General features: G+C 73.2%; 106 protein-coding genes, 1 tRNA gene and 2 pseudogenes (2 of these 109 only partly in view). 56 read left to right on the top strand and 53 right to left on the bottom strand.

The features are described from left to right. Both ACIRG6_RS17930 and ACIRG6_RS17925 read left to right on the top strand, forming a co-directional pair. A protein-coding gene (locus ACIRG6_RS17930) for an HTTM domain-containing protein (RefSeq protein ID WP_364675463.1) crosses the window boundary here: on the top strand, positions 1-218 show its 3' portion. Its footprint begins 1000 nt before the window's first position; 218 of the gene's 1218 nt are visible here — the last part of the coding sequence; its start codon lies beyond the left edge, outside the window; it ends in the stop codon at positions 216-218. After that, a complete protein-coding gene (locus ACIRG6_RS17925; RefSeq protein ID WP_364675466.1) occupies positions 215-997 on the top strand; it encodes a TrmH family RNA methyltransferase in 783 nt (260 codons plus the stop codon). Before ACIRG6_RS17930 ends, ACIRG6_RS17925 begins: the two co-directional genes overlap by 4 nt. 1 nt (position 998) lies before the next feature. Here ACIRG6_RS17925 and paaN read toward each other — a convergent pair whose 3' ends face one another. Continuing rightward, entirely contained in the window at positions 999-2690 is a 1692-nt protein-coding gene (gene paaN, locus ACIRG6_RS17920) for a phenylacetic acid degradation protein PaaN (RefSeq protein WP_364675469.1), read from the bottom strand. Positions 2691-2849: 159 nt separating this feature from the next. Here paaN and ACIRG6_RS17915 point away from each other — a divergent pair, with 159 nt between their 5' ends. Together ACIRG6_RS17915 and ACIRG6_RS17910 are read left to right on the top strand one after the other, a co-directional pair. Next, positions 2850-4367, top strand: coding sequence for a 3-hydroxyacyl-CoA dehydrogenase (locus tag ACIRG6_RS17915; protein ID WP_403323474.1), 1518 nt, complete (start codon positions 2850-2852; stop codon positions 4365-4367). After that, positions 4364-4966, top strand: a complete 603-nt coding sequence (locus ACIRG6_RS17910) for a TetR/AcrR family transcriptional regulator (protein WP_318213603.1) — start codon at positions 4364-4366, stop codon at positions 4964-4966. The genes ACIRG6_RS17915 and ACIRG6_RS17910 overlap by 4 nt, the downstream gene beginning before the upstream one ends. A 24-nt stretch (positions 4967-4990) precedes the next feature. On the opposite strand, the gene ACIRG6_RS17905 is transcribed toward ACIRG6_RS17910, so the two are convergent. Next, on the bottom strand, positions 4991-5494 hold the full coding sequence (locus tag ACIRG6_RS17905; protein ID WP_318216300.1) for an Lrp/AsnC family transcriptional regulator: 504 nt from the start codon (positions 5492-5494) through the stop codon (positions 4991-4993). A gap of 189 nt (positions 5495-5683) precedes the next feature. Between ACIRG6_RS17905 and pdhA (ACIRG6_RS17900) the strand changes: the two genes are divergently transcribed. The 6 genes from pdhA (ACIRG6_RS17900) (at position 5684) to ACIRG6_RS17875 (ending at position 12896) form a co-directional block, all read left to right on the top strand. Then, positions 5684-6838, top strand: a complete 1155-nt coding sequence (pdhA, locus tag ACIRG6_RS17900; RefSeq protein ID WP_364675475.1) for a pyruvate dehydrogenase (acetyl-transferring) E1 component subunit alpha — start codon at positions 5684-5686, stop codon at positions 6836-6838. Further along, entirely contained in the window at positions 6835-7839 is a 1005-nt protein-coding gene (locus ACIRG6_RS17895) for an alpha-ketoacid dehydrogenase subunit beta (RefSeq protein ID WP_318213605.1), read from the top strand. Before pdhA (ACIRG6_RS17900) ends, ACIRG6_RS17895 begins: the two co-directional genes overlap by 4 nt. Next, the gene (locus ACIRG6_RS17890; protein ID WP_403323472.1) at positions 7839-9248 is read left to right on the top strand and encodes a dihydrolipoamide acetyltransferase family protein; all 1410 of its coding nucleotides are present in this window, start codon (positions 7839-7841) and stop codon (positions 9246-9248) included. Before ACIRG6_RS17895 ends, ACIRG6_RS17890 begins: the two co-directional genes overlap by 1 nt. An 80-nt stretch (positions 9249-9328) precedes the next feature. After that, on the top strand, positions 9329-10297 hold the full coding sequence (locus ACIRG6_RS17885) for an NTP transferase domain-containing protein (protein ID WP_365020333.1): 969 nt from the start codon (positions 9329-9331) through the stop codon (positions 10295-10297). Then, positions 10297-11802 (top strand): molybdopterin molybdotransferase MoeA, encoded by a 1506-nt coding sequence (locus tag ACIRG6_RS17880; protein WP_364675483.1) that lies wholly within the window; start codon positions 10297-10299, stop codon positions 11800-11802. The genes ACIRG6_RS17885 and ACIRG6_RS17880 overlap by 1 nt, the downstream gene beginning before the upstream one ends. Then, entirely contained in the window at positions 11799-12896 is a 1098-nt protein-coding gene (locus ACIRG6_RS17875; protein WP_350717140.1) for a potassium channel family protein, read from the top strand. Before ACIRG6_RS17880 ends, ACIRG6_RS17875 begins: the two co-directional genes overlap by 4 nt. A gap of 60 nt (positions 12897-12956) precedes the next feature. Here ACIRG6_RS17875 and ACIRG6_RS17870 read toward each other — a convergent pair whose 3' ends face one another. Together ACIRG6_RS17870 and ACIRG6_RS17865 are read right to left on the bottom strand one after the other, a co-directional pair. Next, positions 12957-13805: an ABC transporter permease gene (locus ACIRG6_RS17870; RefSeq protein WP_365020328.1), complete on the bottom strand. Its 849-nt coding sequence runs from the start codon at positions 13803-13805 to the stop codon at positions 12957-12959. After that, positions 13802-14824 (bottom strand): ATP-binding cassette domain-containing protein, encoded by a 1023-nt coding sequence (locus ACIRG6_RS17865; RefSeq protein ID WP_403323468.1) that lies wholly within the window; start codon positions 14822-14824, stop codon positions 13802-13804. Before ACIRG6_RS17865 ends, ACIRG6_RS17870 begins: the two co-directional genes overlap by 4 nt. A 174-nt stretch (positions 14825-14998) precedes the next feature. On the opposite strand from ACIRG6_RS17865, the gene ACIRG6_RS17860 reads away from it, so the two are divergent. Next, positions 14999-15982, top strand: a complete 984-nt coding sequence (locus tag ACIRG6_RS17860; RefSeq protein WP_364675492.1) for an NAD(P)H-quinone oxidoreductase — start codon at positions 14999-15001, stop codon at positions 15980-15982. A gap of 69 nt (positions 15983-16051) precedes the next feature. Here the strand turns inward: ACIRG6_RS17860 and ACIRG6_RS17855 are convergent, their stop codons facing one another. Further along, positions 16052-16924, bottom strand: coding sequence for a hypothetical protein (locus ACIRG6_RS17855; protein WP_403323466.1), 873 nt, complete (start codon positions 16922-16924; stop codon positions 16052-16054). Between the two features lie 218 nt (positions 16925-17142). On the opposite strand from ACIRG6_RS17855, the gene ACIRG6_RS17850 reads away from it, so the two are divergent. Further along, positions 17143-17679 carry a bacterial proteasome activator family protein gene (locus tag ACIRG6_RS17850; protein WP_403323465.1) on the top strand — a complete coding sequence of 179 codons (537 nt, stop codon included), beginning with the start codon at positions 17143-17145 and terminating at the stop codon, positions 17677-17679. 73 nt (positions 17680-17752) lie between these two features. Here the strand turns inward: ACIRG6_RS17850 and ACIRG6_RS17845 are convergent, their stop codons facing one another. Continuing rightward, positions 17753-19429: a protein kinase domain-containing protein gene (locus ACIRG6_RS17845; protein ID WP_403323463.1), complete on the bottom strand. Its 1677-nt coding sequence runs from the start codon at positions 19427-19429 to the stop codon at positions 17753-17755. A 340-nt stretch (positions 19430-19769) separates the two neighbouring features. Between ACIRG6_RS17845 and ACIRG6_RS17840 the strand changes: the two genes are divergently transcribed. Then, positions 19770-21383, top strand: a complete 1614-nt coding sequence (locus ACIRG6_RS17840; protein ID WP_318213615.1) for a protein kinase domain-containing protein — start codon at positions 19770-19772, stop codon at positions 21381-21383. A 95-nt stretch (positions 21384-21478) separates the two neighbouring features. Here ACIRG6_RS17840 and ACIRG6_RS17835 read toward each other — a convergent pair whose 3' ends face one another. After that, complete coding sequence (locus tag ACIRG6_RS17835) at positions 21479-21877, bottom strand: pyridoxamine 5'-phosphate oxidase family protein (RefSeq protein ID WP_403323462.1); 399 nt, start codon at positions 21875-21877, stop codon at positions 21479-21481. An 84-nt stretch (positions 21878-21961) separates the two neighbouring features. Further along, positions 21962-22618 (bottom strand): response regulator, encoded by a 657-nt coding sequence (locus tag ACIRG6_RS17830; protein ID WP_403323460.1) that lies wholly within the window; start codon positions 22616-22618, stop codon positions 21962-21964. A 323-nt stretch (positions 22619-22941) separates the two neighbouring features. Between ACIRG6_RS17830 and pdhA (ACIRG6_RS17825) the strand changes: the two genes are divergently transcribed. The 3 genes from pdhA (ACIRG6_RS17825) to ACIRG6_RS17815 are packed head-to-tail and all read left to right on the top strand — an operon-like array spanning position 22942 to position 26579. After that, positions 22942-24171 carry a pyruvate dehydrogenase (acetyl-transferring) E1 component subunit alpha gene (pdhA, locus tag ACIRG6_RS17825; RefSeq protein WP_403323458.1) on the top strand — a complete coding sequence of 410 codons (1230 nt, stop codon included), beginning with the start codon at positions 22942-22944 and terminating at the stop codon, positions 24169-24171. Positions 24172-24187: 16 nt separating this feature from the next. After that, positions 24188-25153 (top strand): alpha-ketoacid dehydrogenase subunit beta, encoded by a 966-nt coding sequence (locus ACIRG6_RS17820; RefSeq protein WP_364819698.1) that lies wholly within the window; start codon positions 24188-24190, stop codon positions 25151-25153. Between the two features lie 19 nt (positions 25154-25172). Next, positions 25173-26579: a dihydrolipoamide acetyltransferase family protein gene (locus tag ACIRG6_RS17815; RefSeq protein ID WP_364675663.1), complete on the top strand. Its 1407-nt coding sequence runs from the start codon at positions 25173-25175 to the stop codon at positions 26577-26579. A gap of 83 nt (positions 26580-26662) precedes the next feature. Here ACIRG6_RS17815 and ACIRG6_RS17810 read toward each other — a convergent pair whose 3' ends face one another. The 3 genes from ACIRG6_RS17810 to ACIRG6_RS17800 all read right to left on the bottom strand — a co-directional run bounded on the left by ACIRG6_RS17810 (position 26663) and on the right by ACIRG6_RS17800 (position 29028). Next, positions 26663-27649, bottom strand: coding sequence for a DUF1648 domain-containing protein (locus ACIRG6_RS17810; RefSeq protein ID WP_365020322.1), 987 nt, complete (start codon positions 27647-27649; stop codon positions 26663-26665). Further along, positions 27646-27993, bottom strand: a complete 348-nt coding sequence (locus ACIRG6_RS17805; protein ID WP_239765044.1) for a GntR family transcriptional regulator — start codon at positions 27991-27993, stop codon at positions 27646-27648. The genes ACIRG6_RS17810 and ACIRG6_RS17805 overlap by 4 nt, the downstream gene beginning before the upstream one ends. A gap of 99 nt (positions 27994-28092) precedes the next feature. Further along, positions 28093-29028, bottom strand: coding sequence for a D-alanyl-D-alanine carboxypeptidase family protein (locus ACIRG6_RS17800; protein ID WP_364675512.1), 936 nt, complete (start codon positions 29026-29028; stop codon positions 28093-28095). Positions 29029-29226: 198 nt separating this feature from the next. Here ACIRG6_RS17800 and ACIRG6_RS17795 point away from each other — a divergent pair, with 198 nt between their 5' ends. Both ACIRG6_RS17795 and ACIRG6_RS17790 read left to right on the top strand, forming a co-directional pair. Beyond that, entirely contained in the window at positions 29227-29877 is a 651-nt protein-coding gene (locus ACIRG6_RS17795) for a GntR family transcriptional regulator (RefSeq protein ID WP_318213623.1), read from the top strand. Next, a complete protein-coding gene (locus ACIRG6_RS17790; RefSeq protein ID WP_364675516.1) occupies positions 29874-31184 on the top strand; it encodes an MFS transporter in 1311 nt (436 codons plus the stop codon). The genes ACIRG6_RS17795 and ACIRG6_RS17790 overlap by 4 nt, the downstream gene beginning before the upstream one ends. A gap of 103 nt (positions 31185-31287) precedes the next feature. Here ACIRG6_RS17790 and ACIRG6_RS17785 read toward each other — a convergent pair whose 3' ends face one another. Continuing rightward, on the bottom strand, positions 31288-32112 hold the full coding sequence (locus ACIRG6_RS17785) for a maleylpyruvate isomerase family mycothiol-dependent enzyme (protein WP_364675518.1): 825 nt from the start codon (positions 32110-32112) through the stop codon (positions 31288-31290). 216 nt (positions 32113-32328) lie between these two features. Here ACIRG6_RS17785 and ACIRG6_RS17780 point away from each other — a divergent pair, with 216 nt between their 5' ends. Further along, positions 32329-33123 (top strand): carbon-nitrogen family hydrolase, encoded by a 795-nt coding sequence (locus tag ACIRG6_RS17780; protein ID WP_364675520.1) that lies wholly within the window; start codon positions 32329-32331, stop codon positions 33121-33123. A 16-nt stretch (positions 33124-33139) separates the two neighbouring features. On the opposite strand, the gene ACIRG6_RS17775 is transcribed toward ACIRG6_RS17780, so the two are convergent. From ACIRG6_RS17775 to ACIRG6_RS17760, 4 genes are all read right to left on the bottom strand, one after another. Then, positions 33140-33646: an LURP-one-related/scramblase family protein gene (locus tag ACIRG6_RS17775; protein ID WP_239765050.1), complete on the bottom strand. Its 507-nt coding sequence runs from the start codon at positions 33644-33646 to the stop codon at positions 33140-33142. A gap of 80 nt (positions 33647-33726) precedes the next feature. After that, the gene (locus tag ACIRG6_RS17770; RefSeq protein WP_189230114.1) at positions 33727-33978 is read right to left on the bottom strand and encodes a DUF6458 family protein; all 252 of its coding nucleotides are present in this window, start codon (positions 33976-33978) and stop codon (positions 33727-33729) included. A 124-nt stretch (positions 33979-34102) separates the two neighbouring features. Beyond that, on the bottom strand, positions 34103-35401 hold the full coding sequence (locus ACIRG6_RS17765) for a M18 family aminopeptidase (protein ID WP_364675523.1): 1299 nt from the start codon (positions 35399-35401) through the stop codon (positions 34103-34105). 131 nt (positions 35402-35532) lie between these two features. Beyond that, positions 35533-37359: an acyl-CoA dehydrogenase gene (locus ACIRG6_RS17760; protein WP_189230112.1), complete on the bottom strand. Its 1827-nt coding sequence runs from the start codon at positions 37357-37359 to the stop codon at positions 35533-35535. 151 nt (positions 37360-37510) lie between these two features. Here ACIRG6_RS17760 and ACIRG6_RS17755 point away from each other — a divergent pair, with 151 nt between their 5' ends. The 4 genes from ACIRG6_RS17755 to ACIRG6_RS17740 all read left to right on the top strand — a co-directional run bounded on the left by ACIRG6_RS17755 (position 37511) and on the right by ACIRG6_RS17740 (position 40903). Beyond that, entirely contained in the window at positions 37511-37978 is a 468-nt protein-coding gene (locus ACIRG6_RS17755; RefSeq protein WP_189230111.1) for an SseB family protein, read from the top strand. A 73-nt stretch (positions 37979-38051) separates the two neighbouring features. After that, entirely contained in the window at positions 38052-38615 is a 564-nt protein-coding gene (locus tag ACIRG6_RS17750) for a hypothetical protein (protein ID WP_403323452.1), read from the top strand. 121 nt (positions 38616-38736) lie between these two features. Beyond that, complete coding sequence (locus tag ACIRG6_RS17745; protein ID WP_225638328.1) at positions 38737-39714, top strand: pirin family protein; 978 nt, start codon at positions 38737-38739, stop codon at positions 39712-39714. Between the two features lie 79 nt (positions 39715-39793). Then, entirely contained in the window at positions 39794-40903 is a 1110-nt protein-coding gene (locus tag ACIRG6_RS17740; protein ID WP_364675530.1) for an AI-2E family transporter, read from the top strand. Here ACIRG6_RS17740 and ACIRG6_RS17735 read toward each other — a convergent pair. Further along, positions 40810-42999, bottom strand: coding sequence for a SpoIIE family protein phosphatase (locus ACIRG6_RS17735; protein ID WP_364675532.1), 2190 nt, complete (start codon positions 42997-42999; stop codon positions 40810-40812). The two genes, ACIRG6_RS17740 and ACIRG6_RS17735, sit on opposite strands and share 94 nt — an antisense overlap. A gap of 192 nt (positions 43000-43191) precedes the next feature. On the opposite strand from ACIRG6_RS17735, the gene aspS reads away from it, so the two are divergent. Beyond that, complete coding sequence (gene aspS / locus ACIRG6_RS17730; protein ID WP_364675535.1) at positions 43192-44955, top strand: aspartate--tRNA ligase; 1764 nt, start codon at positions 43192-43194, stop codon at positions 44953-44955. A 57-nt stretch (positions 44956-45012) separates the two neighbouring features. Here the strand turns inward: aspS and ACIRG6_RS17725 are convergent, their stop codons facing one another. Continuing rightward, the gene (locus ACIRG6_RS17725; protein WP_364819544.1) at positions 45013-45900 is read right to left on the bottom strand and encodes a helix-turn-helix domain-containing protein; all 888 of its coding nucleotides are present in this window, start codon (positions 45898-45900) and stop codon (positions 45013-45015) included. Positions 45901-46354: 454 nt separating this feature from the next. Between ACIRG6_RS17725 and ACIRG6_RS17720 the strand changes: the two genes are divergently transcribed. Next, positions 46355-47230: a helix-turn-helix domain-containing protein gene (locus ACIRG6_RS17720; RefSeq protein WP_364819543.1), complete on the top strand. Its 876-nt coding sequence runs from the start codon at positions 46355-46357 to the stop codon at positions 47228-47230. Further along, positions 47227-47439 carry a DUF397 domain-containing protein gene (locus ACIRG6_RS17715; protein ID WP_364675543.1) on the top strand — a complete coding sequence of 71 codons (213 nt, stop codon included), beginning with the start codon at positions 47227-47229 and terminating at the stop codon, positions 47437-47439. The genes ACIRG6_RS17720 and ACIRG6_RS17715 overlap by 4 nt, the downstream gene beginning before the upstream one ends. Before the next feature lie 58 nt (positions 47440-47497). Here the strand turns inward: ACIRG6_RS17715 and ACIRG6_RS17710 are convergent, their stop codons facing one another. From ACIRG6_RS17710 to ACIRG6_RS17700, 3 genes are all read right to left on the bottom strand, one after another. Beyond that, positions 47498-47863 (bottom strand): PH domain-containing protein, encoded by a 366-nt coding sequence (locus tag ACIRG6_RS17710; RefSeq protein WP_403323447.1) that lies wholly within the window; start codon positions 47861-47863, stop codon positions 47498-47500. A 119-nt stretch (positions 47864-47982) separates the two neighbouring features. Further along, complete coding sequence (metG, locus tag ACIRG6_RS17705; protein ID WP_350717200.1) at positions 47983-49599, bottom strand: methionine--tRNA ligase; 1617 nt, start codon at positions 49597-49599, stop codon at positions 47983-47985. A 111-nt stretch (positions 49600-49710) separates the two neighbouring features. Next, a complete protein-coding gene (locus tag ACIRG6_RS17700; protein WP_403323445.1) occupies positions 49711-51225 on the bottom strand; it encodes a VWA domain-containing protein in 1515 nt (504 codons plus the stop codon). A 265-nt stretch (positions 51226-51490) separates the two neighbouring features. Between ACIRG6_RS17700 and ACIRG6_RS17695 the strand changes: the two genes are divergently transcribed. After that, positions 51491-53581 (top strand): PhoX family protein, encoded by a 2091-nt coding sequence (locus ACIRG6_RS17695; protein WP_364675549.1) that lies wholly within the window; start codon positions 51491-51493, stop codon positions 53579-53581. 28 nt (positions 53582-53609) lie between these two features. Here ACIRG6_RS17695 and ACIRG6_RS17690 read toward each other — a convergent pair whose 3' ends face one another. The 4 genes from ACIRG6_RS17690 to ACIRG6_RS17675 all read right to left on the bottom strand — a co-directional run bounded on the left by ACIRG6_RS17690 (position 53610) and on the right by ACIRG6_RS17675 (position 56762). Next, positions 53610-54617, bottom strand: coding sequence for an endonuclease/exonuclease/phosphatase family protein (locus ACIRG6_RS17690; protein ID WP_364819540.1), 1008 nt, complete (start codon positions 54615-54617; stop codon positions 53610-53612). 80 nt (positions 54618-54697) lie between these two features. Further along, positions 54698-55072 carry an ADP-ribosylation/crystallin J1 gene (locus ACIRG6_RS17685; protein WP_364675554.1) on the bottom strand — a complete coding sequence of 125 codons (375 nt, stop codon included), beginning with the start codon at positions 55070-55072 and terminating at the stop codon, positions 54698-54700. Positions 55073-55132: 60 nt separating this feature from the next. Beyond that, positions 55133-56047, bottom strand: a complete 915-nt coding sequence (locus ACIRG6_RS17680) for a hypothetical protein (RefSeq protein ID WP_364675557.1) — start codon at positions 56045-56047, stop codon at positions 55133-55135. A gap of 265 nt (positions 56048-56312) precedes the next feature. Continuing rightward, positions 56313-56762 carry a hypothetical protein gene (locus tag ACIRG6_RS17675; RefSeq protein ID WP_364675559.1) on the bottom strand — a complete coding sequence of 150 codons (450 nt, stop codon included), beginning with the start codon at positions 56760-56762 and terminating at the stop codon, positions 56313-56315. Between the two features lie 68 nt (positions 56763-56830). On the opposite strand from ACIRG6_RS17675, the gene ACIRG6_RS17670 reads away from it, so the two are divergent. The 5 genes from ACIRG6_RS17670 to ACIRG6_RS17650 all read left to right on the top strand — a co-directional run bounded on the left by ACIRG6_RS17670 (position 56831) and on the right by ACIRG6_RS17650 (position 64523). Further along, positions 56831-58069 carry a PP2C family protein-serine/threonine phosphatase gene (locus ACIRG6_RS17670; RefSeq protein WP_403323441.1) on the top strand — a complete coding sequence of 413 codons (1239 nt, stop codon included), beginning with the start codon at positions 56831-56833 and terminating at the stop codon, positions 58067-58069. A gap of 63 nt (positions 58070-58132) precedes the next feature. After that, positions 58133-59200, top strand: coding sequence for a serine/threonine-protein kinase (locus ACIRG6_RS17665; RefSeq protein WP_403323440.1), 1068 nt, complete (start codon positions 58133-58135; stop codon positions 59198-59200). Positions 59201-59306: 106 nt separating this feature from the next. Beyond that, the gene (locus ACIRG6_RS17660; protein WP_318213645.1) at positions 59307-59669 is read left to right on the top strand and encodes a hypothetical protein; all 363 of its coding nucleotides are present in this window, start codon (positions 59307-59309) and stop codon (positions 59667-59669) included. Positions 59670-59676: 7 nt separating this feature from the next. Beyond that, positions 59677-63117: a substrate-binding domain-containing protein gene (locus ACIRG6_RS17655; RefSeq protein WP_403323438.1), complete on the top strand. Its 3441-nt coding sequence runs from the start codon at positions 59677-59679 to the stop codon at positions 63115-63117. Then, entirely contained in the window at positions 63117-64523 is a 1407-nt protein-coding gene (locus ACIRG6_RS17650; RefSeq protein WP_364675569.1) for an extracellular solute-binding protein, read from the top strand. The genes ACIRG6_RS17655 and ACIRG6_RS17650 overlap by 1 nt, the downstream gene beginning before the upstream one ends. Positions 64524-64573: 50 nt before the next feature. On the opposite strand, the gene ACIRG6_RS17645 is transcribed toward ACIRG6_RS17650, so the two are convergent. Next, on the bottom strand, positions 64574-64732 hold the full coding sequence (locus ACIRG6_RS17645) for a hypothetical protein (protein WP_364675669.1): 159 nt from the start codon (positions 64730-64732) through the stop codon (positions 64574-64576). Positions 64733-64957: 225 nt separating this feature from the next. Between ACIRG6_RS17645 and ACIRG6_RS17640 the strand changes: the two genes are divergently transcribed. Further along, on the top strand, positions 64958-66307 hold the full coding sequence (locus ACIRG6_RS17640) for a helix-turn-helix domain-containing protein (protein WP_403323663.1): 1350 nt from the start codon (positions 64958-64960) through the stop codon (positions 66305-66307). Positions 66308-66381: 74 nt separating this feature from the next. Beyond that, positions 66382-67122, top strand: a complete 741-nt coding sequence (locus ACIRG6_RS17635) for a GAF and ANTAR domain-containing protein (RefSeq protein ID WP_364675572.1) — start codon at positions 66382-66384, stop codon at positions 67120-67122. Positions 67123-67140: 18 nt separating this feature from the next. On the opposite strand, the gene ACIRG6_RS17630 is transcribed toward ACIRG6_RS17635, so the two are convergent. Then, the gene (locus tag ACIRG6_RS17630; protein WP_364819531.1) at positions 67141-67956 is read right to left on the bottom strand and encodes a hypothetical protein; all 816 of its coding nucleotides are present in this window, start codon (positions 67954-67956) and stop codon (positions 67141-67143) included. A gap of 137 nt (positions 67957-68093) precedes the next feature. Between ACIRG6_RS17630 and ACIRG6_RS17625 the strand changes: the two are divergent. Both ACIRG6_RS17625 and ACIRG6_RS17620 read left to right on the top strand, forming a co-directional pair. Beyond that, positions 68094-68609: pseudogene (locus ACIRG6_RS17625) on the top strand (nucleoside hydrolase); the annotation flags it as partial. 115 nt (positions 68610-68724) lie between these two features. Further along, a complete protein-coding gene (locus ACIRG6_RS17620; RefSeq protein WP_365020295.1) occupies positions 68725-70395 on the top strand; it encodes a glycoside hydrolase family 13 protein in 1671 nt (556 codons plus the stop codon). Positions 70396-70710: 315 nt separating this feature from the next. Here ACIRG6_RS17620 and ACIRG6_RS17615 read toward each other — a convergent pair whose 3' ends face one another. Next, positions 70711-71079 carry a DUF6479 family protein gene (locus ACIRG6_RS17615; RefSeq protein ID WP_318213653.1) on the bottom strand — a complete coding sequence of 123 codons (369 nt, stop codon included), beginning with the start codon at positions 71077-71079 and terminating at the stop codon, positions 70711-70713. 150 nt (positions 71080-71229) lie between these two features. On the opposite strand from ACIRG6_RS17615, the gene ACIRG6_RS17610 reads away from it, so the two are divergent. Further along, positions 71230-72855, top strand: coding sequence for a right-handed parallel beta-helix repeat-containing protein (locus tag ACIRG6_RS17610; RefSeq protein ID WP_403323433.1), 1626 nt, complete (start codon positions 71230-71232; stop codon positions 72853-72855). Positions 72856-72885: 30 nt separating this feature from the next. On the opposite strand, the gene ACIRG6_RS17605 is transcribed toward ACIRG6_RS17610, so the two are convergent. Further along, positions 72886-73761 carry a serine hydrolase gene (locus ACIRG6_RS17605; protein WP_364675581.1) on the bottom strand — a complete coding sequence of 292 codons (876 nt, stop codon included), beginning with the start codon at positions 73759-73761 and terminating at the stop codon, positions 72886-72888. Between the two features lie 334 nt (positions 73762-74095). After that, positions 74096-75037 (bottom strand): LysR family transcriptional regulator, encoded by a 942-nt coding sequence (locus ACIRG6_RS17600; RefSeq protein WP_364675583.1) that lies wholly within the window; start codon positions 75035-75037, stop codon positions 74096-74098. A gap of 115 nt (positions 75038-75152) precedes the next feature. Between ACIRG6_RS17600 and ACIRG6_RS17595 the strand changes: the two genes are divergently transcribed. Further along, a complete protein-coding gene (locus ACIRG6_RS17595) occupies positions 75153-76139 on the top strand; it encodes an alpha/beta hydrolase family esterase (RefSeq protein WP_403323430.1) in 987 nt (328 codons plus the stop codon). A gap of 38 nt (positions 76140-76177) precedes the next feature. Beyond that, positions 76178-77812 carry a penicillin-binding transpeptidase domain-containing protein gene (locus ACIRG6_RS17590; RefSeq protein WP_403323428.1) on the top strand — a complete coding sequence of 545 codons (1635 nt, stop codon included), beginning with the start codon at positions 76178-76180 and terminating at the stop codon, positions 77810-77812. A gap of 18 nt (positions 77813-77830) precedes the next feature. Here ACIRG6_RS17590 and ACIRG6_RS17585 read toward each other — a convergent pair whose 3' ends face one another. Together ACIRG6_RS17585 and ACIRG6_RS17580 are read right to left on the bottom strand one after the other, a co-directional pair. Continuing rightward, complete coding sequence (locus tag ACIRG6_RS17585; RefSeq protein ID WP_239765078.1) at positions 77831-78043, bottom strand: twin-arginine translocase TatA/TatE family subunit; 213 nt, start codon at positions 78041-78043, stop codon at positions 77831-77833. Positions 78044-78163: 120 nt separating this feature from the next. Then, positions 78164-79159 (bottom strand): sporulation protein, encoded by a 996-nt coding sequence (locus ACIRG6_RS17580; protein ID WP_403323427.1) that lies wholly within the window; start codon positions 79157-79159, stop codon positions 78164-78166. Positions 79160-79454: 295 nt separating this feature from the next. Between ACIRG6_RS17580 and ACIRG6_RS17575 the strand changes: the two genes are divergently transcribed. The 4 genes from ACIRG6_RS17575 (at position 79455) to ACIRG6_RS17560 (ending at position 83136) form a co-directional block, all read left to right on the top strand. Beyond that, positions 79455-80843, top strand: a complete 1389-nt coding sequence (locus ACIRG6_RS17575) for a hemolysin family protein (protein WP_403323425.1) — start codon at positions 79455-79457, stop codon at positions 80841-80843. Beyond that, positions 80840-81862 (top strand): hemolysin family protein, encoded by a 1023-nt coding sequence (locus ACIRG6_RS17570; RefSeq protein WP_239765081.1) that lies wholly within the window; start codon positions 80840-80842, stop codon positions 81860-81862. The genes ACIRG6_RS17575 and ACIRG6_RS17570 overlap by 4 nt, the downstream gene beginning before the upstream one ends. Positions 81863-82318: 456 nt before the next feature. Continuing rightward, complete coding sequence (locus ACIRG6_RS17565; RefSeq protein ID WP_225638826.1) at positions 82319-82690, top strand: MerR family transcriptional regulator; 372 nt, start codon at positions 82319-82321, stop codon at positions 82688-82690. 242 nt (positions 82691-82932) lie between these two features. Beyond that, entirely contained in the window at positions 82933-83136 is a 204-nt protein-coding gene (locus ACIRG6_RS17560) for a cold-shock protein (RefSeq protein WP_003975194.1), read from the top strand. 105 nt (positions 83137-83241) lie between these two features. Here ACIRG6_RS17560 and ACIRG6_RS17555 read toward each other — a convergent pair whose 3' ends face one another. Further along, positions 83242-84588 (bottom strand): hypothetical protein, encoded by a 1347-nt coding sequence (locus ACIRG6_RS17555; protein WP_403323421.1) that lies wholly within the window; start codon positions 84586-84588, stop codon positions 83242-83244. A gap of 113 nt (positions 84589-84701) precedes the next feature. Between ACIRG6_RS17555 and ACIRG6_RS17550 the strand changes: the two genes are divergently transcribed. After that, the gene (locus tag ACIRG6_RS17550) at positions 84702-85943 is read left to right on the top strand and encodes a molybdopterin-dependent oxidoreductase (RefSeq protein ID WP_365020282.1); all 1242 of its coding nucleotides are present in this window, start codon (positions 84702-84704) and stop codon (positions 85941-85943) included. A gap of 346 nt (positions 85944-86289) precedes the next feature. On the opposite strand, the gene ACIRG6_RS17545 is transcribed toward ACIRG6_RS17550, so the two are convergent. The 3 genes from ACIRG6_RS17545 to ACIRG6_RS17535 are packed head-to-tail and all read right to left on the bottom strand — an operon-like array spanning position 86290 to position 88453. Continuing rightward, positions 86290-87093, bottom strand: coding sequence for a class I SAM-dependent methyltransferase (locus tag ACIRG6_RS17545; protein ID WP_365020280.1), 804 nt, complete (start codon positions 87091-87093; stop codon positions 86290-86292). After that, entirely contained in the window at positions 87090-87722 is a 633-nt protein-coding gene (locus ACIRG6_RS17540; protein ID WP_364819524.1) for a TIGR04282 family arsenosugar biosynthesis glycosyltransferase, read from the bottom strand. Before ACIRG6_RS17540 ends, ACIRG6_RS17545 begins: the two co-directional genes overlap by 4 nt. Before the next feature lie 2 nt (positions 87723-87724). After that, entirely contained in the window at positions 87725-88453 is a 729-nt protein-coding gene (locus ACIRG6_RS17535; RefSeq protein ID WP_364675612.1) for a glycosyltransferase family 2 protein, read from the bottom strand. A 115-nt stretch (positions 88454-88568) separates the two neighbouring features. Between ACIRG6_RS17535 and ACIRG6_RS17530 the strand changes: the two genes are divergently transcribed. Beyond that, positions 88569-89351 carry a response regulator transcription factor gene (locus ACIRG6_RS17530; RefSeq protein WP_364675615.1) on the top strand — a complete coding sequence of 261 codons (783 nt, stop codon included), beginning with the start codon at positions 88569-88571 and terminating at the stop codon, positions 89349-89351. Positions 89352-89353: 2 nt separating this feature from the next. Continuing rightward, entirely contained in the window at positions 89354-90466 is a 1113-nt protein-coding gene (locus tag ACIRG6_RS17525) for a sensor histidine kinase (RefSeq protein ID WP_318213669.1), read from the top strand. A 19-nt stretch (positions 90467-90485) separates the two neighbouring features. Here the strand turns inward: ACIRG6_RS17525 and ACIRG6_RS17520 are convergent, their stop codons facing one another. Then, complete coding sequence (locus ACIRG6_RS17520) at positions 90486-91487, bottom strand: NAD-dependent epimerase/dehydratase family protein (RefSeq protein WP_364675618.1); 1002 nt, start codon at positions 91485-91487, stop codon at positions 90486-90488. Between the two features lie 225 nt (positions 91488-91712). Here ACIRG6_RS17520 and ACIRG6_RS17515 point away from each other — a divergent pair, with 225 nt between their 5' ends. From ACIRG6_RS17515 to ACIRG6_RS17495, 5 genes are all read left to right on the top strand, one after another. Then, positions 91713-92093 (top strand): RodZ family helix-turn-helix domain-containing protein, encoded by a 381-nt coding sequence (locus tag ACIRG6_RS17515; RefSeq protein WP_364675621.1) that lies wholly within the window; start codon positions 91713-91715, stop codon positions 92091-92093. Continuing rightward, a complete protein-coding gene (locus ACIRG6_RS17510; RefSeq protein WP_350717264.1) occupies positions 92090-92740 on the top strand; it encodes a class F sortase in 651 nt (216 codons plus the stop codon). Before ACIRG6_RS17515 ends, ACIRG6_RS17510 begins: the two co-directional genes overlap by 4 nt. Before the next feature lie 64 nt (positions 92741-92804). Next, positions 92805-93296 (top strand): RNA polymerase sigma factor, encoded by a 492-nt coding sequence (locus ACIRG6_RS17505; RefSeq protein WP_189230070.1) that lies wholly within the window; start codon positions 92805-92807, stop codon positions 93294-93296. Next, on the top strand, positions 93280-93798 hold the full coding sequence (locus ACIRG6_RS17500; RefSeq protein WP_403323416.1) for a hypothetical protein: 519 nt from the start codon (positions 93280-93282) through the stop codon (positions 93796-93798). The genes ACIRG6_RS17505 and ACIRG6_RS17500 overlap by 17 nt, the downstream gene beginning before the upstream one ends. Before the next feature lie 33 nt (positions 93799-93831). Further along, the gene (locus tag ACIRG6_RS17495; protein ID WP_364675629.1) at positions 93832-94194 is read left to right on the top strand and encodes a DUF952 domain-containing protein; all 363 of its coding nucleotides are present in this window, start codon (positions 93832-93834) and stop codon (positions 94192-94194) included. Between the two features lie 38 nt (positions 94195-94232). Here the strand turns inward: ACIRG6_RS17495 and ACIRG6_RS17490 are convergent, their stop codons facing one another. The 5 genes from ACIRG6_RS17490 to ACIRG6_RS17470 form a co-directional block, all read right to left on the bottom strand. After that, the gene (locus tag ACIRG6_RS17490; protein WP_239765097.1) at positions 94233-94553 is read right to left on the bottom strand and encodes an SCO5918 family protein; all 321 of its coding nucleotides are present in this window, start codon (positions 94551-94553) and stop codon (positions 94233-94235) included. 135 nt (positions 94554-94688) lie between these two features. Beyond that, positions 94689-96308, bottom strand: coding sequence for a DEAD/DEAH box helicase (locus ACIRG6_RS17485; protein ID WP_350726825.1), 1620 nt, complete (start codon positions 96306-96308; stop codon positions 94689-94691). 277 nt (positions 96309-96585) lie between these two features. Next, the gene (locus tag ACIRG6_RS17480; RefSeq protein WP_189230065.1) at positions 96586-96789 is read right to left on the bottom strand and encodes a cold-shock protein; all 204 of its coding nucleotides are present in this window, start codon (positions 96787-96789) and stop codon (positions 96586-96588) included. 400 nt (positions 96790-97189) lie between these two features. Continuing rightward, a complete protein-coding gene (locus tag ACIRG6_RS17475; RefSeq protein WP_364675633.1) occupies positions 97190-97453 on the bottom strand; it encodes a GlsB/YeaQ/YmgE family stress response membrane protein in 264 nt (87 codons plus the stop codon). A gap of 83 nt (positions 97454-97536) precedes the next feature. After that, positions 97537-98112, bottom strand: coding sequence for a TerD family protein (locus ACIRG6_RS17470; protein WP_318213677.1), 576 nt, complete (start codon positions 98110-98112; stop codon positions 97537-97539). A 174-nt stretch (positions 98113-98286) separates the two neighbouring features. Here ACIRG6_RS17470 and ACIRG6_RS17465 point away from each other — a divergent pair, with 174 nt between their 5' ends. Beyond that, positions 98287-98673: a BlaI/MecI/CopY family transcriptional regulator gene (locus tag ACIRG6_RS17465; protein WP_365023307.1), complete on the top strand. Its 387-nt coding sequence runs from the start codon at positions 98287-98289 to the stop codon at positions 98671-98673. A gap of 156 nt (positions 98674-98829) precedes the next feature. Here ACIRG6_RS17465 and ACIRG6_RS17460 read toward each other — a convergent pair whose 3' ends face one another. From ACIRG6_RS17460 to ACIRG6_RS17435, 6 genes and pseudogenes are all read right to left on the bottom strand, one after another. Then, a complete protein-coding gene (locus ACIRG6_RS17460) occupies positions 98830-99414 on the bottom strand; it encodes a TerD family protein (protein WP_239765102.1) in 585 nt (194 codons plus the stop codon). Between the two features lie 170 nt (positions 99415-99584). Continuing rightward, positions 99585-100361, bottom strand: coding sequence for a polysaccharide deacetylase family protein (locus ACIRG6_RS17455; protein ID WP_364683329.1), 777 nt, complete (start codon positions 100359-100361; stop codon positions 99585-99587). A 133-nt stretch (positions 100362-100494) separates the two neighbouring features. Then, positions 100495-101385, bottom strand: a complete 891-nt coding sequence (locus ACIRG6_RS17450) for a GNAT family N-acetyltransferase (protein WP_403323408.1) — start codon at positions 101383-101385, stop codon at positions 100495-100497. Positions 101386-101574: 189 nt separating this feature from the next. Beyond that, a complete protein-coding gene (locus ACIRG6_RS17445) occupies positions 101575-103530 on the bottom strand; it encodes an APC family permease (protein WP_364683325.1) in 1956 nt (651 codons plus the stop codon). A gap of 417 nt (positions 103531-103947) precedes the next feature. Beyond that, positions 103948-104613 (bottom strand): annotated as a pseudogene (locus ACIRG6_RS17440) (MarR family transcriptional regulator). A gap of 119 nt (positions 104614-104732) precedes the next feature. Continuing rightward, a complete protein-coding gene (locus tag ACIRG6_RS17435; RefSeq protein ID WP_403323405.1) occupies positions 104733-104870 on the bottom strand; it encodes a hypothetical protein in 138 nt (45 codons plus the stop codon). 68 nt (positions 104871-104938) lie between these two features. Between ACIRG6_RS17435 and ACIRG6_RS17430 the strand changes: the two genes are divergently transcribed. Then, a complete protein-coding gene (locus tag ACIRG6_RS17430; RefSeq protein ID WP_403323402.1) occupies positions 104939-105160 on the top strand; it encodes a hypothetical protein in 222 nt (73 codons plus the stop codon). 136 nt (positions 105161-105296) lie between these two features. Here ACIRG6_RS17430 and ACIRG6_RS17425 read toward each other — a convergent pair whose 3' ends face one another. Together ACIRG6_RS17425 and ACIRG6_RS17420 are read right to left on the bottom strand one after the other, a co-directional pair. Next, complete coding sequence (locus tag ACIRG6_RS17425; protein WP_364683323.1) at positions 105297-106094, bottom strand: maleylpyruvate isomerase family mycothiol-dependent enzyme; 798 nt, start codon at positions 106092-106094, stop codon at positions 105297-105299. A gap of 365 nt (positions 106095-106459) precedes the next feature. Continuing rightward, complete coding sequence (locus ACIRG6_RS17420) at positions 106460-107026, bottom strand: Uma2 family endonuclease (protein ID WP_364683321.1); 567 nt, start codon at positions 107024-107026, stop codon at positions 106460-106462. A gap of 373 nt (positions 107027-107399) precedes the next feature. On the opposite strand from ACIRG6_RS17420, the gene ACIRG6_RS17415 reads away from it, so the two are divergent. Then, positions 107400-107723, top strand: a complete 324-nt coding sequence (locus ACIRG6_RS17415) for a hypothetical protein (RefSeq protein ID WP_403323397.1) — start codon at positions 107400-107402, stop codon at positions 107721-107723. A 66-nt stretch (positions 107724-107789) separates the two neighbouring features. Here ACIRG6_RS17415 and ACIRG6_RS17410 read toward each other — a convergent pair. Beyond that, a tRNA-Gly gene (locus ACIRG6_RS17410) sits at positions 107790-107863 on the bottom strand. A 518-nt stretch (positions 107864-108381) separates the two neighbouring features. Here ACIRG6_RS17410 and dcd point away from each other — a divergent pair. Together dcd and ACIRG6_RS17400 are read left to right on the top strand one after the other, a co-directional pair. After that, the gene (gene dcd, locus ACIRG6_RS17405; RefSeq protein ID WP_239765110.1) at positions 108382-108957 is read left to right on the top strand and encodes a dCTP deaminase; all 576 of its coding nucleotides are present in this window, start codon (positions 108382-108384) and stop codon (positions 108955-108957) included. Positions 108958-108970: 13 nt separating this feature from the next. Beyond that, positions 108971-109468 carry a phosphoribosyltransferase gene (locus ACIRG6_RS17400; protein ID WP_189230044.1) on the top strand — a complete coding sequence of 166 codons (498 nt, stop codon included), beginning with the start codon at positions 108971-108973 and terminating at the stop codon, positions 109466-109468. A gap of 75 nt (positions 109469-109543) precedes the next feature. Here the strand turns inward: ACIRG6_RS17400 and ACIRG6_RS17395 are convergent, their stop codons facing one another. Together ACIRG6_RS17395 and ACIRG6_RS17390 are read right to left on the bottom strand one after the other, a co-directional pair. Next, positions 109544-110539: a Yip1 family protein gene (locus tag ACIRG6_RS17395; protein WP_381692834.1), complete on the bottom strand. Its 996-nt coding sequence runs from the start codon at positions 110537-110539 to the stop codon at positions 109544-109546. A 71-nt stretch (positions 110540-110610) separates the two neighbouring features. Then, positions 110611-111037, bottom strand: the 3' end of a protein-coding gene (locus ACIRG6_RS17390; protein ID WP_403323393.1) for an FG-GAP repeat domain-containing protein. Its footprint extends 893 nt past the window's final position; only the last 427 of its 1320 coding nucleotides appear in the window; its start codon lies off the right edge, out of view; its stop codon occupies positions 110611-110613.

The following is a 111037-nucleotide window of genomic DNA, read 5'->3' as shown; positions in this document are numbered from 1 at the left end:
CGGTGATCGCCGTGGTGCTCGGGCTGCCGTTCTTCTCGCTGGCGATGATCGCCGCCGACGCGGTCTTCCTGCCGACCTCGTTCCTGCGCCGCCTGGGCGGGCGGGCGGCACGTGCGCGGGACCGTTTGGTACGGCGCGGGGGCGGCCGGGGGAAGGTGCCGGCGCCCCGTGCCGCCCAGGAGGACGCCGGGCAGGCGCACGTAGGCTTCACGGCATGACCGACCCCGCCCCCGGGCCCCGCCCCGACGCCCTTTCCGTCTGGCGCGGGCACGCCGACGCGTGTGTGCTGCTCGACGGCTTCCACGCCCTCAAGCACGCGCTGCGTTTCGGCGCCGGTGTCCCGGTGGCCGTCACCAGTGACCGCGCGGCCGTCCTCGCCCTCGCCGACGAGCTGGCACCGGACGTCCGGGAGGCGCTGGACGGTCTGCTGACCGAGGTGCCGCACGCGGCGTACACCTCCCTCGTCCCGCGCCCGCACCCCACCGCGGTGGCCGCCCTGGCCGTACGCCCCTCGCGCGAGGCCGCGCTGCGGACGCTGGCGCACACGCCCCGCACCAGCCCCGTCGTGGTCCTCGACCAGCCGCGCAACCTCGGCAACGCGGGGGCGGTGATCCGGCTGGCCGCCGGTTTCGGCGCGACCGGCGTGGTCACCACGGGGCCGCTCGACCCGTGGCATCCCACGGTGGTGCGCGGCGGGGCGGGCCTGCACTTCGCGACCGCCGTGGAGCGGCTGGACGTGGCGCAGCTCCCGCCCGGACCGGTGTTCGCGCTGGACCCGGAGGGCGAGGACATCCGCGGACTGAAGCTGCCCGACGACGCGCTGCTCGCGTTCGGCTCCGAGCGCAGCGGGCTGTCGGGCGAGCTGCGCGCGCGGGCCGACCACCTGGTGGCGCTGCCGATGCGCCCCCAGGTCTCCAGCTACAACCTCGCGACCAGCGTGGCCATGACGCTGTACCACTGGAGCGCCACCGGGGGCGCGTCGCCCACGTCCCGCTAGGTCAGGCCTGGCGCCGGACCTCCACCACCCGGAAGCGGTTCGCGACGAACGCGCCGTCGCACAGGGCCGCGTTGGCCGCCGGGTTGCCGCCCGAGCCGTGGAAGTCGGAGAAGGCGGCCGTCTGGTTGACGTACACCCCGCCGGTGAGGTTGAGGGAGAGCTGGGCCGCCTCCTCCAGGCAGACCTCCTGCACGGCCTGCTCGACCTCCGGGTCGGTCGTGTAGGCGCCGACGGTCATCGCGCCCTTCTCCCGGATGCTGTGACGCAGCAGGTCCGTGGCGTGCGCGGCGGAGTCGACGGCGACGGCGAAGGAGACGGGGCCGAAGCACTCGCTGGTGTAGGCGGCCTCGTCGTCGGGCTTGGCGCCGTCCAGCTTGACGATCACCGGGGTGCGCACGACCGCGTCCGGGAAGTCCGGGTTGGTCACCTCGCGGGAGGCGAGGGCGACCTCGCCGAGACCGGCGGCGGCCTCCAGGCGGGCCTTGACGTCCGGGTTGACGATCGCGCCGAGCAGGGCGTTCGCGCGGGCGTCGTCGCCGAGGAGGCCGTCGACGGCGCGGGCCAGGTCGGCGGTCACCTCGTCGTAGGACTTGTCGCCCTGGTCGGTGCGGATGCCGTCGCGGGGGATCAGCAGGTTCTGCGGGGTGGTGCACATCTGGCCGCTGTAGAGGGACAGCGAGAACGCCAGGTTGGCCAGCATGCCCCGGTAGTCGTCGGTCGACTCGATGATCACCGTGTTGACGCCGGCCTTCTCGGTGAAGACCTGGGCCTGTCGGGCGTTGGCCTCCAGCCAGTCGCCGAAGGAGGTCGAGCCGGTGTAGTCGATGATCCGGATCTCGGGGCGGGTCGCCAGGGTCTTGGCGATGCCCTCGCCGGGGCGCTCGGCGGCCAGCGCGACCAGGTTCGGGTCGAAGCCGGCCTCGGCGAGGACGTCGCGGGCGACCTGGACCGTGAGGGCGAGCGGCAGCACCGCGCGCGGGTGGGGCTTGACCAGGACCGCGTTGCCGGTGGCGAGGGAGGCGAACAGGCCCGGGTAGCCGTTCCACGTCGGGAAGGTGTTGCAGCCGATGACCAGGCCGATGCCGCGCGGGACCGGCGTGAACTGCTTGGTCAGCGCCAGCGGGTCGCGCTTGCCCTGCGGCTTGGTCCACTCCGCCGTGCCGGGGGTGCGGACCTGCTCCGCGTACGCGTAGGCCACCGCCTCCAGGCCGCGGTCCTGCGCGTGCGGGCCGCCCGCCTGGAAGGCCATCATGAAGGCCTGTCCGGAGGTGTGCATGACCGCCTGCGCGAACTCCATCGTCCGGTCGGCGATCCGCTTCAGGATCTCCAGGCATACCGTCGCGCGCAGCTCCGCGCCCGCGTCCCGCCACGCCTTCTGGCCGGCCTTCATGGCGGGCAGCAGCACGTCGAGGTCCGCGTGCGGGTACTCCACGCCCAGCTCGATGCCGTACGGGGAGACCTCGCCGCCGGTCCAGCCGTCGGTGCCGGGCTGGCCGAGGTCGAGGCGGGTGCCGAGCAGCGCGTCGAAGGCGGCCTTGCCCGCCGCCATGTCCAGGCTGCCGTTCTCCCCGTAGGCCTTGGGGTGCTCGGGGTGCGGGGACCAGTACGCGCGCGTACGGATCGTCTCCAGCGCCTGGTCCAGTGTCGGCCGGTGCCGGTCGATCAGCTGGTGCGCGGTGAGTTCGGCGGCCATGCGGGACCAACTCCTCGTCTCACGAGCTCTCCGTCGAGTCGTGACCTCGGGGGAAACCTGGGCAGAAACAGGCGGACACGGCTAGAGTAACCGAACGATCGGTCGGGACAAGGGGGACCGCCGTATCTGTGGAAAACGCCGTGCGGGAGGATCGCGCACATGACAGCACTCGACCTCAGCAGCCCCGTGGCCGTCGTCGGCACCGGCACCATGGGCCAGGGCATAGCCCAGGTGGCGCTGGTCGCGGGCCACCCCGTACGGCTGTACGACGCCGCCCCCGGGCGCGCCCGTGACGCGGCCGACGCGATCGGCGCCCGGCTCGACCGGCTCGTCGAGAAGGAACGCCTGGGCGCCGCCGACCGCGACGCGGCCCGCGCCCGGCTGCGGCCCGCCGAGACCCTCGCCGAGCTGGCCGACTGCGCACTGGTCGCCGAGGCGGTCGTGGAGCGGCTGGACGTCAAGCAGGAGCTGTTCCGCGCGCTGGAGGACGTCGTCGCCGACGACTGCCTGCTCGCCACCAACACCTCCTCCCTGTCCGTCACCGCCATCGGCGGCGCGCTGCGCGTCCCCGGCCGCTTCGTCGGACTGCACTTCTTCAACCCGGCCCCGCTGCTGCCGCTGGTGGAGGTCGTCTCCGGCTTCGCCACCGACGCCGCGTCGGCCACCCGCGCGTACGAGACGGCCCGCGCCTGGGGCAAGACCCCGGTCGCCTGCGCGGACACCCCCGGTTTCCTCGTCAACCGCATCGCCCGGCCCTTCTACGCCGAGGCCTTCGCGGTCCACGAGGACCAGGGCGCGGACCCGGCCACCATCGACGCCGTGCTGCGCGAGTCGGGCGGTTTCCGGATGGGCGCCTTCGAGCTGACCGACCTCATCGGGCAGGACGTCAACGAGTCCGTCACGCACTCCGTGTGGCAGGCGTTCTTCCAGGACGTGCGCTTCACCCCGTCGCTCGCCCAGCGCCGTCTGGTCGAGTCCGGCCGCCTCGGCCGCAAGAGCGGACAGGGCTGGTACGACTACCGCGAGGGCGCCGAGCGGCCCGAGCCGCACACCGCCGAGCCGGCCGACCCGCCCGCGTACGTCGTGGTCGAGGGCGATCTGGCGCCGGCCGCCGAGCTGGTCGCGATGATCCGCGAGGCGGGCATCGAGGTCCGCCAGGAGGACGAGGACAACGGCACGCGCCTCGTCCTGCCCGGCGGCGGCCGGCTCGTGCTCGCCGACGGCCGGACAGCGGGGGCCTACCGGGACGTCGTCCACTTCGACCTCGCACTGGACTACCGCAGGGCCTCCCGCATCGCCCTGTCCGCCGCGCCGTCCACCTCCCCGCGCACCCTCGCCCAGGCCACCGGGCTGTTCCAGGCGCTCGGCAAGAAGGTCAGCGTCATCGGCGACGTTCCCGGCATGATCGTCGCCCGGACGGTGGCGCGGATCATCGACCTGGCGGTCGAGGCGGTCGCCAAGGGCGTGGCCACCGCCGAGGACATCGACACCGCGATGCGGCTGGGCGTCAACTACCCGCTGGGCCCGCTGGAGTGGAGCCGCCGCCTCGGCGGCGACTGGGCCTGCGAGGTCCTCGACAACCTGCACGAGTGCGCGCCCACGGGCCGGTACGCGCCCTCCCTGGCGCTCTACCGCCACGCGTGCGCCTCCGCCAAGCAGGAGGGCAGTTCCTCATGACCACCGCCAAGCGCGACACGTACACGCCCGAGACGCTGCTGTCCGTCGCCGTGCAGGTCTTCATCGAGCGCGGCTACGACGGCACCTCCATGGAGCACCTCTCCAAGGCGGCCGGCATCTCCAAGTCCTCGATCTACCACCACGTCACGGGCAAGGAGGAACTGCTGCGCCGGGCCGTGAGCCGGGCCCTGGACGAGCTGTTCGGCATCCTCGACGAGGAGCACGCCCGCGTGGGGCCGGCCGCCGGCCGGCTGGAGTACGTCGTGCGGCGCATGGTCGAGGTGCTCATGGCCGAACTGCCGTACGTGACGCTGCTGCTGCGGGTGCGCGGCAACACCGGCACCGAGCGCTGGGCGCTGGAGCGGCGGCGCGAGTTCGACCACCGGGTCGCCGAACTGCTCAGGGCGGCGGCGGCCGAGGGCGACGTGCGCGCGGACGTGGAGGTGCGCCTCGCGACGCGGCTGGTCTTCGGCATGATCAACTCGATCGTCGAGTGGTACCGCCCCGAAGGCCCCGACGGCCGGAGCGGCGCGGGCGAGCGCGAAGTGGTCGACGCGGTGGCGCGGTTGGTGTTCGCGGGGCTGCGCGGGACCTCCTGAACCGGCCGGGGCGCGCCCCCGCGCTCAGCCCTGCGGCTCCAGGTCCTCCGTCTCGAACACCAGCAGCGTGCGCGTGCTGAGCACCTCCGGGATGGCCTGGAGGCGGGTGAGGACCAGCTCCCGCAGGGCCCGGTTGTCGGGCGTGTGCACCAGGAGCAGCACGTCGAAGTCGCCGCCCAGCAGGGCGATGTGGGAGGCGCCGGGGAGCTGCCTGAGCTGCGCGCGGACCGTGCGCCAGGAGTTCTGGACGATCTTCAGCGTGATGTACGCCGAGGTGCCGTGCCCCGCGCGTTCGTGGTCGACGCGGGCGCCGAAGCCGCGTATGACGCCGTCCTCGACGAGCCGGTTGATACGCGCGTAGGCGTTCGCCCGCGAGACGTGCACCCGCTCGGCGACCGACCGTATCGAGGCGCGCCCGTCCGTCTGGAGCATGCGCAGGATGTCCTGATCGATCGCGTCCAGCGGGCGCGGGGGCGGCGGGGTGCCGGCGTCGTCCGGGCCGCCGGCCTCTCCCGGGCGTTCGGCCATTTGTTCAGATGCCATGTGCCCCCGCCTTCCTACCATGGACGTACTGCGTCCATCTCAGGTTGTGGAGAACCGTTTGTCCACAGCCTGGGGGTGCCTGTAGCCAAAATGTGCCGACGACCGAACAATCGGTAGGTGAGGCCCGTCACACCCGTGCCGGGCCCGAAGCCGCTCCCACGAGGAGGTGCCGTCATGACGGTCATGGAGCAGCGGGGCGCGTACCGGCCCACACCGCCGCCCGCCTGGCAGCCCCGTACCGACCCCGCGCCGCTGCTGCCGGACGCGGAGCCGTACCGCGTCCTCGGCACGAAGGCCGCCGAGGGGACGGACCCCGAGCTGCTGCGCACGCTGTACGCCCGGCTGGTGAGCGGCCGGCGCTACAACGCGCAGGCCACCGCCCTGACCAAGCAGGGCAGGCTCGCGGTCTACCCGTCCAGCACCGGCCAGGAGGCATGCGAGGTCGCCGCCGCGCTGGCGCTGGAGGAGCGCGACTGGCTCTTCCCCAGCTACCGCGACACGCTCGCCGTCGTCGCCCGCGGAGTCGACCCCGTCGAGGCCCTCACCCTGCTGCGCGGTGACTGGCACACCGGCTACGACCCCTACGAGCACCGGGTCGCGCCCCTGTCCACCCCGCTCGCCACCCAGCTGCCGCACGCCGTGGGCCTCGCGCACGCCGCCCGCCTCAAGGGCGACGACGTGGTCGCGCTGGCCATGGTCGGCGACGGCGGCACCAGCGAGGGCGACTTCCACGAGGCGCTGAACTTCGCCGCCGTCTGGCAGGCCCCGGTCGTCTTCCTCGTGCAGAACAACGGCTTCGCGATCTCCGTGCCGCTCGCCAAGCAGACCGCCGCCCCGTCGCTGGCCCACAAGGCCGTCGGCTACGGGATGCCCGGCCGCCTGGTCGACGGCAACGACGCCGCCGCCGTCCACGAGGTCCTCACCGACGCCGTGCGCCGTGCGCGCGGGGGCGGCGGACCCACGCTGGTGGAGGCGGTGACGTACCGCGTCGACGCGCACACCAACGCCGACGACGCCACGCGCTACCGGGGCGACGCCGAGGTCGAGACGTGGCGCCGGCACGACCCCCTCGATCTGCTGGAGCGGGAGCTGACCGAGCGCGGCCTGCTCGACGAGCAAGGCATCTCGGCCGCCCGCGAGGACGCCGAGACGATGGCCGCCGACCTGCGGGCCCGCATGAACCAGGACGCGGAGCTCGACCCGATGGACCTCTTCGCGCACGTGTACGCCGAACCCACCCCCCAGCTGCGCGAGCAGCGGGACCTGCTGCGCGCGGAGCTGGCGGCGGAGGCCGAGGCCGGTTCCGGGCCGGAAGGGACCCACCGATGACCACCGTCGCCGTCAAGCCGGCCACCATGGCGCAGGCCCTCACACGGGCGCTGCGCGACGCGATGGCCGCCGACCCGGCCGTGCACGTCATGGGCGAGGACGTGGGCACCCTCGGCGGTGTCTTCAGGGTCACCGACGGGCTCGCCGAGGAGTTCGGCGAGGACCGCTGCACGGACACCCCGCTCGCCGAGGCCGGCATCCTCGGCACCGCGGTCGGCATGGCGATGTACGGGCTGCGCCCGGTCGTGGAGATGCAGTTCGACGCCTTCGCCTACCCGGCGTTCGAGCAGGTCGTCAGCCATGTCGCCAAGATGCGCAACCGCACCCGCGGCCGGATGCCCCTGCCGCTGACCATCCGGGTCCCCTACGGCGGCGGCATCGGCGGTGTCGAGCACCACAGCGACTCGTCCGAGGCGTACTACATGGCGACTCCGGGGCTCCATGTCGTCACGCCCGCGACCGTCGCCGACGCCTACGGACTGCTGCGCGAGGCCATCGCCTCCGACGACCCGGTGGTCTTCCTGGAGCCCAAGCGGCTGTACTGGTCGAAGGACTCCTGGAACCCGGAGGAGCCGGCGCCCGTTGAGCCCATAGGCCGCGCGGTGGTGCGGCGCTCGGGCCGGAGCGCCACGCTCATCACGTACGGGCCGTCGGTGGTCGTCTGCATGGAGGCCGCCGAGGCGGCCCGGGCCGAGGGCTGGGACCTCGAGGTCGTCGATCTGCGCTCCCTGGTGCCGTTCGACGACGAGACGGTGTGCGCCTCGGTGCGGCGGACGGGACGCGCGGTCGTCGTCCACGAGTCGGGCTCCTTCGGGGGCCCGGGCGGGGAGATCGCGGCCCGGGTCACGGAGCGCTGCTTCCACCATCTGGAGGCGCCGGTGCTGCGTGTGGCCGGGTTCGACATCCCGTATCCGCCGCCGATGCTGGAGCGTCACCACCTGCCCGGTGTGGACCGGATCCTGGACGCCGTGGGGCGCCTGCAGTGGGAGGCCGAAAGCTGATGGCACAGGTGCTGGAGTTCAAGCTCCCCGACCTCGGTGAGGGGCTCACCGAGGCGGAGATCGTGCGCTGGATGGTCGAGGTCGGTGACGTGGTCGCCGTCGACCAGCCGGTCGTCGAGGTCGAGACGGCCAAGGCGATGGTCGAGGTGCCCTGCCCGTACGGCGGGGTGGTCACCGCCCGCTTCGGCGAGGAGGGGGCGGAGCTGCCCGTCGGGGCGCCGCTGCTGACGGTGGCGGTGGGCGAGGAGGCCTCCGGCGGGGGCGGGCGGGACTCGGGCACCCGGGGCGAGAGTGCCGGGGAGCCGTCGGGCCGGCAGCCCGGGGACGATCGCGCCGAGGGGTCGGGCAACGTCCTGGTCGGGTACGGCACCTCCGAGGCGCCCGCGCGGCGCCGCCGGGTCCGGGCGGACGGACGGGCGGTCACGGCGTCCCCCGCGTCCGGAGGGGCGAACGGCCGGGTCCGTGCCGCCGAGCCGGTGGACGGGCCGGTCCCCGTGATCTCCCCCCTCGTGCGCAGGCTGGCCCGGCAGAACGACCTGGACCTGCGCGAGCTGACCGGCTCCGGCCCCGACGGGCTGATCCTGCGCGCGGACGTGGAGTACGCGCTGCGTGCCGCCGCGGTGCGGGGCGGCCGTCCGGCGGCCCCGGAGACCGACACCGCCCCGCACCCGGCCGGGCGGCCCCAGGCAGCGGCACCCGCCCTCCTGGGAGGGGCGCCGGCCGAGGTCCGCACCCCGCTCAAGGGCGTCCGGGGCGCCGTCGCCGACAAGCTCTCCCGCAGCCGGCGCGAGATACCGGACGCGACCTGCTGGGTGGACGCGGACGCGACGGAGCTGATGCGGGCCCGCGCCGCCCTGAACGGGGCAGGCGGTCCGAAGATCTCTCTCGTCGCCCTGCTGGCCCGGATCTGCACCGCCGCGCTCGCCCGCTTCCCGGAGCTGAACGCCACCGTCGACACGGAGGCCCGGGAGATCGTCCGGTTCGGCCACGTCCACCTCGGCTTCGCCGCCCAGACGGACCGGGGCCTGGTCGTGCCGGTCGTCCGGGACGCGCACGCGCGCAACGCCGAGGGCCTCACGGCCGAGTTCGCCCGGCTGACCGAGGCGGCCCGGGCCGGCCGGCTGACCCCCGGCGAGCTGACCGGCGGCACCTTCACGCTGAACAACTACGGCGTGTTCGGCGTCGACGGCTCCACGCCGATCATCAACCACCCCGAGGCGGCCATGCTCGGCGTCGGCCGCATCGTCCCCAAGCCCTGGGTCCACCAGGGCGAACTGGCGGTCCGTCAGGTGGTCCAGCTGTCGCTCACCTTCGACCACCGGGTGTGCGACGGCGGCACGGCGGGCGGTTTCCTGCGGTACGTGGCGGACTGCGTCGAACAGCCGGCGGTGCTGCTGCGCACCCTGTGACGGGAGTGCCCGCGCGCACACTCCGAAAGCGCGGGCTCCCCCGCGTTCCCTGTGATCGCGCGGGCCCGCATACTCGGGGGGTGACCGCGTACGAACCCCCGGGTGAGCCCGGCGCAGGCACCGACCCCGCGCCGGGGACGGCCCCCGCCGTGTACGACGCCGTCGTGCTCGCCGGCGGGGCCGCCCGCAGGCTCGGCGGCGCGGACAAGCCCGGCCTGCGCGTGGGCGGACGTGCCCTGCTCGACCGGGTGCTCGCCGCCTGCGCCGGGGCCCGCACCACCGTCGTCGTCGCCGACCCCCGGCCCACCGCGCGGCCGGTGACCTGGGCCCGCGAGGAACCGCCCGGCGGAGGACCCCTCGCCGCGCTCGCCGCCGGGTTGCGGCACACCACGGCGGAGCACGTCGTGGTGGTCTCGGCCGACCTGCCGTTCCTCGCCGCACCGACCGTCGGGAGACTGACGGGGGCCCTCGCCGCGAGCGATGCCGACGGCGTGCTCCTCACCGACGCCGATGGCCGCGACCAGCCCCTCGTCGCCGCCTACCGCGCGTCGGCGCTGCGCCGTGGACTCACCGCGATCGCCGGCGGCCGGGCGGATCTCACCGGGCTGCCGCTGCGCCGGCTGACCGACGGTCTGCGTCTCACCCGCGTCCCCGACGCCGTCGCCTCGTTCGACTGCGACACCTGGGACGACATCGCCACCGCCAGGGCACGCATCAGGGAGCATGGGCACGTGTTGGATGAATGGATTTCCGCAGCCAAGGACGAGCTGGGCATCGACCTGGACGTCGACACCCGCGTCCTGCTCGACCTCGCCCGGGACGCCGCCCACGGGGTGGCCCGGCCCGCGGCTCCGCTGACCACCTTCCTCGTCGGCTACGCCGCCGCGCGGACCGGGGGAGGCCCCGAGGCCGTCGCCGAGGCCGCCCGCAAGGCCGCCGCCCTCGCCCAGCGCTGGGCGGAGGAGGCCGCCGGCTCCGGGGCAGCCCCCGCGGCGGGCAAGCCGGACGTGGCCCCCGACGCCACCCCCGACACCCGCCCGGACGCCTGATGACCTCCCCCGGCACACGGGCCGGCGAGGAGGCGGAAGACCTCCACGTCGAGGAGGCGCTCGCCCTCGTACGCGAGAACCCCGGCCCGCCGCCCGGCGACCGGGCCCCCGCCCGCGGCACCCAGCCCGGACCCGCTGCTCGCCCCGGTCACGGCGCGCACCACGGTGATGACGAGCTCCCCGGTGACGGTGCGCACCCCGGCCACGACCCCCACCAAGGGCACGAAGCGCGCCCCGGTGGCGACACGCGCCCCGGTCACCGCGCCGCCTCGCACCGGCCGGCGCAGTCCCGGCACCGTGCGACCCCCTGGGCCGAGGCCCGGTCGGTCGCCGAGCGGGCCGGCCGGGCCGGTGCCCGCGCGGGCCGCCGCGCCCCGGCCTCCGTGCCGCTCGACGCCGCGCTCGGGCTCACGCTGGCCGCGCCCCTCACCGCCCTCACCGACCTGCCCTCCTTCGACACCTCCGCGATGGACGGCTGGGCGGTCGCCGGCCCGGGCCCCTGGACCGTGCGCGACGAGGGCGCCCTGGCCGGGCACGCCGAGCCCGCGCCGCTCACCGACGGCGAGGCCGTCCGCATCGCCACCGGCGCCCGCGTCCCCCTGGACACCACCGCGGTCCTGCGCACCGAGCACGGCCGCACCGACGAACGGGACCGCCTGCACCCCACCCGCGAGGTCGTGCACGGCCAGGACATCCGGCCGCGCGGCCAGGAGTGCCGCAGCGGCGACCAGTTGCTGGCCGTCGGGACCCTCGTGACCCCGGCCGTCCTGGGTCTCGCGGCGGCCGCCGGATACGACACGCTGACCACCGTTCCCCGCCCCCGCGTCGACGTCCTGGTGCTCGGCGACGAACTGCTCACCGCGGGCCTGCCGCACGACGGCCTCATCCGGGACGCGCTCGGCCCCATGCTGCCGCCCTGGCTGCGTGCCCTGGGCGCCGAGGTCTCCACCGTCCGGCGGATCGGCGACGACGCCGACGCCCTGCACCGGGCCGTCACGACGTCCGAGGCCGACCTGATCGTGACGACCGGCGGCACCGCTGCCGGCCCCGTCGACCACGTCCACCCGATCCTGCACCGCGTCGGCGCCGACCTCCTCGTGGACGGCGTGAAGGTGCGCCCCGGCCACCCCATGCTGCTGGCCCGGATCGCGGAGGGACGGCACCTCGTCGGCCTGCCCGGCAATCCCCTCGCCGCCGTCTCCGGGCTGCTCACGCTCGCCGAGCCGCTGCTGCGCACCCTCGCGGCCCGCCCGGCGCCGGAGCCGTACACGCTGCCGCTGCGGGACGCGGTGCACGGGCACCCGTACGACACCCGGCTGGTCCCCGTCGTCCTGCGCGGCGAGGGCGCGGTGCCGCTGCACTACAACGGTCCGGCGATGCTGCGCGGCATCGCGGCGGCCGACGCCCTGGCCGTCGTGCCCCCCGGCGGTGTGCGGCCGCAAGAGGAGACCGAGTTGCTCGACCTGCCCTGGGCAACCGGCGGAATCGGAGTGTGTTTCACGTGAAACTTCCGGGCCAGGACGCGATCGCCCGCCAGGCGGACGAGCACCTCGTGACCCATCGGGTGAAGCTCCCGAAGAAGCTGGTGGAACACCCGATCCGGCAGGTCGGCAAGCGGCTGTCCCTGGCCCTGGTGGTCCTCCTGGCGACCGCGCTGATCGTCTATGCCGATCACGACGGTTACAACGACAACTCGGACGGTTCCGTCGATCTCCTCGACGCCTTCTACTACGCCACCGTCACCCTCTCCACCACCGGGTACGGCGACATCACCCCGGTCAGCGACGCCGCCCGGCTGACCAACATCTTCGTCATCACGCCCCTGCGCGTGCTGTTCCTGATCATCCTGGTCGGCACCACGCTGGAAGCCCTCACCGAGCGCACTCGGGAGGAGTGGCGCCTGAACCGCTGGAGGTCCACCTTGCGCGATCACACCGTCGTCGTCGGCTTCGGCACGAAGGGGCGGTCGGCGATCCAGACCGTGTGTGCGACGGGCCTGCGCAAGGAGCAGGTCGTCGTGGTCGACCCCAGCGGGAAGGCGATCGACGCCGCGACGGCCCACGGGTTCGCGGGAGTGGTCGGCGACGCGACGCGCAGCGACGTGCTGAACCGGGCCGAGGTCTACCGGGCGAAGCAGATCATCATCGCCACCCAGCGCGACGACACGGCGGTCCTGGTGACGCTGACGGCCCGCCAGCTCAATCGCTCCGCGAAGATCGTGGTCGCGGTGCGGGAGGAGGAGAACGCCCCGCTGCTCAAGCAGTCCGGTGCGGACGCCGTGATCACCAGTGCCAGCGCCGCGGGCCGTCTGCTCGGGCTCTCCGTGCTCAGCCCCGCCGCCGGCATGGTGATGGAGGACCTGATCAGCCAGGGCAGCGGGCTCGACCTCGTCGAACGCCCCGTCATAAAGGCGGAGGTGGGCAAGAGCCCGCGCGAGACGGACGACCTGGTGGTGAGTGTCCTGCGCGGGCACCGGGTGCTCGGGTACGACGACCCGGCCGTGGGCGGCCTGGAGCTGACGGACCGGCTGATCACCATCATCCGTGCGACGCCGGGCTCCCAGGTGGCCCCGGACACCCGTCCGCTGCCGCGCGACTGACGACGGCCACGGGCCGGCCGACGGGACCACCGCGTACGTCGTGCCGGCCCGTGGGGCCGCCTACTTGCGGTTGTACAGCCGCATGGTGACCGGCCCGAAGACGAGCAGGAACAGGGCCGTCCAGCCCAGCGTCCAGCCGATCTCCCCGCCGGGCCACTCACCCGCCATCAGCTCTCGCACCGCGGAGGCGAGATGGGTGATGGGGCTGTTGTTGACGAACGCCTGGAGCCAGCCGGGCATGGTCCTCGGGTCGACGAAGACGTTGGACAGGAAGGTGAGCGGGAAGATCACCATCATGCTGACGCTCATCACCGACTTCTCGGTCCGCAGCATCAGCCCGAACATCGTCCAGATCCACGAGAAGGCGAACGAGAACACCAGCAGCAGCGCGACCCCGGCGACCACGCCGACGAAGCCGCCGTCCGGCCGGTAGCCGAGGAGCAGGCCCACGGCGAGCATGACGACCGACGCGATCGTGTAGCGCAGCGCGTCGCCGAGGAGATAGCCGACCATCGCCGACGGCCGCCAGATCGGCAGCGAGCGGAAGCGGTCGAAGACGCCCTTCTCGATGTCGATGTTCACCGAGACCCCGGTGTACATCGTGATCATCACGACCGACATCACCAGGATGCCCGGCAGAACGAACTGGATGTAGTCACTCGGCGAACCCGCCAGCGCGCCGCCGAAGAGGTACGTGAACATCAACAGGTTCATGATCGGGAAGGCCGTGACGTCGAAGAGCTGCTCCGGCACGTGCTTGATCTTGAGGATCGCGCGCCAGCCGAAGGTCAGGGACGTCGACAGGGAGCTGGGCCGCGGCGGGCGCTCCCCGGTGACCAGCAGGGTCGCCAGCGACTCGGTGCTGACCGGGGCGAGGTCCGTGCTCTGGGTGCTCGTGGCCGTGCTCATGCCGCCACCTCGTCCTTCGTGCCGTCGCCGTCGCGGGCATCGTCGTCGTGGCCGGTGCCGTGGCCGGTCAGGGCCAGGAAGACCTCGTCGAGGCTGGGCTGCCCCAGGGAGAAGGTGTCCACCGTGATGCCGCCCCGGGCCAGCTCGCCCAGCGCCTTCGCGGCCTGGTCGGCCGCCGTGTCGCCGCTCGCCGCGCCGAGGCGGGCGGTCAGTGCCACCGGGTCGGGTTCCAGCTGCACCTCGGCGGACAGCAGCTCCCGCAGCACCCGCTCGGCCTCGGGCCGCCGGTCCGCGTCCCGCAGCCGCACGTGGACGGACCCGGCGCCGACGGACGCCTTGAGTTCGCCCTTGGTGCCCTCGGCGATCACCCGCCCCTTGTCGATGACGGCGATCCGCGACGCCAGCTGGTCGGCCTCGTCCAGGTACTGCGTGGTCAGCAGCACGGTGGTGCCCTGCGCGACGACCGCGCGGACGATGTCCCACACCTGATTGCGGCTGCGCGGGTCGAGCCCGGTCGTCGGCTCGTCGAGGAAGAGCAGGTCGGGAGTGTTGAGGATGGACGCGGCGATGTCGATCCGGCGCCGCATGCCGCCGGAGTAGTGCTTGACCTGCCTCGCGGCGGCGTCCGTCAGCCCGAAGGCCTCCAGCAGCCGGTCGCCCCGCTCGCGGGCGGCCTTCTTGCCGTGCCCGAGGAGGCGGCCCAGCAGGATCAGGTTCTCGGTGCCGGTGAGGTCCTCGTCGACGGACGCGTACTGGCCGGTGAGGCTCACCCGGCCGCGTACCTCGTCGGCCTCGCGCACCACGTCGTGACCGAAGACGTGGGCCTGGCCGCCGTCGGGCCGCAGCAGGGTGGCGAGCATCTTCACCGTGGTGGTCTTGCCGGCGCCGTTGGGCCCGAGGACGCCGTACACCGTGCCGGCGGGCACCGCGAGGTCCACCCCGTCCACGGCCCGGGTCTCGCCGAACGTCTTCACCAGACCGGCGGTCTCGATCGCCAGGCCCGACGTGTGCGTGTTCATACGTGGTGGTCCTTCCGCGCTCTTGGGCTACGCATGGGAAGACCTTTACCGTCGCGCAAACTCATCGGTCCCGCACGGGCTTTTTGGGCGGCAGGGCCCAAAGGCGGACACGGGGTCCGACCGCGGACGCGGGCAGAGGGGCCCGGGCGGGGACCGAGGAGTAGCGTCGCCCCCATGCATGCGATCACGATTTCCGAACCCGGAGGCCCCGAGGCGCTGGTCTGGACCGAGGTCCCGGACCCGGTGCCCGGCGAGGGCGAGGTCCTGGTCGAGGTGACGGCCGGCGCCGTCAACCGGGCCGACATCATGCAGCGCCAGGGCTTCTACGACCCGCCGCCCGGCGCTTCCCCCTACCCCGGCCTGGAGTGCTCCGGGCGCATCGCCGCGATCGGGTCGGGGGTGTCGGGCTGGTCCGTCGGCGACGAGGTGTGCGCGCTGCTCGCCGGCGGCGGCTACGCCGAGAAGGTCGTCGTCCCGGCCGGTCAGCTGCTGCCGGTCCCCGAGGGCATCGACCTCAAGCAGGCCGCGGCCCTGCCCGAGGTGGTCTGCACGGTCTGGTCGAACGTCTTCATGGTCGCCCACCTCCGCCCCGGCGAGACGCTGCTCGTGCACGGCGGCTCCAGCGGCATCGGCACCATGGCGATCCAGCTCGGCAAGGCCGTCGGTGCGAAGGTCGCCGTGACGGCGGGTACCAAGGAGAAGCTGGAGCGCTGCGCCGAGCTGGGCGCCGACATCCTGATCAACTACCGGGAGCAGGACTTCGTCGCCGAGGTGAAGGAGGCCACCGGCGGGGCGGGCGCCGACGTCATCCTGGACAACATGGGCGCCAAGTACCTGGACCGCAACGTCCAGGCGCTGGCCGTCAACGGGCGGCTCGCGATCATCGGCATGCAGGGCGGCCGGAAGGGCGAGCTGAACATCGGCATGCTCCTCGCCAAGCGCGCCGCCGTCAGCGCGACCTCGCTGCGGGCCCGCCCGCCGGCGGAGAAGGCGGCCATCGTGGCGGCCGTGCGCGAACACGTCTGGCCGCTGCTCGCCGGGGGGCACATCCGCCCGATCATCGACCGTGAACTCCCGATGAGTGACGCGTCCGCCGCGCACCGGGTCGTGGAGGAGAGCGGTCACGTCGGCAAGGTGCTGCTGGTCGCGGCGCCGTAGCAGTACGCCGTACGCCCCAGGTCCGCTCCCCTCCGCCCGCCCGTGGCGGGAGGGACCGTGCGGACCGGCTCAGGCCCCGTCCCGGCGCAGGCGGAGGCCGACGAAGGCCAGGGCCAGGCCGAGACCGACGAGGACCAGCCCGCTGCCCAGGGGCAGGACCTTCAGGACGGGGCCGGTGGCCCCCTCGGTCCGGGCGGCGGACGTCGGCTCGGACCGAGGCGTGGCCGCCGTGGTCGTCGGGGCGGTCGCCCCGGGCGGGACGGCGACGGCCGGACTGTCGGGGCGGTCGGGGCGGTCGGGGCGGTCGGGAAGGTCCCTGCCGCCGACACCCTCGTGGTCGGCGTGGCCCTTCGTACCGTTCTCCTCCGCCTTCTCCGCGTCCGGCCGCCCCGGCCGCTGCCGGCCCTCGCCCGCCCTGCTGCCCGCCCGGGAGGGCTCGCCGTCCGGCGCGGAGGCGGACGGGGCCGGTTTCGAGGGAGCGGGAGAGGGCGTCGCGGACCGGTGGCCGGCGCCGGACGCGGGACGGGAGGGCGGACGGCCCTCCTCGGGGCGGGGCGCGTGGGCGGTCGCGGAGGGAGCGGACGAGGGACGCTTGCCGGGGCCGTCCGGATGGCGCGGGCCGTCGGAGCGGCCGGGCCCGGCCGGGCGCTCCAGGTGCTCGGCGAGACCGGGGCGGTCGGGGTCACCGGGGCCGCCCGGGCCGGACCCCGCCGCCCGGCCGGCAGCGGGCACCGGCACCGAGGCGGACGGGGACACCAAGGCCCTGGACGCAGAGGGCCCCGACTTCGCGGCCCCTGCCGTCCCGGCCCCCGGCACCACGCTCTCCGACGCCGTGAACCCGGCGCCCTGCGCCACCCCCGCCGCGCCGGGCGACATCAGCGCGCCCACCCCCAGAACCCCCGCCAGCCCCGTCGCGCGCACGGTCCGCAGCCATGGAGTCACGTCGTGACCCCCTCCCGGTGAGCAGTCGACAAAAAACCAACGGTTGCCGACATCGACGCGCCGACCTCGGGCTGCCGAGACCGACGGGTCGAAAATCGACGGAACAAGCCTCACACCTACCCGCTTTCCCGGCATTCCGGACTCCGCCGTACGTGGTGGATCACGTTTCCCCGGGGGCACCACACGGATGCGGCACAGCGGTGCGAGAGAATGGCGGTATGGAGATGCCGAGGAACGACAGGTCGCCGGAGAATCCCCAGATCCTGGTCGTCGGCCAGGACGGAATGGCACTGAGCGGGGGCGGTGACGGGGAGCCCCGTGAGATCCCGGTGACGGAGCAGGTGGAGCAGCCTGCGAAGGTCATGAGGATCGGCAGCATGATCAAGCAGCTGCTGGAGGAGGTGCGCGTCGCTCCCCTGGACGAGGCGAGCCGGGCCCGGCTCAAGGAGATCCACGCCAGTTCGGTGAAGGAGCTCGAGGACGGCCTCGCCCCGGAGCTGGTCGAGGAGCTGGAGCGCCTCTCCCTGCCCTTCACGGACGACGTGACACCCACCGACGCGGAACTGCGCATCGCCCAGGCCCAGCTGGTCGGCTGGCTGGAGGGCCTGTTCCACGGGATCCAGACCACGCTGTTCGCCCAGCAGATGGCCGCGCGGGCGCAGCTGGAGCAGATGCGCCGCGCTCTCCCGCCGGGCGCGGGCCACGACGGCGACGAGCCGCACCCGGGCCCCCGCTCGGGCGGCCCCTACCTGTAAGACCGTCCAGGACACCGAGTCGGCGAAGGGCCCGGCAGCATCGGCTGCCGGGCCCTTCGCCGTACGCGCGGGGTCAGGACGTCGGGGGATTGCCCGTCGACACCTTGAGCTGGATCTCCGGCATGTTGTTCTCGTCGACGTCAGTGCCGGCCTCGGGGAACTGGTCCCTGATCGAGCCCTCGCCGTACGTGTTCTCGTCGACCTGCACGATCTTCATCGTCCAGCCGGCGGCCTGGAAGCACTCCTTGACCGAGCCGATGTACTTGAAGGTGAAGTCGGGCACCCGGATCTTGTCGGGGTCGTTGTACGACTCCTCGGGCTCCGTGCACTCGTCCTTCTCGATCGTCTTCGTCGTGTCCGGCCCGCGGTAGCCCTCGGCCTTGGCGTTCGACGCGGAGGCGCTGGCACTGCTCCCGCCGCCGGCCTCGGGATCGTCGTCGCCGCCGCTCATCAGCAGCGCCGCGACCAGACCGCCCACCGCCAGGACGGCGACGACCGCCGAACCTATGATCACCAGCTTGTTGCTCCTGCCGCCGCCCGAGGGGCCGGACCCCTGGGCCTGGGGCGTGATGGTGTACGGAGGCGGAGTCTGCGCCCCCTGCTGCGGCGCGTACGCCGACGCGGCCGGCGTCGGGTAGCCGCCCTGCTGCGGATAGCCGTACGCCGGGGAGGGCGTCACCGGTGCCGGGGCGCCGTACGGGTGCGGCGCGGGCGTCGGCTGGTAGGGGGTCTGGACGTGGCCCGCGGGTGCCTGGCCGGTCTGGTCGACCGGCGGGAACACCGCGGAGCCGACACCCGAGCCGCTCGGCGTGTGCGCACCCGGCACGATGCTCGGCGGGGCGGCCTGGAAGGAGGCCGCCACCCGCAGACACTCGTCGCGCATGGCCTCGGCGCTGGGGAAGCGCTCGTTGGGGTTCTTCTTCAGCGCGCGGGCCACCAGCGCGTCCACGGCCGGCGGCAGGGCGCGGTTGACCGACGAAGGAGCCACCGGCTCCTCCTGCACGTGCGCGTAGGCGATGGCCAGCGGCGAGTCCGCGTCGAACGGCAGCCGCCCGGTGACCAGTTGGAACAGCATGATGCCGACCGAGTACAGGTCGGAGCGGGCGTCCACGCCGCGGCCGAGGGCCTGTTCCGGCGAGAGGTACTGCGGGGTGCCGACGACCATGCCGGTCTGCGTCATCGAGGTGACACCGGACTGCATGGCGCGGGCGATGCCGAAGTCCATCACCTTGACCACGCCGCGCTTGGTCATCATCACGTTGCCCGGCTTGATGTCCCGGTGGACCAGGCCCATCTCGTGGCTGATCTCCAGGGCCGCCAGCACATCCGCGGTGATCTTCAGGGCCTTGTCGGCGGGCATCGCGCCGAACCGGCGGACGTCCTCGTCGAGCACCGAGCCGAGCGGCCGGCCCTCGACGTACTCCATGACGATGTACGGCATCGGCGCGCCGACGCCCGCGCCGGAGGCGCTGTCGGTCAGCGTGTCCTCGCCGGTGTCGAAGACCGAGACGATGTTGGTGTGCGTGAGCTTGGCCACGGCCTGGGCCTCGCGGCGGAAACGCTCGCGGAAGGCCTGCTCCCGGCCCAGCTCGGTGTGCAGCGTCTTGATCGCGACCTGACGGTCCAGCACCGAGTCGTACGCCAGGTGCACCGAGGCCATGCCGCCCTCGCCGAGCAAGTCGCGCAGCTGGTAGCGGCCGCCGGCGAGTGCCCGCCCCGCGTACCGGCCCTGTCCGGCGTCCTGGCTCATGTCTCTGCTTCCCCCGTAGGCGCCGGCGGCAGCGGCCCGAGCGCGTGGTGATCCAAAGTGCTATTCCCGGCCAAGTCTGCCCCAGGGCAGTGACACGTCAAGCGCGGTGCCCGTTCCGTGACCGTACGCGAAAGAAGCGTCGCGCAAGCGTTACAGCGGGCGTACGGCCGGTACACAGAATTTGCACGACAGTGCGGAACCAGGGTTTCATGACCGGTCCGTCTCGATGCCGGTCCCGGCGCCCATCTCGGACCGGAGGCTTGCGCGGAGGCTGTAGCGTGGCCGACGGAGACCGTAACAACACCGCGCGCACCGCGGGCAGAAACGACGGCGAGGACTGATGGCACAGCAGCAGCGCGCCCAGGGCCCGTCCGAACCCGAGGCTACTGGCGGCGGTATGTCTGACGCACCGGAGACCTGGGGCAACGGCGGCCTGGTCGGCGACGGCCGGTACCGGCTGACCCGCAGACTCGGGCGGGGCGGCATGGCCGAGGTGTTCGCGGCCGAGGACGTCCGTCTCGGCCGCACCGTGGCGGTCAAGCTGCTGCGCGCCGACCTCGCGGAGGACCCGGTCTCCAAGGCGCGCTTCACGCGCGAGGCGCAGTCGGTGGCCGGGCTGAACCACCATGCCATCGTGGCCGTGTACGACTCCGGCGAGGACTTCGTCGGCGGCCAGTCGGTGCCCTACATCGTGATGGAGATCGTCGAGGGCCGCACCATCCGCGACCTCCTCCTCAACGCCGAGGCGCCCGGCCCCGAGCAGGCGCTGATCATCGTCTCGGGCGTCCTGGAGGCGCTCGCCTACTCGCACCAGCACGGCATCGTGCACCGCGACATCAAGCCGGCCAACGTCATCATCACGCACAACGGTGCGGTGAAGGTGATGGACTTCGGCATCGCCCGCGCCCTGCACGGCGCGTCCACGACGATGACCCAGACCGGCATGGTCATGGGCACCCCGCAGTACCTCTCCCCGGAGCAGGCCCTCGGCAAGGCCGTCGACCACCGCTCCGACCTGTACGCGACGGGCTGCCTGCTGTACGAACTCCTAGCGCTGCGCCCGCCGTTCACCGGCGAGACGCCGCTGTCGGTGGTCTACCAGCACGTCCAGGACATCCCGACGCCCCCGTCCGAGGTCTCCGACGCGGTCCCGCCGGAGCTGGACGGCCTGGTGATGCGCTCGCTGGCCAAGGAGCCCGACGACCGCTTCCAGACCGCCGAGGAGATGCGCGGCCTGATCCAGTACGGGCTGCAGATGCTCTACGAGCAGGGCGGCCACACCGGCACCTGGAACACCGGCCCGGTCGGCGTGCACGAGGGCCGGCACACCCCGGCGGCCGGGATGGCGGGCACGACGGTGCTGCCGCACCCCGACCACGGCTCGGGCACCACGCAGATCCCCCAGCAGGTCCTGCCGGGCGGCTACGGCGGTGGCGACGACGGCGGCTTCGAGGGGCACGGCAACAAGGGCAGCGGCCGGGGCAAGCTGTGGATCCTGGCCGTCCTCGCGGTGATCGCCGTGGCCGCGGGCGTCGCGCTGGCCCTCAACAACGGCGGGGGCGGCGGGGGCGGCGGTCCGAAGACCTCCCCGACGCCCACGATCTCGCAGAGCACCCAGGACGACCAGACCAGCGAGTCGCCGAGCGACAGGGCGACCGAGGAGACCTCCGACCCGGGCACGGACGAGAACCACGACGGCGGTGGCGGCACCGGCGGGGACTGGGAGCAGCCCTACACGCCGTCCTACACGCCGTCGCGGTCCGCGTCGGACGAGCCGACCGGGGACCCGACGGACGGCCAGACGGAGCCGTCCACCCCGACGGACGGTGGCGAGCCGACGGACGGTGGCGAGCCGACCGGCGGTACCGAGCCGACGGGCGGTACCGAGCCGACGGGCGGTACCGAGCCGACCGGCGGCTCGACCGGCGGTGTCCTTGACCCCGTGGGCGGCTGACCGGCCTCTTCCCCGACATGCGCGCGTGCGTCCCCGAGCGAGGGGCCACGCGCGCGTCGCGTTTCAGGCGTACCGGGCCGCACGCGCGCGTGGTGTCACGGACGTCCGTCCGCCGAATGCACCGAACCGAACCGTGGCTCGATCCGCAGATAGATCGGCTCGAACGGTTCACCGTCCACGTGCCGCGGCGCGGGCCCGAACCGCTGGATCTCGCCGGCGGTCGGCGCGTGGGTCTCGCACCGGCCCACGACCTGCACGGTCCACAGGCTCTCCCCGGGCGCGGCGGAGCCCAGGTTGTCGGAGCCGTACGCGACGACGCTCCCGGCACACACCCGGTGGAAGCCGCAGCTCGCGGGCATCCGCAGCAGGACCCGGCCGTCGGTCACGATGTGCCGTGCGAAGGCGAGGCAGGGCAGGGCGCGCATGGTGGTGGCGGCCCGGCCGTAGGCGGTGCGGCCGAGCAGGCCTACGGCGAGCTGAGCGTCGGAGGGCATGCACTCACTGTGCGGGCGGGGGACAGGAGGGAACAGGGTCGCCCGCCCCGCCATGAAGGGACGTAAGTCCCGATCAGGGCGTCCTCAGCGGTTCTCCGCATGCAGGCGGGCCACGAAGGCGGCCGCCTGGGAACGCCGCTGCATACCGAGTTTGGCCAGCAGACTCGACACATAGTTCTTGATCGTCTTCTCGGCCAGGTGCAGCCGTTCGCCGATCGCCCGGTTGGTGAGCCCCTCGCCGATCAGCTCCAGGATGCGGCGCTCCTGCTCGGTCAGGCGGTCGAGCCGTTCGTCGCCCCTGGCGCCACCGGCGCGCAGCCGCTCCAGTACCCGCGCGGTGGCCGCCGGGTCGAGCAGCGACTTCCCGGCGGCGACGTCCCGCACGGCGGACAGCAGCTCGGTGCCCCGGATGTCCTTGAGGACGTAGCCGGAGGCGCCCGCCATGATCGCGTCGAAGAGGGCCTCGTCGTCGGCGAAGGAGGTGAGCATGAGGCAGTGGACGGACTCGTCGCGGGAGCGGATCTCGCGGCACACCTCCACGCCGCTGCCGTCCGGGAGCCGCACGTCGAGCACCGCTACGTCCGGACGGGTGGCGGGGATCCGGGCGAGCGCGTCGGCCGCCGTGCCGGCCTCGCCGACGACCTCGATGTCGGCCTCGCCCGACAGCAGATCGTGCACACCCCGACGGACGACCTCATGGTCGTCGAGGAGAAATACCCGGATTTTTCCGTCTTCGCGCACGCGCTCAGTCAAACACACGAGCTCTTCCCGTGCCCGGGGTGGCCGGGATAACGTGCCGTTGTTCCGGCCCCCTGCGAGGCTGTGACCAGTAAAACTTCCCCACTTCGCCGATTTACTTGGAAATCCGAGTAAAAACGCAGGTCAGGAGGGGTTTCACAGAAATGTGGAGCACTGGGTAACGTGCCCTTTGCAGGGATGCTCGCCGGGGCACCTGTCACGCCTGTTCCCGACCGGGCCGCACCCACCCTGTGCGACCGACGGGCCACAGGTGAGCCGCACTGGCGCCCGGCGAACCCGGGGGCCGGACCGACGGAGGAGCACACGTGACCGTGGAGAGCACTGCCGCGCGCAAGCCGCGACGCAGCGCCGGAAGCAAGGCAGCCGGCACCACCGGCACCGAGGCCGGCACCACCGGCGCCAAGCGCACCACTCGCACCACCCGCACCGCTGCCGGGAAGGGCTCCGGGACGGAGCTCGTGCAGCTGCTGACGCCCGAGGGCAAGCGCGTCAGGAAGGCGGCCTACGCGGAGTACGCCGAGTACGTCGCCGACATCGCCCCCGACGAGCTGCGCGGTCTGTACCGCGACATGGTGCTCACCCGGCGCTTCGACGCCGAGGCCACCGCACTGCAGCGTCAGGGCGAGCTGGGCCTGTGGGCCTCGCTGCTGGGCCAGGAGGCCGCCCAGATCGGCTCCGGCCGCGCCACCCGCGAGGACGACTACGTCTTCCCCACCTACCGCGAGCACGGCGTCGCCTGGTGCCGCGGGGTGGACCCGACCAATCTGCTCGGCATGTTCCGCGGCGTGAACAACGGCGGCTGGGACCCCAACAGCAACAACTTCCACCTCTACACCATCGTCATCGGCTCCCAGGCGCTGCACGCCACGGGCTACGCGATGGGCATCGCCAAGGACGGCGCGGACTCCGGCGTGATCGCCTACTTCGGCGACGGCGCCTCCAGCCAGGGCGACGTCAGCGAGGCGTTCAACTTCGCGGCGGTCTACAACGCCCCGGTGATCTTCTTCTGCCAGAACAACCAGTGGGCGATCTCGGAGTCCAACGAGAAGCAGACCCGCGTGCCGCTGTACCAGCGCGCCCAGGGCTTCGGCTTCCCCGGCGTCCGGGTCGACGGCAACGACGTGCTGGCCTGTCTGGCGGTCACCCGGTGGGCCCTGGAGCGCGCACGGCGCGGCGAGGGCCCGGCGCTGATCGAGGCGTACACGTACCGCATGGGCGCCCACACCACCTCGGACGACCCCTCCCGCTACCGGCACGACGACGAGCGGGCCGCCTGGGAGGCGAAGGACCCGATCCTGCGCCTTCGCCGCTACCTGGAGTCCGCACACCACGCGGACGAGGGGTTCTTCGGGGAACTGGAGGCCGAGAGCGAGGCGTTGGGCAAACGAGTGCGCGAAGTGGTCCGTGCCATGCCGGACCCGGACCGGTTCGCCGTCTTCGAGAACGTGTACGCGGACGGGCACGCGCTCGTCGACGAGGAGCGCGCCCAGTTCGCCGCCTACCAGGCGTCGTTCGCAGAGGCCGAGGGGGTCTGAGATGGCAGCGGAGAAGATGGCGCTGGCCAAGGCGATCAACGAGTCGCTGCGCAGCGCGCTGGAGTCGGACCCCAAGGTCCTGATCATGGGCGAGGACGTCGGCAAGCTCGGCGGCGTCTTCCGCGTCACCGACGGGCTGCAGAAGGACTTCGGCGAGGACCGGGTCATCGACACCCCGCTGGCCGAGTCCGGCATCGTCGGCACCGCCATCGGCCTGGCCCTGCGCGGCTACCGCCCGGTGGTGGAGATCCAGTTCGACGGCTTCGTGTTCCCGGCCTACGACCAGATCGTCACGCAGCTGGCGAAGATGCACGCCCGCTCGCTTGGCAAGGTCAAGATGCCGGTCGTCATCCGCATCCCCTACGGCGGCGGCATCGGCGCGGTCGAGCACCACTCCGAGTCGCCCGAGGCGCTGTTCGCGCACGTGGCGGGCCTGAAGGTGGTCTCCCCGTCGAACGCGGGGGACGCGTACTGGATGATGCAGCAGGCCATCCAGAGCGACGACCCGGTGATCTACTTCGAGCCCAAGCGGCGCTACTGGGACAAGGCCGAGGTCGACACCGAGGCGATCCCGGGCCCGCTGCACAAGGCGCGGGTCGTCCGGGAGGGCACCGACCTCACGCTGGTCGCCTACGGTCCGATGGTGAAGCTCTGCCAGGAGGTCGCCGACGCGGCGGCCGAGGAGGGCCGGTCCCTGGAGGTGGTGGACCTGCGGTCCATCTCCCCGCTGGACTTCGACACGATCCAGGCGTCGGTGGAGAAGACCCGCCGCCTGGTAGTGGTCCACGAGGCGCCGGTGTTCCTGGGCTCGGGCGCGGAGATCGCGGCGCGGATCACCGAGCGCTGCTTCTACCACCTGGAGGCCCCGGTGCTCCGGGTCGGCGGCTACCACGCGCCGTACCCGCCGGCCCGTCTGGAAGAGGAGTACCTGCCCGACCTGGACCGGGTGCTGGACGCCGTCGACCGCTCGCTGGCGTACTGAGGAGAGGGCGTTGACGACGATGACTGAAGGCTCCGTGCGCGAGTTCAAGATGCCCGACGTGGGCGAGGGACTCACCGAGGCCGAGATTCTCAAGTGGTACGTCCAGCCCGGTGACACGGTCACCGACGGACAGATCGTGTGCGAGGTCGAGACGGCCAAGGCCGCGGTCGAACTGCCCATCCCGTACGACGGCGTGGTCCGCGAGCTGCACTTCCCCGAGGGCACCACGGTCGACGTGGGCACGTCGATCATCGCGGTCGCCGTGGGCGACGGCGCGGCCGCCGCCGCTCCGGCGCAGGAGGCCGCACCGGAACCGGCGCAGGCGTCCGTGGCGGACGCCCCGGCACCGCCCGAGGAGGAGAAGCCGCAGGGCCGTCAGCCGGTCCTGGTCGGGTACGGAGTGGCCACCTCCTCGACCCGCCGCCGCCCGCGCAAGAGCCCGGGGGCCCCGGCCCAGGAGGCGTCGGCCGCGATCCAGGCCGAGATGAACGGCCACGGGCCGGTCACCCGCGAGCGCCCGCTGGCCAAGCCGCCGGTGCGCAAGCTGGCCAAGGACCTCGGCGTCGACCTGGCGACCGTGGTGCCCTCCGGCCCCGACGGCGTCATCACGCGCGAGGACGTGCACGCGGCGGTGGCACCCGCACCGGCCGAGGCGCCCGAGGCGGCCCCCGCAGCCGCCACGTCCGCGCCCGCGGCCCCGGCGCCCGCGGTGTCGCACGACACGGCGCGCGAGACCCGGGTCCCGGTCAAGGGCGTGCGCAAGGCGACGGCGGCGGCGATGGTCGGCTCGGCGTTCACCGCGCCGCACGTCACCGAGTTCGTGACGGTCGACGTGACGCGGACGATGAAGCTGGTCGAGGAGCTGAAGCAGGACAAGGAGTTCACGGGCCTGCGGGTGAACCCGCTCCTGCTGATCGCCAAGGCCCTGCTGGTCGCGATCAGGCGCAACCCGGACATCAACGCGTCCTGGGACGAGGCGGCGCAGGAGATCGTGGTCAAGCACTACGTGAACCTGGGCATCGCGGCCGCGACCCCGCGCGGCCTGATCGTGCCGAACATCAAGGACGCCCACGCCAAGACGCTGCCGCAGCTGGCCGAGTCGCTGGGCGAGCTGGTGTCGACGGCCCGGGAGGGCAGGACGTCCCCGGCCGCCATGCAGGGCGGCACGGTGACCATCACCAACGTCGGCGTCTTCGGCGTCGACACCGGCACGCCGATCCTCAACCCCGGCGAGTCCGCGATCCTCGCGGTCGGCGCGATCAAGCTCCAGCCGTGGGTGCACAAGGGCAAGGTGAAGCCGCGTCAGGTGACGACCCTGGCGCTGAGCTTCGACCACCGCCTGGTCGACGGGGAGCTGGGCTCCAAGGTCCTCGCCGACGTGGCGGCGGTCCTGGAACAGCCGAAGCGGCTGCTCACCTGGGCGTAACGCACCAGGAGCAGAGGAAACGGAACCGCGCGTCCCGTCACGGGGCGCGCGGTTCCGTCGTTCTCCGCCGAAGGCGGACGTCCCTACCGCCGGTCCGCCCGCAGCGCGTTGAGCAGTGCGGCGCCCCGCTCGGCGTCGTCGACGCTCACCGCGAAGTCCGTACGGCGTCCCCGGGGACGTACGACCAGGCAGTCCCCGGCACGCAGCATCACCGTGGTGCCGAGACCGCTCAGGCGGTATCCCCAGCCGCCGACCTGGGAGGGGAGACGGGCCTCGGCGCGGGCTGTGTCGATGTCACCGGGGGCCCAGCGGCGCCTGGGCCAGGCGAGCGGGCCGAAGGACACCTCCAGACCACGCTCCGAGACGCGCGCCTGCACCGAGGAGCACAGGGCACAGGCGAGGGACGCGGCGGCGCAGCCGGCGAACAGCGCCCACAGGCTCCCCGGAGCGGCGAGTCCGCCGACGAGGGCGACGAGCGCGGCCACGGCGGCCAGGCCGGTCACCGCCGCCAGCAGCTGGAGCCAGGGGTTGGCCGTCCGGGAGAACCACACCAGCCGACGCCCCTCGGGGATCTCCAGTGCCGGGGCGTCCGTCTCCGGCCCGTCGTCGTCCCCCCGGGCCGCCGTCCGCCGGGTGGTGGCCAGCCATCCCGCCGCGGACGCGAGCAGGGCCGCGGCGAGGAGCGCGAGCAGCCACGCGGTCGGCTGCCGGGCCTCGTGCCAGTCGGCGCGGTCCAGGTTGGCCCGTACGACGGCGGCCTGCGCGCCGCCCAGGACCACTCCGAGGGGCAGCAGGACCGCGGCGGTCCACGGCCGGGCCGCCGGCGGGCCGCTCCGCAGCAGCGGGACGGCCGAGGCCGCCGCCGTCACCAGCCAGAGCAGCGCCGGGAAGAAGGACGCCGCCCACAGCGGCATCGAGCCGTCGGGGGCCCCTCCGTCCAGGCCCCAGTGGGTCGCCAGCCGCTCGGGCAGCCGGTCCCGGGCCGCGAGCGGCAGCCCGGCGAGCACGGCCGTGACACCGGCCGTCCAGACCACCGCCGTCGTCCCGACCGCCACCCTCGTGTCCCTCACGGCATCCCCCTGATCATGTCGATGACATCGGCCCTGCTGTAGCCCAGCCGGGCCGCCTCGGCGACCAGCTCCCGCACGCGGATCCGGAGACCCGAGTTCCGGGTCGCCTCCGGGGCCACGGTCACGCCCCGGCCCCGCCGGAACTCCAGCAGTCCCTCGTCGCGCAGGCCGCGCAGTGCGCGCAGCACGGTGTTGACGTTGACGTCCAGTGCCTCGGAGAGGTCGCGCGCCGAGGGCAGGCGGTCACCGGGGCCGCACTCCCCCTCGGCGATGGCGCGCCGGACGGCGCCGGCGACCTGCTCGTGCAGGGGACGGGTGTCGGTCTTGTCCAGACTCAGCAGCATGGTGCTAATGAAGCTATCACCATTCAGTTCATCCGCACAGCGAAAGGGCCCGTCGCGGCGGCGACGGGCCCTTGGTGACGGTCTGTCCGGATGCCGGCCCTACTTGGCGAAGCCGTAGTTCATGAGCTTCGTGGCGTCCGTGGCGCGCTGCGTCGTGGACGTGGAGGCCAGGACCGTGCCGATCACCGTCTTGCCGTTCCGGGTCGCGGCGAAGACCAGGCAGTACTTGGCCTCCGGACCCGAGCCGGTCTTCACGCCGATCGTGCCGCTGTAACTGCTCAGCAGCGTGTTGGTGTTGGTCCACGCCGCCATCGTGCGGGTGCCGCCGCTCTTCGTCGTCGTCCTCGCCGTGTACGACTTGGTCTTGACGATCGTGCGGAACGTGGAGTTCTTCATGGCGTTGCTCGCGAGCTTCGTCAGGTCGCGCGGCGTCGAGTAGTTCGTGCCGTTGCCGATGCCGTCGAACGAGTCGAAGTGCGTGTTCTTCAGGCCGAGGCTCTTGGCGGTGGAGTTCATCTTGCCGATGAACGACTTGACCCGCTCCGCCCGCGTCCTGCCCGTGCCGAACTTGTCGGCCAGCGCATAGGCGGCATCGCAGCCGGACGGCAGCATCAGGCCGTACAGCAGCTGCCGGACCGTCACCTTGTCGCCGACGATCAGACGCGCGGACGAGGCGTTCTTCGAGACGATGTAGTCGCTGTACGCCATCTGGACCGTGACCTTGGCGTCCAGGTTCAGATTCGGCTGGGAGAGCACGACCTTGGCGGTCATGATCTTGGTCGTGGACCCGGTGGAGCGCCTGGTGTCCGCGGCCTTGGTGTAGAGGGCCGTGCCGGTCGCGTCGTTCATCACGAAGCCGCCCTTGGCGGCGATCGCGGGCACGGCGACGGCCCGCGCGGGGGCGGACGCGGCCTGTGCGGGCGCGACGGCCTGTGCGGGTGCGGTGGTGAGGGCTCCGGACGCGAGCACGGCGCCGGCGGTCACGGCGACGGCGACGGCTCGGCGGAGACGGATGCCCTGAATGCCGTTTATCAAGTGAGATACCCCGATTGTTGTGAAAACCCCAGTGGTGTGGCCCAGTTGTGGGTCGGTCCAGAATGGGCCGCGCCTGTGGGACACGTGAATAGCACGGACGGTTGTGCTCTGTGCGGGCACTTCCCTCGGATGGGTGGATGCGCGTCCGGATGCTGGACGGGGCCCCTCTTGCGTCCCTGTTGTATCTATCCTGTGGGCATGACCATGGCCGTGAAGCAACCCCCCGCCGCCGACCGCGTGTACGCCCACGTCAAGCAGGCCGTCCTCGAGCGCCGCTACGAGGGCGGGACCCTGCTCACCGAGGGTGAACTCGCCGAGGCCGTGGGCGTCTCGCGCACCCCGGTGCGGGAGGCGCTGCTCCGGCTGGAGGTCGAGGGACTCATCCGGCTCTACCCGAAGAAGGGCGCACTGGTCCTGCCGGTCTCCGCCCAGGAGATCGCGGACGTGGTGGAGACCCGGCTGCTGGTCGAGGAGCACGCGGCGCGCAAGGCCGTGCCCGCACCGCCCGGGCTCATCGAGCGGCTGGAGGAACTGCTCGCCCGCCAGCACGAGCAGGCCGCCGCAGGCGATCTCGCCGCCGCCTCCGTCACCGACCGCTGCTTCCACGCCGAGATCGTCCGCAGCGGCGGCAACGAGATCCTCTCCCGTCTCTACGACCAGCTCCGCGACCGCCAGTTGCGCATGGGCGTCGCCGTCATGCACTCCCACCCCGACCGGATCGCCAAGACGCTCACCGAGCACGAGGAGATCCTCGACGCGCTGCGCTCCGGGGACGCGGAGGCGGCCGTCGGCGTGGTCCACCGGCACGTGGGCTGGTTCTCGCACCTGGCGCGGGGTGAGGTCCGATGAGTTCCGCCGCACTGGGAAAGAGCACCCTGCCGGGTGATCCGCCCGGAGGGCGGCGCGCGATCGCCGTCTGGAGCATCGGCGTCGCCGTCTACTTCGTCGCCGTCATCTTCCGCACGTCCCTGGGCGTGGCCGGCCTCGACGCGGCCGACCGCTTCCACGTCAACGCCTCCGCCCTGTCCACCTTCTCCATCCTCCAGCTGCTGGTCTACGCCGGCATGCAGATACCCGTGGGCCTGCTGGTCGACCGGCTGGGCACGAAGCGGGTGCTGGGGATCGGCGTCGTCCTGTTCACGGTGGGGCAGCTGGGCTTCGCCTTCTCACCGACCTACGGCACCGCGCTGGCCTCGCGGGCGCTGCTCGGCTGCGGCGACGCCATGACCTTCATCAGCGTGCTGCGGCTCGGCACCCGCTGGTTCCCGGCCCGGCGCGGGCCGATGGTCGCCCAGCTCGCCGGACTGGTCGGCATGGCGGGCAACCTGGTCTCCACGCTGGTCCTGGCCCGCCTGCTGCACGGCATCGGCTGGACGGCGGCCTTCGCGGGCAGCGCGCTCGCCGGCGTGGTCGTCCTCGTCCTGCTGGTGCTCTTCCTGAAGGACCACCCCGAGGGTCACGAGCCGGATCCGGTGCCGCACCAGGGGGCCGCGTACGTACGACGGCAGATCGCCGCCTCCTGGCGGGAGCCGGGCACCCGGCTGGGGCTGTGGGTGCACTTCACCACCCAGTTCCCGGCGATGGTGTTCCTGCTGCTGTGGGGCATGCCGTTCCTCGTGGAGGCCCAGGGGCTGTCCCGGGGCACGGCCGGCGAGCTGCTCACCCTCGTGGTGCTGTCCAACATGACGGTCGGCCTGGTCTACGGCCAGATCATCGCCCGGCACCACGCGGCTCGGCTGCCGCTGGCGCTCGGCACGGTGGGCGCGACGGCGGCCCTGTGGGCGGCGACGCTGGCCTACCCGGCCGAGCACGCGCCGATGTGGCTGCTGATCGTGCTGTGCACGGTGCTCGGCGCGTGCGGGCCGGCGTCGATGATCGGCTTCGACTTCGCGCGGCCGGCGAATCCGCCGGAGCGGCAGGGGACGGCGTCCGGGATCACGAACATGGGGGGCTTCGTGGCATCGATGACCACGCTGTTCGCGATCGGGGTGCTGCTGGACGCGACCGGGGACGACTACGCCGTGGCGTTCTCGTCGGTGTTCGTGCTGCAGGCGCTCGGGGTGACGCAGATCATCCGGTTGCGCAAGCGGGCGGCGCGCAGGGAGCGGGAGCGGCTGGTGGCCAGCCGGGTGGAGACGGTGCACGTCCCTGTGTAGGCACCGGGCGCGCGCCGGCGGGACGGGGGTGGGTGCGCAGCCACGGCGTGGCGGGGTGCCGCTGCGCCCACCCGTGCCGCCCCAGCGGCACGACTGCCCGCAGCTAGGGGGTGACCGCGAAGTTGCGCAGGATCGCCGTCGTCAGGTCCGGGTCGCCCTCCGTCTTGATGCGGTCCGCGACGGCCTCCGGTGTCACCCGGCCGCAGGCCAGGCGGACGTACGTCTCCCAGTCGAGGGTGAGGGCGGCGGCCGGGCCGAGGGCGGGGGCCGTCTCCAGCGTGCCGCGGCCCTGGATGTCGACGCGGATCGTGCGCAGGAACTCGACCGGGCCGTGGACGTCGAAGACGACCGCCGAACTGCGCGGCGCGTCCGCGCGCTCGGCGACGACGCCGGGCAGCTCCGCGAGCAGCACGTCACGGGCGACGAGCGCGCCGGGGGAGTCGAGGTTGCCGGGGCGGCCGAGGGCCGTGCGCAGGTCCTGCTCGTGCGCCCACACGGCGAACGCGTGCCGGCGCATGGACTCCTCCAGCGTCAGCTCGGAACCCATCGGACCGCGCACCTTGGTGCCCGGGTCCCGCGACTCGTTCCGCAGCTGCCGGTTGCGCCGGATGATCATGTACTCGAGCTCGGAGGTGATCTCGGGCGCCGTGTGGTGGCGGCGGACGTCGACCTGCATCTCCATGTAGCGCTGCTGGTCGTTGGTGACGTGGAACAGGTCGCGCGGGAGCGCGTGAATGGGGCGCGGGTCGCCGAGCATCTCGGAGTCCAGGCCCATGACGTGCGAGACGACGTCCCGCACCGACCAGCCCGGGCAGGGGGTGCGACGGTTCCACTCTGCTTCCACAAGCGGCTGGACCAGCTCGGATATCGCCTCGATGGAGTGAGTCCAGGCGTCGGCGTAGGGCTGGAGGGTGGGATGCAGACTCACGGAACGGGACCCCTCGGCGGTCGGTACACGGGCAGGTTGTGGCGGCGGTGCCAGTGGGAGGTGGCTGCGGTCGGCGGTCTTGGAACTCCCCCGGTTCTCGGCTGCGCTCGAACCAGGGGGACCCCCAAGTTACGCTGCTGTGCGGCACCCCGGCAGTGCTTTCGTGTGACGATCGTAGGCCCGAGTGGACGGCTCGAATGCCAGGACGGTGGTAGTGTGCGCGCCTCTTTGATCCAAATCGCTGTGAACGAGGACGAATCCGTCGAAGCGCGCCGCCTGCGCGCGGCGTCGCTGGTCCGGGACCAGGCGGGCGCCGACCTCGTCGTGCTGCCGGAACTGTGGACCACGGGCGCGTTCGCCTTCGAGGAGTTCGGCGCGCGCGCCGAGCCGCTCCAGGGGCCGACGTACGAGGCGATGGCCAAGGCGGCGAGCGACGCGGGGGTGTGGCTGCACGCGGGGTCCGTCCCCGAGCGCGGCCCCGACGGAGAGCTCTACAACACCTCCCTCGTCCTCTCCCCCGCCGGCGACCTGGCCGCCGCCTACCGCAAGATCCACCGCTTCGGCTTCGACAAGGGCGAGGCCGTGCTGATGGGCGCGGGGAGCGACCTGGTGACGGTCCGTCTGCCGGAGACGACCCTGGGCGTGGCGACCTGCTACGACCTCCGCTTCCCCGAGCTCTTCCGAGGTCTCGTCGACGCCGGCGCCGAGACCCTCGTCGTCCCGGCGGGCTGGCCGGAGCGCCGCCGGTCCCACTGGACGCTGCTGGCCCGGGCGCGTGCGGTGGAGAACCAGGCGTTCGTCCTCGCCTGCGGAACGGCCGGGACGCACGCCGGGGTGCCGCAGGCCGGTCACTCGATCGTGGTCGACCCCTGGGGCGAGGTGCTGGCGGAGGCCGGCGCGGACGAGGAGATCCTCACCGTGGAGTTCGACCCGGCGAAGGTGGCGCGGACCCGGGAGCAGTTCCCGGCCCTCAAGGACCGGGTGCTGGGCCTGCGGACACCGCGCCGGTGACGGGAGGGCGGGGGGCTCACTCGCCCTCGTCGCCCTTCTCCCGTTCCTTCTCCGCCAGGTGGATCACACACACGGTCAGCGCGATCAGCAGCGCCGGGTCCGCGTCGTCGCGGACGACGTCCACACCGTAGGTGTCCCGGAGGGTCAGCCACCGCCGGGAGACGACGGCCAGCAGCTCACCGTCGTACTCGATGGCGAACTCGCGGTCGAGGATCTTGCCGCTGACGTCCAGCTCGGTGCCGTCGGCCAGGGAGACCCGGTAGTGGTTGCGCAGCAGCGACAGCCGTTTGCGCTTCAGGGTCGCCAGCGGTTCGCCGCCCCGCTCGATCACCATCGTGTCGCGCAGGGCGAACATCTTCTGGTGGATGTCGATGAGCACCCGCCCCTGGGCGTCCTTCAGCTCCCAGGTGTCCCGCAACCGCATCGCCTTGCCGTCGACGAGGTACACCTTGTTGCCGTTGTCGTCCTCGATCCAGTAGTCGTCACCGAAGCCGAGGAGCCGGTCGTACACGAGGAATCTCATGCACTGACCGCTTCCCCGCCGAACGCTCCGGGACGCGGACGGTAGGCCGACAGGCTGAGCGCGGCCCGCCGCGGGCGCGCTCAGGCGCCGTAGCCGTCGCTGTAGCCGTCACGTGTGTGGTGGTGGGGCCGGTCCTCGACGACGGGGGTCGTCGGCGGCATCACGACGCGGCGGCGCCGGGCGATGCTGCTGAACGTCGCGACACCGATCAGACCGACGATCATGAAGATGACACCGACCAGGTCGAGGTTGACCCCCTGCATGTCCCAGTCGGTCGCGAACGTGAGGATGGCTCCCACGGCGATGAGGATGATGCACCCGCCGAGGCCCATGAGTGTCGCCTCCCTGTAGATCCGGTCGGTCCGGCTTTCCGGTCGATCCGGTTCCGTTCGGGTACCCCCGGCTGGAACAGCCATGCGGCACAAGGGCGTTCCGGCCGGGGGCGCGACGGCGGGCTCAGCCTTCCAGGAACGCCACCAGCGCGTTCGCCAGCAGATGCGGGTCGTCGGCGCCGCACAACTCCCGGGCGCTGTGCATCGACAGGATGGCCACGCCGATGTCGACGGTGCGGATGCCGTGCCGGGCCGCCGTGATCGGGCCGATGGTCGTGCCGCAGGGCATGGAGTTGTTGGAGACGAACGTCTGGAAGGGGACGTCCGCCTTCTCGCAGGCGGCGGCGAAGACGGCGCGGCCCGAACCGTCCGTGGCGTAACGGTTGTTGACGTTGACCTTCAGGATGGGGCCGCCGTTGACGCGCGGGTGGTGCGTCGGGTCGTGCCGTTCCGCGTAGTTGGGGTGGACGGCGTGGCCGGTGTCGGAGGACAGGCAGACGGTGCCCGCGAAGGCCCGCGCCCGGTCCTCGTACGAGCCGCCGCGCGCGAACACCGAGCGCTCCAGCACGCCGCCGAGCAGCGGGCCGTCCGCGCCGGTGTCCGACTGGGAGCCGTTCTCCTCGTGGTCGAAGGCGGCGAACACGGGGATGTGGGAGAGGCCGGTGCCCGAGGCGGCGACGGCGGCCAGGGCGGCGGTCCCGGCGTGCACGGACAGCAGGTTGTCCATGCGGGGGCCGGCCACCAGCTCCCGGTCGCGCCCCAGGTACGCGGGGGGCTCCACGGAATGGGTCATCAGGTCCCAGCCGGTGACCGTGCCCGGCTCCAGACCGGCCTCCTCCTCCAGGAAGGAGATGAGGTCACCGTCGCGCACGGTGTCGCCGAGGCCCCAGACGGGCTGGAGGTGGCGCTGCTTGTCGAGCTTGAGGCCCTCCGTGGACACGTTGCGGTCCATGTGGATGGCGAGCTGGGGGACGCGCAGCAGCGGGCGGTCGACGTTGACCAGCCGGGTCGAGCCGTCACGCAGGGAGAGGCGGCCGGCCAGCCCCAGGTCGCGGTCGAGCCAGGAGTTCATCAGCGGCCCGCCGTAGATCTCCACGGCGATCTGGCGCCAGCCGTGCGCACCGCTGTCGGGGCGCGGCTTCACGCGCAGGTTGGGGGAGTCGGTGTGCGCGCCGATGATGCGGAACGGCGTGTGCGGCTCGGCACCCTCGGGGACGTACCAGGCCACGATCGCGCCGCCGCGCAGCACGTACTTGCCGCCGGTCGTCCCCTCCCAGGCCTCCGTCTCCGCGACCTGCCGGAAACCGGCCTTCTCCAGCCGTTCGGCGGCGTTCGCCACGGCGTGGTACGGCGTCGGGCCGGCCGCCAGGAAGGACATCAGGTCGTCGGTGTGGCCGCGGTCGAAGCGGGAGGGTGCGCTCATGGGGTTCACCTTAACGACGTGCGAGGGCCCGCTCCCCGTCTGCCGGGAGCGGGCCCTCGTGAGGGTGTGTGGGGACTGTGGAGAGTGCCCGAAAGACTCCGGAAGGAACCTCGCGGGCGTCCGGAAGGGCCTTAGAAGGCGGCCTCGTCCAGCTCCATCAGGTCCAGCTCGACGCCCTGGGCGACCTTGCGGGCCAGGGTGACGCCGGGCAGGACGTTGGCGGCGAAGAACTTCGCCGCGGCGATCTTGCCGGTGTAGAAGGCCTTGTCCTTGGCGGACGCGGTCGGCAGCTTCTCGGCGGCGATCGCGGCGCCCTTGAGGAGCAGGTAGCCGACGATCACGTCGCCGGAGGCGAGCAGCAGGCGGGTGGTGTTGAGACCCACCTTGTAGATGTTCTTGACGTCCTGCTCGGTGGCCGCGAGGTCGGTGAGCATCAGGCCGACGATGGCCTCCAGCTCGACGGCGGCCTTGGCCAGGTGCTCGCGGGCGCCGGACAGCTCCTCGCCGCCGGTGGCGAGCGCCAGGAACTTCTTGATGTCCTCGGCGACCGAGTTCAGCGCGGCGCCCTGGTTGCGGACGATCTTCCGGAAGAAGTAGTCCTGGCCCTGGATCGCCGTGGTGCCCTCGTACAGGGTGTCGATCTTGGCGTCGCGGATGTACTGCTCGATCGGGTACTCCTGCAGGAAGCCGGAGCCGCCGAAGGTCTGGAGCGACTGGGCGAGCTGCTCGTAGGCCTTCTCCGAGCCGTAGCCCTTGACGATCGGCAGGAGCAGGTCGTTGAGGGCGTGCTCGGTCGAGGCGTCCTCGCCGTTCGCCTCCTTGACCTGGATCTCGTCCTGGACGGAGGCGGTGTACATCACCAGCGCGCGCATGCCCTCGGCGTACGCCTTCTGCGTCATGAGGGAGCGGCGGACGTCCGGGTGGTGCGTGATGGTGACCTTGGGCGCGGTCTTGTCCATGAAGTTCGCCAGGTCGGGACCCTGGACGCGCTCCTTGGCGTACTCCAGGGCGTTGAGGTAGCCCGTGGAGAGGGTGGAGATCGCCTTCGTGCCGACCATCATGCGGGCGAACTCGATGATGCGGAACATCTGGCGGATGCCGTCGTGCTTGTCGCCGATCAGCCAGCCCTTGGCGGGGTGGCGGTCGCCGAAGGTCATCTCGCAGGTGTTCGAGGCCTTCAGGCCCATCTTGTGCTCGACGTTGGTGGCGTAGACGCCGTTGCGCTCGCCCAGCTCGCCGGTCTCGAAGTCGAACTCGTACTTCGGGACGAGGAAGAGGGACAGGCCCTTGGTGCCGGGGCCCGCGCCCTCGGGGCGGGCGAGGACGTAGTGGAGGATGTTCTCCGACATGTCGTGCTCGCCGGACGTGATGAAGCGCTTCACGCCCTCGATGTGCCAGGAGCCGTCCTCCTGCTGCACGGCCTTGGTGCGGCCGGCGCCGACGTCCGAGCCGGCGTCCGGCTCGGTGAGCACCATGGTGGAGCCCCACTGCTTCTCGACGGCGATCTTGGCGATGTGCTTCTGGACCTCGTTGCCCTCCTCGAAGAGGATGCCGGCGAAGGCCGGGCCGGAGGAGTACATCCACACGGCCGGGTTGGCGCCGAGGATCAGCTCCGCGTAGGCCCAGATGAGTGAGCGCGGGGAGGTGGTGCCGCCGATCTCCTCGGGCAGGCCGAGGCGCCAGTACTCGGAGTCCATGAAGGCCTGGTAGCTCTTCTTGAAGGACGCGGGGACCGGCGCGGTGTTGGTCTCCGGGTCGAAGACCGGCGGGTTGCGGTCGGCGTCCGCGAAGGACTCGGCCAGCTCGTTCTCCGAGAGGCGGGTCAGCTCCTCGAGGACGCTCTTGGCGGTGTCCGTGTCCATCTCCGCGAACGGGCCCGTGCCGTAAACCTTGTCACGGCCGAGCACCTCGAAGAGGTTGAACTCGATGTCCCGGAGATTCGGCTTGTAGTGCCCCATGGCGACGGCTCCGTCGATAGATCGGCGAGGCACTGGCTCCTCGCACACTCATACACATACCAACTAGTAGCTCCGATGATGCTACCCGTCGGTAATAAGAAGCAACCCCGCACCGCCCATCTGTGACTCGTTACTCGTTACGCTGTGCGCCATGTACGGCTACGACCAGACCGCGGGTCCTCAGCAGCAGCAGTACGCGCCGCCGCAGCAGCCGATGTCCGGCGGCTACGGGCAGCAGCCGCCGCTGTACCCCGAGCCGTCGCCGCCCTCGCTCGCGGACGCGGTGCGCGCCTTCACCACGGGGCAGATGGCCGCCGAGGACTTCCAGCAGATCTTCGCCACCTCGAAGGTCTACTGCCCGCGCGGCGACAACCCGGGCTTCCTGGCGCTGCACAACACCCAGCAGCCGGTGATCCCGATGTTCACCTCGCTCAAGGAGCTGCGCCGGTACGCGGGCAAGGAGTCCAAGTACTTCGTGATCACCGGCGCGGAGGTGATCGACCTGCTGCCGACCGGCTACGGCTTCGTCCTGGACATGGAGGGCGAGCACCGGATGGTCTTCGACGCCAAGGCGGTCGAACAGATGGTCGATTTCGCGATGCGCCGGATGTACGGCTAGACGCCGCCGCCGCGCGGACGGCCGACGAGCGGAGTGATTCCTTCCGTCGGCGGGGTGCCCTTATCGTGCCGACGTGATCCGCAGGAGCACGGCCCCGTCCCTGTCCTTCTGCCGCCGGAGCGCGCCGGCGGTGTCGCCGAACCGGCTGTGGGGGGCCGCGGCGGCCGCCTATGTGCTCGTCCTGGTGTTCTTCGTGGTCCGCGGCGCGGGCGCCGCCTCCTACTGGTTCTGGCTGCTGGGCCCCGTCGTCGGCCGGCTCGGCCTGGAGGCGGCCGGTGCCGGGCTGCGGGTGGGCCGCACGGCGTACGTCCTGCGGCGGCGCGGGATCGTGACCGAGGGGCGGCTGGAGGGCGGGACGGACGTCGTCGTCGACGAATTCGGCGCGACGACCCGGCACCACCGGTACGTCTACGCCGATGCCGAGGGGCGCCGGCACGCGCGCACGGGCGCGGGCGGGGGCGCGGAGCGCGTCGACATCCTCTACGACCCGCGCGATCCGGCCCGCACCACCAAGGTCGGACGCGGCACCGCGGCCTGGTTGGCCGGGGCGGGGGTGCTGCTGCTGGTGCCCGGACTGCCCCTGGTCGCCTGGGGCGCCGGACTGATGGTCGCGGCGGTCGTGCGCGCGCTCGGATGAACCCGTTCGTCCGGCCGGGGTCCGGCGGAGCCCGGAGGGAATGCCCTCCGGGTTTTCTTGGTTCAGGGTGGCAAGAAGTTCAACGCTCAACTAAAGTGGGCGTACCCGAGGAGGTACCGACATGCCTGCAGTGACCGTCGAGAACCCGTTGACGCTGCCCCGCGTATCCGCACCCGCCGACGCCGTGGCACGTCCCGTGCTCACCGTCACGACCGCTCCCGGCGGTTTCGAGGGCGAGGGCTTCCCGGTGCGCCGCGCGTTCGCCGGGATCAACTACCGTCATCTCGACCCGTTCATCATGATGGACCAGATGGGTGAGGTGGAGTACGCGCCCGGAGAGCCCAAGGGCACGCCCTGGCACCCGCACCGCGGCTTCGAGACCGTCACCTACATCATCGACGGGATCTTCGACCACCAGGACTCCAACGGCGGTGGCGGCACCATCACCAACGGCGACACTCAGTGGATGACGGCCGGCTCCGGCCTGCTGCACATCGAGGCGCCGCCGGAGCAGCTGGTCATGTCGGGCGGTCTCTTCCACGGTCTCCAGCTGTGGGTGAACCTCCCGGCCAAGGACAAGATGATGGCCCCGCGCTACCAGGACATCCGCAGCGGCTCGGTCCAGCTGCTCACCTCGCCCGACGGCGGCGCGCTGCTGCGCGTCATCGCCGGCGAGCTGGACGGCCACGAGGGTCCCGGCATCACGCACACCCCGATCACCATGGTCCACGCCACGCTCGCGCCGGGCGCCGAGGTCACGCTGCCCTGGCGCGAGGACTTCAACGGCCTCGCGTACGTGCTGGCCGGGCGCGGTTCGGTGGGTGCCGAGCGGCGTCCGATCCACCTGGGTCAGACGGCGGTGTTCGGGGCCGGCGGATCGCTGACCGTCCGCGCGGACGAGAAGCAGGATTCGCACACCCCCGACCTCGAGGTCGTCCTCCTGGGCGGGCAGCCGATCCGCGAGCCCATGGCCCACTACGGTCCGTTCGTCATGAACACCAAGGACGAGCTGATGCAGGCCTTCGAGGACTTCCAGAAGGGCCGGCTGGGCACCGTCCCCGCGGTGCACGGCATGTCCGCCGAGGGCCCCGGCGCCTGACGGCCGTACGGCCGCGTGGTCTCACCCGGGCGGGCCGTCCGCACAGGACAGCCCGCCCGGTGCGTGATCGGCTGGAGCGGTGCACCTGCTTCCCGGTCCGGTACGCCGTTTCGCCGCCTGGTGCGTCGTCATCCTGCTCGCCAGCGGTGTCGTCTACGTCGCGATCAGGCTGTGCGTCGAGTTCCGCACAGCGGTGACCCCGGCGCTGCTCGCGCTGCTCGGTACCGCCCTGCTCAGACCGCTGCACCGGCGGCTGGTGAAGGCGCATGTGCAGCGGTCGCTGGCCGCCGGGCTGACCTGCGTCGCCGTCGTGGCCGTGGTCGGCGGGGCCGTGTACATCGTGGTCGCCGCGCTGGTCGACACCGGCGACCAGATCATCGCCTCGCTCAAGGAGGCGGCCCGAGGCGTCGCCGAGCACTTCGGGGCGGCCGGGACCTCTCTGGACGACCTCGCCACCAACTCCCGCGAGCTGCTCGGCAAGTTCGGCGGTACGGCCGCCTCCGGGGTGATCACCGGGGTGAGCGTGGCCGGCGAGATGCTGGCCATGGCGGTCCTCGCGCTGCTGCTCGTCTTCTTCTTCCTGCGCGACTCCGACCGCGCCGTCGGCACGGTGCGCTCCGTCGTCCCCCGGCGCAGCGCCGACATGGCCGAGGCGATGGCGCGGCGGGCCTTCGGGGCCGTCGAGGGGTTCATGCGGGGCACCACCCTCATCGCCCTCATCGACGCCCTCTGCATCACCGTGGGGCTGCTGGTGCTCCGCGTGCCCGGCGCGGTCGGGCTCGGCGCGCTGGTCTTCGTCGGCGCCTACATCCCCTATCTCGGCGCCTTCATCTCCGGGGCCGTGGCCGTGCTGGTCGCGCTCGCCGACCGCGGGTTCGTCATCGCGCTGTGGGCCCTCGGGGTGGTGCTGGCCGTGCAGGTGCTGGAGGGGCACGTGCTCCAGCCGATGGTCCAGAGCCGGACCGTGCAGATGCACCCGGCGGTCGTCCTGCTGGCGCTCACCGCGGGGGCGTCGGTGGCGGGCATCCTGGGGCTGCTCCTCGCCGTTCCGCTCACCGCCGCCGCGTTCGGGATCGTCCACGAGCTCCAGGGCCGCTACTCGGACACCGAGGAGACGTCCACCAGTCCGAGGGCGGCGCCCGGCTCTTCCTCGGATCCGTCCTCGGACCCGTCGTCCGGGGATTCGTAGAACTCGAACCAGATGCTCTTGCCCTCGCCGCGCGGGGCGACGCCCCAGGCGTCCGAAAGCAGCTCGATCAGCATCAGGCCGCGTCCGGAGGACGCCATCTCCCCCGGGCGTCGCTTGTGCGGCAGGTCGTCGCCGCTGTCGGTGACCTCCACCCGGATGTGCCGCTCGCCCGGATTCCCGCTGACCTCGGCGACCAGCAGCGCGTTGGCGTCGGTGTGGACGAGGACGTTCGTCAGCACCTCGGACAGCAGCAGGACCGCCGCGTCCCGCTGCTCCTCGTCGGGCCAGTCGTGCAGCAGGTCCCGCAGATGCTGCCGGGCGACGGCGATCCGCTCGGGCTCGGCCTGCGCGACCGTCAGCATCGTGCGCCGTACGGGGGGCCGGGCGACGGTGCTCGTGCCGTTGCCGCAGCTCTCGTCCTGCCAGCACAGCAGCACCAGGGCGATGTCGTCCTCCCGCCGGTCGGCCAGGGGGCCGGTGGTGTGGTGCGAGGACGGCCCGTGCACCGCCTGGACGAGTGCGTCGGCCAGCTCCTCCAGGTCGCCCTCGTGCTCCTCCAGGACGACCCGCAGGCGGTGCCAGCCGGTCTGGAGGTCGTGGCCGCCCGTCTCGACCAGCCCGTCCGTGCACAGCATCAGGGTGTCGCCGGGCTCCAGGGCGAGCCGGGAGGTCGGGTAGTCGGAGTCCGGGTCGACACCGAGCGGCAGCCCGCCCTCGGTGGCGAGGATCAGCGCGGTGCCGTCGGCCATCCGCACCACGGGGTCCAGGTGGCCGGCCCGGGCGCTCTCCACGACGCCGGTGGCCGGGTCCACCTCCGCGTAGAAGCAGGTCGCGAAGCGCAGGTCGGCGGGGTCCTCGGCGGAGTCGGCCAGGCTGTGGAAGAAGTGGGAGGCCCGGGAGAGCACCGCGTCGGGGCGGTGGCCCTCCGACGCGTAGGCGCGCAGGGCGATGCGCAGCTGGCCCATCAGCCCGGCGGCCCGTACGTCGTGTCCCTGGACGTCGCCGATGACCAGGGCGAAGCGGCCCCGGGGCAGCGGGATCATGTCGTACCAGTCGCCGCCGACCTGGAGTCCGCCGCCGGTGGGGACGTAGCGGGCGGCGATGGTTGTGCCGGGGATCTCCGGTCCCAGCGCGGGCAGCATGGTGCGCTGCAGTCCGTCGGTCAGCTCCCGCTGGGTCTCGGCGGCGCCGGCCCGGGACAGCGCCTGTGCCAGCATCCGGGCCACGGTGGTCAGCACCGACCGCTCGTCCGGTGTGAAGGCGACGGGATAGGCGAAGGCGGCCATCCAGGCGCCCATGGTGCGGCCCCCCGCGACCAGCGGCAGGAAGGCCCAGGACTGGCGGCCGAAGCGCTCGGCGAGCGGCCAGGTGATCGGGTAGCGGGCGCGGTACTGCCCGGGGGAGGAGAGGTAGACGGCACGGCCGGTGCGGACCACCTCGGCGGCCGGGTAGTCGGTCTCCAGCGGCATGTCCACGAACGGGTTCATGTCGTTCTGCGGCTGGCCGTGGTGGCCGATGACCGTCAGGTGGTCGCCCGACACGCCGAACACCGCGAGCCCGTCCGGTGAGAACCCGGGCATCGCCAGGCCCGCGGCCACCCGCAGCACCTCGGCGGTGGAGCGTGCCTCCGCGAGGGCCCGGCCCGCGTCCAGCAGGAACGCCTCCCGCGAGCGGCGCCAGTCGCCGGTCACCGCGCTGCGTCCCGCGGGGGTGCCGGGCGTCGGCTCGGCGACCTCCTGGAGCGTGCCGATCAGCTCGTAGGCCTTGCGCGCGGAGTCGAAGGACGGTTTGGAGCGGCTGCGGACCACCCGGACGTTGCGCCCGTGCTCGTCCATGATCCGGATACGGACCTCGGCGAGCGTGTTCTCGGCGACGGCCCGCTGGACCACCCCGGTGACCTCGTTCCAGTCCACCGGGTGCAGCCGGGCCCGCACCTGGGACTCGGTGAGCCTGGCCCCCCGGGCCGGCAGTCCGAGCAGCCGGGCGGCCTCCGCGTCGACCGTGACCTCTCGGGCGGCGGTGTCCCAGTGCCAGAGGCCGGTCGCGAGGGCGGTGAGGACCTCCCCCACCTCGGGCAGGGGCTCGCCAGTGCGCATTGCCCCACTGTAAGAAGAGGTGATCGGAGGCTGCCACCGCTCGCTCCCGCGGTATTGGTGAGGAACCGAGCCGTGAGTCCCCGGTACGCTGGGGTTGTTTCACGTGAAACACGGACCGCGAGACCACGCCAGGTGAGCCCCGTGAGATCCGTGGGACACAGCCCCCGATCCGCGAAGACTGGATGAACGACGATGCATCGGTACAGGTCCCACACCTGCGGCGAGCTCCGCTCCTCTGACGTCGGCACCGACGTCCGACTGAGTGGCTGGCTGCACAATCGGCGCGACCTGGGCGGCATCCTCTTCATCGATCTGCGCGATCACTACGGCATCACCCAGCTCGTCGCCCGTCCGGGTACGGAGGCGTACGAGGCGCTGGACAAGCTGACCAAGGAATCGACCGTCCGGGTCGACGGCAAGGTCGTCTCCCGCGGTGCCGAGAACATCAACCCCGACCTGCCCACCGGTGAGGTCGAGGTCGAGGTGGGCGAGGTCGAGCTGCTCGGCGCGGCCCAGCCGCTGCCCTTCACCATCAACACCGAGGACGGGGTCAACGAGGAGCGGCGCCTGGAGTACCGCTTCCTGGACCTGCGCCGCGAGCGCATGCACCGCAACATCATGCTGCGCACGGCGGTCATCTCGGCGATCCGGCACAAGATGACGGCGCTGGGCTTCAACGAGATGGCGACGCCGATCCTGAGCGCCACCTCCCCGGAGGGCGCTCGTGACTTCGTGGTCCCGTCCCGTCTGCACCCGGGCAAGTTCTACGCGCTGCCGCAGGCCCCGCAGCAGTTCAAGCAGCTGCTGATGATCTCCGGCTTCGACCGCTACTTCCAGATCGCGCCCTGCTTCCGTGACGAGGACGCCCGCGCGGACCGCTCGCCGGGCGAGTTCTACCAGCTCGACGTGGAGATGAGCTTCGTCGAGCAGGAGGACGTCTTCCAGCCGATCGAGAAGCTCATGACCGAGCTGTTCGAGGAGTTCGGCAACGGCCGTCACGTGACGTCGCCGTTCCCGCGGATCCCGTTCCGCGAGGCCATGCTGAAGTACGGCTCCGACAAGCCGGACCTGCGCGCCAAGCTGGAGCTCGTCGACATCACCGACGTCTTCGAGGGCTCGGAGTTCAAGGCCTTCGCCGGCAAGCACGTGCGGGCCCTGGCGGTGCCGGACGTCTCCGGCCAGCCGCGCAAGTTCTTCGACCAGCTGGGTGACTACGCCGTCTCGCAGGGCGCCAAGGGCCTGGCCTGGGTCCGCGTCGGCGAGGACGGCACGCTGTCCGGCCCGATCGCGAAGTTCCTGACCGAGGACAATGTCGCCGAGCTGACCAAGCGCCTGTCGCTGGCCGCCGGTCACGCGGTGTTCTTCGGCGCGGGCGAGTTCGACGAGGTCTCGAAGATCATGGGCGCGGTGCGGGTCGAGGCCGCCAAGCGCGCCGGGCACTTCGAGGAGGACGTCTTCCGCTTCTGCTGGATCGTCGACTTCCCGATGTACGAGAAGGACGAGGAGACCGGCGCGATCGACTTCTCGCACAACCCGTTCTCGATGCCGCAGGGCGGCCTGGAGGCCCTGGAAACCCAGGACCCGCTGGACATCCTGGGCTGGCAGTACGACATCGTCTGCAACGGCGTCGAGCTGTCCTCGGGCGCGATCCGGAACCACGAGCCGGAGATCATGCTCAAGGCGTTCGAGATCGCGGGATACGACCGTGAGACCGTCGAGGACAAGTTCGCCGGCATGCTGCGCGCGTTCCGCTTCGGCGCCCCGCCGCACGGCGGCATCGCCCCGGGCGTCGACCGCATCGTGATGCTGCTGGCCGACGAGCCGAACATCCGCGAGACGATCGCCTTCCCGCTCAACGGCAACGCCCAGGACCTGATGATGGGCGCCCCGACCGAGCTGGACGAGAGCCGCCTGCGCGAACTGCACCTTTCGGTGCGCAAGCCGCAGCCGAAGTAGGCGGACGCCCGGAGGGCCCGCCGGCGGAGCGACTCCGCCGGCGGGCCCTTCGCCGTCTCACGACGCTTCGTAGCGGGGCAGGCCCTCGGTGGGTGGGGCGGGGCGGCAGTCGCGGCACCGGCCGGGCCGGGCCGCCCGGAAGGCGCGGTCGCAGCCGTCGCAGGTCTGGAGGGGGTGGCGGGGCTCGGGGCCCGGTGGGGCCGTGGGCCGGTACGGCGGTGGAGGCGGCAGCTGGGCGGCCAGGCGGTGGGCGAGAAGCGCGGCCGGGCGGATCAAGGGTTCGTCCGGCAGGTTCGCGGTCAGGGCGTGGCGTACGGCGGTGGGGGTGGCCTCGCGTTCCAGCCAGGCGGCGACACCCGGGGCGAGGTGTTCGGCGTCGGTGGCGGACAGGAGCAGGCGGGGGTCGTGGCGACGCAGGCCGGTGAGGACCTCGACGGCTGCCTGGAGGAGAGCGGGCCAGGGGTGTGACGGCTGGGGGACCGCCGGGAGGCGCTTGCGTGGCGCGGGCTCGTCGGGGGTCGTCCGCCGTGCGGGCCTGCGGGACGACGTCTCCCGGCCGGCGCGGTGACCGGGCCTGTTGCAGGAGACCGTACGGGTGACGATCCGGCCGGTGGCGGTGCGCTCGCGGCTGCGGATCAGGTAGCCGTGCGCTTCGAGTTCGTTCAGGGCGGCGGCGATGCGGGTGGGGCCTTCCGGGAAGCGGGCGGCGAGCGTCTTGATGTCGACGGCGGTGCCCGGACGCACGGACTGGATGTAGCAGGCCAGGCCGATGGCGAGCAGGGACAGCTCCCGGTGCTGGGCCAGGTCGTTGCCGATCACCGTGAAGTTCTCGGTGTGGCGGACGTGGTCGTGGGTGACGCCGGCGAGCGGCTGCCCGTCGGGGTGGTTTTTGCGCGCGATACGGGACCGGGCGCGCGAGGGCGCGCTAGGGTTTTCGGTATCCATCGGGAAGCCTCATCTTCCTCGGTGGTCAGGCCCTCGCACTGGGATGCCAGTCCCGGCGAGGGCCGTCGCATGTCTGGGGGTCGTCGTGCACTGCTGGCGATGAGCGTAAAGCAGGCAACCGGTCACGAAACCAGCCCACTTGGCATATTCACTCGCGGGAGTGAGCCTCCCCGGCGGGAGGGAGGGGTGGGGCTTGGCGGGGTCCTTTCCCCCGGTGAGTAGTGCATGGGGAGCGCAGGTCGTACCGGAGCGTGGGCCGTCGGGTGCCGGTGGTTGCGGGGTGGAGAGGGCGGATCGACTCACCCTGCGTAGCCGGATGTGCCACCGTGGCGGTGACGCTCTGGTGGTGAGCGGTGACTGTCCGGTCCTTGTCCGGTGGTGTCCGGGCTTGTCGGGGCGTGGCGTACGGGTAGGGCCTGGCTGGTACGAGGCGGTTCGACGGAGGGGCGCGCGCATGTCGGTGGACGGCGAGGTTCGGCAGCTCAGGACCGAGGCTGACGAGCCGGGGTGGGAGGTGGACCCGGACGACGAGTGGGGCGTGGCGGTGATCGCCACCGTGGGGCGGCAGTTGAAGCTGCGGCGCGAAGCGGTCGGGATGCGGGCCGGCGACTTCGGCAAGGCCGTGGGGTACGGCGAGGATCTCGTCTACAAGATCGAGGGCGGGAAGCGGATTCCCCGGCCTGAGTACCTGGAGCGGGCGGACGAGGTGCTGGAGGCGGGCGGGCTGCTCGCCGCGATGAAGGAGGACGTCGCGAGGGTCCGGTACCCGAAGAAGGTGCGGGACCTGGCCCAGATGGAGGCTCGGGCCGTGGAGATCGGGGTGTACGTGTGCAGCAGCGTCCCCGGACTGCTGCAGACTCCCGAGCATGCCCGTGCTCTGCTGGAGTCGTGGCAGCCTGCCTACTCTCCCGAGGACCTGGAGCGCCGAGTGGCCGCCCGTATGGCTCGCCGAGCCATCTACGACCGGTGTCCCGCGCCCGCGCTCAGCTTCGTCCTGGAAGAGGCGACGCTTCGCCGCAGGGTTGGAGGCACAATGGTGCGGCGACAGCAGTTCGAACGCTTGCTGGAGGTGGGGCACTTGAACAACGTCACCCTCCAGGTGATGCCGATGGACAGCGGACCACACTCCGGCATGAGCGGCAGGATCGAAGTGCTGAAGTTCGAGGACGGCACGGCGGTGGGGCGCTCCGACGGGGCGTTCAACGGCCGGCCCACGCACGATCCGAGGCAGCTTCGCATCCTTGAACTGCGGTATGGCACCATCCGCGCCCAGGCTCTTCCGCCGGGAGAGTCGCTGGCGTTCATCGAGCTACTGCTGGGAGAGACATGATCCGCAAGCCCACCGCCAGGGATGCCTCCGAACTGGCGTGGTTCAAGAGCAGCTACAGCGACGGACCCGACGGTGACTCCTGCGTGGAGATCGCGACCACTCCCGGCACCATCCACGTCCGTGACTCCAAGCACCGGGACGCGAGCCCTCGTCTCGCGCTCGGCCGGCAGGCGTGGGCGGACTTCGTGACGTACGCGTCCGGACGCTGATTCCTCGACGAACGTGCCCCCACCCGGTCCTTGCCGGGCGGGGGCACGTCCGTGACGCCTAGCGAGCCACGAACTGGGTCAGGATCGCCTGGACCTCGTAGATGTCGACGCCCTTGGTGAAGGTCTTCTGGATCGGGGCCGCGCTGCCGGACAGCCAGATCTTCAGCTCGGCGTCGAGGTCGAAGTGACCGGCCGTCTCCACCGCGAAGTGGGTGATGCTGCGGTACGGGATGGAGTGGTACTCGGTCTTCTTGCCGGTGATGCCCTGCTTGTCGACCAGGATCAGCCGCCGGTCCGTGAACAGGATCGTGTCGCGGATCAGCAGGTAGGCGGCGTGCACCTGCTCCCCCTGGCCGAGCAGACGCGCGTACTCCTGCTGCGCCTGGGACGGATCGATGCTGTGCGCGTTGCCGAACAGTGCCATGGACGGATCCCCCCGCGTGAGTGGCGACGGCCGGCCGGCCGTCTTCCCGGGATCTTCGCAGAGCGAGGGGCCGGGGAGAAGATCTCGTCCTCCCCGGCCCCTCGCTTGTGGCAGACGCGTTACGCGGTCGGCTTCTCCTCTAGGCGCGGGAAGAGCACCGCGCCCTTGGTGACCGTCGAACCGGCCGGCAGCCGGCCCCAGTCCGCCGCCTCCTGGACCTTCTGGTCCGCGAGGCCGCCGAGGGAGGCCTCCGCGCCGAGGGAGTCCCAGAGCTTCTGGGACGTCTCCGGCATGACCGGGTTGAGGAGGACCGCCACCGCGCGCAGGGACTCCGCGGCCGTGTAGAGGATCGTCGCCAGGCGGGCCTTGCCCTCCGGCGAGTCGTCCTTGGCGACCTTCCAGGGCTCCTGCTCGGTGATGTAGCCGTTGACCTGCTTGACGAAGTCGAAGACGGCCAGGATGCCGCCCTGGAAGTCCAGCTCCTCGCCGATCTTGCGGTCGGCGAGCGCCACGGCCTTGGCCAGGCCGTCCTGGACCGCCTTCTCGGCGTCCCCGTCGGCCGTCGCCTCCGGCAGCGTGCCGCCGAAGTACTTGCCGACCATGGCCGCGACGCGGGAGGCGAGGTTGCCGTAGTCGTTGGCCAGCTCGCTGGTGTAGCGGGCGGAGAAGTCCTCCCAGGAGAACGAGCCGTCCTGGCCGAACGCGATCGCGCGCAGGAAGTACCAGCGGTACGCGTCCACGCCGAAGTGCGAGGTCAGGTCCTGCGGCTTGATGCCGGTCAGGTTGGACTTCGACATCTTCTCGCCGCCGACCATCAGCCAGCCGTTCGCAGCGATCTTCCCCGGCAGGGGGAGGCCCTGCGCCATCAGCATCGCCGGCCAGATGATCGCGTGGAAGCGGAGGATGTCCTTGCCGACCAGGTGCACGTCGGCGGGGAACGTCGACTCGAACTTCTCCGGGTTCTCGTTGTAGCCGACCGCCGTGGCGTAGTTCAGCAGGGCGTCGACCCACACGTAGATGACGTGCTTGTCGTCCCAGGGGACCGGCACGCCCCAGTCGAACGTCGAGCGGGAGATGGAGAGGTCCTGCAGGCCCTGGCGGACGAAGTTCACGACCTCGTTGCGCGCGGACTCGGGCTGGATGAAGCCCGGGTTGGCCTCGTAGTGGGCGAGCAGCTTCTCGCTGTACTCGCTCAGCTTGAAGAAGTAGTTCTCCTCGCTGAGGATCTCCACCGGCTTCTTGTGGATCGGGCACAGCTTCTGGCCCGCGTACTCGCCCTCGCCGTCGAGCAGCTCGCCGGGGAGCTTGTACTCCTCGCAGCCCACGCAGTACGGGCCCTCGTAGCCGCCCTTGTAGATCTCGCCCTTGTCGTACAGGTCCTGCACGAACTCCTGGACGCGGTCGGTGTGCCGCTTCTGCGTGGTGCGGATGAAGTCGTCGTTCGCGATCTCCAGGTGCTCCCAGAGAGGCTTCCACGCCTCGGTGACGAGCTTGTCGGCCCACTGCTGCGGGCTGACGCCGTTCGCCTCCGCGGTGCGCATGATCTTCTGACCGTGCTCGTCCGTGCCGGTGAGGTACCACACCTTCTCGCCGCGCTGGCGGTGCCAGCGGGTGAGCACGTCGCCTGCGACGGTCGTATAGGCGTGGCCCAGGTGAGGAGCGTCGTTGACGTAGTAGATGGGGGTGCTGACGTAGAACGCCTTGCCACCCTGCTTCTCGGTTCCAGTGGCCGCCATGGTCGAAATCCTACTGGTCCCGCGGAGATCGGCTCACACGTGTTTCGGGGGGTGGACGGGTGGTTTCCCGGTCCACCCCCCGGTGGGGTGCGTGCGGTGGGTGCGTGGCGGTTACGGGCGCCAGGCGGCCAGCACGCCCTCGTACAGCTCCTTGTCGGTGAGCTCCTTCGGACTCTCGCCGGCGAGGAAGTGGGAGGTGTTCGGCGTCTTGAGCTTGCGGAGGTAGTCGAACGCCTTGTTCTCCGGGTCGCCGAAGGCGACGAAGGAGAAGTGGACGTTCGGGTGGTTCGCGGCGGCGTCCGTGAGGGTCTGGGTGGCCGGGGTCTTGGCGTCCGGGGCGCCGTCGGTCTGGAAGACGACCAGGGCGGGGGTGCCCGGGGCCTCCTTGTCGTGCTGGGCGAGGACGGCCTCGACGGCGGCGTGGTAGCTGGTACGGCCCATGCGGCCGAGGGCGCCGTGCAGCTCGTCGATCTTGTTCTCGTGGTCGGTGAGGGTCAGCTCGCCGGTGCCGTCCACCTCCGTGGAGAAGAACGTGACGTGGAGGGTGGGCTCGGGGTCGAGGTGGGCCGCGAGGGCGAGGGTCTGCTCGGCGAGGGCCTGGGCGGAGCCGTCCTTGTAGTACGGGCGCATGGAGGCCGAGCGGTCGAGGACGAGGTAGACCTTGGCGCGGGTGCCGGTGAGGGTGTGCTTCTTCAGGGCGGTGCCGGCGGCCTTGTAGGCGGTGGTGAGGGCGGGGGCGCGGGAGCGGAGTCGCGCCGCGGGGGTGGCGGGTTTGGGGGCGGGGCCCTGCGGGGCGTTCTCGTCGTCGGCCTCGGCCTCGGCCTGGGGGTCGGGTGCGGTTTCCTCGCCGTCGGCGGCCGCGGGTTCCGGGGCCTCGGCTTCGCCTTCGGCCTGGGTGTTCCCACCCGCACCACCCGTGCGGGTTTCGTTGTCGGGTGCGGGTGGCCCCTGTGGGGTGTCCTCGACGTCGGCGGCTGCCGGTTCGGGGGTGGCGGCCTGCGGCTCGGTCTTGGCCTCGGGCTCGGGGGTGGGCTCGGCCTTGGCCTCCGGCTCGGGCTCGGCGGTGGGCTCGGCCTCAGGCTCCGGCTCGGGCTTGGCCTCCGGCTCGATTTTGACCTCGGCCGCGGGCTTGGGCTCCGGCTCGGCCTCGGCCTCGACCGCGGGCTTGGCCTCGGGCTCCGGCTCTGTCTCGGGCTCCGGCTCGACTTCGACCTTGGCCTCGGGCTTGGGCTCGGCCTCGACCTCGGCCGCGGGCTTGGCCTCGGGCTCCGGCTCGGCCGCGGGCTTGGCCCCGATTCCGGCCTCGGGCTCGGGCTCTTGAGCGGGGGCCGGGGGCGGGAGCGTGGTGTCCGGGGAGGGGGACGGTTTGGGGACCGTGATGTTGGCGAACGCGGCCTTGACGAGTTCGTGTTCGTCGGTCTCGGTGCGGGGCTCCGGGACCTGGGCGGTCGCCCGGGGCTCCGGGGCCGCCTCGGTCGGCTCCTCGGGTGCGGTGGGCTGGGACGGGAGCGTCGGCTCCGGAGCGGCGGCCGGTGCCGCCGCCTCCTGCGTCGCACCCTCCGCCTGGGCGGCCCGTGCTTTGCGTGACCGGCCGAACGCGTTCCGCAAGAGAGTGAGAATGCCCATGTGCGCAACCCTTCGCGTGAGTTGATGCCCGTCAATCCCTGGCCAGGACGGACACGTAAGGTTAGCGGCCCCGTCTTGTGATCTTGCGCAGGGTTTGGCATGCGGTCACCGGCGCGTCAAGGGCCGGATCCGGCCGCGGGCCAATTCCGGTTCGGCTGCCACGGGTTCACCCTGCGTTCACTCCGGCGCCCGTCTCCCGCACAAATGCGCACCTACCGTCGCGCTGACACCAAGGGCATCACAGGGCATCCCAGGGGAGAACGAAGTGCGCAAGCTGCTGCCGTTGATCGGAACGCCGTCCGGTTCGCATCCCGGCGGCCGGTCCGCCATGACCTGCCGTTTCCGGTGTGGTGACGCCTGTTTCCACGAGGTGCCCAACACCAGCTCCAACGAGTACGTCGGCGACGTCATCGCGGGTGCGCTCAGCCGCCGTTCCCTGATGCGCGCCGCGGCCGTCGTCACCGTCGCCGCGGCGGGCGCCGGTGCCGTGGGCGTGGCCGGGGCGCCCTCCGCGCAGGCCGCGCCGGCGGCCGGAACGGGCCACGGGGCGGGACACGGTCAGCAGCCGGAGCCGCAGGGCGCGCGCGGGCTGCGGTTCGCGCCCGTGGCCCCCAACACCGAGGACGCCGTCGTCGTGCCGGAGGGGTACCGGCAGGGCGTCGTCATCCGGTGGGGCGAGCCCATTCTGCGCGGGGCGCCCGCCTTCGACCCGGAGAAGCAGACCGCGAAGGCGCAGGCCGGGCAGTTCGGGTACAACAACGACTTCCTCGCCCTGCTGCCGCTGAAGGGCGAGCGCGGCCGGCAGCTCCTCGTCGCCAACCACGAGTACACCGACGAGGTCCTCATGTTCCGGGGCTACGACCCCGAGAACCCGACCCGCGAGCAGGTCGAGATCGCGTGGGCCGCGCACGGGCTGTCCGCCGTCGTCGTGGAGGAGGACCGCAGGAGCGGCAGGCTGACCCCCGTGCCGCGGCACCACCTCAACCGGCGCGTCACCGCCACCACCGAGTTCCGGCTCACCGGCCCGGCCGCCGGGTCCGACCTGGTGAAGACCTCTGCCGACCGCACCGGCCGCAAGGTGCTCGGCACCCTCAACAACTGCTCCGGCGGCACCACCCCGTGGGGCACGACGCTGCACGGCGAGGAGAACTTCAACCAGTACTTCGCCAACAGCAGCAGCGCCACCGACAAGCGCTACGGCATCGGCACCGGCGCCACCGAGCGCAAGTGGGAGCGGTTCGACAAGCGCTTCGACGTCGCCCGGGAGCCCAACGAGGTGCACCGCTTCGGGTACGTCGTCGAACTCGACCCGTACGACCCGCAGTCCACGCCCCGCAAGCACACCGCGCTCGGCCGCTTCAAGCACGAGGCGGCGACCGTGCGGCTGACCTCCGACGGGCGTCCCGTCGTCTACACCGGCGACGACGAGCGGTTCGACTACTTCTACAAGTTCGTCGGCAGCAAGCGGATGCGGCACGGCAGCAGCCGCAGCGCGCGCGAGCACAACCTGACGCTCCTCGACGAGGGCACCCTGTACGTCGCCAAGCTCACCGGCGACTCCCCGGCCGAGGACATCGACGGCAGCGGGAAGCTGCCGCGCGACGGCGAGTTCGACGGCAGCGGCCGCTGGATCCCGCTGGTCACCGCCACCGCCGACGGTGCCGTCTCGCACGTCGAGGGCATGACGGCGGAGGAGGTCTGCGTCTTCACCCGGCTCGCCGGTGACAAGGTCGGCGCGACGAAGATGGACCGGCCCGAGGACATCGAGCCGTCCCCGGGGACCGGCAAGGTGTACGTCGCCCTCACCAACAACTCCAACCGCGGCAAGTCCGGCTACGCGGGCCCCGACGAGGCCAACCCGCGCGTCGCCAACAAGCACGGCCACGTCCTGGAGCTGACCGAGCGCCGCAACCGGGCCGACGCCACCACGTTCGCCTGGTCGCTGTTCCTGGTGGCCGGTGACCCGGAGGACCCGGCGACGTACTTCGCGGGCTTCCCGAAGGACGCCGTCAGCCCGATCTCCTGCCCGGACAACGTGGCCTTCGACGGCCACGGCAACCTGTGGATCTCCACCGACGGCAACGCGCTCGGCACCCACGACGGTCTCTTCGGCGTGGCGACGAAGGGCGACCGGCGCGGTGAGCTGAAGCAGTTCCTGACCGTGCCGACCGGAGCGGAGACCTGCGGCCCGCTCGTCCAGGACCGGCGCGTGCTGGTCGCCGTGCAGCACCCGGGGGAGGTCGACGGCGCCTCGGTGGAGCGGCCGGCCAGCACCTGGCCCGACGGGCCCGGGAAGATCGTGCGCCCGGCGGTCGTGGCGGTGTGGCGCGCGGACGGCCGCGACATCGGCGTCTGAGCGCACCGGCCCCGCCGGTCCTCGCTGCTCAGCGGCCCGCGTGCAGCGTGAGGTCGACGACCAGCGCGCGGTGGTCGGTGTCGGCCAGGTCCAGGAAACGGGCGCGCTGGGCGGCGAAGTCCCGCGACACCAGCACGTGGTCGATCTGCGCCCCGAACACCGGGGTCGTCCGGGCCGGCCAGCTCGGTGTGCGGTCCTGGCCGGCCAGGCGGGCCGCGTCGTGCAGGCCTGTGTCGAGGATGCGCCGGAAGGCGGCGTGGTCCTGGGAGGCGTTGAAGTCGCCGGCGAGGACGGTGGGGGTTCCGCCGGCCTCGGCGGCGGCGTCGCGCAGCCGGCCCAGCTCGGTGCGCCACAGGCCGAGCTGCTCCGGCAGCGGCGGCATGGGGTGGGCGAGCTGGAGGCGTACGGCGTGGCCGCGCACGTCGGCGACGGCGCCGGGCATGCCCATGGTGGCGGGGATGCCGGGGGCGGGTGTGAGCGGGAAGCGGCTCAGGATGACCGACCCCTCGGAGCCGCCGCCCTCGACGGCCTGCCGGTGCGGGTAGTCGGCGCCGAGCTCCCGCCGCAGGGCCGCGTCACATGTGTACTCGCACTCCTGTACGAACAGCAGGTCGGGTTCTTCGCGGCGCACCGCGCCGATCAGCGCGTCGGTGCCCTGCCCGAACTCGACGTTCGACGTCAGCACGCGCAGTTCGGCGACCGGCGGTCCGGCCGGTTCGCCGCTCTTGCCGTACGGCTCGATGAACCAGGCCAGCAGGCCGAGCAGCGCCACGGCCCACACCGCTCCCGTCCACCACCGGGCGAGCAGCGTCAGCAGCAGCCCGGCTGCGGTCGGCACCAGCAGCCAGGGCAGGAAGGCGAGCAGTTGCGGCACCGGCGTGATGCCGTCGGTGTCGGCGATCCGGCAGCCGACGACGGCGCTGACCCCGGCGAACAGCAGCCCGGCGCACCAGGCCCCGAAGCGTCGCCCGGCCCGGCGGACGGCCGGTCCGCCGTGCGTGTCCGTCCACTCGCCCCTCGCCGTGTCGGTGTCCACGTGCCGGCCTTCCGCTCGCGGGTGCGATGTCCGAATCCTCCCTCAAGGACGACGGGCGCGGACGGAAAGTTGCCTTCCGGCTATGCGTCGGCCGTGTCCGCCGTGTCCGCGTGGAACTCCCGCACGACCTCGATGCGGCCCACGATGTGCCGGTTGAACTCTTCCAGCTCCTCCGCCGGGACCCACAGTTCCAGGATCGTCTCGCCGCCGGCCTGCCGTACCGGGTAGCGCGCGAGGAACGCCGTGTCGGCCTCGAAGCGGGTGACGTATCCCGATCCGGAGGCGGGCACGTTCCAGTCGCGGGCGATGCGGACGGCGTAGTCCTCGTCGAGGACCGGGTAGAAGATCGGCTGCTCGGGCAGGCGCGGGGGCCAGGCCGTCCAGCCGGACGCCTCGACGAGGGCCAGCTCCTCGGGGCCCGTGGGGCGCCACAGGGTCGTCGTCTCTCGTCGCATGGTCGACGACGGTAGCCGTACGGGCGGGTTCCGGCCCAGGGGATTTTCGCGTGCCGGCCGTCAGAGCCGGGCCCGTGTCGAGCGGGACGGTGCCGGGTCGACGGCGGGGTCCGCAGGGGGCCGGCGGCGGCGCAGGAGATGTCCGTACCGGCCGGTGAGCCAGGAGACCGCGGCGACCGTCAGACCGAGGCCGACCAGCAGCCAGGACGCCGTGCGCAGGGTCGCGGTGAGGGCGTCGTAGACGGCGCCGGCGGCCGGGCCGTCCACCGCGCCGGGCAGTTCGGCCAGGGTGAGCCGGCGGCCGACGAGGACGGCGAGGGCGAGCAGCCCCCCGCCGACGGCCGTGCCGAGGCCGGTGGCCGTGAGCGCGCGCCGGCGGCAGGCGGCCAGGGCGATGCCGGCGACGGCGAAGACGACGGCCGCGAGCGGCAGCCAGAAGGCGGCGACGTCGAGCACGTGGTAGCCCTTCCTGAGCCGGTCCGCCTCGTGGGCCGGGAGCACGGTGAGCTCGGTGTGCCGGACGGGGATCCGCCGTGCCATCGGCACGTTGTCCTGGACGAGCCGGTTGCGGACCCGCGCGGTGACGGGGGCCAGGTCGACGGTGACGGGGCGCCCGGCGGCCCCCTCGTCGCGCAGGGCGCGCAGCACGGCGGTGTGGACGGCCCGGTTGGCGGCGTCCCAGCCCGCGCGGAAGGCCTCGGTCCGGGTGAAGGAGCGGGCCGCGTCCTGCACGTAGAGACGCACGGTCGCGCGCATGGGTCCGGCGCCCACCTCGTTCATGACCCCGTCGCCCACCGTGTCCGCGACCGCGTCCCGCACGTCCGGGTCGGCGGCGAGCGGCGCCATGGCGGCGACGTACCGGCCGGTGTCGCCCAGCCCGTACGCCGCCCAGGCCGCCAGCGTGCCGCACGGTGCGAGCAGGCAGGCGAGGACGATCAGGACGGCCGACAGGGCGCTCCGAAGACGTGAGGGCACCCTTCCAGGCAAGTCCCGCGGGGCGGCCCGGGCGACCGGGATGCCTGCATATGGCCCCGCCGGACGATCCGAACGCGCGACGGCGCGGGCGCGGCGCCCGGAGCGACCGGGCAGACCGGCGCGCTTCGGTGGGACGGGCGGGCGGGGGCCGGGAGGGGCAGTCGGGCCTGCGCGGCCGTGCAGGCAGGTGGCGGGTGGACGAGCGGGCCCCGGCCAGGTGGCCGGGGCCCGCTCACCGTTGCCGGGGACCGGGGTGCCGGGCGGTTCAGGGGATGCGGTGGCCCGTCGCGTCCTCGCGTGAGTAGAAGATGTAGAACAACGCGGCGGTCACCGCGCCCGCCAGCAGCAGTGACGCGAGGATGCACGTGAACATGGCCACCCCGCTCTGCGCGTACAGGAAGCCCAGCGCGCTGCCCGCGAACGCGCCCCACAGCACCGCGTGTCCCTCGCGCGGCAGCCGCGCCGCCACCGACCGGACCACGGCGTACAGGACGACGAAGGCGAGCGCGGTCATGAAGCCGAACAGCAGGTTCCAGCCGGTGACGGGACCGCCGTAGCGCCGGTTGGCCGCGGCCCAGTAGCCGTAGATCAGCCCGGCCACGACGGGCACCGCCCACTTCGCCACCAGGTGGGTCCGCGGGCCGAAGACGTCGGGTGTCGTGCCGCGGGGGATCGCGCCGGCGGGCGTCCTGCCCGTGGGTACCGCGTGAGCCATGAGAGCACTCCTCTCTCCTCGCCCCCGTCTACCAGAGCACACCTGGCGGGGGCGGGTGGCAAGTCAGGATGCGGGCCGTGGGGGCACGTGTTTCGCTGGGGCCCGTGAGGGGTCGCGCGAGAGGTCGTTCCGGCGGGCCGGTGCGCGGCCGGTGGCGGCTGTTCGAGGGCCTCGTCCGGGCCGCCGGCCGGGGTGACGCCGTCTCCCGGCACGAGCTGCTGAGCGTGCGCGGCCGGAGCGTCGCCTGGTTCTTCCCGCTGGTGCTGCTCTTCGGCATCGCCGTGGCCGACGTCAGTACCGGCGCGTTCCAGATCATCTCCTGGACCGTTCTCGTGCCCGGTATCGCGGCGGCGGTCTGCGGAATGCTGGGCACGGCGGCCCTCGCGGTGCTCGCGGTGGTCGTGTACGCCCTCGCCGACAACGTCTGGCAGCACCACGAGCGGACCGGGACGTCCGGGCTGGTCCTCGTCGTCCTCGGCGGCTGCATCGCCGTGGGCGCCGCCGCGGTCCGGGTCGGCGGCGAGCGGCGCATGCTGCACATGCGGGACATCGCCGACACCACCCGCCGCACCGTGCTGCGCCCGCTCCCGGAGGGCTTCGGCGGCCTGGAGCACGCCGCCGTCTACCTCGCCGCCGACACCGAGGCCCGCGTCGGCGGCGACTTCTACGACGTCCAGCCCGGCCCGCACGGCACTCGCGTCCTCATCGGCGACGTGCAGGGCAAGGGGCTGGGCGCGGTGGAGACGGCGGCCGCGCTGCTCGGCACCTTCCGCGAGGCCGCGTACCACGAGCCGGACCTCGCGACGGTCGCCGATCGCCTGGAGACCCGCATACGGCGCCACCGCGAGCACACGGCCGCCCTCGGCCGTTCCGACGGCGACCGCTTCGCGACCGCCGTGCTGATCGGGTTCTCCCCCGCCCTGCCCGACGCCGTGGACGCCGTCGTCTTCGGGCACGAGCCCCCGCTGGCGGTCGGCCCGGGCGGCGTACGGCGCCTGCCGGCCGTCGGCGGGCTGCCGCTGGGCATGAGCGATCTCGTCCCCGGTCCGTCGGTGGCGGTGCAGCGGCTGGCCCTCGCCCCGGAGGAGACGCTGCTGCTGGTCACCGACGGGGTGACCGAGGCGCGCGACGCCGCGGGACGCTTCTACCGGCCCGCCGACGACGTGGCCCGCGCCGTCGCCGCCGACCCGCGCAGCGCCGCGCCGCGGCGGCTGGTGGCCCTCGTCCGGGACGGCACGCTGCGGCACAGCCGGGCGCGGCTGGTCGACGACACCACCGTGTTCGCGGTACGGCGGCTGAACGGCTGACTGCCCGCTTTGCAGCCGCAGCGGTTACCGTGCTGCCGTACGTGATCGACAGGGGGAGGGGACATGCCCGGAACCGTGCTGCTGCTCGCGGCGTCGCCCGTGGGCCGGGGGTGCCTGGTGGACGCGGCCTCCGTGCTCCCCGTGCTCGCCGCCGTGCCGCCCGCCGTGCTGGCCGGGACGGACACCGCGAACGTCGTCGAACTCGCCGACCCGCTCGAGCCGCAGGCCGTCCTGACCCGGCTCCGCGCGGCCGCGGCGGCCCCCGGCCCGCTGACCGTGTACGTCACCGGGCAGCTCCAGCTGGACCGGCGCGAGCGCCTGCCCCATCTGGCGCTGGCCCGCACGACGTCCTCCACGGTCCGTTACACCGCCCTGCCCTGGCACTGGATCCGTGAGGAACTGCGGCTGCGGCCGAGCGGTGCGACGACGCTGCTGCTGGATCTGCACGCCGACCAGGAGACCTGGGAGTGGCTGCGGGCCCACCCGCTGGACTCGGGGCGCAACAACGCGGTTTACGGTCGCATCGCGCCGCCGCCGTCACGGCGGACCGTGGCGGCCCCCGCGTACATGCGCGCCGTCGCGACGATCCTGCGCAGCGGGCACCGGCCGCCGCCGGACCAGCTGCACCAGCAGGCGCTGGACCGCTGCGCGGCCGACGGCGGCGCGAGCGGCGCGGACCTGGTCCTCGCGGCGCCCGGGCCGGTGGCGGGGGACCCGCACGCCGTCATCGCCGCCGCCGTGCGGTCGGGGCGGCACGGGGACGCCGACGCGCTCGCCGCGCGCCACGAGCGGGCCGCCGCCCTCGCTCTCGGGCCCGCCTCCGAGGACGCGTTGCACTGGGCGGAGGTCCGGGCCGACCTGGCGATGTTCGCCGGGGACCCGGTGCGCAGCTGCCGGGCCTGGCTGGCGGTGGCCGAGGCTCGTCTGCGGGCCGGGCAGGAACCGGGGACGCCCGCGGTGGAGGCGGCCGTGGACCGGGCCCACCACCAGTGGGGCCTGATCCGCGACGCCGCGTGGGCCCGCGAACTGGGCTCCGCGCTCGCCGCGTTGCGCGGCCGGGTCCCCGGGCGGCGCGAGGGCGCGCTGGACCATGTGCAGCGGGAGCTGAGCCGGCTGCAGACCCAGGGCTGACGCCCCTCCCGCGAGCCCCCGGCCGGCGCGTGCGCCCGCGTGCGCACCGCGACGGAGGCGTACGAACCCTCCCCAGTGCACAACAGCGGTGCCATGATGGTGAGTTATGGCTGAGGGGGATGGAGTGGTGACGCGCGGTATCCGGGTCCGGCTGGACGGCACCGCGAGCGAGAGCGACATCGGCGCCCTGCGCAAGTGGCTGGAACGGGAGAAACCGCTCGACGAGCTGGTCCGGGCGGGCCGGCTGCGCATCGACGAACGGCGCCGGGCGGACGAGACCGGCGCCCCGATGGGCATCGGTATGGAGATCGTCGTGGCGTTCGTGGGGGGCGGCGCGGCCGTGGTGGTCCAGGAGGTGCTGGACCAGGTCAAGGGGGCCGTGGAGGCCTGGCGCTCCAACCGCAGCGAGGTGGAGGACGGCGAGCCGCCCGAGGGGCGCGTCGAGCCGGTGAACCTCGACGATAGGTAGGCGGCCGGTGACCGGTTACGACCCGCGGGGGCAGGCGAACCGGGCGCTGCTGGTCGGGGTGTCCGAGTACGACCTCACGGAGCCGCCGTACGGGGTGCCCGGCGACCTTCCCGCGGTCCGGCACAACCTGAACCGGCTGCGGGACGCGCTGCGGCGCGGCCGGGTGTTCCGCGAGCGGGAGATCACGGTGTGCCGCTCGCCGGACCAGGTCGACTTCGGCCGGGCGCTGCGGACCGCCGCCGACGAGGCCGAGGGCGTCCTGCTGCTGTACTTCGCCGGGCACGGGGCGATACCGAGCGCTGGCGACGAGCTGTTCCTGCAGATGCGCAACGCGAGCGTGGTCGCGGGCGGGCACGCGGTCTTCCCGGGCGCGGAGATGTTCACGACCGTGCTGACGGTGCTCGCGGCCAGTGAGGCGCGGCGGATCGTGGTCGTCCTCGACTGCTGCTTCGCGGGCAACGCCGCCTGGATCTGGGAGACGTTCCGCGACAAGCGGCGGGTGCTGCTGCTGATGAGCGTGCAGGCCAACCACCGCACGGACGCGGGCGATCCGCACACGCCGACGCCGTTCACCGACGAACTCGTGGCGCTGCTGGACGACGGCGACGGGGAGGTGTGGTTCCGCGGTCTCGCGGACGCGGTGCGCGCCCGGATGACCGGCGACGGCCACCGGACCGTACGCGGCGACGCGTGGGAACCGCAGAGCCGCACGGAGCCGGAGGAGGACGTCCTGCTCGCGGCGGGTGCCTCCGGCGGTGGGGTGCACGGCCGGTTCCCGTGGCACCGGGGAGCCGCGCCCGGCCGGACGCACCCGGCGAAGCGCGACCCCGAGGGCACCGGGATGACACCGCCGTCCGGGCGGTGGGACGAGTCCGGTGCCGGTGCCGGTGCCGGTGACGGTGACGGGGCGGGGGGCGGCGGCGGTGCGGAACCGGTGCCCGGGGGCGCTGGGAAGCGCGGGGCAGGGGCGGGATCGTCCGGGCGCGGCGGCCGGCAGGAGGGCGGGGAGCACCCGCCGCGGTCCGATGCGGGAGACGAGCGCCTGCCCGGCCAGGGCGGCGGACCCGGCGGAGGGCCAGTGTCCGGGAGGGACGCGGAGGCCGGGCGCGGGGCGGAAGCGGACGGGGGCACGGAGTCCCGAAGCGGACCGGTCGCGGGCCGGGGTGAGTCCGGCGGCGGCGTGGAAACGGGCCGGACGGTGGAGTCTGGCGTCGGGGCGGGCGCGCATGGAGGTGCGGAGTCCGGCGGCGGGCCGGAGGTGGGTCGGGGTGCGGGGGCCGGGCCCGGGCCGCAGGCGGGTCGGAGCACGGAGTCCGGCGGCGGGGCAGCGGGTCGGGGTACGGAGTCTGGACGCGGGACCGAAGCGGGTCGGACGGCGGAGTCCGGCGTTGGGGCGGACGCGTATGGGGGTGCGGAGTCCGGCGGTGGGGCGGACGCCAACCGGGGTGCGGAGTCCGGCGGCGGCGGCGGGGAAGCGGGCCGGGGCACGGGCGCCGGGCGCCGGGTGGACGCGGCCGGGGTTGCGGGGACCGGCGGCCGGCCGGAAGCGGGCCGGGGCGGCTCGGGGCGAGGGGACGGACCGGGGCGGGCGTACGGCCGGCCGGGGCGAAGGGGCAGCTCGGCGGGAGGGAACAGACGGGGGTGGGCGTACGGCTTGCCGGGGCGAAGGGCAGGCTCGGACGGAGGGTCCGGGGCGTCGGACACGCGTGCCGCCGGAGGGCTCCGGGCGGGACGGTGGCCGGGGCGGGTGGGGAGCGGCGTGCTTCTGCTGGTGTTCCTCGCCGCGGTCGGCATCGGCTCGTACCGGCTCGTCGCGACGGCCGGTGACCCGTCGGCCTCCTGCGCCCCGGCCCTGGAGCTGCGCGTGCTGACCGACCCCGACCTGGAGACGACCGTCCGGGCCGCCGCGGACGCGTATCTGACGTCGGAGGAGAACACCACCGGCGACGGCTGCCGGCGCAGCGGCATCACCGTCTACAGCGCGGGCGCCGCCGACACGGTCACCGCCCTGCGCAAGCGGACCGGCGCCTGGCAGGAGCCCCGCGACGACGACACCAACCCGCAGCGCGACGTCGGCCCCCAGCCGGACGTCTGGATCCCCGGCTCCCGCGCCGACGCCGCCCGCGTGGCCGAGGGCCAGGACACCGACGCCGTGGCCGTCCTGGAGCCGGACGACGAGGCGTTCGCGTACTCCCCGATCGTGCTCGCCGTCCCGCAGGACATCGCCGCCGAGTCCCTGGACGAGCGCTCCGGCCCCCCGCTCAACCGGATGATCGACGACCTGCTCGCCCGGCGCGCCGACGCCGAAGTGCGCCGCCCCGACCCGGAGTTCACCGACACCGGCCTGCTCGCCACCGTCGGCCTGCACGCCACCACCGGCACCGGCACCGGCGACCCCCGTCGCGCCGAGAGCCGCGTCGCCCAGCCGGGACCGCCCTCCCCGACCGCCGCCGACCTGCTGTGCGCACTGCCCGACGACGACGCCGTGGACGACCGCACCGCCGCCCTCGTCCCCGAGTTCCTGATGAAGAGCGGCGTCGGCTGCGACAGCGCCCGCCGCACCCCGCGCATGGCCCAGTACCCCGGCGACGTGCCCGGCCTGGAGCCCGTCTTCGTCCGCGTCCGCTGGCAGGGCGCCGACCGCGACGAGGCCGCCCGGGACGACGCGGCCGGCCGTTTCCGCACGTGGCTCACCGGTGAGCGCGGGCGCGAGGCGTTCGCCCGGGACGGGTTCCGGTCGGCCACCGGCAGCCGCGCCCTGCTGGACACCACCGACGTCGTCGGCTCGGTGCTGCGGGCGCCGTCGCCGCTGACCGAGTCGGCCGGCCGGGACGCGATGGAGGCGTCCCTGGAGGGCTACCGGGGCGCGGGCGGGCCCGGCCGGGTGCTGTTCCTGCTCGACAGCTCCGGTTCGATGGCCGGCCGCTGGGAGGGCCCCAGCGGCGGCCCCGGCCTGCTGAAACAGTCGCTCGGCGGGCTCGGCGCACGGGACGAGTACGGCGTGTGGGCGGTGTACGGCGAGGACGGGGACCCGTACGACACCCTGCTGTCCTTCGGCCGCCACGCCCGCAAGGACGCCGAGCGCACCATCGACCGGGCGGCCGAGGTCCGCGACGCCCAGGCCGACCCGTACCGGGCGCTGCGCGCCGCCCTCGACGACATGGAGCGGCGCGGCGCCGACGACGAGCGCCCCGGCCTGATCGTCTACGTCACCGACGACGAGGACGCGTCCCGGCTCACCGGCGACCGCCTCGACGACGTCCTCGCCCTCGCGCGCGCGGTGCGGGTGCCGGTCGCGATGGTCTCGCTCACCGGCGGGGGCTGCGACCCGGGAAAGCCGGACGCGCGTATCTCGGAGGCGAGCGGCGGCCGGTGCCTGGACGCCGACGACGACCTCGGTGCCGCCCTGCACGACGAGGTCGCGCGCACCGGAACGGGGGAGGACTGATGCCGCGACGGCTCTCACGACGACGGCTCGCGGCCCGGTGGGCGCTGCCGGTGGCGCTGGCCCTGCTCCTGCCGACCGCCTGCACCGGCGGTGACGGGGGCGCCGCCGGCGGTTCCGGGGCGACGCCGTCCGCCGATGTGCCCGGTGACATCGTGGTCGCCAGCGGCCGGGACGTCACCGGCAAGAACGGCGTCCGGCAGCGGCTCATCGACGCCTGGAACGCGCGGCAGGAGAAGGCCGGTTCCGGCTATCGCGCCCGGCTGGTCGAACTGCCCGGCAACGCCGACGAGCAGCGCAGCCAGCTCCTCGGCGCCCTCCAGTCCGGCAGCGCCGCCTACGACGTGGTCAACCTCGACGTCACCTGGGTCCCGGAGTTCGCCGCGGCGCGTCTGATCGGCCCGCTGCCGGCGTCGTTGCTCGACCAGGACGTCATCGCCCCGGTGGCGAGCACGGCCCGCTGGGACGGCGAGGTGTACGCCGTGCCCTTCAACAGCGACGTCGGCCTGCTCTACTACCGGCGCGACCATCTGCGGCAGGCCGGCGTCCAGCACACCGACCTGAGCGGCGGTGTGGACTGGAAGCGGCTGAGGAAACTCATCGAGACCCTCAACGACCACAAGCCCGCCGGCTACGAGAAGGGCTGGACGACCCAGCTGGCCGCGTACGAGGGCCGCACCGTCAACGCCGTCGAGGCCTTCGCGTCGGCGGCACCCGAGGTCACGCTCACCGACGAGGACGGCCACTACGACGCCACCGTCGAGGAGCTGACCCAGGGCATCGCCGAGCTGCGCCGCCGCACCGAGGCGCCGTACATCCTCCCGGACGCCGCCCACTCCGACGAGGCGGCCTCCCTCGGCGACTTCGCCGCCGGGCGCACCACGTTCCTGCGGCAGTGGCCGTACGCCTACCCGACCCTCTCCCAGACGTTCCCCGGCGACCGGCTCGGGGTGACCGCGCTGCCGGGCCGGGCCGTGCTCGGCGGCCAGAACCTCGCCGTGACCTCGGCGTCCCAGCGGTCCGGCAAGGCGGCCGACCTGATCAGGTACCTCACCGGCAAGGAGAGCGAACGCTGCCTGCTGGACGCCGGGTTCGCGGCCACCCGCACCTCGGCGTACGTGGACGACACCGTGACCTGCGCGGTGCCCGCCGCGGCCCCGTCGGCGGCCCCCACCGGCGAGGGCGCCGACACCATGCCCCGTGACGCGGCGGGCCGCCCGGCCTACGCCCGCCACACCCTGCTCCCGGCCCTGCAACGGGCGGTCCACCGTCCTCGCACCCCGCTGTACGGCGCCTTCACCCAGACCTTCACCACCCAGCTCGGTGCCCTCTTCGCCGACGACCCGCCGGGCGACGCGGAACTGGCGGCGCGCCTGGACGAGGCGCTGCGCGAGGCGCTGCCGGACTGAGGGGCGGCGCGGGCTCCGCACCGGGCGGCCGTCTCCGCCGGGGGGGGGGCTCAGCGCGGGCCGGGCCGTGGCGCCCAGGTGTCTTCGTCGAGCCGGACGGTCGACGCGAGCGAGTCGCTGACCTCCCCCACCCGGCCGGTCCCGCCTGCCGGGGGGCGCTCCGCCGACTGGGCCGGGCCCGCGTTGGCGGCCAGGACCAGGGTGGCCACGGCCGCGAGGGCGGCGGCGACGCCCCTGGCGTACCTCCCCCAGTGCCTGAAAGGCCTGGGAGGTACTCCCAGGGCGGTGCGTGTGGGGTCGGGCACGGCGTCCTCGTGGGGAAGGTGTGGGAGGCTGTCAGGAGCGCTGTTAAACATGCTTAATCCGCAATTTAACCTAGGGCCGTCGCGGCCGAACGGCAAGAGGGCCGGGGGGAGTTGGCAGTGGGGGACCAAGTGGGGGACCGTGAAGATCGGGTGACCATCGGGCGCCGGGTGCAGCGGCTGCGGGCCGAGCGCGGGATGACCCAGCGGCAGCTCGCCGAACCGGCGTACACGCCCGCCTACATCTCCACCCTGGAGGCCGGCCGCGTCCGCCCCTCCGACGAGGCGCTGCGGCACCTCGCCGAGCGGCTCGGCGTCGGCTACGAGGAGCTGGTCACCGGCCGTCCGGCACGGCTCGCCACCGACCTGCGGCTCCGGCTCACCGAGGCGCGGCGCACGCTCGCCACCGGCGGCGCCGAGCAGGCGGCCGGGCAGTACGGCGAGCTGCTCGCCGAGGCCGAGGCGTACGAACTGTCCGAGGAGCGGGCCGCGGCGCTGCTCGGCCTCGGGGAGTGCGCGGTGGAGACCGGCGAGCTGGCGACCGGCCGCCGGTACTTCGAGCGGGCCGAGGAATGCCTGACCGACGCCGGCGCGCCGCTGCCGGCCCGGGTCCCGGCCCTGCGCGGACGGGCCCTCACCCACTACCTCGCCGGTGAACTCCGGTACGCCGTCTACCTCCTGGAGTCCACGCTCGACGAGCTGAACCGCGGCGGCCTGCACGACCCCGACGCGCTGCTGCTGCTCTACGCCAGCGTCATCGGCCCGTACATGGACATGGGCGCACACGCGCGGGCCGCCCAGGCCGCCGAACTGGCCCTCGCCCTCGCTCCCCGGGCCGGCGACCCGGCGCTGGTGGCCCGCATGCACCGTTCCGTCGCCCGCACGCTGCTCGCCGAGGGCCGCCTCGCCGAGGCCGACGCCTCCCTGGCCAAGGCGTCCGAGCTGTACCGCACGCTGCAACTGCGCACCGAGCTGGCCAACTGCCACTGGATGCGCGGCTACGTCTGCGCGCAGAACGGCGAACTCGCCCGCGCCGAGGAGGAGATGCGGCAGGCCCTGGAGATGCTGTCCGTCACCTGCGCCGCCCTCTACAGCAGCCAGGTCGCCGTCGAGCTGGCCGACGTACTGCACCGGCGCGGCAAGTCCGCCGAGGCCGCCGGGCTGCTGCGCGGGGTGCTGGACGACCTGTCCTCCGAGCGCGGTGCCGTGCACGCGGCGGGCGCGCACCGGCTGCTCGGCATCATCGCCGAGGACGCCGGCGACACCGAGGCCGCCGAGGAGCACTACGTGCGCGCGCTGAGCCTGCTGGAGCGGGCGGGCGCGGCCGGTGACCTGGCCGACCTGTGCCGGCTGCTGGGCGATCTGCTGCGCCGTACCGGGCGGGTGGAGGCGGCCCTGGACGCCTACCGCACCGGTCTCGGGCACCGCACGGCGCCCGGCACGACCACGCTGGGCCCGGCGCCAGCGCAGCCTCCGCTGTAGGGGCCCCGGACCTCCCGGTTTCCTCCGGTCGGCCACGGGTAGTCGGGCATCCGGCCACGTGAGCGAAGGAGGCGGTGGGCGTGCGGGCCAGCGACGACCCCCGATGGCCCCCGGACGGGGAACTCCCCGACGGTGACGAGGGCGGCACCCCGCCCGGCGTGGTGCCGGAACGCCTCTGCGCGATCGCGGTCGAACTGCTGCCGGTGACCGGCGCGAGCGCCTCGCTGCGCGGCGGTGACGGCCTTCCGGTCCGGCTGTGCGCCAGCAGCGACCGGGCCTCGTACCTCGCGGAGATCCAGGCCACCCTGGGTGACGGGCCGTGTGTCAGTGCCGCCGAGACGGGCGCCCCGGTGCTCGCCCGCGACCTGCGGTCCGGCGCCGACGCCGACCGCTGGCCCGTCTTCGCCCAGCAGGCGACGGCCGTCGGCGTGAACGCGGTCTACGCGCTGCCGCTGGGCAGCGACACGGTGTGCGTCGGCACGTTCGACCTCTACCGCGACACCGCCGGCGGCCTCACCGACCCCCAGCTGAACACGGCCCGGCTCCTGGCCGGGGTCATGACCACGGCCCTGATGGCGCTGCCGCGCGGGGAGGACTACGACCTCGGCGGCGGGGTGGACGCCTGGCTGAGCGGGCTGGGCGGCGGCCACGACGAGGTCTACCAGGCCATCGGCATGATCATGGCCCAGCTGGGCGTCGGCGCCGACGAGGCCCTGGCCCGGCTGCGCGGCGCCGCCTTCGCCCAGGGCCGCACCGCCCACGACGTCGCCCGTGACGTCCGCACCCACCGGCAGCGCTTCGACCTCGACGGCTAGCGGGCCGACGGCCCGGTGTCACACCTGGGCCCGTCCCTGCCGACGGATCTCGGTCAGCCGCCCCGCGCCGACCTCCACGGACGTCCGGGTGGCGTCCTCGGCCGCCTCGCCCAGGCTGCCGTTGGTCAGGCTGATCGCGTCGTCGCCGACGCGTACGGCGACGAGGTCCACGGTGAGGACGGCGGGCCCGGCATCGGCCGTCGTGCCGGTCACCGTCACCCGCAGTCCCTGCCGGGCGTCGCCCGCCTCGGGCAGCGTGACGCCGGCGACGCGGACCTCCCGGGCGGCCCCGCGGGCGGCCTCGGCGGTGAAGTGCCCGCACGTGTCGGGCAGCGTCGCCAGCCAGGCCAGCGTCCGGTCGATGCCGGCCGCGCGGTGGGAGGTGATCCGGTAGTGCAGCTGGGCATGGCCCACCTGGTCGTCCAGGGCGGCCGTCGCCCGGGGAGCCGGGGACGCGCCGAAGAGCTCCTCGGTGTAGAGGACGTCCAGCAGCCGTCGGCAGTCCGGGTCTGTGGCGGTGGCCTTGAGCAGGTCGTCCCGCCAGGTCGCGGCACCCAGCGTCGGTCCCCAGGTCTCCCCCAGGTCGGCCCCCGTGATCAGCGCCGCGCTCGCCTGCGCCCGGGTGAGCGCGGGCGGGGCGGCGGCCGACGGCAGCGCGGCCGGTGACTGCGGGGTCGCGGGCCCGGTGCCGGCCGGCCGGCGGGCGTCCTGGCCGGCGGTGGAGCACGCGGTCAGGGACACGGCCAGGGCGGCGGAGAGCACGAGCACGGGGGCGAGGCCGGGGCGCGGCCTCCAGGAGCCCGGGGGCGGCCGGCGCCCTTCACGATCGGTCACACGGCCCACGGCACCACACCCCCGCCCTCACCACCACCGCACGGACCCGTCCGAGTGACCCGGACCCGCGCCGAGAACCCGCCCGGCCGAGGCCGCGCCACCGCACCGGCCCGCGCGGACCCCGCCCCGCCCTCGGGCACGTGTTCATGGGCGGCGCGATGGCCACCGGGAACGCGACGCCCGTCGCCGAGTTCAACGTCTGGCACGACCCGGAGGCCGCCGCGATCCTGCTCACCGCCGGGGTGCCGATCACCATGCACGGGCTGGACGTCTTCCAGCGCGTGATCGTCCCCGGCCCGGACGTGCGCCGCCTGCGCGCGAGCACCGAGCCCGGCACCCGGCTCGCCGGTGAACTGCTCGCCCACCGGGGCCCCGTCACCGCCGAGGCCGACCCCGGCGGCGGCCTCGGCGACGCGGGCGCGGTCTGCGCGGTCGCCGACCCGGAGGGGCTGACCACCCACCGCCTGCCGGTCGAGGTGTCCCTCGCCCCCGGCCCGGCCCGCGGCCAGACCCTCGTCGACCGCCGCGGCCGCCCCGGCGAGTCCGAGATCCACGAGGGCACGCGCGAACAGCCGCACGTGGGCGTGGCGTCGGACGTCGACGTGGCCCGGTACGTGGACCTGCACCTGACCGCGGTCGAACGCCAGGACGCCAAGGACGCCCAGGACAGCCCACGGTCACCGGCGCGTCCCGCCACCCCCGTGTTCACTTTTGGGGTGATGTGGACAGATCTATTCGTGTCGCCCGCACGCATGCGAAGGAGACCGCGTGACCGTACGCAGCACCACCAGCACGCCCGACCTGTCGTCCAAGGACCCCAACTGGTGGCGGCAGGCCGTCATCTACCAGATCTACCCCCGCAGCTTCGCCGACGCCGACGGCGACGGGCTCGGTGACCTGCGCGGCATCACCCAGCGCCTGACCCACCTGGCCGCCCTGGGCGTCGACGCCCTGTGGCTCAGCCCGTTCTACCCGTCCGAGCTGGCCGACGGCGGCTACGACGTCGACGACTACCGCGACGTCGACCCGCGCCTGGGCACCCTGGACGACTTCGACGCCCTGGCCGCCGAGGCCCACCGGCTCGGCCTGAAGGTGATCGTCGACCTGGTCCCCAACCACACCTCGCACCGCCACGCCTGGTTCCGGGAGGCCCTGGCCGCGGGCCCCGGCTCGGCGGCCCGCGACCGCTACGTCTTCCGGGACGGCCGCGGCGAACACGGCGAGCTGCCGCCCACCGACTGGCAGTCCGTCTTCGGCGGCAGCGCCTGGCAGCGGGTGCCGGACGGCCAGTGGTACCTGCACCTGTTCGCGCCCCAGCAGCCCGACCTGAACTGGGAGAACGAGCAGATCCGCGCCGACTTCCGCACCACGCTGAAGTTCTGGTGCGACCGGGGCGTCGACGGCTTCCGCGTCGACGTGGCCCACGCGCTGGTCAAGGACCTCACCGAGCCCCTGCGCGACCTAGGCTCCCCCGAGCTGAGCAGCGAGGCCGCACTCGCGGAGTTCGCCCCGGGCACCCACCCCTTCTACGACCGCGACGACGTGCACGAGGTCTACCGCGACTGGCGCAAGATCCTCGACGCCTACAGCCCGCCGAGGATGGCGGTGGCCGAGGCCTGGGTGCCGGGCGCCCGGCGCGCGCTGTACGCCCGCCCGGACGAGCTGGGCCAGGCCTTCAACTTCGAGTACCTCCAGGGCCGCTGGGACGCGGCGGAGCTGCGCGAGATCATCGCCGGTTCGCTGGCCGACGCGGATGCCGCCGGCGCCTCCGCGACCTGGGTGCTGTCCAACCACGACGTGGTCCGCCACGCCTCCCGGCTGGTCCTGCCGCCCGGCACCGACACGGACGCCTGGCTGCTGTCCGGCGGCAGGGCACCGGCGGTCGACGAGCGGGCGGGCCTGCGCCGGGCCCGGGCGGCGACGCTGCTGATGCTGGCGCTGCCCGGCTCGGCGTACGTCTACCAGGGCGAGGAGCTCGGCCTGCCCGAGGTGGCCGACCTGCCCACCGAGGTCCTCCAGGACCCGATCTGGGAGCAGACCGGGCACGTCCGCAAGGGCCGCGACGGATGCCGGGTGCCGCTGCCGTGGACGACGAGCGGACCGTCGTACGGCTTCGGCGCGGGCGCGGCCTGGCTGCCGCAGCCGCCCGGCTTCGCGGAGTACTCCGTCCAGGCCCAGGACGGGGTGGCCGGCTCGACGCTGGAGCTGTACCGCACGGCCCTGCGCCTGCGCCGCAAGCTGCTCGACGGCGAGTCGCTGACCTGGGCGGACGATGTGCCGCCCGGTGTGCTCCAGTTCGACCGCTCGGACGGCTGGCGCTGCGTCGCGAACCTCTCGGAGGTGCCGGTCGACCTGCCGGCGGGCGAGGTGGTGCTGACCAGCGTGCCCCTGGAGGACGGCAGGCTGGGGCCGGACACGACGGCGTGGCTGGTGAGGTAGCGGCGGCGCCTCGTGGGAGAGCGGGCCGGAGGCCGCACCGGCCGCCGCACGGCCCGCTCGTCGCGGCCCGCACGGCCCCGGTCGGTGACGGCCCACCGGCCGCCAGTACTGTCACGACCGCCGCCCCGCGTGCCCGGTGACCGGCCATGACGCCTCCAGGGACCTCGTACGCACCCGCTCCCGCGAGGACCCGCGGGGTCCCTGTCAGTCAAGGCGTACCGGCACCGCGCCGCACACCGGTGCTCGGCCGAACGAGGCCGAACAAGCGTGCGGTGGTCCGGCGGGGCGTCGCGCCGGAGGACGGGCGCCCGGGGGTCAGATGCGTCCCGGGCTGCCGCTGCCGAAGGAGCCGCTGGACCCAGGCAGCCAACGGCGCCGGCTCTGGTCCGCTCCTCGTCGGCTGCCCGCGTGATGGAGCTGGTACGGCATCAGCCGTGGGCTCCCGTCGGTGCTCAGCGGGATCTCGTCCGGCTCCCGGATCTCCCGTTCCTCGTGGACGGGACCGGTGGGTGGCAGGTGGGGCTGTTCGTCGGCGCGGGGGCGGGGCGATTCCTGCTCCATGGCCCGCATACCGAGCCGGACGGCCAGGATCAGCACGCCGGCGACGAAGAGCCCGCCGATGAAGGCCGCTGTCACGTTGAGCGCGTTCGAAGCGGCCAGCAGTTCATACGTTGCCGTACTCATGTTCTGATTATGTACCCCGGATTGAGATAAAGCGCCCGCTATGTCCTCGTGATTGAGGGCGGCGGCGGGCTGGTACCCGGTCCGCAGCGAGCGGCGGTACGCGGGTGAGCGGCCGGCCGCCGGAGCGTCCCTGGCGGAAGGAGCGCGCGGATGACTGCGCCGTTGACGGTCGACGCCCACGAACACGGTCTGGCCGGGGACGGCACCACCGACGACGGGCCGGCGTTGCAGAAGCTGGTGGACGCGCTCGGTGACGCCGTCGCCGCCGACGGGCGGCCGCGCACGGTCCACGTGCCCGCCGGGCGCCACCTGGTCCGGGACCGGCCCGTGCGCTGGCGCAGCGGCGTCTCGCTCGTCGGCGCCGGGCGGGGGACGACCTGCTTCGTCCTCGCCAACCCGGGCGCACCGGCACAGCCGGTCCCGCTGGCCTGGTTCACCGCCGCCCAGCACGGTGCCGGGCGGGAGCACCACATCGCCGACATCACCTTCGCGCACTTCGAGATCGACGGGTCCGGGGTGGAGACGGAGGAGTACGACGTCCTGGCCAAGGGGCTCGGCCTGCAGTACGTGCTGCGCGGACGCTTCACCGACCTGTACATCCACGACACCGCCGCCACCGGCTTCGGCTGCGACTTCCTCCAGGACACGGTCGTCGAGGGCGTGCTGGCCGAGCGGTGCGGACGGCAGGACCCCGGCGGGAAGATGGGCGGCGCGGGCATCGGGATCGGCGTCGGCGGATGGGGGCCGGTGGAACGGCTGACGGTCACCGCGTGCACCGCGACCGGCAACGGCACCAACGGCGTCTTCCTGGAGCTGCAGCAGGAGGACTGGCCGCCGCCCCGCGGCATCCGCATCACCGCCTGCCACACCGAGGACAACCGTTACGGCATCTCCGACTGGGGCGCCGACGGGCTGCAGGTCACCTCCTGCACGATGCTCGGCAACCACGTGGCCGGGTTCGACGTGTCCGCCCAGGGCACGACCTCCGTCGGCGGCCGGGGCGGCATCGTCACCGGCTGCGTGATCGACGGCAACCTGCGCGACGGGATCGCGCTCGGCAACACCCCGGGCCCCTACGCCTTCCGCGGCAACCGCGTCAGCGACAACGGCCGGTACGGCTACTGGCAGCACAACCTCGCCGGCGGCGACCAGGAGGCGACCACGGACATCGTCCTGGAGTCCAACGACATCCGCGGCAACGCCCTGGACGGCATCCGCGTCGACGCACCGCTGCACGAGCCGGCGATCTTCGGCAACCGCATCCACGACAACGGCCGCCGCGCCGCGCCGGCGACGGAAGGGGGCGGCGCGGGCGTGAGCTGCGGGCCGCTGTCCCTGACCGACGAGGGCGCCGACTGGCTCCCGGGCGGCCACCGCGGCAAGGAGCTGACGGTCGGCGACGGGAGCGCCGCGGTCACCGCCGTGGTCACCGGCAACACCGCCACCGGACTCACCCTCGCCCCCGAACGCCCCGGTGCCACGACGGCCTGGCCCGACGGCGTCCCCGCCCCCGGCACCGCGTACCGGCTCCCGGACGCCCCGGCACCGCGCACCGGCCTCACCGCGGCGGCTGCCGTGACCCACCCGTACGTGCACGGCAACCGGGTCCGTGACGACGGGCACCCCCGCACCCAGACGCACGCCCTGTGGATCGCGCACGAGGCCACCTGGACCGGCGGCCGGGTCTCCGGCAACGACTTCAGCGGCAACGCCTCGGCGGCCACCCGCTTCGACTCGGCCCCGAGCGGCGGACGCTGGCGGGACAACGACCGCTGAGCTGGCCGGCCGGGCGACCGCCCCGGTGCGTCACGGCGCCCGCAGCGCGTCCACCGCGATCCGGGCCGCCGTGCCGATCACCGCGTCGGCCGCCGGGAGGGTGGCCGCGGTGTGGGCGGTGCGGGTGAAGACGGCCACGGCGTAGCGGCCGCCGTCGGGGTATTCGACGACGCCGACCTCGTTGCGCAGGGTCGGCAGGGTGCCGGTCTTGCCGGCCACGTGGACGTCGTCGAAGGGGAAACCCGAGGCCAGGCGGTGCGGCCAGACCTGGAGGCCCAGGATGCGGCGCATGGCGGCGCCGTACTCGGGCGGGCAGGCCTCGTCCCGCCAGACGGCGGTGAGCAGACGGGTCATGTCGCGGGGGGTGCTGTGGTTGGCGCGGGCCGGGTCCAGGGACCGCAGCCGGGTGATGACGTGCGGGTCGGTCAGCGCCCGGGCGCCGGCCGGTCCGGCGTCCTCCCGCATCGCGGCGAGCATCTCGCCGAAGGACGACACGGCCCGCGTGCGGGTGAGGCCGAGCCGGGCCGTGGTGCGGTTGACGGCGTCCAGACCGACCCGGTGCAGCAGCAGGTCGGCGGCGGTGTTGTCGCTGACGGACATCATCAGGAACGCGGCGTCGCGCAGGGACAGCGCGACGGGGTCGAGCATGGCGGCGATGCCCGTGGGCCCCGGGGTGCGGCCGGCCGGCGGGCACTCGATCCGCTCGGTCAGGTCCAGCAGCCCCGCCGCGGCCTGCTCGTGCAGCGCGACGAGGACGCACAGCTTGTGGACGCTGGCCGTGCACACGGGCTGGTCGGCCCCAGCGTCCACCTGCGCCCCGGAGTCGATGTCGACGGCGTGCAGCCAGCCGGTGACCCCGGCCTCGGCGAAGGCCGCGCGCAGACGGCCGGTGACGGTGTCGGTCATAGCCAGTGCTCCGGTGCCGGGCGAGGGGAGGGCGTGGTGAGGACGGCGCCCACGAACGGACACGAGCGGGGCCGTACCCCGGCTCCCCACGGGCGCCGGCGCCAGGGGTGTGCCCCGCTCGGGCCCAGGGCGGTGGAGCCGGTGTGCGGGTGGGGACGTGCCTCGGTTGCGGCGTGCGGGCGGCCGGTGCCGGTGGTTGCCGGTGTTCCCGCGCCGGTGCGAGCGGTGACCGCGGCGGCACTGTGGGGGCGCCGGCGGTGGGGATGCGCCCCGCTCGCGTCCAGGGTGGCGGAGGCGGCGGAGCTGAGGTGCGGGTGGCCCGTCATGGTGGTGGTCACAGCCAGAACTCCGACGCCGGGCGCAGGTGCAGTGGCCGGGAGGGGGCGTCGGTGCGTGCGTCGGCCGTCGTGCGGAGCGCGTGCGTGGCCGCGTCCGCGAAGGCGCCGACGGCGGCGTCACCCCGCCCCTTGGGCCAGGCGACGGAGTGCCGCCAGGCCAGCGGAGCCCCGGCGAGCGGGCGCCAGACCAGGTCCGGGTCCCGGCCGTCGGGGGCGGCGAGCAGATGGGTGTCACGGGGACCCAGGGCCACCGCCCCGGAGGACAGCACCAGCCCGCGCACGAAGCTGACGCCCTGGCCGTGCCGTACGGCGCTGGGGGTGTAGCCGCCCCGGGCGCAGGCCGTGAGCAGGTCGTCGTAGACCGCGGGCGCGCTGTCGCGGGGGAAGAGGACCAGGTCGTACCCGCTGAGCGCGGCCAGCGGCACCTCGCCGAGCCCGGCCTCCGCCGCGCCGCGCGGCAGCAGCACGCCCAGGTCGCGGCGCAGCAGCGGTCCCAGTTCGAGGCCGGCGACGTCGCACGGGTGGTGGACGATGCCGACGTCCAGCTCGTGCGCGGCGAACGCGGCGAGCTGCTGCGCCGTGGACAGCTCGTGCAGTTGCAGCTCCAGACCGGCGTGGCGGCGACGGAAGTCCGCCAGCAGCGCGGCGACGGTCTCCCCGGAGATGTCCGGGGACAGGGCGGCGCGCAGCAGCCCGGTCTCGCCGTCCCGGATGCGGCGCGCGGCGGCCAGGAAGGAATCGGAGCGGGCGAGGAGCTCACGGGCCTCGGCGAGCAGCAGCGTGCCCGCCTCGGTGATCGTCACCTGCCGGCTGGTGCGTTCGAAGAGCCGCACACCCAGCTCGCGCTCCAGCCGCTGGATGCGCTGCGACAGCGGCGGCTGCGCCATGCCCAGCCGGGCCGCGGCACGCCCGAAGTGTGACTCTTCTGCAACAGCCACGAAGCACTCCAGGTGCCGCACCAGGTCCACGACCAGTAATCATATCGAGCATTGATCGATCCGACATCCATATGAATCTTGGACAGGGGCCGGAGGGTCTTGCTCTGCTCGGGGCATGCGCTCCCTCCGTGACCTCGTCCCGATCCCCCGCCGGTGGCCCGGCGCGCTCGTCCTCGCCCTCGCGCTCCCCCTGACCGGCTGCGCCACCGATCCCGACCGGCCCGCCGCGAAGCCGGCGGTGAGCAGCTCGACGCCGGCCGGCGGCACGGCCACTGCGGCGCCGGACGCCCGCGAACAGCTGCGCGTGGACGGCCGCACCCGCGGCTACCTCCTGCACCGGCCGGCCGTGGCAGGCGACGGACCCAGGCCTCTGGTCGTCGCCTTCCACGGCCGGGGCTCGGACGCCGCCGGACTGCGGGAGCAGACCCGGCTGGAGAAGGCCGCCGGGGCGCGCGGCATGCTCGTCGCCTACCCGGAGGGTCTCGGCCAGGGCTGGGGCGCGGGCACGCAGAAGACCGCGCGGCGCCCGGATCCCGACCTGGACGTGCGGTTCACCGAGGCACTGGTCGAGCACCTGGTGCGCACCGAGCACGCCGACCCCGGGCGGGTCTACGTCGCCGGGTTCTCCAACGGCGGCTCGATGGCGCTGCGCGTCGCGGCCCAGCGCCCCGGCCTGCTGGCGGGAGCGGCCTCGGTCTCCGGCCAGCTCCCCTCGGGCGCCGCCGCGGTGGAACCCACCGGCCCCGTGCCCGTCATGGTCGTCTACGGCGCCGACGACCCCGTACGCCCCCTCGCGGGCTGGCCCTCCCCGCCGCCGGACCCCGAGGAGCCGATCGTGCCCACCAGGTCGGCCCGGGACAGCGCGGAGGCCTTCGCCGCCGCGGGACACGCCGGCCGCCCGGTCACCGAACGGGAACGCGGCTACGACCGCACCGTCTGGCACCTCGGCGGTGGTCCGGCGGCCACGGTCCAGCTCCTCGTCGTCCACGACGCCGGCCACACCTGGCCGGGCTCGTCCATCACCCCGCCCCCGGGCTTCGGCCCCACCAGCAGGGCCCTGGACGCCACCGACACGATCCTCGACTTCTTCGCCGCCGCCTGACCGGTGCCGCGGTCCCGTCCCACAGAACAGGAACCCTGATGCCGGACACTCCCCGCCTCACCCCTCCCGGCCGCCGCCGTCCGCGGGGCGGCGTGCGGGCCGTCACCGCCGTGGCGGTGGTGCTCGCGATCGCCGCGGGCGGCTCGTACGCCGCCGGGCTCGGTCCCTTCGCCCGCGGCGACGACGGTCCCGACCCCGCCGCGATGAAGCAGGCGCGCGCCTTCCTCGCCGACTGGGCCGCCGGGCGGCTGCCGAGTGCGGCCGGCCGCACCACCAGACCCGGCCAGGCGCGGGAGGTGCTGCAGAGCTTCACCGCCGGGCTCGACATCGCCAAGCCCGTGCTGACGGCGGCGCCGGAGGCGGAGGAGGCCGAGGACGGGACCCTGGCCGTCCCCTTCACCGCCAGGATGCCGATCACCGGCCTGGGCACCTGGACGTACGAGTCGCGGCTGCCGCTGCGCGAGCAGAAGGACGGCGACTGGAAGGTGGACTGGCGGCTGTCCCTGGTCCACCCCCGGCTGAGCGACACGGAGAAGTTCCGGCTGGAGCGCGAGGAGACGGCCCCGCCCGAGGTCACCGACCGCGCCGGAACCTCCCTCACGGGCGCCGACCACCCCTCCCTGGCCCCGCTGCTGGGCCGGATCGCCGGATCGTCCGGCGGTGGCCCGCGCGGCGCGGTCGAGCTGATCGACCGGGCCACCGGTCAGCTGGAGCGCACCGAGGCCAGGTTCGGCAAGGAGCCCGACCCGGCGACCGCGGACCGGCCCGTCCGCACCACCCTGGACGCCGGCTGGCAGTCCGCCGCCGAGGAGGCCCTCGCCGAGGCCGACGGCAAGAACGCCGCCCTCGTCGCCCTGCGCATCGACAACGGCGAGATCCTCGCCCTCGCCAACTCCCCGGCCGGCGGCTTCAACCGGGCCGCCTCCGGCACCTACGCGCCCGGCTCCACCTGGAAGATCGTCACCAGCAGCGCCCTGCTGCTCAAGGGCGCCGTGAAACCCGACGAGGTCGTGGACTGCCCCAAGTACCTGACGGTGGGCAAGGAGTTCCACAACGTCGAGACCTCCGAGCACCCCGGCGCCACCTTCCGCAAGGACTTCACCGAGTCCTGCAACACCGCCTTCATCAGCCTGCGCGGCAAGCTCGACGACGGGGAACTGGGCGAGGTCGCCCGGACCTACTTCGGCGTCGGCCAGGAGTGGCACGTGGGCATCCCGACGTACGACGGGTCCGTGCCGGTGCCGAAGGACGAGACGGAGAAGGCGGCGTCGATGATCGGGCAGGGCCGGATCCAGGCCAACCCGCTGATCATGGCGTCGGTGACGGCCACCGCGGTCTCCGGCGAGTTCCACCAGCCGTCCGTCACCGCGGGGAACGAGGACACGACCCGCACCGAGCCGCTCCCCGACGAGGTCGTCACCCAGGTGCGCGAGATGCTGCGCGCCACCGTCACCGACGGCACCGCGCACGTCCTGGGCGACCTGCCCGGCGAGGTCGGCGCGAAGACCGGCACCGCCGAGGTCTCCGACGACCAGGACAACAACGGCTGGCTCGTCGCCCACCGGGGCAACGTCGCCGTCGCCGCCGTCGTCGAGGAGGGCGTCACCGGCGGCGGCTCCGCGGGCCCGATCGTGCACAGCCTGCTGTCCGCCGTACCGGACGACCCGTCCTGAGACCCGCCCGCCGGGCCGTCAGGTGTCCTCGCGCCGGACCGTCTCGCCGGGGATCACGCGCGGCGTCCCCGGTGCCTCCGCCGGGGCCTGCTCGTCCTTGGCGGCCCGGGCCTCCGCCTTGAGGATGCGCGCCGACTTGCCCGCCGAGCGGGCCAGCTCGGGGAGCTTCTTGGCGGCGAGGACGGCTATGACGACGACGAGAATGATCGCGAGCTCGCTCAGTCCGAACACGGCGCTCCCCAGGTGGCATGCGGTCCGGGCCCGTGACCCGGGCCCGGTCGGAATCTACGGCAGGACCCGATGGCGATCCACCGTCTCGTATCTACAGGCATGTAGAAGCTACCAGGCGGCTCAGCCCTCCTCTCCGTCTTCTTCCTCCTCGCCGTCCCCGTCGCCCTCGAAGAAGTCCCCGATCTCGTCCACGACCTCGGCCGCCACCATGCCGCCGGCGACGCCGACCGCGAGCCCGGCCGCGCCCGCCGCGACGGCGGTGCCGACGCCGGGGCCGGAGTGGTGCCCCGGCTCGTGTCCGTGGCCGCCCGTGTGCCCGTACACGGCGTGGGAGCCGTAGGACGCCCGGTGCTCGACGAGCTCGCGGATCCAGCCGTCGACGAGGCCGGCCCAGTCCTGCGCCGCGACCCCCTCGTGCGGAACGGTGAAACGGCTCAGGGCGTCGTGGCCGTCCCCGAGCGGCCCCCCGCGCTTGTCCGCCTCCAGGACCACCTCCAGCCCGCCGGGCGCGGCCAGGAAGGTCAGCTCGATCTCGCCCACCTGATGGGCGTACCGCGGCGCCGGGGTGAGCTCGACCTCCTGGTAGAAGGGCAGCTGCTGCCCGGTGCCGCCGATGCGGCCGTACTCCAGGTCGGCCGAGCGGAAGCCGAAGCCGAGCTGCCCGAGGGCCTCCAGGACGGCCTCCTGCGCGGGCAGCGGCGCCACGGTCAGCGGGTCCAGGTCGCCCTTGTCCCGGGCCCCGGCGACCGCCAGCTCGGTGCGCACGCCGAGGACGACGCCCAGCGGCTGCCCGTGCAGCTCGGTGACCGGGGTCTCCCAGGGCAGCGTCACCGAGAAGGGCACGCTGTGCCGTTCCCCGGCGGCCAGCCGGAAGCCGCCGCCGACGGTGAACCGGCCGAAGGCGACGACGCCCTCGCTCTCCCCGTCCGCGTGCTCGGCCTCCACCCGGGCCACCAGCTCCAGCGCGACGAGCTCGACGTCGAAGCCGGTGGTGCCGCCGACGAGGTCGACCCGGCCCGACAGCGCACCGCCCGGCCGGGCCGCGCCCGGGTCGAGGACCGTGTCCACCGTGGGCCCGCCCACGCCGAGGGAACCGAGCAGCCGCTTGAACACCATCGAGGCGTTCACTCCTTCACATTGGTGCGGGAAACATGTGTGCGGGAAGACATGCGTGCGGGAACAACCCGAACCATCAGGCCGTTCTCTACAGGCGAGTAGAAGCATAGGGGTCCACGGACTCCCGATCTCTTTGCTCGTCCTTTACCATGTGAGGAAACCACGGGCGGCCCGCAGCGGCCCCCGCCGACCCCGTTAAGGAGTCCCGTTCCGTAATGGAGCCCCCCAGTACCGGCCGTGCCACGGACGGCCCGCCAGTCCCCCTGTATGCGCGTGAGGGAAGCGGGGTGGCACGGTGACCGAGGTCCTGCTGCTCCTGCTGGCCCTCCTCCTCACCCTGGCCTGCGCCCTCTTCGTCGCGGCCGAGTTCTCGCTCACCACCGTCGAGCGCGGTGACCTGGAGCGTGCCGCCGAGTCCGGCGAGCGCGGCGCCGACGGCGCCCTGAGGGCCGTCCGCGGCCTGACCCTCCAGCTCTCCGGCGCCCAGCTCGGCATCACCGTGACCTCGCTGGTCATCGGCATGCTGGCCGAGCCGTCGCTCGCGGTGCTGCTGCGCGGCCCGCTGACGGCGATCGGCCTGGGCGGCGCCGCCTCCACGGTGGCGACCGTCCTCGGCGTGGCCCTCTCCACCGTCGTCCTGATGGTCGTCGGCGAGCTGGTCCCCAAGAACTGGGCGATCTCCAGCCCGCTGGCGGTCGCCAAGGTCGTCGCCGGACCGCAGCGCGGCTTCACCGCCGCGTTCGGCCCCTTCATCCGGCACCTGAACAACACGGCGAACCGTTTCGTCCGCCGCTTCGGCCTGGAACCGGCCGAGGAGCTGGCCTCCGCCCGCAGCCCCGAGGAACTGGTCGCCCTCGCCCAGCACTCGGCCGCCGAGGGCGCCCTGGAGGCGGACTCCGCCGAGCTGTTCGTGCGCACCCTGCACCTGAGCGAGCTGACCGCGGAGAACGTCATGACCCCGCGCGTGGACGTCAAGGCCCTGGAGGCCCACGCCACCGCCGCGGACGCGGCCAACCTCACCCACGCCACCGGCCTGTCCCGCTTCCCGGTCTACCGGGACAGCCTGGACGAGGTCATCGGCACCGTCCACATCCGCGACGTGCTGGCCCTGGAGCCCGGGCGGCGCGCGGCCACCCCGGTCACCGAGCTGGCCACCGCACCGCTCCTGGTGCCGGACAGCCTGCCCGCCGACCGCCTCCTGGAGCGCATGCGCCGGACCCGCACCATGGCCGTCGTCATCGACGAGTACGGCGGCACGGCGGGCGTGGCGACCGTCGAGGACATCGTGGAGGAGGTCGTCGGCGAGGTCCGCGACGAGCACGACCCCGTCGAGGTGCCCGACCTGCTGCCCGCCCCCGCCGGGGCGGACGGCCGCGCGGCCTGGGAGGCCGACGGTTCGCTCCGGCTGGACCGGCTCGCGAGCATCGGCCTGACCGCGCCGGACGGCCCCTACGAGACCCTGGCCGGCCTCGTCGCCACCCATCTGGCGCGCATCCCCGCGGAGGGCGACGTCATCGACCTCGACGGCTGGCGCCTGGACGTCCTCGACATCGACCACCACCGCGCCGACCGGCTGCGCATCACCGCCCCCGCACGGGCGGAGTCGGCCGGGGAGCCGGTGGAGCCGGCGGAGCCGGTGGCCGCGGGCCGGTCGTCCCACCGGGAGCCGGAGGTGGCCCGATGACCGCCGTACAGCTCCTCATCGGCGCCCTGACGCTGCTGACCAACGCGTTCTTCGTCGGCGGCGAGTTCGCCCTGATCTCCGTGCGCCGCAGCCAGATCGAGCCGCGCGCCAAGGCGGGCGACAAGCGGGCCCGGATGACCCTGTGGGGCCTGGAACACCTGTCGGCCATGATGGCGACGGCCCAGCTCGGCATCACGGTCTCCTCCCTGGTGCTCGGCGCGGTCGCGGAACCGGCCATCGCGCACCTGATGGAGCCGGTCTTCGAGGCCGTCCACATGCCGCACGCCCTGGTCCACCCGGTGGCCTTCGCGATCGCCCTGGCCCTCGCGACCTATCTGCACATGCTGATCGGCGAGATGATCCCGAAGAACATCGCGCTGGCCGCCCCGGCGACCACCGCGCTGATCCTCGGCCCGCCGCTGGTGGCCCTCACCCGGGCCCTGAAGCCGGTCGTCTTCGGCATCAACGCCTTCGCCAACACGCTGCTCAGGCTGCTGCGGGTGGAGCCGAAGAACGAGGTCGAGGCCGTCTTCACCGACGACCAGCTGGCCCGCATGGTCGTGGACGCCAGCGAGGCCGGGCTGCTGACCCCGGCCGACGGCGAGCGCCTGCGCGACGCGCTGGAACTGGGCACCCGCCCGGTCGGCGAGATCCTCGTGCCCACCCCCAAGATGCGCACCGCCCCGCACACCGTCACCCCGGCCGAACTGGAACGCCTGGCCGCCGAGGCGGGCTACTCCCGCTTCCCGGTCACCGGCCCCGGCGGCACCGTGCTCGGCTACCTGCACATCAAGGACACCCTGGGCATCACCGAGCGCGACCGCCCCTTCCCCCGCAGTGCCCTGCACCGGGTCACCCGGGTCCGCATCGACACCCCCCTGGACGACACCCTCACCGCCCTGCGCGCCGAGGACAGCCACCTGGCCGCGGTCACCGGCGAGACGGGCACGGTCCTGGGCTTCGTGACGATGGAGGACGTCCTGACGGAACTGGTGGGACCGGCGCCGGTGGCGTCGTGACCTGACATCACGCCACGGCGACGGCGAACCACGCGGTCGCCGTGGCCGTCCTCCAGGACAGCATCGGGCGAGCGGACCTGGTCCGCTCGCCCTTTCGCCGAGGTGAGCGCCCTGGCGGCCGTCCCCGGCGGGATCCGCACGCCCGAGGAGCACGAGCTCTCCCGCGCCCCGCTCACCCGGCTCGCCGACGGCGCCGCGTCCGTCGAGGACCTGCTCGCCCGGCACCGCGACCTGGCCGGGGGCACCGCCCGGGGCAGGCACGAGCGGACCGCGCTGCTGCACGAGTGGACCGGCGCCCGCCGACGGGCGGCGGGCGCCGGTCGAGGTCCGGTCCGCGCGGGTCGGATATGTGTTCGCCGCAGCAGGTATCCGACCGGCGCGACTAGAGTTCAGGTGTGGGGGAACCGGATTCCCCGCGGCGGGCCGTGTCCCTCGGCGGTCCGCGGGAAGGTATGCATGCCCTCGGAGAGCAGGCTGGACGCCGAAGGCCGGACGCCGGCCGCCGACCGGCTCGACGACGATCATTACCCTGCGTACACCATGGGCAGGGCGGCCGCGCTGATCGGCGCCACGCCCGGATTTCTCCGCGCGCTCGGTGAGGCCGAGCTGATCAGCCCCATGCGCTCGGAAGGCGGCCACCGCCGGTACTCACGGCAACAGCTCCGCCGCGCCGCCCGGGCCCGCGAGCTGGTCGACCAGGGCACGCCGATCGAGGCCGCCTGCCGCATCGTCCGGCTGGAGGACGACCTGGAGGAGGCGCTGCGGATCAACGAGGAACTGCGCCGCACGGCGGAGCGATCCGGGAGCAGCGGCCGTGGCCGCGGCTGAAAATCTGACACCGGCGAAACAGATATTCGCGGGTAAGCGAGAAGATATCCGCATTCCCATTCCCGCAGTGATTTTCGCCGTGATTTGTTGCCGGGGCGGCCGGGGTATTTCGTGCTAGGCTCGACATCAGTTGCAGTTGTGGTTGCCATTTGCGTTACCGGTTTTTTTCCGGGCAGGTGATCATCGCAGCGATGGGAGGATCCGCACGGTGCGGGTCCCCAGCACTGCCTAGGAGAAAAATCATGGCTTCCGGTACCGTGAAGTGGTTCAACGCCGAAAAGGGCTTCGGTTTCATCGCGCAGGACGGCGGCGGCGCCGACGTCTTCGCCCACTACTCGAACATCGCCACCCAGGGCTTCCGTGAGCTCCAGGAAGGCCAGCGGGTCAACTTCGACGTCACGCAGGGCCAGAAGGGCCCGCAGGCGGAGAACATCGTTCCCGCGTAACACGCGCGAACCGCACATGAGGGCCCGCACCGCAAGGTGCGGGCCCTCATGCGTGTGCCCGGTCCGTGCCCGGGTCCGCGCCCCTGCGGACGCCCGGTGGTCCGCTCACCAGCCGGTCGCGAGCAGATGGTTGAGGAGCAGCGCCAGTACGGCCTGCGCCGCCAGCCATACACGCGGGCGGCCGAGGAAGGCACAGGCCGGCAGCAGCCACAGGGCGAAGGGGAGCCAGATGCGTTCCGTCTCCGCCTTGCTCATGCCGGACAGGTCGGCGGCCAGCAGGGCGAGCAGCCCGGCGGTCACGAGAAGCGCGGCCCGGCCGTCCCCGGGGGCCAGGGACTCGCCGCGCCGCCCGGCGAGGAGCACGCCCCCGGCCCGCCGCAGTCCCGCCACCGTCGCCAGGCCCGTGATGAGCACCGTGCAGGCGAGGTTGGCCCACACCCAGTAGCCGTAGGGGCGGATTCCGGCCGCGCCCTGGTAGTACCGCTCGACCAGCAGGCGGTACGCCTCCCACCAGTCGAACCCGGCCGCGGTGAACGCCACCGGCACCACCGCCGCCCCCGCCAGCAGCGGCACGAACAGCACCGGTCGCTCCCGCACCCCGCGCCGGCCGAGCCACAGCACCGCCGCGCCGATCACCACGAACAGCGTCAGTCCGTACGACAGATAACAGGTCAGGCCGAACAGCAGCCCCGAACCCGCGGCCCACCACAGCGAGCCTCCGGTGACCGCGAGGGCCAGCAGCGCCACGGACCACGCCGCGACCGCCGCGAAGTACCCGTCGGCCGACGTGCCCATCCACACCGCGGCCGGCGTCATGACCAGGAAGGGCGCCGCCCGCCGGGCGAGCCGCTCGCCGGCCAGCGCCCGCACCGCCACCAGCACCGCCACGCACCCCGTGGCGCCCACGGTGATGCACCAGGCCCCGGCCCAGCCCCCGCCCCGCAGCCCGATCCGGTCGAGCAGCACGAAGGTGAGGGTGGCCGCCGGAGGGTGGCCGGCGACGTGGGCGGGCCAGTTGTCGGGGGAGTCGATCAGGATGTGCCGGGTGAAGTCGCGCAGGGTCGCCGGGATGTCGTGCCAGCGGTCGATGACCTGGAGGTACTCGAAACGGGTGGTGAGCCGGACCGCGACGCCCCGGTGCCAGCCGTCGATCAGGGCGAGGGACCAGATCCAGGCGCTCGCCGTGCCCCAGGACGCGGCGAGCAGGACGCGCCACGGCAGACGGGCGGCGACGGACGGGCCGTACGCCACGGTCGCCGCCGCCAGCAGCACGGCCGCGGGCGTGCCGGGACCGACGTGCGGGTCCCAGCGGCCGATCAGCGGCGGCCAGCCGACCAGCAGCGAGTGGTCGGTGGCCTGGATGTGGCGGCCGATCAGTACGGCCGCCACCACGAGGAGCACGGCGGGCACGACGGCGTACAGGTCGCGCAGGCCGGGGCGGGGGCGGGTCACACGGGCACCGTAGGCCGCAAGAGCGGCCGCGGAACGGTGCACACGGCGGACGTCAGCGTTTCGTCATGGGTCGCAGCCCCTCCCCGGGGCCCGGTCCGGCCTACGGTCGGGACATGCGCGACCTCGCCTCACGGCTACCGTCCTCTCCGGGCTTCTGGCGCAGCCCGCTGCGAGGCCGCCGGTTCACGGCGGTGCTCGGCCTCGTCCTGCTCGTCGGCATCACCGTGCTGTTCGTGACGGGCCTGCTCTCCTACGCCGCCTACAACCCCGGCCTGGACCCGGTCAACGACAAGACCCCGGACAAGGGGATCCTCGGCTTCTACCTCTTCGCGTGGCCGGCCGGCCCGGCCTGGCTGTACCGCCTCAACCAGGGTGTCCACGTCACCCTCGGCCTCACCCTGATCCCGGTCCTGCTGGCCAAGCTGTGGTCGGTCGTGCCGCGGCTGTTCACGCTGCCGCCGGTCCGCTCGCTCGCCCACGGGCTGGAGCGGATCTCGCTGCTGCTGCTGGTCGGCGGCGGGCTGTTCCAGTTCGTGACCGGGGTGCTCAACGTCCAGCTGGACTACGTCTTCCCCGGCTCCTTCTACCCGCTGCACTTCTACGGGGCCTGGGTGTTCTTCGCCGCGTTCGCCGTGCACGTCGCACTCAAGATGCCGATCGCGCTGCGCGCCCTGAGGACGCTGCGCGACGAGCGCGACGACGACCTGGCGGCCCCGCGGCCCGATCCGCCCACCGTCTCCCGGCGCGGGGCGCTGTGGCTGGTCGGTGGCGGCTCGCTGCTGATGTTCGTCACCAACGCCGGCCGCAGCTTCGACGGACCGCTGCGGCAGACGGCCGTGCTCTCGCCGCACGGCGGGCCCGAGCCGGGGAGCGGCCCCAACGGGTTCCAGATCAACAAGACGGCCGCGTACGTCGGCATCGACCCGGCCGAGACCCATGAGGACGCCTGGCGGCTCGTCGTCACCGGGCGCACGGGAACCGTCCGGCTCGGCCGGGCCGAGCTGCTGGACATGGAGCAGTACAGCGCGGCACTGCCCATCGCCTGCGTCGAGGGCTGGTCGACGTCCGACCAGTGGTGGCGCGGGGTACGGCTGCGGGACCTCGCCGCGCGCGTGGGCTTCGAGGACGACCCGCCGGACGTGTTCGTCGAGTCCCTCCAGCGGCACGGCGCCTTCCGCAGCGGGGCGCTGCGCGCCAACCAGGTGGCCGACGCGCGCTCCCTGCTCGCGCTGTCCGTCAACGGGGAGACGCTCAGCCTCGACCACGGATATCCGGCGCGGATCATCGTGCCCGCCGCGCCCGGCGTGCTGAACACCAAGTGGGTGACGCGGATGACGTTCGGACACCTGGGATGAGGGCCGTGACGAAGCGGGTGCGGGACCACGCGACCGGGCTCCGGCCCAGGATCGGCAGCCCTTTCCAGATCCTCCTGCTGTTGTGCTCCTTCGCACTCGCCGGTTACGCGGGCGTGCGGCTGCTCGCCGGGGACTGGTTCGGCGTGGCGCTGTGGTTCGTGGGGGCGGCGCTGCTGCACGACCTCGTGCTGCTGCCGCTGTACGCGGTGGCCGACCGGGCGGTCGTCCGAGGGCTGGGCGCGGCCGGACGCCGTGCGTGGGTCCTGTACGTACGGGTTCCGGCCGCGTTCTCCGGGCTGCTGCTGCTCGTGTGGTTCCCGCTGATCAGCGGCCGCGTGGACCGGCGCTACCGGTCGGTCGCCGGGCTGTCGGCGGAGGGCTTCCTGGCCCGCTGGCTGCTGATCACGGCCGCGCTGTTCGGCGTCTCGGCACTGCTCCTGGCGCTGCGGCCGCTGCGCAGCGCGACGAACCGGCGCGCACCCGACGACCACTGAGCGGCGGTCCGCCAGCCGGCGCCGTCCGCGTGGCGGAGCAGGGCGGGCGTGCCGAGCCGCGCCCACGGGAAGCAACCGCCCGCCGAGCGGGCGGCGGTGACGTCGACGACCTGTACCTGGGCGCGTTCGTCGACGTCGGCCTCGGCCGTCTCGGCGATCAGCAGGCCGCCGGGCGTGAGCAGGGCGGCCACGCGGGCGAGCAGGGCACGGGGGTCGCCGCCGATGCCGACGTTGCCGTCCATGAGGAGGACGGTGCCCCAGCGTCCCTCGCCGGGCAGCGGATCGAAGACGGAGCGCCGCAGCGACCGGCCGCCGAGCCGTACGGTGCGGGCGACGGCGGCCTCGCTGACGTCGATGCCGAGGACGGTCCGGCCACGGGCGGAGAGCTCCGCCACCAGCCGGCCCGGCCCGCAGCCCACGTCGAGCACGGCGCCCTCGCACCGGTCCAGCACCTCCCGGTCGACCGCGTCGGCCCGCTCGCACCAGCGCTCCACCTCCAGGGGCAGCAGCCAGCCGTCCGTGCGGCGCAGGAACAGCGGGCCCCGGCCGGCGCGCAGGGCGGCGGCGTAGGGGTCGGAGGCGGCCCAGGGGACCGGGGCGGCGGCCGTGCGGGCGTCCCGCGTGCGGCGCGCCGACCCGTGCGCCGAGCCGCTCATCCGGCCACCCGCCGGTCCGTCACCGCCGGGCACGCGGCCAGCCGGGCGGCGAAGCGGCCGTGCGGGGCCAGTGCGGCGACGGCCCGTGCGTCGGCGGCGGTGTCGACGTCGCGCAGGGGCGGCAGGTCGCGCACCCGCAGCCCGGCCGTGACCAGCCGCTCGCGCTGCACCGCCCCCGTCACCGGCGTCGACATGGGCACGCCCCGCAGCAGCCCGGGGTCGGGGCGGGCCAGGCCCAGCGCCCAGAAGCCGCCGTCCTCGGCCGGACCGAAGTACGCGTCGCAGCCGGAGAAGTCCACGGTGAGCAGCTCCGGCGTCACCTGCGGCGTGTCCATCCCGACCAGCAGGGCCGGCCCGGCGCACCCGGCGAAGGCGTCCGCGAGCCGTTCGTCGAGTCCGCCCGCGCACTGCGGCACGACGTCGAAGCCGGCCGGCAGCCAGGGGCCGGGGACGCCGTCGAGCACCAGTACCCGGCGCCGCGCGGGCGTGGCGGCCACGGCGCGCAGGGTGTCGGCGAGGGCCGCTTCGGCGAGCGCTGCCGCCTGGGCCGGGGTGAAGGGCGGGGTCAGGCGGGTCTTGACCCGGCCGGGACGCGGCTCCTTGGCGATGACGAGGAGGGTGGTCGCCATGCTCACCATGAGTTCCCCCCGCCGGCCGCCTCACGCGGGAGCGAGGGTGCCGGATCCTCGGCCAGGACCCGGCGCATGTCCCGTACCGCGTGCCAGGTGCCGCGCCAGGTCCCCGTCACCTTCGAGGCACCGGTGCGGGGCAGGTAGGGGACGTCGTGCTCGGTGATCCGCCAGCCCGCGTCGGCGGCACGCACCACCATCTGGAGGGGATAGCCGCTGCGCCGGTCGGTGAGGCCGAGGGCGAGCAGCCGGTCGCGGCGGGCGGCGCGCAGCGGGCCGAGGTCGTGCAGGCCGAGACCCGTGCGGCGGCGCAGCATCCGGGCGAGGGCGAGGTTGCCCGCGCGGGCGTGCGCGGGCCACGCGCCCCGGCCCTGGGGACGCCGGCGGCCCAGCACCAGGTCGGCCGTGCCGGCGCGGATCTCGTGCACGAAGGGCGTCAGCAGGCCCGGGTCGAGGGAGGCGTCGCAGTCGCAGAAACAGACGACGTCGGCGGTGGCGGCGGTCAGACCGGCGTGGCAGGCGGCGCCGAAGCCGCGGCGCGGCTCGGTCACGACCGTGGCGCCGAGGGCGCGGGCGAGGTCCGCCGAGCCGTCGGTGGAGCCGTTGTCGACGACGAGCGCGCGCCAGCCGTCGGGGATCCGGGCGAGGACCCAGGGGAGGGCCCCGGCCTCGTTCAGGCAGGGCAGTACGACGTCGACATCCGCAGCGGGCGAGGTGGTCACGGCGTTCACCCTACGAACCCGAACCGGACGAATCGGGCTTCCGCTCCTTACGAAACGCGGACGTCGCGGGTCGTGGGCGCTTCCGGGGACGACGCCGGGCAGAGCGCGGTGCGAGGCTGGGCGCATGCAGCAGCCCCACGAGTCCGCTTCCGCGGCGGCGGTCCCGGCCGGACGCCCCGACGGCTCCCCGGCCGGGCCCGCCCGGGTCCTGGTCGTCGACGACGACCCCACCGTCGCCGAGGTCGTGGCCGGCTACCTGGACCGCGCCGGTTACGTCGTCGACCGGGCGGAGGACGGGCCCGCCGCGCTCACCCGGGCCGCCGCGCACCGGCCGGACCTGGTGGTGCTGGACCTGATGCTGCCCGGCATGGACGGCCTGGAGGTCTGCCGGCGGCTGCGCGGCGGAGGACCGGTGCCGGTCGTCATGCTGACCGCCCGGGGCGACGAGGACGACCGCATCCTCGGTCTGGAGGTCGGCGCCGACGACTACGTGACCAAGCCCTTCAGCCCGCGGGAGCTGGTGCTGCGGGTGGAGTCCGTCCTGCGCCGGGCCCGGCCCGCCACCGCGGTCCGGCCCCCGTCCGCGGCCGGGCTGACCGTCGACCCCACCGCCCGCAGGGCCACCAAGGACGACGCCGAACTGGCGCTCACTCTGCGGGAGTTCGATCTCCTCGCCTTCTTCCTGCGGCACCCGGGGCGGGCGTTCGCCCGGGAGGAGCTGATGCGCGAGGTGTGGGGCTGGGACTTCGGCGACCTGTCCACCGTCACCGTCCACGTCCGGCGGCTGCGCGGCAAGGTCGAGGACGATCCCGCCCGGCCCCGGCTGATCCGGACCGTGTGGGGCGTGGGCTACCGCTTCGACCCGGCCGGGCGGGGAACGGAACCCGGCGGACAGGAGCGGGACTGATCATGCGCGACACCCTCCTGATCGCCCTCTACGCCTTCGCCGGCGCCGCCGCCACCGGCCTGGCGGGTGCGGGCGTACTGCGGGTGATCCGGCGGCGCTCGCTGACCGCGTCGCTCGCGGTGGTGGCCTCGGTCGCCGTCCTGGCGATGCTCGCGGGGACGCTCGCCGTCGCCTGGGCGATGTTCCTGTCCCCCCACGACCTGTCCGTCGTCACGACCGTCGTGGCGATGGCGGCCGTCGTCTCCCTGGCCACCGCGCTGCTGCTGGGCCGCTGGGTGGTCGCCCGCAGCCGCGAACTGACCGCCGCCGCACGCTCGTTCGGCGACGACGGCGGTTACGCGGCGCCCCCGGTGCCCGCGACCGCCGAACTGGACGCGCTCAGCCGGGAGCTGGCCGCCACCAGTGCCCGGCTCCGGGAATCCCGGGAGCGGGAAAGAGCCCTGGAGGCCTCCCGGCGCGAACTGGTCGCCTGGATCTCGCACGACCTGCGCACCCCGCTGGCCGGCCTGCGCGCCATGTCCGAGGCCCTGGAGGACGGCGTCGCCGCCGACCCCGACCGCTACCTGCGGCAGATCCGCACCGAGGTGGAACGCCTCAACGGCATGGTCGGCGACCTCTTCGAACTCTCCCGCATCCACGCCGGCACCCTCCCCCTCACCCCGGCCCGGATCTCGCTCTACGACCTGGTCGGCGACGCCCTCGCGGGCGCGGACCCGCTCGCCCGCGAGCACGGCGTACGGCTGGTCGGCGACGCGGTGCAGGCCGTGCCGGTCGAGGTGGACGGCAAGGAGATGAGCCGCGTCCTCGGCAACCTGCTGGTCAACGCCATCCGCCGCACCCCCGCCGACGGCACGGTCGCGGTCGCCGCCGAACCCTCGCCCGAGGGCGTGGTGCTCTCCGTCACCGACGGCTGCGGCGGCATCCCCGAGGAGGACCTGCCCCGCGTCTTCGACACCGGCTGGCGCGGCACCCACGCCCGCACGCCCCCGGCCGGCGCGGGCCTGGGTCTCGCCATCGTCCGCGGCATCGTGGAGGCGCACCGCGGCCGGGCCACGGTCCGCAACATCCCCGGCGGCTGCCGCTTCGAGGTGCTCCTGCCCACGGCGGACGCCTGAGGCCCGGGGGCGCGAGGGGTCACTCCCCGCGCAGTTCCGCCCGCGCGAACTCCCGCATCCCCTCCGCGAATCCGACCTGCGGCCGCCACCCCAGCTCGGCCCGCAGCCGCGAGGAGTCGGCGGTGATGTGGCGTACGTCGCCGAGGCGGTACTCGCCGGTGACGACGGGCTCGGGTCCGCCGTACGCGGCGGCCAGGGCGGTCGCCATCTCGCCCACCGTGCGGGGGTCACCGCTGCCCGTGTTGTACACCGCGAGTGTCCCGGCCGGCGTCCCGGCCTCCAGCGCGGCGACGTTCGCCGTGGCCACGTCCCGTACGTGCACGAAGTCCCGGCGCTGGCGGCCGTCCTCGAAGACGCGCGGGGCCTCGCCGCGGGCGAGCGCGGAGCGGAAGAAGGACGCGACACCCGCGTACGGGGTGTCGCGGGGCATCCGGGGCCCGTACACGTTGTGGTAGCGCAGCGACACCGCTGCCGCGCCGGTCGTCCGGGCCCAGGCGGCGGCGAGATGCTCCTGCGCCAGCTTGGTCGTGGCGTACACGTTGCGCGGGTCGGCCGGGGCGTCCTCGCCGACCAGTCCCGGGGCCAGGTCCGCGCCGCAGACCGGGCAGGCGGGTTCGAACCGGCCCTTGTCCAGGTCGGCGACGGCGCGCGGCCCCGGCCGCACCACCCCGTGCCGGCGGCACGCGTACCGCCCCTCCCCGTACACGACCATGGACCCGGCGAGCACCAGCCGCCGTACGCCCGCCTCCGCCATGGCCGTGAGCAGGACGGCGGTGCCGAGGTCGTTGCGCGAGACGTACTCCGCCGCGTCGGCGAATCCGTTGCCGAGCCCGACCATCGCCGCCTGGTGGCACACGGCGTCCACCCCGGCCAGCGCCCGGGCGACGGCCGCCGGGTCGCGCACGTCGGCGCGGGCGTCCTCGCGGACGTCGTAGCCGACGGGGTCGTGCCCGTGTGCCCGCAGCGCTTCCACGACGTGGGACCCGATGAACCCGGCACCGCCGGTGACCAGTACACGCATACGGCCACGCTAGGGCCGCGAGGGCACCGGGGCCGGGTGCCGGGCCCGGCACGTCACGGGTCCGTAAGAAGCGGCGCGGGCACGACGGGCGACTTTGCCATCTCTTTACAACCCGCTCCGCCGCCGCCTCGTCTCTCTGCTCGGTCCGCGACCCACGCGACCACGCGTTGCCGCCCACCGACCACGGGCGGACGGGCGGACCGACCGACGAGAGAGAGCGACCCGATGCGCAGGACCATCCTCAGTGCCCTGGCACTCGCCTGCACCGCCGTGCTGGCGAGCACCGTCCCCGCGTTCGCCGACGACCCGACCGCGGCCCCCAGCAGCCCGCCGTCCGCCGCCACCCCGAGCCCCACCGCCGAGCCGAGCCAGGCCCCGGCGCCGGCCCCGTCCGTCAGCTCCCCGGCCCCGGCCGCCGAGCCGAGCAGCCCTCCGGCCGGCGGGCAGGTCTCCGCCGTGCCCGCGGGCGCGCCCGACACCGGGGTGACGACCCCGCGGTCCTCCGGGAACAGTGACGGGCTCGTCGGCGCGGGCGCCGGCACGCTGCTCGCCGCGGGCGGCGCGGTCGTCTTCGTCGTACGCCGCCGCCGGGCGACCGGGGCATGACCCCGTTCTCCGGGCGCGCCCTGGCCGGACTCGCCCTGGCCGCGCTGCTGGTGGGCTGCGGCGGCGGGCACGGGGCCGAGGAGGCCGCGACCGCACCGCCCGCCCGCACGGCACCGTCCGCGCAGGCGCACGACGGCCCGGCGCGGCCCCTCGGGCGTTCGGTCCCGGTCGGCCTGCGCATCCCGGCCATCGGGGTCGACACCCCGGTGATGCCGCTGGGACTGGAACCGGACGGCACGGTGCAGGTGCCGCCCGTCACGGACCACGACCGTGCGGGCTGGTACCGGCACTCGCCCACGCCGGGCCAGGTGGGACCGTCGGTCGTCCTCGGCCATGTCACGGTCGGCACCCACGGGGACGGCGTCTTCCGCCACCTCGCGCGGCTGCACCGCGGCGACCGGATCGAGGCGCGCCTGGAGAACGGCACGGTCGCGGTGTTCACCGTCACGTCCGTACGCACGGTGGCGAAGGCCGCGTTCCCGACCCGGGACGTCTACGGGGACGTGGACCGCCCGGAGTTGCGGCTCATCACGTGCGGCGGCCCGCACGACGGCGACGGCTACCGGGACAACGTCATCGCCTTCGCCGAGCTGACCGCCACGGCCACGGCGGCCGCCGGCGCGCCGACGGCCACCGCACCGTCGTGACCACGGGAACGCGGGCCCCCGCACCGGCGTCTTCCCTCTGCCCCCCACCCGACCATGGAGAGCGTTGAAACGGTCCCGTGACAGGGCGGCGTCCGAGCTGTTCGCCGCCCTCTACCCCCGCCTGGCCGGCTGGTGCCGCCGTCTCGTCGACGACGACGAGACGGCCCACGAGATCGCCTCGGAGGCGTTCACCCGGCTCTGGGCCCGCTGGACGTCCGTGGACGAGCCCCGCGGCTTCCTCTACGTCACCGCCGCCAACCTCGTCCGGGACCACTGGCGCAAGCTGGAGCGCGAGCGCCGGGCCGTGCGCCGGGTCACCGCGGAGGTCGCCGTCCGCCCGCATCCCCAGCAGGCCGACCCCTCGGTACGGCTGCTCGTGCAGTCCCTGCCGGAGCGACTGCGGGTGCCGATCCTTCTCCACTACTACGCTGACATGCCGATCCGGGAGGTGTCCGTGCTGACCGGGCGCAAGGAAGGAACCGTCAAGGCCGACCTGCACGCGGCCCGCGAACTGCTCCGCGTCCATCTGAGGAGAAGCCTTGACCACACGCTTTGAGGACGATCCGGACGGCCCGGAGCCGGCGTACGACGACCCGCACGACCCGCTGCTGGTCGTCCTGCGCCCGGGGTCGGACTTCCTGGGCCCGCCGCCGGGCCGCTACGAGGCGATCCGCCGGGCGGCGTCCCGGCGCCGCCTGCTGCGCGCGGCCGCCGGGGCGGCCGTGACCTGCGCCGTCGCTGCCGCCCTGCTCGCGCTGCCGGTCCAGTGGACGAACACCGGTCCGCCGGCCCGCCCGGCCGTTCCGCTGGCCCCGCCCCCGGTCTCGCCGTCGCCGTCCGCGCCCAGTCCCTCGCCGTCCGAGCCCGCTCCGTCCGTCGCCCCGTCCCAGGGCCCGGACGACCAGGACCGGGCGGTCCCCCGTACGTCCGCCCCCGCCACGCCCTCCGCTGCTCCGAGCACGCCACCGGCCGGCGACCCGCCGGCACCGGCGACCTCGGTCCCGCCCGGAGCCTGGCCGACGGCTCGCCCGAGCACCGCGGCGACGCCCTCGGAGTGAGGGCGCGCGGGCTGCCGCTGGGACAATCGGACGATGATCTATCACGTCGTACCGCTCGCCGACTGGGAAGCCGATCCCGGCCGGCCGTACGCGCCCGCGTCCCTCGCCGAGGACGGGTTCGTCCACTGCTCACCGGACGAGGAGACGACCCTCGCCGTCGCCGACGCCTTCTACCGCACCGCTCCGCGGCCCCTGCTCGCCCTGGTCGTCGACGAGAAGCGGCTCACCGCGCCGTGCGTGTGGGAGGCGGCAGCCCCCGCTCCGCCGCCCGGGGTGGCCGAAGGCACCCTGTTCCCGCACGTGTTCGGTCCGGTCGACCGGGACGCCGTCGAGCGGGTCCTGGAGGTCCGGTGGGACGACGAGGGCCGGGCGACCGGTCTGGCCGCCGCCGGCTGACGCCGGGGCCCTCGTCCGTCCCGCGTTCCGACGCGGCCTCAGCCGTCCAGCGGCGTGGTGCCGCCGAGCAGCGCAGACGCGGTCTGCACCGGCGAGGCGGCGGGCGCCGGCGCGGGCGCGGCCTCGGGGTCGGGGTGGCAGGTGAAGCCGAGGCGGGCCATGGCCCGGGTGACCTCGCCGCCGGTGAAGTCGCGGCGGTCCTGGCGGGTGATGACCGCGCCCACCTGCTTGACGGGGTAGCGCCGTCGGCCGATGGTCACGGACTCACCCGTGATGGGCTCGGGCGTGATGCCCTTCATCGAGCTGAGCACTCCGTCCTTGGTCAGGTCGAACGGGTACCGGGCGATGACGCAGCGCATGATGCCTCACAGGGGGAAGGGAGGGGGACTCCGAGGAGTTTGCCGTTCGTGATGGCCGTTAGGCCGGGTGAGGGGCCCCAGTGGAGGGGCCCCGGCGACGGGGGCCTCGGTGGAGGGCCCCGTCGCGGTGCCGGCCTAGGCCGCCGAGTCGCCGGTGGACTGCCGCCGCGGCCTGCGCCGGGGCGCCTCCCCGGCGGGCCGCCCCTGGGCGGAGCCGCCCTGCACGGACCTGCCCTGTGCGGAACGCGCCTGTCCCGAGCGCCCCTGGCCGGTGCCGCCGCCCTGCGCGGTGCGGCCCGCGGCGCCGCCGCGGCCACGGCGGCCACGGGACGAGGAACCCCCGGACGCGGCGCGTCGGGGACGCTCCACGACCGGCGCGGTGATGACGACGGGGACACCGGACGGCGCCTGCGCGCCGGTGATGCGGGTCAGTTCCGCCTCACCCGAGCGGACCGGGGTGATCTGCGGGGTGATACCGGCCGACGCCATCAGCCGGCTGATGTCACGCCGCTGGCCGGGGGTGACCAGCGTGACGACGCTGCCGGACTCGCCCGCGCGGGCCGTACGGCCGCCGCGGTGCAGGTAGTCCTTGTGGTCGGTGGGCGGGTCCACGTTGACGACCAGGTCGAGGTTGTCGACGTGGATGCCGCGGGCCGCGACGTTGGTCGCCACCAGCGCCGTGACGTGTCCGTCCTTGAACTGGGCGAGGGTCCGCGTGCGCTGCGGCTGGGACTTGCCGCCGTGCAGGCCGGCCGCGCGGACGCCGCTGTTCAGCAGGTGCTTCACCAGCCGGTCCACGGCGTGCTTGGTGTCCAGGAACATGATGACCCGGCCGTCCCGCGCCGCGATCTCGGTGGTGGTGCGGTGCTTGTCCGTGTCGTGCACGTGCAGCACGTGGTGCTCCATCGTGGTGACGGCGCCGGCCGACGGGTCGACGGAGTGGACCACGGGGTCCGTCAGGTAGCGCTTCACCAGCCGGTCGACGTTGCGGTCGAGGGTGGCCGAGAAGAGCAGCCGCTGCCCGTCGGGGCGTACCTGGTCGAGCAGGGCGGTGACCTGGGGCATGAAGCCCATGTCGGTCATCTGGTCGGCCTCGTCCAGGACGGTGATCTCGACGTCGTCCAGCCGGCAGTCGCCGCGGTCGATGAGGTCCTTGAGCCGTCCGGGCGTCGCGACGAGGACCTCGGCCCCCGCACGCAGGGCGCCGGCCTGCTTGCCGATCGACATGCCGCCGACGACGGTGGCCGACCGCAGTCCCACGGCGCGGGAGTACGGGGTGAGCGCGTCGGTGACCTGCTGGGCGAGTTCGCGGGTGGGGACGAGGACGAGGGCGAGCGGCTGACGCGGCTCGGCACGGCGTCCCGCCGTACGGGCCAGCAGGGCGAGGCCGAAGGCGAGGGTCTTGCCCGAACCGGTACGGCCCCGGCCGAGCACGTCACGGCCGGCCAGCGAGTTGGGCAGGGTCGCCGCCTGGATCGGGAACGGCTCGGTCACGCCCTCGCGGCCGAGCGCGGCCAGCAGGGCCGGCGGCATGGCCAGATCGGCGAACGCCTCCACGGCGGGCAGCGCCGGAGTGATCGTCTTCGGCAGCGCGAACTCGCCCTGGGGAGCGGCCGGACGGCGCCCGGAGCCCTGGGAGCGGCGCGGACCGCCGGACCGTCCGGACCCTTCGGAGAACCGGCCGCCGCCCTTGCCGGAGCTCGGGGCTCCGCTGCGGGTGCGGGAGAAGCGGCTGTTCGTACGTGTGGGGTTCATGCGGAACCTTCCTTGATACGGCACGTATCAAGGGAGTCCCGCAGCGGAAGAGCAGCGCAGGGAATCGCAAGAACGAGCCGGTCTCGGTCGACTTCGGCGAAGTGAGCCGTGCGAACCGAGAGAATCGGGTGAATCGAGAGAATGGAGAAAATCCAGGTGATTGCGGAATTCAGGTGCTGGGAAAACCGAGGGAATTCGGAATCGCGCCCTGAAACGCGGCGAGCTGGGGCCCGCACCCCTTGAGGTGCGGGCCCCAGCTGCGAAGTGTGCGTGAGCGTCAGGCGGGAACGATGTTCTCGGCCGTCGGGCCCTTCTGGCCCTGCGCCACGTCGAACGACACCTTCTGGCCTTCCTGCAGCTCGCGGAAGCCCTGGGTGGCAATGTTCGAGTAGTGGGCGAAAACGTCGGGGCCGCCGCCGTCCTGCTCGATGAAGCCGAAGCCCTTTTCGGAGTTGAACCACTTCACGGTACCGGTAGCCATGTTGAATCTCCTTCGGAAACGGTGCTCGGAGCCCACCCTGTGCGAGCTCCGGTCGCCGCGATGATCACCCCGTCGGAAAAACCTTCAGGCAACCACTACTGCAACTTCGATCGACACTAGCATGCCGTGATCGCCCGGACGCGTGGAATAATCCCGCCTCCGTGGGCCGCCAGGGGAATATTCCCGGCGCCTGACGTCGATTTCTCCTCTCATGGCCACAGATATTGCTCTGCTCCCACAGCAGGGTCCGTCGGCCCCCTCACCCCTCGCGGCGCCGTGACCTCCGCCGACGGCTTTCCGGTGCACCGGTGCGCGTCTCGGCACGGGAGACGCCGCGAACGCCGCCGCCAAACCCTGCCGAGACATGAAGCACACCGGCCGCGAGGGGGGTCCGTGCCCGTCAGTGGCGGGCCTTGGCCCGGTCGAGGGCGACCACACCGAGCGCCGCGAGGGCGATCTGGATGAGCCACTCGACCCAGTCGACACCCTTGGTGTCGGCGACGCCGAACGCGGCGGCGAGGGCCGATCCGATGAGGGCGGCCACGATGCCGACCGCGATGGTCCACAGGATGCCGATGCGCTGACGTCCGGGGACGACGAGCCGGCCGAGGACACCGATGACGATGCCGATCACGACGGCGCTGATGATGCCTGAAATCTCCATGTGTGCCCCTCGAGTGGTTTTATCTCGCCCTTACGGATGCCCGTTCGATGCGAGTGCAGTCCGGCCGGGAGCGGGGTCCGGCGTCAGACGTTGACGCCGAAGTCGGCGGCGATGCCGGCCAGGCCGGAGGCGTAGCCCTGGCCGACGGCGCGGAACTTCCACTCGGCGCCGTGGCGGTAGAGCTCGCCGAAGACCATCGCGGTCTCGGTGGAGGCGTCCTCGGAGAGGTCGTAGCGGGCGAGTTCCTGGTTGCCCGCCTGGTTGACGACCCGGATGAAGGCGTTGCGGACCTGGCCGAAGCTCTGGCCGCGGTTCTCCGCGTCGTGGATGGAGACCGGGAAGACGATCCGGTCGATGTCGGCGGGGACGGCGGCGAGATTCACCTTGACGGTCTCGTCGTCGCCCTCGCCCTCGCCGGTGAGGTTGTCGCCGGTGTGCTCGACCGAGCCGTCCGGGCTGGTGAGATTGTTGTAGAAGACGAAGTGTCCGTCCGAGGGCACCCTGCCCGAGGCGTCCAGGAGCAGCGCGGAGGCGTCGAGGTCGTAGTCGGTGCCGGTCGTGGTGCGCACGTCCCAGCCGAGGCCGACCAGGACGGCGGTCAGGCCCGGCGCCTCCTTGCTGAGCGAGACGTTGCCACCCTTGGCCAGGGAAACTCCCACTGCGTGCTCCTTCTCGGCGAGTGCGGGGCGTGGTCCACGGCGCGGAAGCGGGCGCGGACACGAGCCTTGAATCTACAGCAGTGTAGAAGATGGCTGTCGGGCGGTCCGGGCGGGCTTCGGGCGTCTATACGATGTCCGCCCGGGAAACGGGTGGCGGCGGAAGGGAGTGCGGGCGTGACGGATCACCGGCGTCCCCGGCGGCGGGGGCAGGGCGAGCTGGAGGCGCTGGTGCTCGCGGTGCTGCGTGAGGCGGAGGGTCCGGCGACGGCCGGCTGGGTGCAGGAGCGCCTGGGCGGGGACCTGGCCTATACGACGGTGGTGACGATCCTGACCCGGCTGCTGGACAAGGGTGCGGTGAGCCGGGAACGGGCGGGCCGCTCCTTCGCCTGGACTCCGGCCGCGGACCAGGCGGGCCTGGCCGCCCGCAGGATGCGCAAGGTGCTGGACGCGGAGAGCGACCGCGAGGCGGTGCTGGCGAGCTTCGTCACCGGCCTCGACCCGGCCGACGAACGGCTGCTGCGCGACCTGCTCGGCGACGCGGGCGCCACGGAGGAAGACTGACGCGGCACGCTCTCCCGGGCCGGCGGGCCGCCGGGCGGAGGCGGAAAGCGGAAACGGCCATGGGCACGAGGGCTCCCCGCAAGCCCCGCACTCCGACCCCCCGTACCTCGCCCCGCCCCGCCCCCGAGCAACGGCTGCCGCGCCGTCGCTCCCGCACTACTTGCTGACGGCGAAACGCATCAGGGCGTGCTCGTCCCCCTGCTTGATCTTCCCCGTCTCGTTGATCACTTCCAGCTTCCACGTACCGCCGACCCGCACGGCCTTGGCCACGGCGCAGCCGTTGTCCTGGCTGAGCAGGCTGGGCCAGATGTCGGCGACCTGCTGCGTGCTGCCCCCGGTCGCGTCGTAGACCTTGAAGCTGACGTTGCGGGCCTTCTGGAAGGAACTGCCCTTCTTGTAGGCGGCGGCGACGAACACGATCGACGTGATCGCGGACGGGAGCCGTGCGAACTCGACGGTCACCGTCTCGTCGTCCCCCTCCCCGTGCCCCGTCTGGTTGTCGCCGCTGTGGAGCAGCGACCCGTTCCCCATCGGGTCGAGCGAGTCGATCCCGGCGAGCCGCACCGGGTCCCCGCCCTGCATGGCGATGGCGATCAGGTCCAGGTCGGTACCGGTCTTGCGGCGCAGCTTGCCCATCACTCCGCCGCTGCTTCCGGCGGTCGGGTCCCAGGAGACGCCGATGGACAGATGGGTCACTCCGTCCAGGTCCGCGGGGCCGTCTTCCTTGGTGAGCGTGATCATGCGCGAGTCCTCCTCCGTCAACGGAACTACACCGAAGAGTCTGCCTGGCGCGCGGCGATTCCGGGACGACGGGTCATATTTTCCGCGCCCCTCAGGCGCCGCGCGGCGGCCGGCGAGGTGCTCGACCCGCGGTCTCCTCGGTGCCCCGCGCGTAGCCGCCGGCCGTGGGCTCAACGCACCGGGAAGCCGAAGGAGTAGCCCTGCTCCTTGAGCCAGGGCAGGACGCGGCGCAGGGCTTCGACGGTCTGGGAGCGGTCGCCTCCCGCGTCGTGGAAGAGGAGCGTCGGCCCGTTGGGCAGCTCCCGCTGCACGGTGGCGACGATGGCGTCCGTGCCCGGCCGCTCGAAGTCCTTGGTGTCCACGTTCCAGCCCAGCGGGCGCATGCCGTGGGAGGCGGCCAGCTTGCGGCTGTAGGGGGTGAAGGCGCCGCCCGGTGCCCGGTAGTACATCGGCCGTACGCCCCCGGACGCCTCGATGATCATGCGCTCGGCGTCGAGGATCTCCTTCGCCTGGTAGGCCTCGGACTTCTTGTCCATCGCGGTGTCGTGCGAGACCGAGTGGTTGCACAGCCGGTGCCCCGCCGCGACCACGTCCTTCACGAGGCCCGGGTGGGCCTGCGCCTGCGTCCCCGTCACGCAGAACGTGGCCTTCACCCCGTACTCCCGCAGAAGGTCGAGGACTTGAGGGGTCCACGCGGGGTCGGGACCGTCGTCGATGGTGATGTTGACGCCGCGCGCCCCCGCGTCCGAGGCGTGCGCGATGGTCACGGCGACCTGCTCCACCTCACCGCCCGGCGTGGCCGGCGCGGACGCCCCCGGCGACGACGAACCGCCCACGGAGTCGGCCTGCGCGGTCCACACCGACGCACCGACGGCGAGCATCGTCACCCCGAGCGCCGCCCCGACGACCTTGCCGTACCAACCCCGCCCGCCACTGTGCCGTGCCATGTCCGCCCCGCTTCCCCGCCGTTGTCCGCCTCGGTCACCTCGAGTCCACCTGGCAGGACGACGGAAGGGGGCCCCGGGATGCGTCCGTTACCGATCACGGACAATCCCGGGGGAGTTCAGGGACAACTCGGCCTCACAGGTCGAGCTGGTACTCCAGGGCCTGGTGCGTGGGGACGTACCCCAGCGCGTCGTTGATGCCCCGCATGGGGGTGTTGCTGTCCGCCGTGTCGGTGACCAGGCCGCCGAGGCCGGGGTGGTCGGCGCGGGCGAGACGGATCGACTCGGCCTTCATCCAGCGGCCGAGGCCGTGGCCGCGGTGCTCGGGCAGTACGCCGGTGCCGTAGTGCAGTCCGTCGCCCTTGCCGTCGCCCGGCACGACGAGTTCCGAGAAGCCGACGACCGAGCCGTCCGACTCGTGGACGGCGGCCACCGTGGTGAGCAGCTCCCCGCGGGCGGCGACGGCCTCGGCGGCGGCCAGAACCCGCTCGACGTCCCAGGTCACGACCCCGTAGTCGGTGTCGTCCATGGGCATGTCGTCCATGGCGCGGCGCGACTCGGCGAAGGTCTCGGCCAGTTCCTCGGGGACGGTGCCGCGCCAGGACACGAGACGGTAGCCGGGATGCGGCCGCGCGACGATCGCGTCGATCTCGCCGGCCCTGCCGCTGTCCCACGCGTCCAGCGCGAGCCGGGCGTACGTCAGTGTCAGCACCTTGCGGAAGCCGTGTGCGGCGAGGAAGTGGTCGCCCGGCGTTCCCGCGTCGGCCTGCGCCACCACCGCCCTCCGGCCGGCGTCCCGTGCGGCGGTCACCGCCGCCTCGACGAGCCGCGACCCGACCCCCCGGCGCCGCTCCGCCGTGTGCACGTTCACCTGCAGCTCGGCCAGGTGCTCCTGTCCCTCCCGGGTGAACACCCGCAGAAACGCGGAACCGAGGGGATCCCCACCGTCCCCACCGGCCAGCCAGGCGAGCCGATAGCCGGACGCGGTGCGCTCGGGGTCGGTGAGGGCAGTGATGCGGAAGGACAAGAGGGACTCCGATGAGGCCGACGGCGACGATGTCGGCCCCAGTCGACCACGCAACCGTCGCAGGGGGACAGGGAATTCGGCGCGGCGGAAGAGGAGCTGGAGGACGTACAAGGAGGTCGTCGGGGCGGGGGATCTGAACTCTGTCGGCGATACCGAGGCCCGCGTCCGTCCGGTCCGGCAGTGACGTCCTCAGCCGACGTGGACCCGGGGACGCCGGGAACGGTCGGGCTCGGCCTCGCGCAGGACCTCTCGGGTCACCGGGGCGACCTCTCCCTGGCCGAAGAGGAAGAAGCGGAGGAAGTTGGTGAAGGGGTTGCCCTCGGTCCACTCGAAGTAGATGTGGGGGATCTGGCCGGTGAGGTCACGGGCGTGGAGGAGAAAGGCGGCCAGGGCGTTGGAGACCGAGGAGCTCTCCAGGGTCAGGACGCGGTAGCGGTCGTGCATCACCTCGCCGCGCACGGTCAGGCCGGCCTCGAACTCCGAGGGGTCGGTGACGGTGACCTCGACGAAGACGAAGTCCTCGTGGGAGGGGATCTCGTTGTCGGCGCGGATCTGTTCGGTCTTGTCGCGGTACTCGGTGGCGTCCCGGTTGTCGGGCTCGTTGGCGATGAACCGGATCTTGCGGCTCGCGATGTCCCTGACGAAACGTTCCGCCGTCTCGTCCAGCGCGACATCGGTCACGCGGAGTTCGAAGGCGCGGGCGAGGCGGGACAGGAAGGAAACCAGGACGATGGCCGCGATGAAGCAGGCACCGATCTTGACGCCGTCCGGACGTTCGGCGACGTTGAGGACGGTGGTGTAGAGGAAGACCGCGGAGATGACGGCGAAGGCGATGGTCCAGCCCCGCTGCCCGGCCTTGTGGGCGGCGATGGTCACCGCGATGGCCGCCGAGCTGATCAGTACCAGGACGCCCGTGGCGTAGGCACCGCCCTGGGCGTCCACGTCGGCGTCGAAGATCCAGGTGACGAGGAACCCGACGAGCGTGAACACGATGACCATGGGGCGGACGGCGCGGGCCCAATGGGGCGCCATGCCGTAGCGGGGCAGGTAGCGCGGCATCAGGTTGAGCAGCCCGGCCATCGCCGAGGCGCCGGCGAACCAGAGGATGGCGATGGTCGAGACGTCGTAGACCGTGCCGAAGCCGTTCCCCAGGTACTCGTGCGCCAGGTATGCCAGGGCCCGCCCGTTGGCCGCGCCGCCGGATTCGAACTCCTTCTCCGGGATCAGCACGGTGGTGATGAAGCTGGTGGTGATCAGGAAGGCACTCATGATCAGGGCGGCCGTGGTGAGCAGCTTCTTCGTGTCCCGGATGCGGCCGGTGGGCTTCTCCTCCGTGTCGGACGCATCGCCCCGCACATGCGGCATCACGGCCACGCCCGTCTCGAACCCCGACAGGCCCAGCGCGAGCTTGGGGAAGACGATCAGTGCCACGCCGATCATGACGAAGACGTTGCCGTGCTCGGCGGTCAGGGCGCTGGACCAGTCGGTGACGACGTGCCCTTCGGTGGCGACATGCCACAGGCCCGAGACGACGACCACGACATTGAGCGCGAGATAGGTCCCCACCAGGACCACGGCGACCCCGATCGCCTCCAGGAAGCCCTTGAGGAAGACCGCGCCGAGCAGCGCGATCAGAATCAGGGTGATGATCAGTTGCTTGTCGTGCAGGGCATCGGCGAGGTGGGGGTTCTCCACCAGGTGGGTGGAGGCGTCCGCCGCCGACAGGGTGATGGTGATGAGGAAGTCGGTCGCGGCGAAGCCGAGCAGGGTGAGGACGAACAGCTTGCCCTTCCAGAAGGTCAGCAGCCGCTCCAGCATCGCGATCGAGCCCTGCCCGTGCGGGCTCTCCTCGGCCACTCGCCGGTAGACCGGCAGGGCACCCGCCAGGGTGACGATGACCAGCACGACGGTGGCGACCGGAGAGAGCAGGCCCGCGGCGAGGGCGGCGATGCCCGGCTGGTAGCCGAGCGTGGAGAAGTAGTCGACGCCGGTCAGGCACATCACCCGGTACCAGGGCCGGCCCTTGTGCGGCGGTTCGGGCTGGGCGTGCGGCCCCTGAAGACCGCCGTCCCTGCCCATGTCGGACAGGCCCTCCAGCATCCATGCCCGCAGGCGGCGGGGCGGCGGGTGCTCGGTGCTGGCCATCGGTGCGTTCTCTCTTGACGTGCGGCTGCCTGACGTGAGGCTGGGGCCCGGCCATCACACGGACGGCCTGGTCAGCGTAGGCAGAGAGTGACCCATGGGCCCGCGGATGAATCGGCCGGCCGCGTCAGGTTCCCGTTAAAACTCGGGTGCCGGGTGTGCGGTACCGCGACGAGAGCTGATCACTACGGTGCTTCCGAGGGGTTACGCCGTCCAGGGGAGAGGTGGCGAGCGGTGAGACTGTGAGGCTGCCCTGCTACGAGTCGGCTGCGGGAATCCCCTGTCACTCGATGCCGGAGCGCCGGGTCGGTGACGAAGACCCGCGGGTCGAGTGCGACGCGTCCGCCGCAGATGCGCTGCTGGGCCGCTTCAGCCGGCCGGCCGGACCTGAAGGCGGTCAGGCAGTGCTGTCCGAGGTCGTTACGGGCTTAGGGAGACGAAGTCGACGAAGCGGGCGATGTTCTCCAGGCGGGCGGCGGCGGGGGTGCCGGAGCCGAGGACGCCGACGCCCTGCCGGGCGACCTCGCCGAGGTGAGCGATGGAGCGGGCGCCGGCCATCGTGGACTAGTACATGACGTCGTCGTCGACGACGTAGCGCTCGCGGCGGCGTTCGTCGCGTTCCCGGCGGATGAGGCCCTGGCTCTCGAGGAACGCGACCGCCTTGGAGACGGATGCCGGGCTGATCCGGAGGTTCTCGGCGAGTTCGGAGGCGGTGAGGCTGCCGGCGTCGGTGGTGCAGAGGCCGGCCAGCACCCGGGCCGTCATCCTGGGCAGGCCCGATTGCATGAAGACCGTGGTGAACAACTCCTCGTACTCGCGTACGGCTTCGGCGTCGCGTCCGTGGGCCTGCGGGGGCGTGCCGGGGTTCCGGGAGGTGGCCTTCCTGCGGCGGTGGGCGCGGTGTTCGGTGGCGCGGTGGGCGAGGTCGGCGCGGTAGGCGGTGGGGCCGCCGTTGCGCATCACCTCGCGGGTGACCGTCGAGGTCGGGCGCTCCAGGCGCCTGGCGATCTCCGCGTAGGCGAGTCCGTCGGCCAGCCCCAGCGCGATCTGCCGGCGTTCCTGCTGGGTGAGCCTGCCTCCCGGCATTGCGGTCTCCTTCGTGGTCCGTGGTGTCTCCAAGATTCCGAAGGGGGACCGCTCGGACTGTCGGGCACCGTGGTGCCGGACACCGGCCCGGAGATCCCCGAACCGCACACCCACGCCTACTACCGGTACGAAGACGCCGGCGAGCCGAAGACGGTCGACGTCACCCGCCAGAACCCCTCCTGGATCTCCACCGGCGGAGACGTGATCTCCACGACCCAGGACCTCCACACGTTCATCTCCGCGCTGATGGGCGGCAAGCTCCTGCCGGCCCCGCTGCTGGCCGAGATGTGCAAGCCGCATCCCAAGGCCGGCTACGGCCTGGGCGTTGTTCGTGCAGGACGCGGGCGAAGGCGGCGGCACCGTCATCACCCACAACGGCGGCATGGCGGGCCACGCGGCACTGATGGACAGCACGCCCGACGGCAGCAAGACCCTGACCGCCGCGCTGAACCACGTCGACGACACCGCACTGTCCATGGCCGCGGCGTTCCAGAAGACGACGCAAGAGCTCCTCAAGGAGGTCTTCGGCAGCGGGCAGGCTCAGTAGACAGCGGCGAACGGCGTACAAGGCCCGGATCGATGATCCGGGCCTTCTTCGCGGAGCGGGTGACGGGAATCGAACTCGCCCCCTTAGCTCGGTGAGCCGGCCGGCGAACTCCTCTCCCCAGCTCCCCGTGCTTCCCCTACTCCTCCGGCTCCCACGCGCGGAGCAGGTCGAACAAGCCCGCGTCTCCCTCGACCTGCAGGGAGTCCGCCGGGATCCGGTCGTACACGAAGAGAACCAGCTCACTGGCCGTGCCGCGGACGGAGACGCCGGCCGCGTCCGGGCCCCCGTCGGCAGCGGCGACAGGCGTCGTGCCGGGCGCGGGGATACGGGCGGAGCGAGCGCCGTCGCCGTCGACCGTGAGGCGCCAGGAGCGGCCCTCGGTGGCGTGGAAGTCGAAGGCAGTGGGCTTGTGCGGCCAGGCACCCGTCGTTGCGACGCAGGTGTGCAGGAACTCCTCGACACCGTCGAGTGCCACATCGTCCGGCAGCGGCTGCGGGGCACCCACGGTGACCTGGGCGTCGTAGGTGTGCACCGCGAGCTGCTGGAGCTGGTGCCGGGCGACGGCGCCACAGGTCTGCGGCGACTGGGACGCCCCCCACCATGTCCAGCAACCGCGATCCGGGCCGGCCTCCCGCAGTGCGTCCAGCAGTTGCTCCGTGGACTCCGCCAACCAGGCCGACAGGGCCTCGCGCTCCCGGGGTGCGGCCGGGGCGCCCTCCGCTGCGGACTTGGCCGGAGCGGGCCCTGCGGCGACGGTGGCGGCCCAGGAGCGGCGCCCCTCGCCGATGTGCTCCGCCAGATCGAACAGCGTCCACTCCGGGCAGGTCGGCACCCGCATGTCGAGGGTGGGCGCGGAGGCGACCGCGGCGCGGAAGGCGCTCGACCGTTCGTCGATCAGTCGCAACAGAACGGGGAACGCAAGTGTCGTCGTCACGTGGACTCTCTATCACCGTGATCCGATCATGGGACAGTGATTTTCAACCCCGAGGCAACGGGAGGTCGCCGACGTGCTCGACCGCGGTGTTCGGTAAGGCCCGTGGCGCCCGTGGCGCGAATCCGCACAGCAGAAGGCCCGGGTCGATGACCTGGGCCTTCTTCGTGGAGCGGGTGACGAGAATCGAACTCGCGCTCTCAGCTTGGGAAGCGACGGCGCTCGGGTGGTCGCCCTCGCGCGCGCGGGTTCTACGCCTCCGGGCTCTGCCGGCCCGAGGGAGCCTCGGTAGCTTTCGCACGTCCGCAAAAGTCTTCCGGGCGCACACTGCAGGCCTGAGCAGCCCCTCTGACTGCCCTGCGACCGGTTCAGATCCGGCCGAGGTCGATCTCCGCTGCGAAGGGAGCGGTGATCTTCAGGGCGCCGGCGAACACGTCCCCTTCGCGGTACGTCCTCGTCGCGGGATCGAGCAGGTACGTATACACCAGCGGTGTGCCCGTCGCGGCCTGCTCGATCCGCCAGTAGAAGCCGATCCCGGCCTTGGCGTACTGGTCCACCTTCACGATCCGATCGGTGGTCTCCGAGCCCGGCGACACCACCTCGGCCACGAGCAGTACGTGCTCCGGACGGGTGGGCGTGATGTCGATCGTGTCCGCACGGTAGACGATGACGTCGGGGCGGCGATTGGTCAGCGGGACGTCCTGAAGCCGGACGTCGAAATCCGTGTCGGCGTTCCAGTCGGGGCCGGCTGCGGCGTCCAGGGCGTTCGCCAGGAGCCGGGCCAGCCGATTGTGTCGCTTGGAGGCGCTGGGGCTCACGACGACCATTCCGTCCACGATCTCGATGCCGGCGCACTGCTCCTCGGACCACGACTCGTACTCCTCGGCCGTGATCTGCTGGTGCATCCACGCCGGGGCCACCATCTCGGCAGTCATGACACGCCTCCCGGACACTGTGCGGCGGGCCCGATCCCGCTGCACTCAGCGTACTGACTCCCACGCGCCGGGGCGGCACGGAGACCTAGGTCGCCTCCCAGCCGTGGAGACGGCCGCCCTGATGCGGGAGCGCGGTGACAGCGGCCTCACCGTCCTGGCGTGGCTGCTGCCCCGATCGGCTTCGAAGGAGGGCGTCCATGGCCAGGTGCCGGATCAACGCGTGCTCTGCCCAAGGGATACCGCCACTGTCCGTTCTGCCTTCTTCCGCTGCACAGCCCTGCACGAGCGACTGGGGGAGACCGTCGGAGGTCCTCGCCTGGTACCGGCGTGCGGAACGAGGTGATCCCAGGTCATCCCGCAGATCGCTCGCCTGATGACGGCAGCCGTGGGGCCGGACGAGACCTTCGACTGGCTGACGTCGTGCGCGGATCACCGAGGCGAGGAGGGCGACCCGGACCAACGGTCCGCCGTGGCCGAGCCGCTCCGCATCGCGGGTCGCACGGACGAGGCACCCGCCTGGCTCGGCCGCGTCTCGCAGACCGGTGCCCTTACGCCTGGCGTCAGTTCGCCGAACCGCCGGCAGCGGCCGGTCGCCTGGGAGCCCTGCGGCGAGACCTCGAAACCGTGGAGGGTGGCCCCGCAGGCATACTCCGCATCAGTCTCCGGCAGTCCGGACGTGGCCCAGTCGCTGAACTGAGATGCGGCACGACCACGGCCCTGCACACAGCGCAAAGGCCCGGGTCGATGACCTGGGCCTTCTTCATGGAGCGGGTGACGAGAATCGAACTCGCGCTCTCAGCTTGGGAAGCTGATGTTCTACCATTAAACTACACCCGCGTAATCCGCCGACCGGAGTCGCTGGACGCTCGCTCACCATACCTCATCGTCGGCCCCCGGTGTTTCCGCCGTGGGGCCTGAGGGCGCTTCAGGGGGAGGAAGCGGCTGCGGAGGGCCGGAGTTGGGGCGTACCGTGGGGGCGTTCCCGAGGGTGCCCGGGAGGGCGGAGTGCCGCCTGGAGAGTCGTCTCTTTGATCCCGTAATGTGGCTTTCGTCGTCAGGGTAGTTCGCCAGACGCGGCTCTTGGGGAAGGGACTTGAAGGACTTGATGGATCACACCGTCCTCCGCTGTGCCGATGGGCACGTGTTCACCGCCGCCTCGTTCCCGATGCAGCAGGCCGAGCGGCTCGGGCCCGGCCGGCTCGTCCGATGTCCGCGGTGCGCGCGGCTGCGGAGTGCCGTGCCGGTGGTGTCGGAGAAGCGGTAGCCGGCCTCCGGGCACGGGGACCCGAGCAGTACCGGGCGCGCGGCGCGGCGGCGGTTGTCGCTGCTCCGCGCGCCTTGCGTATCCTCGGTGCGTGCTTCTCTCAGACAAGGACATCCGGGCCGAGATCGATTCCGGGCGGGTGCGTATCGATCCCTTCGACGACTCCATGGTGCAGCCGTCGAGCATCGACGTGCGCCTCGACCGCTACTTCCGGGTGTTCGAGAATCACCGGTACCCGCACATCGACCCCTCCGTCGAGCAGGCCGATCTGACCCGGCTCGTGGAGCCGGAGGGGGACGAGCCGTTCATCCTGCACCCGGGCGAGTTCGTGCTGGCCAGCACGTACGAGGTCGTCTCGCTGCCCGACGACCTGGCCTCCCGGCTGGAGGGGAAGAGCTCGCTCGGGCGGCTCGGGCTGGTCACGCACTCCACCGCCGGGTTCATCGACCCCGGGTTCTCCGGGCACGTGACGCTCGAACTCAGCAATCTCGCGACCCTGCCGATCAAGCTGTGGCCCGGGATGAAGATCGGGCAGCTCTGCATGTTCCGGCTCACCTCGCCGGCCGAGCATCCGTACGGCAGCGAGCGGTACGGGTCGCGGTACCAGGGGCAGCGGGGGCCGACCGCCTCCCGGTCCTTCATCAACTTCCATCGGACCCAGGTATGAGCAGGACGCGCGCATGAGTGAAGTACGGGAGAACCTGACCTACGAGCAGTTCGGCGTCGCCGTCCGCGAGCTCGCGCAGGCGGTCGCCGACGACGGGTACGAGCCGGACATAGTGCTCTCCATCGCCCGCGGCGGGGTCTTCGTGGCCGGCGGGCTGGCGTACGCGCTGGACTGCAAGAACATCCACCTGGTGAACGTCGAGTTCTACACCGGGGTCGGCACCACGCTCGAGATGCCGGTCATGCTCGCGCCCGTGCCCAACGTCATCGACTTCTCCCGCAAGAAGGTCCTCATCACCGACGACGTCGCCGACACCGGCAAGACGCTCAAGCTGGTGCGGGACTTCTGCCTCGACACGGTCGCCGAGGTGCGCAGCGCGGTGATCTATGAGAAGTCCCACTCGCTCGTCCAGTGCGAGTACGTGTGGAAGCGCACCGACGACTGGATCAACTTCCCGTGGAGCGTTCAGCCGCCCGTCGTGCGGCGCGACGGTCAGGTGCTCGACGCCTGAGCCGTCCGGACACGCGTCCGATACATGGGAAGGGCCCCCGGCGCCAGGCGCCGGGGGCCCTTCCACGCGGTGGGCTCAGAACGTGCCCAGCTTGACGATCGACAGCAGCGCGATCAGCTGGATCGCGGACGCGCCGAGCGCCTTCGGCCAGGGCAGGTCGTGGGAGCGGCTGACCATCGAGGTCAGCAGGGCGCCGGCCGCGACCCATGTCACCCAGCCCAGGATCTGCACGAAGGGCGCGTCGCCGCCGGCGAACATCGCGACGACCAGCCGGGGCGCGTCCGTGATCGACATGATCAGCATGGACAGGCCGACGGTGGGCTGCCAGGCGCCGTCGCCGCCGAGCTGGCGGGCCAGGGTGTGGGTGACCACGCCCAGCACGAAGGCGCTCAGCACCATCGCGACGGCCGTGGTCAGGACGATCGGGACCGCGTTCGACAGGGTCGCGTTGATGGCGTCCTGGCGGGCGCCGTCGAAGCCGAAGACCGCCAGCAGACCGTAGAGGAAGGTCACGACGAGGGCGGGGCCCCACATCGTGTAGTCCCGCATCTGGAGGAAGGTCTGGTTGGGGGCGGCGACGATGCCCTTCAGCAGGGCCTTCCAGTGCAGGCGCGGGCCGACCGGGCCGGGGGGCGGTGCCGCCGAGCCGGCGCGGTAGGTCTCGCCCTGGGTGTAGGGGTCCTCGCCGATCGCGAACGCCTGGGTGTGGCCAGGGTTGTTGGCCGCGTACGGGTCGTACGGGGGCTGTCCGCCGTGCGGGTGGCCGCCGTCGCCGAAGTACTCCGGCTCCCCGTGGCCGCCGCCCGGCTGCGGCCACTGCCCGCCGCCGGGTCCGCCGGGCCCGTACGGCTGCTGCGGGTACGGCTGCCGAGGCGCCGCGGGAGCGCCGTACGACGGTCCCTGCGGCGTCTGCTGCCCGTACGGAGGGTGTTGCGGTCGCGCGTGAGGAGCGCCGTTGTCCCGGCCGCGTCCGATCCTGAATCCAGCCACGCCTTCGAACGTACCTGGTCCCGGAGAGTGACGTGCGGGGGCCGGGCTTTCGAGGGGTCCTTTGCGGCCGAGCTGTGACATCCCCTACGGGAGGCCCCCGAGGCGGCCCCGAGGGCTCCCTGCGCGTCACCTCGGCCGTCGCCGCACGGCCCCTACGGGCTGAGGAACTCCGAGGTCGAGAACGTGACCGCGGCCCGCTCCGTCACCAGTCCCTCGGCCGCCCCGCGGTGGACCTCGACGGAGTCCTCGGTGTCCCCCTCGTACGTCCGCACCACCAGGTCCGCGCGGCCGTCGCCGTCGAAGTCGCCGACGGTCAGGACCCGTGCGGTGCCCCGGGCGGCGGGCGTCACGGTGACCGCGCCCCGGATGGTGGGGCCCGCCTCGCGGCCCGGCAGGACGCGGACACGGGTGCCGCTGGTGACCAGCTCGCTGAGGCCGTCGCCGTCGAAGTCGGCGACGTCGAGCACCGAACCGGGGGCGTCCAGGGTGCCGTGGGCGGCGGCGGGGAGGTCGTAGCGCAGGGCCGTGCCGGTCATGGCCCCCACGGCCGCGTCGAGGGACGCGCCCCGGCCGAAGGCG

The organism is Streptomyces flaveolus (assembly GCF_044765825.1).
Classification (GTDB): Bacteria; Actinomycetota; Actinomycetes; order Streptomycetales; family Streptomycetaceae; genus Streptomyces; species Streptomyces flaveolus.
Note: the sequence above shows the minus strand (reverse complement) of the source record. Positions and strands in the feature narration are given on the sequence as shown.

Coding starts and splice junctions, on each gene's coding strand:
- ACIRG6_RS17905 (WP_318216300.1), bottom strand. CDS start 5,494: ATGGCCGAACGCCCGGGAGAGGCCGGCGGCCCGGACGACGCCGGCACC.
- ACIRG6_RS17420 (WP_364683321.1), bottom strand. CDS start 107,026: ATGACTGCCGAGATGGTGGCCCCGGCGTGGATGCACCAGCAGATCACG.
- ACIRG6_RS17835 (WP_403323462.1), bottom strand. CDS start 21,877: ATGCCCTCCGACGCTCAGCTCGCCGTAGGCCTGCTCGGCCGCACCGCC.
- ACIRG6_RS17565 (WP_225638826.1), top strand. CDS start 82,319: ATGCCCTCGGAGAGCAGGCTGGACGCCGAAGGCCGGACGCCGGCCGCC.
- ACIRG6_RS17815 (WP_364675663.1), top strand. CDS start 25,173: ATGACTGAAGGCTCCGTGCGCGAGTTCAAGATGCCCGACGTGGGCGAG.
- ACIRG6_RS17515 (WP_364675621.1), top strand. CDS start 91,713: ATGCGCAGGACCATCCTCAGTGCCCTGGCACTCGCCTGCACCGCCGTG.
- ACIRG6_RS17870 (WP_365020328.1), bottom strand. CDS start 13,805: ATGAGCACGGCCACGAGCACCCAGAGCACGGACCTCGCCCCGGTCAGC.
- ACIRG6_RS17560 (WP_003975194.1), top strand. CDS start 82,933: ATGGCTTCCGGTACCGTGAAGTGGTTCAACGCCGAAAAGGGCTTCGGT.
- metG (WP_350717200.1), bottom strand. CDS start 49,599: ATGGCGGCCACTGGAACCGAGAAGCAGGGTGGCAAGGCGTTCTACGTC.
- ACIRG6_RS17650 (WP_364675569.1), top strand. CDS start 63,117: ATGCCGCGACGGCTCTCACGACGACGGCTCGCGGCCCGGTGGGCGCTG.
- ACIRG6_RS17675 (WP_364675559.1), bottom strand. CDS start 56,762: ATGGCTCACGCGGTACCCACGGGCAGGACGCCCGCCGGCGCGATCCCC.
- ACIRG6_RS17790 (WP_364675516.1), top strand. CDS start 29,874: ATGAGTTCCGCCGCACTGGGAAAGAGCACCCTGCCGGGTGATCCGCCC.
- ACIRG6_RS17610 (WP_403323433.1), top strand. CDS start 71,230: ATGACTGCGCCGTTGACGGTCGACGCCCACGAACACGGTCTGGCCGGG.
- ACIRG6_RS17890 (WP_403323472.1), top strand. CDS start 7,839: ATGGCACAGGTGCTGGAGTTCAAGCTCCCCGACCTCGGTGAGGGGCTC.
- ACIRG6_RS17710 (WP_403323447.1), bottom strand. CDS start 47,863: ATGGCACTGTTCGGCAACGCGCACAGCATCGATCCGTCCCAGGCGCAG.
- ACIRG6_RS17880 (WP_364675483.1), top strand. CDS start 10,297: ATGACCTCCCCCGGCACACGGGCCGGCGAGGAGGCGGAAGACCTCCAC.
- ACIRG6_RS17845 (WP_403323463.1), bottom strand. CDS start 19,429: ATGAGCCAGGACGCCGGACAGGGCCGGTACGCGGGGCGGGCACTCGCC.
- ACIRG6_RS17520 (WP_364675618.1), bottom strand. CDS start 91,487: ATGCGTGTACTGGTCACCGGCGGTGCCGGGTTCATCGGGTCCCACGTC.
- ACIRG6_RS17550 (WP_365020282.1), top strand. CDS start 84,702: ATGCGCGACCTCGCCTCACGGCTACCGTCCTCTCCGGGCTTCTGGCGC.
- ACIRG6_RS17545 (WP_365020280.1), bottom strand. CDS start 87,093: ATGAGCGGCTCGGCGCACGGGTCGGCGCGCCGCACGCGGGACGCCCGC.
- ACIRG6_RS17540 (WP_364819524.1), bottom strand. CDS start 87,722: ATGGCGACCACCCTCCTCGTCATCGCCAAGGAGCCGCGTCCCGGCCGG.
- ACIRG6_RS17480 (WP_189230065.1), bottom strand. CDS start 96,789: ATGGCTACCGGTACCGTGAAGTGGTTCAACTCCGAAAAGGGCTTCGGC.
- ACIRG6_RS17755 (WP_189230111.1), top strand. CDS start 37,511: ATGTACGGCTACGACCAGACCGCGGGTCCTCAGCAGCAGCAGTACGCG.
- ACIRG6_RS17795 (WP_318213623.1), top strand. CDS start 29,227: ATGACCATGGCCGTGAAGCAACCCCCCGCCGCCGACCGCGTGTACGCC.
- ACIRG6_RS17595 (WP_403323430.1), top strand. CDS start 75,153: ATGCGCTCCCTCCGTGACCTCGTCCCGATCCCCCGCCGGTGGCCCGGC.
- ACIRG6_RS17445 (WP_364683325.1), bottom strand. CDS start 103,530: ATGGCCAGCACCGAGCACCCGCCGCCCCGCCGCCTGCGGGCATGGATG.
- ACIRG6_RS17860 (WP_364675492.1), top strand. CDS start 14,999: ATGCATGCGATCACGATTTCCGAACCCGGAGGCCCCGAGGCGCTGGTC.
- ACIRG6_RS17775 (WP_239765050.1), bottom strand. CDS start 33,646: ATGAGATTCCTCGTGTACGACCGGCTCCTCGGCTTCGGTGACGACTAC.
- ACIRG6_RS17400 (WP_189230044.1), top strand. CDS start 108,971: ATGAGTGAAGTACGGGAGAACCTGACCTACGAGCAGTTCGGCGTCGCC.
- ACIRG6_RS17615 (WP_318213653.1), bottom strand. CDS start 71,079: ATGAGTACGGCAACGTATGAACTGCTGGCCGCTTCGAACGCGCTCAAC.
- ACIRG6_RS17865 (WP_403323468.1), bottom strand. CDS start 14,824: ATGAACACGCACACGTCGGGCCTGGCGATCGAGACCGCCGGTCTGGTG.
- ACIRG6_RS17805 (WP_239765044.1), bottom strand. CDS start 27,993: ATGCTGCTGAGTCTGGACAAGACCGACACCCGTCCCCTGCACGAGCAG.
- ACIRG6_RS17570 (WP_239765081.1), top strand. CDS start 80,840: ATGACCGCCGTACAGCTCCTCATCGGCGCCCTGACGCTGCTGACCAAC.
- ACIRG6_RS17895 (WP_318213605.1), top strand. CDS start 6,835: ATGACCACCGTCGCCGTCAAGCCGGCCACCATGGCGCAGGCCCTCACA.
- ACIRG6_RS17725 (WP_364819544.1), bottom strand. CDS start 45,900: ATGGATACCGAAAACCCTAGCGCGCCCTCGCGCGCCCGGTCCCGTATC.
- ACIRG6_RS17850 (WP_403323465.1), top strand. CDS start 17,143: ATGGAGATGCCGAGGAACGACAGGTCGCCGGAGAATCCCCAGATCCTG.
- ACIRG6_RS17925 (WP_364675466.1), top strand. CDS start 215: ATGACCGACCCCGCCCCCGGGCCCCGCCCCGACGCCCTTTCCGTCTGG.
- ACIRG6_RS17915 (WP_403323474.1), top strand. CDS start 2,850: ATGACAGCACTCGACCTCAGCAGCCCCGTGGCCGTCGTCGGCACCGGC.
- ACIRG6_RS17720 (WP_364819543.1), top strand. CDS start 46,355: ATGTCGGTGGACGGCGAGGTTCGGCAGCTCAGGACCGAGGCTGACGAG.
- ACIRG6_RS17590 (WP_403323428.1), top strand. CDS start 76,178: ATGCCGGACACTCCCCGCCTCACCCCTCCCGGCCGCCGCCGTCCGCGG.
- ACIRG6_RS17820 (WP_364819698.1), top strand. CDS start 24,188: ATGGCGCTGGCCAAGGCGATCAACGAGTCGCTGCGCAGCGCGCTGGAG.
- ACIRG6_RS17530 (WP_364675615.1), top strand. CDS start 88,569: ATGCAGCAGCCCCACGAGTCCGCTTCCGCGGCGGCGGTCCCGGCCGGA.
- ACIRG6_RS17745 (WP_225638328.1), top strand. CDS start 38,737: ATGCCTGCAGTGACCGTCGAGAACCCGTTGACGCTGCCCCGCGTATCC.
- ACIRG6_RS17840 (WP_318213615.1), top strand. CDS start 19,770: ATGGCACAGCAGCAGCGCGCCCAGGGCCCGTCCGAACCCGAGGCTACT.
- ACIRG6_RS17760 (WP_189230112.1), bottom strand. CDS start 37,359: ATGGGGCACTACAAGCCGAATCTCCGGGACATCGAGTTCAACCTCTTC.
- ACIRG6_RS17700 (WP_403323445.1), bottom strand. CDS start 51,225: ATGGGCATTCTCACTCTCTTGCGGAACGCGTTCGGCCGGTCACGCAAA.
- ACIRG6_RS17735 (WP_364675532.1), bottom strand. CDS start 42,999: ATGCGCACTGGCGAGCCCCTGCCCGAGGTGGGGGAGGTCCTCACCGCC.
- ACIRG6_RS17910 (WP_318213603.1), top strand. CDS start 4,364: ATGACCACCGCCAAGCGCGACACGTACACGCCCGAGACGCTGCTGTCC.
- ACIRG6_RS17485 (WP_350726825.1), bottom strand. CDS start 96,308: ATGAACCCCACACGTACGAACAGCCGCTTCTCCCGCACCCGCAGCGGA.
- ACIRG6_RS17415 (WP_403323397.1), top strand. CDS start 107,400: ATGACGGCAGCCGTGGGGCCGGACGAGACCTTCGACTGGCTGACGTCG.
- ACIRG6_RS17495 (WP_364675629.1), top strand. CDS start 93,832: ATGATCTATCACGTCGTACCGCTCGCCGACTGGGAAGCCGATCCCGGC.
- ACIRG6_RS17765 (WP_364675523.1), bottom strand. CDS start 35,401: ATGAGCGCACCCTCCCGCTTCGACCGCGGCCACACCGACGACCTGATG.
- ACIRG6_RS17475 (WP_364675633.1), bottom strand. CDS start 97,453: ATGGAGATTTCAGGCATCATCAGCGCCGTCGTGATCGGCATCGTCATC.
- ACIRG6_RS17580 (WP_403323427.1), bottom strand. CDS start 79,159: ATGGTGTTCAAGCGGCTGCTCGGTTCCCTCGGCGTGGGCGGGCCCACG.
- ACIRG6_RS17685 (WP_364675554.1), bottom strand. CDS start 55,072: ATGCGACGAGAGACGACGACCCTGTGGCGCCCCACGGGCCCCGAGGAG.
- paaN (WP_364675469.1), bottom strand. CDS start 2,690: ATGGCCGCCGAACTCACCGCGCACCAGCTGATCGACCGGCACCGGCCG.
- aspS (WP_364675535.1), top strand. CDS start 43,192: ATGCATCGGTACAGGTCCCACACCTGCGGCGAGCTCCGCTCCTCTGAC.
- ACIRG6_RS17660 (WP_318213645.1), top strand. CDS start 59,307: ATGGCTGAGGGGGATGGAGTGGTGACGCGCGGTATCCGGGTCCGGCTG.
- ACIRG6_RS17715 (WP_364675543.1), top strand. CDS start 47,227: ATGATCCGCAAGCCCACCGCCAGGGATGCCTCCGAACTGGCGTGGTTC.
- ACIRG6_RS17525 (WP_318213669.1), top strand. CDS start 89,354: ATGCGCGACACCCTCCTGATCGCCCTCTACGCCTTCGCCGGCGCCGCC.
- ACIRG6_RS17605 (WP_364675581.1), bottom strand. CDS start 73,761: ATGACCGACACCGTCACCGGCCGTCTGCGCGCGGCCTTCGCCGAGGCC.
- ACIRG6_RS17510 (WP_350717264.1), top strand. CDS start 92,090: ATGACCCCGTTCTCCGGGCGCGCCCTGGCCGGACTCGCCCTGGCCGCG.
- ACIRG6_RS17395 (WP_381692834.1), bottom strand. CDS start 110,539: ATGTCACAGCTCGGCCGCAAAGGACCCCTCGAAAGCCCGGCCCCCGCA.
- ACIRG6_RS17455 (WP_364683329.1), bottom strand. CDS start 100,361: ATGGCACGGCACAGTGGCGGGCGGGGTTGGTACGGCAAGGTCGTCGGG.
- ACIRG6_RS17665 (WP_403323440.1), top strand. CDS start 58,133: ATGCCCGGAACCGTGCTGCTGCTCGCGGCGTCGCCCGTGGGCCGGGGG.
- ACIRG6_RS17770 (WP_189230114.1), bottom strand. CDS start 33,978: ATGGGCCTCGGCGGGTGCATCATCCTCATCGCCGTGGGAGCCATCCTC.
- ACIRG6_RS17490 (WP_239765097.1), bottom strand. CDS start 94,553: ATGCGCTGCGTCATCGCCCGGTACCCGTTCGACCTGACCAAGGACGGA.
- ACIRG6_RS17670 (WP_403323441.1), top strand. CDS start 56,831: ATGCGGGCCGTGGGGGCACGTGTTTCGCTGGGGCCCGTGAGGGGTCGC.
- pdhA (WP_364675475.1), top strand. CDS start 5,684: ATGACGGTCATGGAGCAGCGGGGCGCGTACCGGCCCACACCGCCGCCC.
- ACIRG6_RS17460 (WP_239765102.1), bottom strand. CDS start 99,414: ATGATCACGCTCACCAAGGAAGACGGCCCCGCGGACCTGGACGGAGTG.